Annotated in this window: 98 protein-coding genes, 1 tRNA gene and 1 pseudogene (1 of these 100 cut by a window edge); 66 read left to right on the top strand and 34 right to left on the bottom strand. The window is 68.3% G+C overall.

The window, feature by feature from the left end:
- Positions 1-154: 154 nt before the first annotated feature.
- From ACW17V_RS15500 to ACW17V_RS15470, 7 genes and pseudogenes are all read left to right on the top strand, one after another.
- Complete coding sequence (locus ACW17V_RS15500) at positions 155-1951, top strand: DUF885 domain-containing protein (RefSeq protein ID WP_492105952.1); 1797 nt, start codon at positions 155-157, stop codon at positions 1949-1951.
- Between the two features lie 183 nt (positions 1952-2134).
- Positions 2135-2944 (top strand): hypothetical protein, encoded by an 810-nt coding sequence (locus ACW17V_RS15495; protein ID WP_492105951.1) that lies wholly within the window; start codon positions 2135-2137, stop codon positions 2942-2944.
- 219 nt (positions 2945-3163) lie between these two features.
- Entirely contained in the window at positions 3164-5578 is a 2415-nt protein-coding gene (locus tag ACW17V_RS15490) for a glycoside hydrolase family 3 N-terminal domain-containing protein (RefSeq protein ID WP_492105950.1), read from the top strand.
- 112 nt (positions 5579-5690) lie between these two features.
- Positions 5691-5774, top strand: a pseudogene (locus tag ACW17V_RS15485) (hypothetical protein); the annotation flags it as partial.
- 44 nt (positions 5775-5818) lie between these two features.
- Positions 5819-7747, top strand: a complete 1929-nt coding sequence (locus tag ACW17V_RS15480; protein WP_492105949.1) for a sialate O-acetylesterase — start codon at positions 5819-5821, stop codon at positions 7745-7747.
- Between the two features lie 209 nt (positions 7748-7956).
- A complete protein-coding gene (locus tag ACW17V_RS15475; RefSeq protein ID WP_492105948.1) occupies positions 7957-10737 on the top strand; it encodes a glycosyl hydrolase 115 family protein in 2781 nt (926 codons plus the stop codon).
- Between the two features lie 600 nt (positions 10738-11337).
- Entirely contained in the window at positions 11338-13350 is a 2013-nt protein-coding gene (locus ACW17V_RS15470; protein ID WP_492108813.1) for a PAS domain-containing protein, read from the top strand.
- A gap of 351 nt (positions 13351-13701) precedes the next feature.
- Here the strand turns inward: ACW17V_RS15470 and ACW17V_RS15465 are convergent, their stop codons facing one another.
- A complete protein-coding gene (locus tag ACW17V_RS15465) occupies positions 13702-14451 on the bottom strand; it encodes a FadR/GntR family transcriptional regulator (protein WP_492105947.1) in 750 nt (249 codons plus the stop codon).
- Positions 14452-14566: 115 nt separating this feature from the next.
- Positions 14567-15778, bottom strand: a complete 1212-nt coding sequence (manD, locus tag ACW17V_RS15460; protein WP_492105946.1) for a D-mannonate dehydratase ManD — start codon at positions 15776-15778, stop codon at positions 14567-14569.
- Positions 15779-16034: 256 nt separating this feature from the next.
- On the opposite strand from manD, the gene ACW17V_RS15455 reads away from it, so the two are divergent.
- The 4 genes from ACW17V_RS15455 to ACW17V_RS15440 all read left to right on the top strand — a co-directional run bounded on the left by ACW17V_RS15455 (position 16035) and on the right by ACW17V_RS15440 (position 22696).
- Positions 16035-18182 (top strand): alpha-glucuronidase family glycosyl hydrolase, encoded by a 2148-nt coding sequence (locus ACW17V_RS15455; RefSeq protein WP_492105945.1) that lies wholly within the window; start codon positions 16035-16037, stop codon positions 18180-18182.
- Between the two features lie 567 nt (positions 18183-18749).
- Complete coding sequence (locus ACW17V_RS15450) at positions 18750-20237, top strand: methyl-accepting chemotaxis protein (RefSeq protein ID WP_492105944.1); 1488 nt, start codon at positions 18750-18752, stop codon at positions 20235-20237.
- Positions 20238-20397: 160 nt separating this feature from the next.
- Positions 20398-21720 (top strand): amidohydrolase, encoded by a 1323-nt coding sequence (locus ACW17V_RS15445; RefSeq protein ID WP_492105943.1) that lies wholly within the window; start codon positions 20398-20400, stop codon positions 21718-21720.
- Between the two features lie 79 nt (positions 21721-21799).
- Positions 21800-22696 (top strand): alpha/beta fold hydrolase, encoded by an 897-nt coding sequence (locus tag ACW17V_RS15440; RefSeq protein WP_492105942.1) that lies wholly within the window; start codon positions 21800-21802, stop codon positions 22694-22696.
- A 147-nt stretch (positions 22697-22843) separates the two neighbouring features.
- Here the strand turns inward: ACW17V_RS15440 and ACW17V_RS15435 are convergent, their stop codons facing one another.
- The 5 genes from ACW17V_RS15435 to ACW17V_RS15415 form a co-directional block, all read right to left on the bottom strand.
- Positions 22844-25759, bottom strand: coding sequence for a TonB-dependent receptor (locus tag ACW17V_RS15435; protein ID WP_492105941.1), 2916 nt, complete (start codon positions 25757-25759; stop codon positions 22844-22846).
- A 376-nt stretch (positions 25760-26135) separates the two neighbouring features.
- A complete protein-coding gene (locus ACW17V_RS15430; protein WP_492105940.1) occupies positions 26136-27650 on the bottom strand; it encodes a tryptophan halogenase family protein in 1515 nt (504 codons plus the stop codon).
- Positions 27647-29164: a tryptophan halogenase family protein gene (locus tag ACW17V_RS15425; protein ID WP_492105939.1), complete on the bottom strand. Its 1518-nt coding sequence runs from the start codon at positions 29162-29164 to the stop codon at positions 27647-27649. The genes ACW17V_RS15430 and ACW17V_RS15425 overlap by 4 nt, the downstream gene beginning before the upstream one ends.
- The gene (locus ACW17V_RS15420; protein WP_492105938.1) at positions 29161-30651 is read right to left on the bottom strand and encodes a tryptophan halogenase family protein; all 1491 of its coding nucleotides are present in this window, start codon (positions 30649-30651) and stop codon (positions 29161-29163) included. Before ACW17V_RS15420 ends, ACW17V_RS15425 begins: the two co-directional genes overlap by 4 nt.
- A complete protein-coding gene (locus tag ACW17V_RS15415) occupies positions 30648-32177 on the bottom strand; it encodes a tryptophan halogenase family protein (protein ID WP_492105937.1) in 1530 nt (509 codons plus the stop codon). Before ACW17V_RS15415 ends, ACW17V_RS15420 begins: the two co-directional genes overlap by 4 nt.
- A 421-nt stretch (positions 32178-32598) precedes the next feature.
- On the opposite strand from ACW17V_RS15415, the gene ACW17V_RS15410 reads away from it, so the two are divergent.
- From ACW17V_RS15410 to ACW17V_RS15400, 3 genes are all read left to right on the top strand, one after another.
- Positions 32599-35760 carry a TonB-dependent receptor gene (locus ACW17V_RS15410; protein ID WP_492105936.1) on the top strand — a complete coding sequence of 1054 codons (3162 nt, stop codon included), beginning with the start codon at positions 32599-32601 and terminating at the stop codon, positions 35758-35760.
- Positions 35761-35906: 146 nt separating this feature from the next.
- Positions 35907-37058: an endo-1,4-beta-xylanase gene (locus ACW17V_RS15405; RefSeq protein ID WP_492105935.1), complete on the top strand. Its 1152-nt coding sequence runs from the start codon at positions 35907-35909 to the stop codon at positions 37056-37058.
- Between the two features lie 158 nt (positions 37059-37216).
- Positions 37217-38893 carry a glycoside hydrolase family 43 protein gene (locus tag ACW17V_RS15400; RefSeq protein ID WP_492105934.1) on the top strand — a complete coding sequence of 559 codons (1677 nt, stop codon included), beginning with the start codon at positions 37217-37219 and terminating at the stop codon, positions 38891-38893.
- Between the two features lie 4 nt (positions 38894-38897).
- Here ACW17V_RS15400 and ACW17V_RS15395 read toward each other — a convergent pair whose 3' ends face one another.
- Together ACW17V_RS15395 and ACW17V_RS15390 are read right to left on the bottom strand one after the other, a co-directional pair.
- A complete protein-coding gene (locus tag ACW17V_RS15395) occupies positions 38898-39344 on the bottom strand; it encodes an endonuclease domain-containing protein (protein WP_492105933.1) in 447 nt (148 codons plus the stop codon).
- Between the two features lie 183 nt (positions 39345-39527).
- Complete coding sequence (locus ACW17V_RS15390; RefSeq protein WP_492105932.1) at positions 39528-41099, bottom strand: GH35 family beta-galactosidase; 1572 nt, start codon at positions 41097-41099, stop codon at positions 39528-39530.
- A 110-nt stretch (positions 41100-41209) separates the two neighbouring features.
- Between ACW17V_RS15390 and ACW17V_RS15385 the strand changes: the two genes are divergently transcribed.
- The gene (locus ACW17V_RS15385) at positions 41210-41731 is read left to right on the top strand and encodes a histidine phosphatase family protein (RefSeq protein ID WP_492105931.1); all 522 of its coding nucleotides are present in this window, start codon (positions 41210-41212) and stop codon (positions 41729-41731) included.
- A 93-nt stretch (positions 41732-41824) separates the two neighbouring features.
- Here ACW17V_RS15385 and ACW17V_RS15380 read toward each other — a convergent pair whose 3' ends face one another.
- The 4 genes from ACW17V_RS15380 to mnmH form a co-directional block, all read right to left on the bottom strand.
- On the bottom strand, positions 41825-42178 hold the full coding sequence (locus ACW17V_RS15380) for a response regulator (RefSeq protein ID WP_492105930.1): 354 nt from the start codon (positions 42176-42178) through the stop codon (positions 41825-41827).
- Between the two features lie 126 nt (positions 42179-42304).
- Positions 42305-43045, bottom strand: coding sequence for a DUF1353 domain-containing protein (locus tag ACW17V_RS15375; protein ID WP_492105929.1), 741 nt, complete (start codon positions 43043-43045; stop codon positions 42305-42307).
- A 102-nt stretch (positions 43046-43147) separates the two neighbouring features.
- Positions 43148-43600 carry a MaoC family dehydratase gene (locus ACW17V_RS15370; protein WP_492105928.1) on the bottom strand — a complete coding sequence of 151 codons (453 nt, stop codon included), beginning with the start codon at positions 43598-43600 and terminating at the stop codon, positions 43148-43150.
- 78 nt (positions 43601-43678) lie between these two features.
- Positions 43679-44782 (bottom strand): tRNA 2-selenouridine(34) synthase MnmH, encoded by a 1104-nt coding sequence (gene mnmH, locus ACW17V_RS15365; protein WP_492105927.1) that lies wholly within the window; start codon positions 44780-44782, stop codon positions 43679-43681.
- A gap of 130 nt (positions 44783-44912) precedes the next feature.
- Between mnmH and selD the strand changes: the two genes are divergently transcribed.
- A complete protein-coding gene (gene selD, locus ACW17V_RS15360) occupies positions 44913-45980 on the top strand; it encodes a selenide, water dikinase SelD (RefSeq protein WP_492105926.1) in 1068 nt (355 codons plus the stop codon).
- On the opposite strand, the gene ACW17V_RS15355 is transcribed toward selD, so the two are convergent.
- A complete protein-coding gene (locus tag ACW17V_RS15355; RefSeq protein ID WP_492105925.1) occupies positions 45977-48493 on the bottom strand; it encodes a cation-translocating P-type ATPase in 2517 nt (838 codons plus the stop codon). The two genes, selD and ACW17V_RS15355, sit on opposite strands and share 4 nt — an antisense overlap.
- 221 nt (positions 48494-48714) lie before the next feature.
- Here ACW17V_RS15355 and ACW17V_RS15350 point away from each other — a divergent pair, with 221 nt between their 5' ends.
- A complete protein-coding gene (locus tag ACW17V_RS15350; RefSeq protein ID WP_492105924.1) occupies positions 48715-50880 on the top strand; it encodes a sensor histidine kinase in 2166 nt (721 codons plus the stop codon).
- Entirely contained in the window at positions 50877-51545 is a 669-nt protein-coding gene (locus tag ACW17V_RS15345; protein WP_492105923.1) for a response regulator, read from the top strand. Before ACW17V_RS15350 ends, ACW17V_RS15345 begins: the two co-directional genes overlap by 4 nt.
- Before the next feature lie 21 nt (positions 51546-51566).
- Here ACW17V_RS15345 and ACW17V_RS15340 read toward each other — a convergent pair whose 3' ends face one another.
- Positions 51567-51698 (bottom strand): hypothetical protein, encoded by a 132-nt coding sequence (locus tag ACW17V_RS15340; RefSeq protein ID WP_492105922.1) that lies wholly within the window; start codon positions 51696-51698, stop codon positions 51567-51569.
- Positions 51699-51964: 266 nt separating this feature from the next.
- Here ACW17V_RS15340 and ACW17V_RS15335 point away from each other — a divergent pair, with 266 nt between their 5' ends.
- On the top strand, positions 51965-52462 hold the full coding sequence (locus ACW17V_RS15335; protein ID WP_492105921.1) for an FKBP-type peptidyl-prolyl cis-trans isomerase: 498 nt from the start codon (positions 51965-51967) through the stop codon (positions 52460-52462).
- Positions 52463-52580: 118 nt separating this feature from the next.
- Here ACW17V_RS15335 and rutA read toward each other — a convergent pair whose 3' ends face one another.
- The 4 genes from rutA to rutB form a co-directional block, all read right to left on the bottom strand.
- Positions 52581-53642: a pyrimidine utilization protein A gene (gene rutA, locus ACW17V_RS15330; protein ID WP_492105920.1), complete on the bottom strand. Its 1062-nt coding sequence runs from the start codon at positions 53640-53642 to the stop codon at positions 52581-52583.
- Between the two features lie 239 nt (positions 53643-53881).
- Complete coding sequence (gene rutD, locus ACW17V_RS15325) at positions 53882-54691, bottom strand: pyrimidine utilization protein D (protein WP_492108812.1); 810 nt, start codon at positions 54689-54691, stop codon at positions 53882-53884.
- On the bottom strand, positions 54688-55077 hold the full coding sequence (gene rutC, locus ACW17V_RS15320) for a pyrimidine utilization protein C (RefSeq protein ID WP_492105919.1): 390 nt from the start codon (positions 55075-55077) through the stop codon (positions 54688-54690). The genes rutD and rutC overlap by 4 nt, the downstream gene beginning before the upstream one ends.
- 161 nt (positions 55078-55238) lie before the next feature.
- Positions 55239-55961 carry a pyrimidine utilization protein B gene (gene rutB, locus ACW17V_RS15315; RefSeq protein ID WP_492105918.1) on the bottom strand — a complete coding sequence of 241 codons (723 nt, stop codon included), beginning with the start codon at positions 55959-55961 and terminating at the stop codon, positions 55239-55241.
- 140 nt (positions 55962-56101) lie between these two features.
- Between rutB and rutR the strand changes: the two genes are divergently transcribed.
- Together rutR and ACW17V_RS15305 are read left to right on the top strand one after the other, a co-directional pair.
- On the top strand, positions 56102-56887 hold the full coding sequence (gene rutR / locus ACW17V_RS15310) for an HTH-type transcriptional regulator RutR (RefSeq protein ID WP_492105917.1): 786 nt from the start codon (positions 56102-56104) through the stop codon (positions 56885-56887).
- A 7-nt stretch (positions 56888-56894) separates the two neighbouring features.
- The gene (locus tag ACW17V_RS15305) at positions 56895-57779 is read left to right on the top strand and encodes an oxygenase MpaB family protein (RefSeq protein WP_492105916.1); all 885 of its coding nucleotides are present in this window, start codon (positions 56895-56897) and stop codon (positions 57777-57779) included.
- 10 nt (positions 57780-57789) lie between these two features.
- Here the strand turns inward: ACW17V_RS15305 and ACW17V_RS15300 are convergent, their stop codons facing one another.
- Both ACW17V_RS15300 and pbpC read right to left on the bottom strand, forming a co-directional pair.
- Entirely contained in the window at positions 57790-58557 is a 768-nt protein-coding gene (locus tag ACW17V_RS15300; RefSeq protein WP_492105915.1) for an SDR family NAD(P)-dependent oxidoreductase, read from the bottom strand.
- Between the two features lie 76 nt (positions 58558-58633).
- On the bottom strand, positions 58634-60802 hold the full coding sequence (gene pbpC, locus ACW17V_RS15295) for a multimodular transpeptidase-transglycosylase PbpC (RefSeq protein ID WP_492105914.1): 2169 nt from the start codon (positions 60800-60802) through the stop codon (positions 58634-58636).
- A 54-nt stretch (positions 60803-60856) separates the two neighbouring features.
- Here pbpC and ACW17V_RS15290 point away from each other — a divergent pair, with 54 nt between their 5' ends.
- On the top strand, positions 60857-61345 hold the full coding sequence (locus tag ACW17V_RS15290; RefSeq protein ID WP_492105913.1) for a YcgN family cysteine cluster protein: 489 nt from the start codon (positions 60857-60859) through the stop codon (positions 61343-61345).
- A gap of 475 nt (positions 61346-61820) precedes the next feature.
- Here ACW17V_RS15290 and ACW17V_RS15285 read toward each other — a convergent pair whose 3' ends face one another.
- Entirely contained in the window at positions 61821-62057 is a 237-nt protein-coding gene (locus ACW17V_RS15285) for a DUF7660 family protein (protein WP_492105912.1), read from the bottom strand.
- Between the two features lie 441 nt (positions 62058-62498).
- Between ACW17V_RS15285 and ACW17V_RS15280 the strand changes: the two genes are divergently transcribed.
- The 5 genes from ACW17V_RS15280 (at position 62499) to ACW17V_RS15260 (ending at position 66211) form a co-directional block, all read left to right on the top strand.
- Positions 62499-62945 carry a hypothetical protein gene (locus ACW17V_RS15280; RefSeq protein ID WP_492105911.1) on the top strand — a complete coding sequence of 149 codons (447 nt, stop codon included), beginning with the start codon at positions 62499-62501 and terminating at the stop codon, positions 62943-62945.
- Positions 62833-64080 (top strand): DNA-packaging protein, encoded by a 1248-nt coding sequence (locus ACW17V_RS15275; protein WP_492105910.1) that lies wholly within the window; start codon positions 62833-62835, stop codon positions 64078-64080. The genes ACW17V_RS15280 and ACW17V_RS15275 overlap by 113 nt, the downstream gene beginning before the upstream one ends.
- Positions 64081-64234: 154 nt before the next feature.
- Positions 64235-65380: a phage portal protein gene (locus tag ACW17V_RS15270; protein ID WP_492105909.1), complete on the top strand. Its 1146-nt coding sequence runs from the start codon at positions 64235-64237 to the stop codon at positions 65378-65380.
- A 163-nt stretch (positions 65381-65543) separates the two neighbouring features.
- Positions 65544-65789 carry a hypothetical protein gene (locus ACW17V_RS15265; protein ID WP_492105908.1) on the top strand — a complete coding sequence of 82 codons (246 nt, stop codon included), beginning with the start codon at positions 65544-65546 and terminating at the stop codon, positions 65787-65789.
- The gene (locus ACW17V_RS15260) at positions 65786-66211 is read left to right on the top strand and encodes an HK97 family phage prohead protease (protein WP_492105907.1); all 426 of its coding nucleotides are present in this window, start codon (positions 65786-65788) and stop codon (positions 66209-66211) included. Before ACW17V_RS15265 ends, ACW17V_RS15260 begins: the two co-directional genes overlap by 4 nt.
- Here the strand turns inward: ACW17V_RS15260 and ACW17V_RS15255 are convergent.
- Both ACW17V_RS15255 and ACW17V_RS15250 read right to left on the bottom strand, forming a co-directional pair.
- Positions 66208-66504, bottom strand: a complete 297-nt coding sequence (locus ACW17V_RS15255; RefSeq protein WP_492105906.1) for a DUF7684 family protein — start codon at positions 66502-66504, stop codon at positions 66208-66210. The genes ACW17V_RS15260 and ACW17V_RS15255 overlap by 4 nt on opposite strands.
- A gap of 6 nt (positions 66505-66510) precedes the next feature.
- Positions 66511-66876 carry a bleomycin resistance protein gene (locus ACW17V_RS15250; protein ID WP_492105905.1) on the bottom strand — a complete coding sequence of 122 codons (366 nt, stop codon included), beginning with the start codon at positions 66874-66876 and terminating at the stop codon, positions 66511-66513.
- A 206-nt stretch (positions 66877-67082) separates the two neighbouring features.
- On the opposite strand from ACW17V_RS15250, the gene ACW17V_RS15245 reads away from it, so the two are divergent.
- From ACW17V_RS15245 to ACW17V_RS15215, 7 genes are all read left to right on the top strand, one after another.
- Positions 67083-68303 (top strand): phage major capsid protein, encoded by a 1221-nt coding sequence (locus ACW17V_RS15245; protein WP_492105904.1) that lies wholly within the window; start codon positions 67083-67085, stop codon positions 68301-68303.
- A 158-nt stretch (positions 68304-68461) separates the two neighbouring features.
- The gene (locus ACW17V_RS15240) at positions 68462-68731 is read left to right on the top strand and encodes a head-tail connector protein (RefSeq protein WP_492105903.1); all 270 of its coding nucleotides are present in this window, start codon (positions 68462-68464) and stop codon (positions 68729-68731) included.
- Positions 68728-69117 carry a DUF3168 domain-containing protein gene (locus tag ACW17V_RS15235; protein ID WP_492105902.1) on the top strand — a complete coding sequence of 130 codons (390 nt, stop codon included), beginning with the start codon at positions 68728-68730 and terminating at the stop codon, positions 69115-69117. Before ACW17V_RS15240 ends, ACW17V_RS15235 begins: the two co-directional genes overlap by 4 nt.
- A gap of 16 nt (positions 69118-69133) precedes the next feature.
- Positions 69134-69550, top strand: a complete 417-nt coding sequence (locus tag ACW17V_RS15230) for a phage major tail protein, TP901-1 family (RefSeq protein WP_492105901.1) — start codon at positions 69134-69136, stop codon at positions 69548-69550.
- 133 nt (positions 69551-69683) lie between these two features.
- Positions 69684-69959, top strand: coding sequence for a GTA-gp10 family protein (locus ACW17V_RS15225; RefSeq protein WP_492105900.1), 276 nt, complete (start codon positions 69684-69686; stop codon positions 69957-69959).
- Positions 69956-70138, top strand: a complete 183-nt coding sequence (locus ACW17V_RS15220; protein WP_492105899.1) for a phage tail assembly chaperone — start codon at positions 69956-69958, stop codon at positions 70136-70138. Before ACW17V_RS15225 ends, ACW17V_RS15220 begins: the two co-directional genes overlap by 4 nt.
- Complete coding sequence (locus ACW17V_RS15215) at positions 70135-70644, top strand: phage tail tape measure protein (protein ID WP_492105898.1); 510 nt, start codon at positions 70135-70137, stop codon at positions 70642-70644. The genes ACW17V_RS15220 and ACW17V_RS15215 overlap by 4 nt, the downstream gene beginning before the upstream one ends.
- Positions 70645-70681: 37 nt before the next feature.
- Here the strand turns inward: ACW17V_RS15215 and ACW17V_RS15210 are convergent, their stop codons facing one another.
- On the bottom strand, positions 70682-71140 hold the full coding sequence (locus tag ACW17V_RS15210; protein WP_492105897.1) for a DUF805 domain-containing protein: 459 nt from the start codon (positions 71138-71140) through the stop codon (positions 70682-70684).
- 348 nt (positions 71141-71488) lie between these two features.
- Here ACW17V_RS15210 and ACW17V_RS15205 point away from each other — a divergent pair, with 348 nt between their 5' ends.
- From ACW17V_RS15205 to mazF, 9 genes are all read left to right on the top strand, one after another.
- A complete protein-coding gene (locus ACW17V_RS15205) occupies positions 71489-72121 on the top strand; it encodes a phage distal tail protein, Rcc01695 family (protein ID WP_492105896.1) in 633 nt (210 codons plus the stop codon).
- Complete coding sequence (locus ACW17V_RS15200) at positions 72121-72765, top strand: phage/gene transfer agent baseplate hub protein (protein ID WP_492105895.1); 645 nt, start codon at positions 72121-72123, stop codon at positions 72763-72765. Before ACW17V_RS15205 ends, ACW17V_RS15200 begins: the two co-directional genes overlap by 1 nt.
- Positions 72762-73493: an NlpC/P60 family protein gene (locus tag ACW17V_RS15195; RefSeq protein WP_492105894.1), complete on the top strand. Its 732-nt coding sequence runs from the start codon at positions 72762-72764 to the stop codon at positions 73491-73493. The genes ACW17V_RS15200 and ACW17V_RS15195 overlap by 4 nt, the downstream gene beginning before the upstream one ends.
- Entirely contained in the window at positions 73494-77294 is a 3801-nt protein-coding gene (locus ACW17V_RS15190; protein ID WP_492105893.1) for a baseplate multidomain protein megatron, read from the top strand.
- 83 nt (positions 77295-77377) lie between these two features.
- Positions 77378-78322, top strand: coding sequence for a DnaJ C-terminal domain-containing protein (locus ACW17V_RS15185; RefSeq protein WP_492105892.1), 945 nt, complete (start codon positions 77378-77380; stop codon positions 78320-78322).
- A gap of 164 nt (positions 78323-78486) precedes the next feature.
- Entirely contained in the window at positions 78487-78846 is a 360-nt protein-coding gene (locus ACW17V_RS15180) for a helix-turn-helix transcriptional regulator (RefSeq protein WP_492105891.1), read from the top strand.
- Entirely contained in the window at positions 78843-80150 is a 1308-nt protein-coding gene (locus tag ACW17V_RS15175; RefSeq protein ID WP_492105890.1) for a type II toxin-antitoxin system HipA family toxin, read from the top strand. Before ACW17V_RS15180 ends, ACW17V_RS15175 begins: the two co-directional genes overlap by 4 nt.
- Positions 80151-80222: 72 nt before the next feature.
- Entirely contained in the window at positions 80223-80465 is a 243-nt protein-coding gene (locus tag ACW17V_RS15170; RefSeq protein ID WP_492105889.1) for an AbrB/MazE/SpoVT family DNA-binding domain-containing protein, read from the top strand.
- Positions 80462-80794 (top strand): endoribonuclease MazF, encoded by a 333-nt coding sequence (gene mazF, locus ACW17V_RS15165; protein ID WP_492105888.1) that lies wholly within the window; start codon positions 80462-80464, stop codon positions 80792-80794. The genes ACW17V_RS15170 and mazF overlap by 4 nt, the downstream gene beginning before the upstream one ends.
- 57 nt (positions 80795-80851) lie before the next feature.
- Here mazF and ACW17V_RS15160 read toward each other — a convergent pair whose 3' ends face one another.
- On the bottom strand, positions 80852-81835 hold the full coding sequence (locus ACW17V_RS15160) for an alpha/beta fold hydrolase (RefSeq protein ID WP_492105887.1): 984 nt from the start codon (positions 81833-81835) through the stop codon (positions 80852-80854).
- Positions 81836-81994: 159 nt separating this feature from the next.
- On the opposite strand from ACW17V_RS15160, the gene ACW17V_RS15155 reads away from it, so the two are divergent.
- The 13 genes from ACW17V_RS15155 to ACW17V_RS15095 all read left to right on the top strand — a co-directional run bounded on the left by ACW17V_RS15155 (position 81995) and on the right by ACW17V_RS15095 (position 95981).
- Positions 81995-82423, top strand: coding sequence for a MarR family winged helix-turn-helix transcriptional regulator (locus ACW17V_RS15155; RefSeq protein ID WP_492105886.1), 429 nt, complete (start codon positions 81995-81997; stop codon positions 82421-82423).
- A 116-nt stretch (positions 82424-82539) separates the two neighbouring features.
- A complete protein-coding gene (locus tag ACW17V_RS15150; RefSeq protein ID WP_492105885.1) occupies positions 82540-82857 on the top strand; it encodes a PepSY domain-containing protein in 318 nt (105 codons plus the stop codon).
- A 12-nt stretch (positions 82858-82869) separates the two neighbouring features.
- Complete coding sequence (locus tag ACW17V_RS15145) at positions 82870-83547, top strand: response regulator transcription factor (protein ID WP_492105884.1); 678 nt, start codon at positions 82870-82872, stop codon at positions 83545-83547.
- A 22-nt stretch (positions 83548-83569) separates the two neighbouring features.
- Positions 83570-84949 (top strand): ATP-binding protein, encoded by a 1380-nt coding sequence (locus tag ACW17V_RS15140; protein ID WP_492105883.1) that lies wholly within the window; start codon positions 83570-83572, stop codon positions 84947-84949.
- A 188-nt stretch (positions 84950-85137) separates the two neighbouring features.
- Complete coding sequence (locus ACW17V_RS15135) at positions 85138-86469, top strand: hypothetical protein (protein WP_492105882.1); 1332 nt, start codon at positions 85138-85140, stop codon at positions 86467-86469.
- A gap of 61 nt (positions 86470-86530) precedes the next feature.
- Positions 86531-87652, top strand: a complete 1122-nt coding sequence (gene ccmI, locus ACW17V_RS15130) for a c-type cytochrome biogenesis protein CcmI (RefSeq protein ID WP_492105881.1) — start codon at positions 86531-86533, stop codon at positions 87650-87652.
- Positions 87649-88140 carry a cytochrome c maturation protein CcmE gene (gene ccmE, locus ACW17V_RS15125; protein WP_492105880.1) on the top strand — a complete coding sequence of 164 codons (492 nt, stop codon included), beginning with the start codon at positions 87649-87651 and terminating at the stop codon, positions 88138-88140. Before ccmI ends, ccmE begins: the two co-directional genes overlap by 4 nt.
- A complete protein-coding gene (locus ACW17V_RS15120; protein WP_492105879.1) occupies positions 88137-90119 on the top strand; it encodes a heme lyase CcmF/NrfE family subunit in 1983 nt (660 codons plus the stop codon). Before ccmE ends, ACW17V_RS15120 begins: the two co-directional genes overlap by 4 nt.
- Before the next feature lie 44 nt (positions 90120-90163).
- The gene (locus ACW17V_RS15115; protein WP_492105878.1) at positions 90164-90634 is read left to right on the top strand and encodes a cytochrome c-type biogenesis protein; all 471 of its coding nucleotides are present in this window, start codon (positions 90164-90166) and stop codon (positions 90632-90634) included.
- 134 nt (positions 90635-90768) lie between these two features.
- On the top strand, positions 90769-92340 hold the full coding sequence (locus ACW17V_RS15110; RefSeq protein WP_492105877.1) for a trypsin-like peptidase domain-containing protein: 1572 nt from the start codon (positions 90769-90771) through the stop codon (positions 92338-92340).
- Positions 92341-92528: 188 nt separating this feature from the next.
- Positions 92529-93200, top strand: coding sequence for a response regulator transcription factor (locus ACW17V_RS15105; protein WP_492105876.1), 672 nt, complete (start codon positions 92529-92531; stop codon positions 93198-93200).
- Positions 93201-93231: 31 nt separating this feature from the next.
- Positions 93232-94638 carry a sensor histidine kinase gene (locus ACW17V_RS15100; protein ID WP_492105875.1) on the top strand — a complete coding sequence of 469 codons (1407 nt, stop codon included), beginning with the start codon at positions 93232-93234 and terminating at the stop codon, positions 94636-94638.
- 122 nt (positions 94639-94760) lie between these two features.
- A complete protein-coding gene (locus ACW17V_RS15095) occupies positions 94761-95981 on the top strand; it encodes an FAD-dependent oxidoreductase (RefSeq protein WP_492105874.1) in 1221 nt (406 codons plus the stop codon).
- Here ACW17V_RS15095 and ACW17V_RS15090 read toward each other — a convergent pair.
- Positions 95951-96841 carry a M56 family metallopeptidase gene (locus tag ACW17V_RS15090; protein ID WP_492105873.1) on the bottom strand — a complete coding sequence of 297 codons (891 nt, stop codon included), beginning with the start codon at positions 96839-96841 and terminating at the stop codon, positions 95951-95953. The two genes, ACW17V_RS15095 and ACW17V_RS15090, sit on opposite strands and share 31 nt — an antisense overlap.
- A gap of 131 nt (positions 96842-96972) precedes the next feature.
- On the opposite strand from ACW17V_RS15090, the gene ACW17V_RS15085 reads away from it, so the two are divergent.
- The 6 genes from ACW17V_RS15085 (at position 96973) to ACW17V_RS15060 (ending at position 103928) form a co-directional block, all read left to right on the top strand.
- Positions 96973-99867, top strand: a complete 2895-nt coding sequence (locus tag ACW17V_RS15085; protein WP_492105872.1) for a bifunctional [glutamine synthetase] adenylyltransferase/[glutamine synthetase]-adenylyl-L-tyrosine phosphorylase — start codon at positions 96973-96975, stop codon at positions 99865-99867.
- Positions 99868-100015: 148 nt separating this feature from the next.
- Positions 100016-101680, top strand: a complete 1665-nt coding sequence (locus tag ACW17V_RS15080; RefSeq protein WP_492105871.1) for an alkaline phosphatase family protein — start codon at positions 100016-100018, stop codon at positions 101678-101680.
- Positions 101681-101843: 163 nt separating this feature from the next.
- The gene (locus ACW17V_RS15075; protein WP_492105870.1) at positions 101844-102278 is read left to right on the top strand and encodes an EF-hand domain-containing protein; all 435 of its coding nucleotides are present in this window, start codon (positions 101844-101846) and stop codon (positions 102276-102278) included.
- A 30-nt stretch (positions 102279-102308) separates the two neighbouring features.
- On the top strand, positions 102309-102869 hold the full coding sequence (locus ACW17V_RS15070) for an RNA polymerase sigma factor (protein WP_492105869.1): 561 nt from the start codon (positions 102309-102311) through the stop codon (positions 102867-102869).
- A 13-nt stretch (positions 102870-102882) separates the two neighbouring features.
- Positions 102883-103311: a hypothetical protein gene (locus tag ACW17V_RS15065; RefSeq protein ID WP_492105868.1), complete on the top strand. Its 429-nt coding sequence runs from the start codon at positions 102883-102885 to the stop codon at positions 103309-103311.
- On the top strand, positions 103308-103928 hold the full coding sequence (locus ACW17V_RS15060) for a periplasmic heavy metal sensor (protein WP_492105867.1): 621 nt from the start codon (positions 103308-103310) through the stop codon (positions 103926-103928). The genes ACW17V_RS15065 and ACW17V_RS15060 overlap by 4 nt, the downstream gene beginning before the upstream one ends.
- Before the next feature lie 3 nt (positions 103929-103931).
- Here ACW17V_RS15060 and ACW17V_RS15055 read toward each other — a convergent pair whose 3' ends face one another.
- The gene (locus ACW17V_RS15055; RefSeq protein ID WP_492108811.1) at positions 103932-105002 is read right to left on the bottom strand and encodes a glycosyltransferase family 9 protein; all 1071 of its coding nucleotides are present in this window, start codon (positions 105000-105002) and stop codon (positions 103932-103934) included.
- A 199-nt stretch (positions 105003-105201) separates the two neighbouring features.
- Between ACW17V_RS15055 and msrP the strand changes: the two genes are divergently transcribed.
- Positions 105202-106122, top strand: coding sequence for a protein-methionine-sulfoxide reductase catalytic subunit MsrP (msrP, locus tag ACW17V_RS15050; protein WP_492105866.1), 921 nt, complete (start codon positions 105202-105204; stop codon positions 106120-106122).
- The gene (msrQ, locus tag ACW17V_RS15045; RefSeq protein WP_492105865.1) at positions 106122-106760 is read left to right on the top strand and encodes a protein-methionine-sulfoxide reductase heme-binding subunit MsrQ; all 639 of its coding nucleotides are present in this window, start codon (positions 106122-106124) and stop codon (positions 106758-106760) included. Before msrP ends, msrQ begins: the two co-directional genes overlap by 1 nt.
- Positions 106761-106809: 49 nt before the next feature.
- Here the strand turns inward: msrQ and ACW17V_RS15040 are convergent, their stop codons facing one another.
- The 5 genes from ACW17V_RS15040 to sfsA form a co-directional block, all read right to left on the bottom strand.
- Positions 106810-108045, bottom strand: coding sequence for a dipeptidase (locus tag ACW17V_RS15040; protein WP_492105864.1), 1236 nt, complete (start codon positions 108043-108045; stop codon positions 106810-106812).
- 247 nt (positions 108046-108292) lie between these two features.
- A complete protein-coding gene (gene radC / locus ACW17V_RS15035; protein WP_492105863.1) occupies positions 108293-109006 on the bottom strand; it encodes a RadC family protein in 714 nt (237 codons plus the stop codon).
- A gap of 60 nt (positions 109007-109066) precedes the next feature.
- Positions 109067-109897 (bottom strand): type I methionyl aminopeptidase, encoded by an 831-nt coding sequence (gene map / locus ACW17V_RS15030; RefSeq protein WP_492105862.1) that lies wholly within the window; start codon positions 109895-109897, stop codon positions 109067-109069.
- A gap of 126 nt (positions 109898-110023) precedes the next feature.
- Complete coding sequence (locus tag ACW17V_RS15025) at positions 110024-110407, bottom strand: hypothetical protein (RefSeq protein WP_492105861.1); 384 nt, start codon at positions 110405-110407, stop codon at positions 110024-110026.
- A gap of 79 nt (positions 110408-110486) precedes the next feature.
- Positions 110487-111188 (bottom strand): DNA/RNA nuclease SfsA, encoded by a 702-nt coding sequence (gene sfsA / locus ACW17V_RS15020; RefSeq protein WP_492105860.1) that lies wholly within the window; start codon positions 111186-111188, stop codon positions 110487-110489.
- Positions 111189-111241: 53 nt separating this feature from the next.
- Between sfsA and ACW17V_RS15015 the strand changes: the two genes are divergently transcribed.
- Entirely contained in the window at positions 111242-112009 is a 768-nt protein-coding gene (locus ACW17V_RS15015; protein WP_492105859.1) for a competence/damage-inducible protein A, read from the top strand.
- 13 nt (positions 112010-112022) lie between these two features.
- Here ACW17V_RS15015 and ACW17V_RS15010 read toward each other — a convergent pair.
- A tRNA-Leu gene (locus tag ACW17V_RS15010) sits at positions 112023-112106 on the bottom strand.
- Positions 112107-112285: 179 nt separating this feature from the next.
- Between ACW17V_RS15010 and ACW17V_RS15005 the strand changes: the two genes are divergently transcribed.
- Positions 112286-112960 carry the 5' portion of a helix-turn-helix domain-containing protein gene (locus ACW17V_RS15005; protein ID WP_419320575.1) on the top strand. Its footprint extends 318 nt past the window's final position, so 675 of the gene's 993 nt are visible here — the first part of the coding sequence; its start codon is at positions 112286-112288; its stop codon lies beyond the right edge, outside the window.

Here is a 112960-nt window from a genome sequence, read left to right as displayed (position 1 = left end):
CAAAGTCGAAGGGCCCGTCATGCCCAGACGGGCCCTTTTACTTGGGCGCTTTGCAGGGCGCGCTCCTGCCTTGACGATGCGCCCTCTCCGGGTGACTGATTTGCCCCCGCAAAGCGCGACCGCTGGCGGGATCGTTCAGTCGCAGGGGCCTTGCATGTCGAAGTTTGATCGTCGCCAGATCATGATGGGGGCGGCCGCCACGGCGCTCGCCACCGCGCTTCCGGCCCAGGCCGCCAATTCCGCTGATGACGCGAAGACCGAGCTCTACAAGCTGTTCGACGCCTTCTTCGACGAGGACCTGTCCGACAGTCCCGAACAGGCCACCAATCTGGGTCTCGACATCGGCGCCCACGCCGATGCGCGGAGCAAGCTGGGCGACCGTTCGATCGCCGGCTGGATCAAGGATCGGGCCCAGCCCGGCCAGCGCGTCCAGCGCCTGAAGGGCGTCGACCGCAAGGCGCTCACCGGCGATGACGCGGTCAACTATGACACCGCCATGTTCCAGTACGAGAGCCGCGCGGCGGTCGCGGGCTTCGACTATGGCGCGATGAGCCGGCCCTATGTGCTGACCCAGTATTACGGAGCCTATTCCTCGACGCCCGGCTTCCTGGACACCAAGCACAAGATCGCCTCGGCGGCCGACGCCGAGACCTATCTGGCCCGCATGGCGGCCTTCGCCACGGTGCTGGACCAGGAGAGCGAGCGCTTCGCCGCCGACGCCGGCAAGGGCGTGATCCCGGCCGACTTCATGCTGGACAAGGCCATCGTCCAGCTGGGCAAGTTCCGCGCCCTGCCGGCCGACAAGAACGTGCTGGTCGCCTCGCTGGCCCGCCGCGCCAGGCCCTATGGCGACTATGAGGGCAAGGGGGCGGCCCTGCTGACCGGGACCGTGCATCCGGCCCTGGATCGCCAGATCGAGGTTCTCAAAGCCGCTCGGGCCAAGGCCACCCACGACGCGGGCCTGAACCGCCTGAAGGACGGCGACGCCTACTACGCGGCCCTGCTGAAGATCTACACGACCACCGACATGACCGCCGACCAGGTCCACCGCCTGGGCCTGGAGGAAGGCGCCGAGATCAGCGCCAAGATGGACGCCATCCTGAAAAAGCGCGGCCTGACCCAGGGCAGCGTCGGGACGCGGGTGGCCTCGCTGAACACCGACCCCACCCAGACCTATCCCAATACCGACGAAGGCCGGGCCCAGATGCTGGCCTATTGCAACAAGCTGATCGCCGACCTGCAGCCCAAGCTGCCGCAATGGTTCGGCGTGACCCCCAAGACCCCGGTCGAGGTGCGGCGCATCCCGGCCTATACCGAGGCGGGCGCGGCGGGCGGCTATTATGAGCGGCCGGCCCTGGACGGCTCGCGGCCGGGCGCCTTCTACATCAATCTGCGCGACACGGCCGATCGTCCGCGCTGGTCGCTGCCGACCCTGACCTATCACGAGGCCGCGCCGGGCCATCACTTCCAGCTGGCCCTGGTGGCCGAGAGCGACCTGCCGCGCCTGCGCCAGAACATGGGCTTCTCGGCCAATACCGAGGGCTGGGCGCTGTATGCTGAGCAGGTGGCCATGGAGATGGGCGTCTATGAGGGCGACGATCTGGGTCTGCTGGGCATGTACCAGGCCCGCCTGTTCCGCGCCGCCCGCTGCGTGGTCGACACCGGCATCCACACCAAGGGCTGGAGCCGCGAAAAGGCCATCCAGTACATGATGGAAACCGGGGGCGAGCCGGAGGGCCGGATCACCAGCGAGGTCGAACGCTACTGCGCCAATCCCGGCCAGGCCTGCTCCTACAAGGTGGGCCACACCGTCTGGGCCAAGGCCCGCGAGCGGACCAAGGCGCGGCTGGGCGGCAAGTTCGACATCCGGCGCTTCCACGACGCGGGCCTGCTGGTCGGGCCGGTGCCGCTGACGGTGCTGGATCGGGTGCTGGACGCCTGGCAGGGGTAGGGAGGGCGGCTCGCGGCGTTCCGCTCGCCGTCGCCCTCGAGCGGATCCCGCCGTCGCCTCGATAAGGCGGCGGGACTGTCATTGACCCATAATCTATCGGTGATAATTTATCAGTGATAGGTTGCGGAGTCGAACGACACGCATGTGGGTGAAGGCGCAGATCATGGCCGGGATGACCAAGGCATGAGCGCGGTTTTGCAACTGCCGCTTTCCGAGCTCTTGTGGTGGCTCGCTTCGGCCGCGTTCCTCGCGACATTCGCCGTGATGTGGGCGGTGTCGCTGACCGACAGGCGCGTTCTGGACGGCGCCAATGTCTGGGCCAAGCCGATGAAGTTCGCCTTCTCGGTGTCGTTGCATCTGGCGACGCTGGCGCTGGTGGCGCATTTTCTCAGCCCCGACTGGACGCGCGGCGGGCTGCTGGATGTCCTGGCGATCACGTCGGTCGCCGCCGCCATCGGCGAGGTGGGGTATATCGCCCTTCAGGCGGCGCGGTCGCAGGGCTCGCATTTCAATGTCGGCACGCCCTTTCATGCCGCCATGTACGCCTTGATGGCGTTCGGCGCTGTGGTTCTGGTCGTTGCGTCGGGCGGCGTGGGTTTCGCGGCGGCGGTCGACGGGCAATCGGCCCTTTCAGCGCCGGTTCGCCTGGCGGTGTCGAGCGGCCTGATCGCGGGAACCGTGCTGACGCTGATCACCGCGTTCCGGCTGGGCGGAAACATGAGCCATCATGTCGGGGTCGAGCCCGAGGGCGCCTTGCGCATGCCCATCACAGGCTGGTCGCTGACGGTGGGCGATCTGCGGCCCGCTCATTTCCTGGCCACGCACATGATGCAGGCCGTGCCGATTTTCGGCGTCATCGCGGCCTGGCTGCTGCCCGCCGCAGCCGCGGTGATCGCCGTGCTCGTGGTCGCGGCGGCCTGGACCCTGGCGACCTTTGCGCTGTTTTCCATCGGCGTCGCCGGGCGGCCGTTCACGGCGGTGATCGGCCGCTGACCCTGTCCGGGTCCGCCGACGCGGGCCCGCTCGCCCGCCGGTCGGCCTCAAACAGTCCCGACTCCCTATCGCCGTCGCGAACGCCATGGGTCGAGCCGGGCTCTTGAATGAGACCGGTACCATTCTTCCCTTGAGTGGTCTGACAAGCTCCCCCATAGTGGGGTCAAGGCGGGTCCTAAGCCGCCACCCAACGACGCGACCTCCGGGGAAACGAACCAGATGACACAAGCCATCACCCGCCGCCTGTTCGGCGCGAGCCTCGCCGCCATCGCCGCCGCGACCGCGCCGGGCGTGTCCATGGCCGCCCTGCAGGGCGGTGGCGGCAAGCCGCTCTACAAGGACCCGACCCAGCCCGTCGACGCCCGGGTCAAGGACCTGCTGGGCCGCATGACCGTCGAGGAAAAGGCCGCCCAGCTGATCGGCATCTGGCTGACCAAGGCGGCCATCCAGACGCCCGAGGGCGAGTTCTCGCCCGAGACCGCCAGCAAGAGTTTCCCCAACGGCCTGGGCCAGATCTCGCGCCCGACCGACCGCCGGGGCCTCAAGCCCGCCACCGTGGTCGACGCCGCCGCCGGGGCCGAGGACGGCACCAAGGGCCGAAACGCGCGCGACACCGCCCGCTACACCAACGCCGCCCAGAAGTGGTCGATGGAGAAGACCCGCCTGGGCATTCCCATGCTGATGCATGACGAGGCCCTGCATGGCTATGTGGCGCGCGACGCCACCAGCTATCCGCAGGCCATTGCTCTCGCCTCCAGTTTCGATACCGAGCTGGTCGAGAAGATCTTCTCGATGGCCGCCAAGGAGATGCGCGCCCGCGGCTCCAACATGGCCCTGGCCCCGGTGGTCGACGTGGCCCGCGACCCGCGCTGGGGCCGCATCGAGGAGACCTATGGCGAGGACCCGCACCTGTGCGCCGAGATCGGTCTGGCCGCCATTCGCGGCTTCCAGGGCAAGACCCTGCCGCTGGCCAAGGACAAGGTTTTCGTCACCCTCAAGCACATGACCGGCCATGGCCAGCCCGAGAACGGCACCAATGTCGGCCCGGCCCAGATCGCCGAGCGCACCCTGCGCGAGAACTTCTTCCCGCCGTTCGAACGCGCGGTCACCGAACTGCCCGTGCGCTCGGTCATGCCCAGCTATAACGAGATCGACGGTGTGCCTTCGCACGCCAGCCACTGGCTGCTGACCGACATCCTGCGCACTGAGTGGGGCTATCAGGGCTCGGTCCAGAGCGACTATTTCGCCATCAAGGAACTGATCGCCCGTCACAAGATGACCGAAAGCCTGGCCGACACCGCCGTGATGGCGATGAACGCCGGCGTCGATGTCGAGCTGCCCGACGGCGAGGCCTATGCCCTGCTGCCGCAGCTGGTGAAGGAAGGCCGCGTCTCGCTGGCCCAGGTCGACGCCGCCGTCGCTCGGGTGCTGAAGATGAAGTTCGAGGGCGGCTTCTTCGAAAACCCCTATGCCGACGAGAAGACCGCCGAGGCCAAGAACAACACGCCCGAAGCCATCGCCCTGGCCCGCGAAGCCGCCCGCAAGTCGGTGGTGCTGCTGAAGAACGACAAGGGCGTGCTGCCGCTGAACGGCAAGGCGATCAAGCGCATGGCGCTGCTGGGCACGCACGCCAGGGACACCCCGATCGGCGGCTATTCCGACGAGCCCAAGCACGTGGTCTCGCTGCTGGAAGGCCTGACCGCGGAAGCCAAGGCCCAGGGCTTCGCCCTGGACTATGCCGAAGCCGTCCGCATCACCGAGCGCCGCGTCTGGGCCGCCGACGAGGTCAAGCTGGTCGACCCGGCCGTCAACGCCAAGCTGATCGCCGAAGCCGTGGAAGTGGCCAAGAACGCCGATGTCGTGGTCATGGTGCTGGGCGACAACGAACAGACCAGCCGCGAGGCCTGGGCCGACAACCACCTCGGCGACCGCAACGACCTGGATCTGATCGGCCAGCAGAACGACCTGGCCAAGGCGATCTTCGACCTGGGCAAGCCCACCGTGGTGTTCCTGCTCAACGGCCGTCCGCTGTCGATCAACCTGCTGGCCGAGCGCGCTGACGCCATCATCGAGGGCTGGTACCTGGGCGAGCAGACCGGAACGGCCGGCGCCGACATCCTGTTCGGCCGCGCCAATCCGGGCGGCAAGCTGCCCGTCAGCATCGCCCGCAATGTCGGCCAGCTGCCGATCTACTACAACCGCAAGCCCACTTCGCGTCGGGGCTATCTGTTCGACGAGAAGACCAGCCCGCTCTACCCGTTCGGCTTCGGCCTCTCCTACACCACCTTCGACATCGCCGCCCCGCGCCTGGCCAAGGCCAGCATCGCTCAGGGCGAGACGGTCAAGGTCGAGGTGGATGTGACCAACACCGGCAAGGTCGCCGGCGACGAGGTGGTGCAGCTCTATGTCCGCGACGTGGCCGCTTCGGTGACCCGCCCGCTGCTGGAGCTGAAGCACTTCAAGCGCGTCACCGTCGCGGCCGGCGCCAAGACCACCGTGACCTTCGAGATCGCGCCGTCGGACCTGTGGTTCTGGAACCTGGAGATGAAGCGCGTGGTCGAGCCGGGCGCGTTCGAGATCATGGTCGGGCCCAATTCGGTGGACCTGAAGAAGGTCACGCTGACGGTGGTCTAGGCTTTAGCGCCGGCAACAAATACCCGCTCTCCCCGGCGACACGCCAGTGCGGCGAAGCCAACGCCGGGGCCCAGATCGCACCCGTGAGCAGCCGTGGACTTGGCTCCGCCATCAGGCGCGTCAGCCCCAAAGGCTCAGGATGAATCTGGGCCCCGGCGTTGGCTTCGCCGCACTGGCGTGTCGCCGGGGAGAGCGGAAATTATAGGTATCCGCTCTTGGAGGCGGACGGAGGATATCCGCATGCGTCGCCTGATCTCGGGCCTGAGTCTGGCCGCCCTGCTGGCCAGCCCCGCCGCCGCCCAGGACCTCCTCAACGCCCTGTTCGCCGACCATGCGGTGGTCCAGCGCGACCGGCCGCTGCCGGTGTTCGGAACCGCCAGGCCCGGTGAGACGGTCACCGTCGCCTTCGCCGGCAAGACCGCCAGCGCCACGGCCGGCTCCGACGGCGCCTGGCGCCTCGACCTGCCCGCGACGCAGGCGGGGGGTCCGTACGACCTGACCGCCACGACACCCTCCAAAACCCAGACCGTCCGCGACGTGCTGGCCGGCGATGTGTGGCTGTGCTCGGGCCAGTCGAACATGGAGATGCAGGTCCAGGCCTCCGGCGACGCCTGGAACCAGATCAACAACGGCGCGCCCAACGACAGCATCCGCATGGTGACCATCGAGAAGGCCGACGGCCGCGCGCCGCAAGCCAACTTCGCCAAGCCGCCGGTCTGGAAGCCGACGACCAAGGACACCGTCGGCTCGTTCTCGGCCAGCTGCTTCTATTTCGCCCGCGAGCTGCAGAAGACCCGCAACGTCCCGCTGGGCCTGGTCCACGCCTCATGGGGTGGCTCGGGCATCGAGGCGTGGATGACGCCCACCGCCCTGCGCAAGGTCGGCGGCTATGACGACGCCATCGACATCCTGAACCTGTCGCTGAAAGATCCCTCGGCCGCGGCCCGCCGCTGGGGCGAGACGATCAAGGCCTGGTGGGCGCCCAAGCATCCGGGCGAGGCGGCCGTCGCGCCGTGGACCGGCGCCGGCGCCTGGACGCCCGCGCCGAAGGACCTGGGCATCTGGGAACGCTGGGGCGTCGCCGAGCTGGCGGCCTTCAACGGCGTGGTCTGGTTCAAGACCGAGGTCACGCTCACCGCCGCCCAGGCGCGGCAGGCCGCCACCCTGACCGTCGGCCAGGTCGACGAGATGGACACCACCTATTTGAACGGCGTCGGCGTCGGCGCGACCTCGGGCGCGTGGCTGGACCGGTCCTATCCTCTGGCAGCCGGGTCGCTGAAGGCGGGCCGGAATACCATCGTGGTCGCTGCCTGGGACACCTACGCCAATGGCGGGATGTACGGCGATCCCTCGAAACGCGCCATCGTGCTGGGCGATGGGACTCGCCTGCCGCTGGAGAGCTGGACCTACCGCATCGAGCCCCGGGTCGGCGTCGATCCGCCGCGCGCGCCGTGGGACACCTTGGCCGGGGTCTCGACCCTCTACAACGGCATGCTCGCGCCGATGGGCCCCTACGCCTATTCGGGCCTGGCCTGGTACCAGGGCGAGACGAACGTGGGCCGCGACCAGACCTACGCGGCCCTGCAGACCGCCTTCGTCGCCGAGCGTCGCGCGGGCATGTCGCCCGATATGCCGGTCGTTGTCGCCCAGCTGGCCAGCTATGGCGCGTTCGCGACGACGCCGGGAACCTTCGGAACTGCCGCCCTGCGTGAAGCGCAGCGCCGCGCGGTTGTCGCCGATCCGCATGCGGGCCTGGCCGTGACCACCGACATCGGCGACCCCTTCGATATCCACCCCGCCAACAAGCAGGAGGTCGGCCGCCGCCTGGCCCTGGCCGCCCGCCGCATCGCCGGCGAGGCTGTGACCACCGGTCCCGCGCCGGTCTCGACCAGGCGGGCAGGCGAGACGGTGGTCGTGGCCTTCGACCAGATCGGCGGGTCGCTGGTCTCGCGCGGCTCGGACCGCGTGATCGGCTTCGAGCTGTGCGACGCCGCCAACGCCTGCCGCTGGGCCGATGCCCGGATCGATGGGGCGAGCGTGGTGCTTTCCGCTCCGGCCGGAGCGCCCGCCGCCAAGGTGCGGTTCGCCTGGGCCGACAGCCCGACCTTCAACCTCTTCGACAGCGCGGGCCTGCCGGCCGTGCCGTTCGAGATGGTGGTGCAACCGTGACCTCAACCTCCGCTCTCCCCGGCGAAGGCCGGGGCCCAGATTCACTCAGAGCGTTTGGGGCTGACGCGCCTTCGGGCGGAGCGATACCCCCGGCGGTCCATGGGTTCGATCTGGGCCCCGGCCTTCGCCGGGGAGAGCGGCATAAGGGCAGCTGGCCGGCTCTGTCGGCGCTGGCGCTCGCGGCCGTCCTGGCCGTCACTGTCGCCTTGATGATCCCAACCGCCGCCCGCGCCGCCGAGCCCGCCGCCATCACCGCGACCGCCACTCCCGGCGCCTTTCCGCTGATCCGCGCCGGCCAGCCCGCCCGTATCGAGGCCGACGTCACCGACTTCCCCGGGGTGCTGCGGGCCGTCAAGGATCTGCGCGCCGACCTCGCCAAGCTCTCGGGCGTCCAGGCCCCAGGCAAGGACGCCCCGGTCGTCATCATCGGCGCCATCGGCAAGAGCGCCGCCATCGACGCGCTGATCGCGTCCGGCAAGCTCGACGTCTCCCGGGTGACCGGCCAATGGGACGGTTTCGTGCAGCAGGTGGTCGACGATCCGCGTCCCGGCCTGAAGCAGGCCCTGGTCATCGCCGGCGCCGACAAGCGCGGCACGATCTACGGCGCCTATGATCTCTCCGAACGGGCCGGCGTCTCGCCCTGGACATGGTGGGCCGACGCGCCGGTGATCGTGCGCAAGGACGTCTTTGTGGCTCCCGGCGCCAATGTCCAGAAGCCCAGGGTCAAGTACCGGGGCATCTTCCTCAATGACGAGAACCCGGCCCTGTATGGCTGGGCCAACAAGACCTTCGGCGGTTTCAACCACGCCTTCTACGAGCGGGTCTATGAGCTGACCCTGCGCCTCAAGGGCAACTATCTGTGGCCGGCGATGTGGGGAAAGGCGCTGTATGACGACGATCCGCTGAACGCGCCCCTGGCCGACGAGATGGGCGTGGTGATCGGAACCTCGCACCACGAGCCGATGATGCGGGCCCACATCGAGTGGGAGCGCTATGGCTCCGGCCGCTGGGACTACGCGAAGAACCCCGAGAAACTGCGCGACTTCTGGCGCGAGGGCGTCGAGCGGATGGGCGCCAATGAGAGCCTGGTCACGGTCGGCATGCGCGGCGACGGCGACGAGCCGATGAGCGAGGGCACGGCCACCAAACTGCTGGAAACCATCGTCGCCGACCAGCGCAAGATCATCGGCGACGTGACCGGCAAGCCGCCCGAAAAGACGCCCCAGGTCTGGGCGCTCTACAAGGAAGTTCAGGACTATTACGACGCCGGCATGCGCGTGCCCGACGACGTGACCCTGCTGTTCGCCGACGACAACTGGGGCAATATCCGCAGGCTGCCAAATCTTGAGAAGGATGGGCCGGGTAAGACCCGCGCCGGAGGCTATGGCGTCTATTATCACTTCGACTATGTGGGCGGGCCGCGGAACTACAAGTGGCTCAACACCAACCAGATCGAGCGCGTCTGGGAGCAGATGAAGCTGGCTGACGACCATGGCGCCGACCGTCTGTGGATCGTCAATGTGGGCGACCTCAAGCCCATGGAACTGCCGACCGAGTTCTTCCTCGACTATGCCTGGAACCCCGACGCCATCCCGCTGGAGACGCTGCCGACCTACACCCGCGACTGGGCCGCGGCGCAGTTCGGGGCCGAGCAGGCGACCCAGATCGCGGCCCTGCTGGACGGCTATACGAAGCTCAACGCCCGGCGGAAACCGGAGCTGATCGACCCGTCGACCTTCAGCCTGATCCACGACCGCGAGGCCGAGCGGGTCGAGGCTGAATGGGCTGATCTGGAGCGCCGCGCCGGCGCCGTGCGCGCGGCCTTGCCCAAGGCCGCCGACGACGCCTTTTTCCAGCTGGTGTGGTTCCCGGTGAAGGCCAGCGCCAATCTGACGAAGCTCTACATCGCCGCCGGCCGCAACCGACTGTATGCGACGCAGGGGCGGACCGAGGCCAACGCCCAGGCCGATCGGGTCAAGGCGCTGTTCGCCCGTGACGCCGAGCTGACCCGTCAACACGACGCCATCGCGGGCGGCAAATGGGTCCACATGATGGACCAGACCCACATCGGCTACACCAGCTGGCAGCAGCCGGAGACCAACATCATCCCGGCCACCATGACCGTGACGCTTGGGACCGGAGTGGGCGTCGCCGTCGAAGGTCGTGAGACGGCGGTCGAGGGCGTGGCGGATTTGCCGCCGATCCACCGTCATGGCGTGCAAAGCCGCTGGATCGACGTCTTCAGTCGCGGCGCGGCGCCGCTGGGCTTCACGGCCTCGAGCGGCGCGCCCTGGCTGAACATCGCCCGTGGTCCCTCCGGGCCGAGCGGGGACGCACGGCTGGAGGTCTCGGTCGACTGGAGCAAGGCGCCGAAGGGCGAGCACCGGGTTCCGGTGACCATCACGGCTGCCGGCGCAACGACCACGGTCACGGCGGTGGTCTCCAATCCGGACCGCAGGATCGCCAAGGGCGCCTTCGTCGAAGCCGGCGGCGTCGTCGCCATCGAGGCCGAGCACCACGCCCGCGCGACCTCGGTGGATGGCGTGAGCTGGAAGACCATCCCGAACCTGGGCCGCACCCTGTCGGGGGTGGCGGCCTATCCCACGACGGCGGCGTCCAGCGCGCCGGGTCAGGGCCCCGCGCTGGAGTATCTGATCGACTTCGAAAAGGCCGGTCCGACCGACCTGACCGTGTTCGTCTCGCCCAGTCTCGACTTCCGGGGCGACAAGGGCCTGCGCTACGCCGTCTCCATCGACGCGGCGCCGCCCGTGACGGTGAACATCATCCCTGACGCGTCCGAGAAGGCCTGGAACAGGGCCGTGGCCGACAATGTCCGCGCCCTGACCACCCGCCTGGACATCTCCTCGGCCGGCGCGCATCGCGTCAGGCTGTGGCGGGTGGATCCAGGCGTGGTCTTCCAGCGGTTGGTGCTGTCACGCGGACCACTGGGCGGCAGCTATCTGGGACCGGTGGAAGGCGTGCGCCGCTAGGCCACGGAACCTTGAGCGCGAAAAATGCTCCCATCCGTATCCGGGGGCGGAACGGTTCAGCTTGTTGCGCGTATAGCGGGGCGGCGCCGCGCCCTATAGCCACGCGACGCCGAGTGCAGGGGCGGGGGCCAATTCACGATGAGCGACGCTGATTTGTCCGGGCGCGAGGCGCGCCGTCTGGCCGCCCTGCATCACTATCAGGTGCTCGACACCCCGCGGGAAGCGGCCTTTGACGAGATCGCGCTGCTGGCGGCGCAGATCTGCGGCACGCCGATCGGCGTGGTGAACCTGGTCGGTGACGGGCGGCAGTTTTTCAAGGCCGAGGTCGGGCTTGGCGTGCGTGAGACGCCGCTGGCGACCTCGTTCTGCGCCCGGGCGATCCTGGAAGAGGATTTCCTGCTGGTGCCCGACGCCACGCTCGATCTCCGGTTCGAGGGCAATCCGCTGGTGACCGGCGAGCCGGGCCTGCGGTTCTACGCCGGAGCCCTGCTGAAGACGCCGGACGGCCTGCCGATCGGCACCCTGTGCGTGCTGGATACGCAGCCCCGGGCGCTGACGCCGTTGCAGCAGAGTGCGCTGCAGATCCTGGCCCGCCAGGTGATGAGCCAGCTGGACCTGCGCCTGGCCCTGCGCCAGCGCGACGAGGACGCGCGCCAGTATCGCACCCTGTTCGACTCGATGGACGAAGGGTTCTGCATCATCGAGTTCTTTGACGGTCCGCATGGGCCGCTCAGCGACTATACCCACATCGACGCCAACGCCGCCTTTGCGCGTCATGCCGGCTTTCCCGATGTGGTGGGCAAGACGCTGCGCGAGATTGTGGGCGAGGAGGCCGACAGCTGGGCCGAACGCTATGGCGCGGTGCTGCGCACGGGAGAGCCTATCCGGTTCGAGCAGGACCTGATGGCCACGGACCGGCGCCTGTCGCTGTCGGCCTTCCGCATCGAACCGCCCAGCCGCCGGCAGGTGGCGGTGCTGTTCCAGGACATCACCGAGCGCCGCCGGGCCGAGCTGGCCCTGCGCCAACTGAACGAGACCCTGGAAAGCCGCGTCGCCGCGGCCCTGGCCGAGCGCCGGGTTCTGGCCGATGTCGTCGAGGGCACGAACGCCTTCGTCCAGGTGGTCGACAGGGACTTCCGCTGGCTGGCGATCAATGGCGCATCGGCGCGTGAGTTCGAGCGGATCTTCGGGGTCACGCCGAGGGTCGGCGACAGCATGCTGGACCTGCTGGCCGGCCAGCCGGAAAATCTGGCGAAGGTTCGCGCCGTCTGGGCCCGCGCCCTGGCCGGGGAAGAATTTGTCGAGATCGCCGAGTTCGGCGACCCCAGTCTCGACCGTCGCGCCTATGAGCTGCGGTTCGGCGTGCTGCGCGACGACCAGGGCGTCCAGACCGGCGCCTATCAGTTCGTCTATGACGTCTCCGAGCGCCTGCGCGAACAGGCGCGGCTGCGCGACACCGAAGAGGCGCTGCGCCAGGCCCAGAAGATGGAAGCGGTCGGCCAGCTGACCGGCGGTCTGGCCCACGACTTTAACAACCTGCTGTCGGGCATATCCGGCTCGTTCGAGATGATCGGCGCCCGGCTGTCGCAGGGCCGCGCCCACGAGGTCGAGAAGTACATTTCCGCCGGCCAGGGCGCGGCGCGGCGCGCGGCGGCCCTGACCCACCGGCTGCTGGCCTTTTCCCGCCGCCAGACCCTGTCGCCCAAGCCCTTGGTCATCAACCGGCTGATGGTCGAGCTGGTCGAGATGGTCCGGCGCACCGTGGGCCCCTCGATCGCGGTCGAGACGGTCACCGCCAGCGGCCTGTGGCCCGCCCTGGTCGACGCCAACCAGCTCGAGAACGCCATCCTCAACCTGTGCATCAACGCGCGCGACGCGATGCCGGACGGCGGCCGCATCACCATCGAGACCGGCAACAAGTGGCTGGACCGGCGCGCGGCCAGCGAGCATGGCCTCGAGCCCGGCCAGTACGTCACCGTCTGCGTCAGCGACACCGGCGTGGGCATCGAGAAGGCCCTGCTGGACCGGGTGTTCGATCCGTTCTTCACCACCAAGCCCATCGGCGAGGGCACGGGGCTGGGCCTGTCGATGGTCTATGGTTTCGCCCGCCAGTCGCACGGCCATGTGCGCCTCTATTCCGAGGTCGGGCAGGGGACGATGGTCTGCATCTATCTGCCCCGGCACTTCGGCGAGGAAGAGGTCGCCACCCACCACGAGGACCCGCGCGCCTCGCAGGCCGGCGCGGGCGAGACCGTATTGGTGGTGGACGACGAGCCGACCGTTCGCATGCTGATCGTCGACGCCCTGGAGGAGCTTGGCTATGCCTGCGCCGAAGCCGCCGACGGACCGGCGGGCCTGAAGGTGCTGCAGTCCGGCGCCAAGATCGACCTGCTGATCACCGACGTCGGCCTGCCTGGCGGCCTGAACGGCCGACAGGTCGCCGACGCCGCGCGGGTGCTGCGTCCCGATCTCAAGGTGCTGTTCATCACCGGCTATGCCGAGAACGCCGTGCTGAACCACGGCCACATCCAGCCCGGCATGGAGGTGCTGACCAAGCCCTTCGCGGTCGCCGACCTGGCGGGGCGCGTGGACCGGATGCTGCGGGGCGGGTAGGGGGGGCACGCTCCCCGTTGCGGACGTTTTGAAACCCTCTCTCATAGAGAGAGGGAGGGGCCCGCCGCCGGAGGCGGTGGAAGGGTGAGAGGTTTCACCGTTTCCGGAAGGTCCCGATCCCTTCCGCCATTCCCCAGCGAGTTCTCGCCCAACCCCCGGATAAGAACTGGCCACCCGCCGTCTTCGCAGAGCTACTTTCTGAGAGGCTTTAACCCCTCACCCTCCCACCGCTTCGCGGCGGGCCCCTCCCTCTCTCTATGAGAGAGGGGTTCCGAGGGCCGTTCCCCACCCATCGCAGCCCTCCAGTAGGTCCGCTCACGGCGCCGCCGAAACCTCGATTGCCGCCCAGCCCTAGATCGCCACCCGCTTGGCGATGGCGTTGCGGCGCGCGCTGGTTTCCTGCTGCGCTCGCTGGACGGCTTCGGTTTCCGTGGCGTGCAGCAGGTGTTCGATCACCCGTTCCAGGTGGTCGCGCATCGCCTGTCGCGCGGCGGCGGGGTCGCGGGCTTTCAGGGCTTCGAACACGCGGCGGTGCTCGTTGATGCGGGGCTCCAGGCCCATGCCGCGGGCGCGGGCCAGGATGTTGCGGGCCAGGGGCGAGCGGTTGCGCCAGTCCCAGAGGTTCTCGATGGTGGCGATGATCGCGCCGTTGCCGGTGGCCCGGGCGATGATCATGTGGAACTCGCGGTCGGCGTCCTCGCCGGCGATCTCGTCTTCCTCGTGCATGCGCACCATCAGCACCTCCAGCTGGGCCAGCTGGTCATCGTCGATGCTGGTGGCGGCCAGAGCCGCGGCTTCGCCCTCGAACAGGCGGCGGGCCTCGATCAGCTCGAAGGCGCCGATCTCGAAGTCGATCTCGGAGGTCGGGGCCGAGGGGCGCACATTGCCGGTGACATAGATACCCAGACCATGGCGGGCCTCGATCATGCCCAGCATTTCCAGGGCGATCATCGCTTCGCGGAGGGTGGGGCGGCTGACCCCGAACTGTTCGGCCAGTTCCCGTTCGGTCGGCAGGCGGTCGCCAAGCTTATACTGCCCGGCCTCGATGGCCTCGGCCACGGTGTCGGCGATACGGCGGTAGAGCTTGACGTTATCAGCCATGGACGGTGCTTTTAGTCTCGGGTGGCGCGGGCGCCGGTTCAGATCGGTTTCACCTCAAGTATCACGCAGATTCTCGTCCTTCGCTCGCCTTTTCACCGGCGGTTTTGCTGACCGGTCACCAGTCGTGCATCGAGCCGTCCTCGCGGCGGGCTACAGGCAGGTAGGCGCGCTTGTAGGGATGGCCGGCGGCGAGGGTCTCGTCGATATCGACGCCCAGCCCAGGGGCTTCGCCAGGGTGCAGCATGCCATCGTCGAACGTGTAGGCGTGCGGGAACACCGCGTCGGTCTCCGGCGTGTGGCGCATATATTCCTGGATGCCGAAATTGGGGATCGACAGGTCGAAGTGCAGGGCCGCGGCCATGCTGATCGGCGACAGGTCGGTGGCCCCGTGGCAGCCGGTGCGGACGCTGTGCATGTCGGCGAAGCTGGCGATCTTGCGCAGGTGGGTGATGCCGCCGGCATGCACCACGGTGGCGCGGATATAGTCGATCAGCTGCTCCTGGATCAGCTGCTTGCAGTCCCAGATCGCGTTGAACACCTCGCCCACGGCCAGCGGCGTGGTGGTGTGCTGGCGCACCAGGCGGAAATTGTCCTGGTTCTCGGCCGGGGTGCAGTCTTCCATCCAGAACAGGCGATAGGGCTCGAGATCCTTGCCCAGGCGGCCGGCCTCGATCGGCGTCAGGCGGTGGTGGACGTCATGCAGCAGGTGGACATCCCAGCCCAGGCGTTCGCGGGCCGCCTTGAACAGCTCGGGCGCGACGCGCAGGTACTTCTCGGTCGACCACAGGGTTTCCTTGGGCAGCTCGCTGTCGGCTGGTTCGTAGAAGAACTTGTCCTTGGAGACGCCATAGGTTCCCTTCACGCCGGGCACGCCCGACTGCAGGCGGATGGCCTTGTAGCCCTGGGCCGCATAGTCGGCGGCGTTGTTGAGGGTCTCTTCGATGGTCTCGCCGTTGGCGTGGCCATAGACCATCACGCCCGAACGGCAGGCACCGCCCAGCAGCTGATAGACCGGCAGACCGGCCACCTTGCCCTTGATGTCCCACAGCGCCATGTCGACGGCGGCGATGGCCGACATCGTCACCGGTCCCCGACGCCAGTAGGCGCCCTTGTACAGGTACTGCCAGATGTCCTCGATGCTGTGGGCGTCGCGGCCGATCAGGCAGGGAATGACGTGCTCGGTCAGATAGGCCTCGACCGCCAGCTCGCGGCCGTTCAGCGTGGCGTCGCCGACGCCATAGGTCCCATCCTCGGTCACGATCTTCAGCGTGACGAAGTTGCGCCCCGGGCAGGTCACGATGGTCTTGGCGGCGATGATCTTGGACATGGGACTTTCGGGAAGCTTTCGGGACGCGGTCGGGAGGGCGACCAGGATCGGTGACCGGCGCGAGGCGCCGACGGCGTCCAGGTTTTCCTCCCTGACATCGGTTTAGCCTCGGCGGGTGGGTTGTCAACCCAGTGGTCAGACCACTACATGTTCGAAGTCTCGACCTCCACGGCCGCACCCTGGGCTGGAGTTTCAGAAACACCGCTCTCCCAGGCGTTGGCCCGGAAGGACGGAAGAAAAAGTCTGGGAGTGAACGATGCGCCTGCCGACCCTTCTCGCGGCCCTGATCGCCAGTTTCGCCTTCGGGTCCGCCGCCGGGGCCGAGGACGGCCACGATCTGTGGCTGCGCTATCGCCCGGTCGAGGCCGCGACCCGCGCGCCCTACGCCGCCGCGGCGGCGGCCATCGCGCCGGTGGCCCAGACCTCCACCCTGTCGATCGCCCGGACGGAGCTTGAGCGCGGTCTTTCAGGACTCCTGGGGACTGCGCCCGCCGTCGCCGAGGCCGGCAGTCGCGACGGCGTCGTCCTGATCGGCACCCCGGATAGCTCGCCCGCCATCGCGCGCCTGGCCCTGCCGCTGAAGGCCGCTGGCGATGAGGGCTATCTGATCCGCACCGTCAGCCTCGACGGCAAGTCCACCACGGTGATCGCCGCCAACCGCGACATCGGCGTGCTGTACGGCGTGTTCCGCTATCTGAGCCTGATCCAGACCCGCCAGCCTGTGGATAACCTGACCCTCGCCTCCGCGCCCAAGGTCAAGCTGCGGATGCTGAACCACTGGGACAATCTGGATCGCACGGTCGAGCGCGGCTATGCGGGCCAGTCGATCTGGGACTGGTGGAAGCTGCCTGACTACGCCGATCCCCGCTATGCCGACTATGCCCGCGCCAACGCCTCGCTGGGGATCAACGGCACGGTTCTGAATAACGTCAACGCCAAGTCCGTCAGCCTGACCGCTCCCTGGATCGCCAAGGCCGGCGCCCTGGCCGACGTGTTCCGGCCCTATGGCATCCGGGTCTATCTGACGGCCCGCTTCTCCTCGCCCATCGAGATCGGCGGCCTGAAGACCGCCGACCCGCGCGACCCGGCCGTGAAGGCGTTCTGGAAGGCCAAGGCCGACGAGATCTACAGGGTCATTCCCGACTTCGGCGGCTTTCTGGTGAAGGCCAATTCCGAGGGGCAGCCCGGCCCGCAGGACTATGGCGCGACCCATGTGGACGGCGCCAACATGCTGGCCGACGCCATCGGATCGCGCGGGGTCGTGATCTGGCGGGCCTTCGTCTATTCGCATGAACAGCCCGATGATCGCGCCAAGCAGGGCTATTCGGAGTTCAAGCCGTTCGACGGCCAGTTCCGCGACAATGTGGTGATCCAGGTCAAGAACGGGGCCATCGACTTCCAGCCGCGCGAGCCCTTCCACCCGCTGTTCGGGGCCATGCCGAAATCAAACCTCGGCATGGAGTTCCAGATCACCAAGGAATATCTCGGCTTCGCCACGCACCTGGCCTATCTGGGCCCGATGTACGAGGAGACCCTCAAGGCCGACACCATGGCCAGGGGCAAGGGCTCTACGGTCGCCAGGGTGATCGACGGCTCGCTGGACGACCGCAAGCTGACCGTGATGGCCGGGGTCGCCAATATCGGCGTGGACCGCAACTGGAGCGGCTCGCACTTCGATCAGGCCAACTGGTACGTCTTTGGCCGCCTGGCCTGGGATCCCGAGGCCTCGACCCGCGACATCGCCGCCGACTGGGCCAGGATGACCTTTTCCAACGACAGGCGCTTCGTCGAGCCCGTGGTCGGGATGATGATGGGCTCGCGCGAGGCCGTGGTCGACTACATGACGCCGCTGGGCCTGCATCACCAGATGGGCCGCAGCCACCACTATGGTCCGGGCCCGTGGGTCAGCGGCGGCGAGCGCGCCGACTGGACCAGCGTCTATTACGCCAAGGCCGGGACCGACGGCATCGGCTTTGACCGCACCGCCCGGGGCAGCAACGCCGTGGCGCAATATGCGCCGCCCGTGGGGGCCTGCTTCGCTGACCTTAAGTGCGTCGACGAGAAGGACCTGCTGTGGTTCCACCACCTGTCGTGGGACTACAGGCTGAAGTCGGGCCAGACCCTGTGGGATGGCCTGGTCACCCGCTATTCGCGCGGCGTGGCCGGCGTGGACGCCATGGGCGAGACCTGGGCCGACATGGCCCCCTATGTCGACCCCGAGCGCCACGGGCAGGTGGCCGCCTTCCTGAAGATCCAGCGCAACGAGGCCCAGTGGTGGCGCGATGCGTCGGTGGCCTGGTTCCAGACCTTCTCGCAGCGGCCCCTGCCGGCGGGCGAAAAGCCGCCGCCGCTGTCGCTGGAGGCCTATCAGGGGCTCAGCTTCCCCTTCGCGCCCGGAATCTAGCATTCAACGGGGGCAAAGGGCCCGTTCCCGCGATAAATTTTTTTAGCGGAAATGCCCGGATTGAGTATTGATCCATGCCCCGAGCGAGCGGTGGTTTGGGAGTGGTTCTCCCTAATCAGGCAACAGAAGTGTGACTTTCCGCACATTGTTGCAATTTTGAAAAATACGTCGACGTTTGCACTATTGAAAAAATCCAAGGAAAATTCCGCCAATACATTTGTATAAACCGGCGTTATTTGACCCGTGTTCAGATTTTGATGAGTACAGAAAATTTGAAACATGAGATTTTAATTTTGAATTCACCATCGTTTGCGCCGTTATACCAAGAGTCTACTCACGGTTTCAGGCAAACTGCAAAGTATCGGTGAGCGCGTATTGGGGTTGTTAATCTCGCGGTAGCCATTTTTTTCGAGCTTGGTGTGACGAAATGTAACAGTTCCAGAATTGAGTACGGGTGGGGGCTCGTAGACGATGTGGTTTCGGGAGAAGACCCGAGCAGGACGCGCCGAGGGCCGGCGCCTGCGGGAGCTTGAAGGGCTGGCGGCCGCTATGGAGCGATCGCAGGCCATGATCGAGTTCCGTCTCAATGGGACCGTTGTTCGCGCCAGCACGCCCTTCCTGGGACTGACAGGCTATGCGCCGGCCGAGATCATCGGCTGCCCGCACAGCCTGTTCGTGTCGGAGGATGAAGCTGACAGCGCTGCCTATCGCGACTTCTGGCGCGCTCTGGGCCGCGGGGAATCGATCACCCGCAAGGTGCGCTGGTTCGGCAAGGACAGGACCTCCTTCCAGGCCCTGGCCGCCTATGGTCCGATCGTCAACAGCGCGGGGAAGGTCTCCCGCATTGTTCTGTTCATCACCGACCTGACCGATATTCACGCCGAGCAGAGCCGCCCGCGCAGCCCCACGGCGCGCATCGCCGAGCAGGACGAGGTGATTGCTGTCCTGTCAGGCCAGTTCAAGGCGCTGGCGAAGGGCGATCTGTCGACGCGGATCACGGTCCCGTTCGACTCGTCCTACGCCTATGTGAAGGACGAGTTCAACGCGGCGCTGGAGGATCTGGGTCAGACGATGAGCGCGATTTCGGACGCGGCCGGCAGTCTGGGGGTGTCGTCGGACGCCGTGGCCCGCGTCTCGCAGGATCTGTCGCGCCGCACGGACCGGCAGGCGTCGTATCTGGTGGAGGCGCGGACCTCTCTGGCCAAGCTTTCGCTGGCGGCGGCGCGCGGAGCCGAGACCGCCCGCCAGGCGTCGGGAGTCACCGCCGATACCCGCGCCGACGCCGGCGGTTCACGAAAGGTCATGCGCGAGACGGTCAGCCTGATGGGCGAGATCGAGCAGAATTGTAACCGGATCAATCAGACCGCCGCCCTGGTCGATGAGCTCGCCTCCCGGGCCAATATGCTGGCCCTGGTCTCGGGGGTCGAGGCCGGCCGCGGCGTCGCTGCGGGGGGCGGCTTCGCTGTGGTCGCCGAAGAGGTGCGAAGCCTGGCTCAGCGCGCCAATGACGCCGCCAGGGCCATCCGCGACGCCGTGGCCTCCAACCGGACCCAGGTGGCCCGGGGGCTTCGTCTGGTTGGCGATGTCGATGTGTCCCTGGGCGGCATGACGACCCGGATCACCCAGATCGATGGTCTGGTCGCCAGGATCGCCAAGGCGGCGCAGGAACAGGCGGCCGGCCTCGAACAGATCCGGACGGTCATCAATCGCGTCGACACGGTCGCCCAGGACAATGTCGACACCATGGGCGAAGCGGCGGTGGTCTCCAGCAAGCTGATCGATGAGGCCGATGATCTGATCCGGGTGATCAGCCCTTACCGGGCCAATGTGACGTCTCGCCCGACGGCGCGGGTCGCGCTCGCCCAGGCGCACCGCTCCGCGCCGGCGACCAATGCGGTCGCCGAGGCCCAGGCCAGGATCGCCGCCTTTGCCCGCCCCGGCGGCGGCGCCTCGCCTCGGGGACGGGAGGTCGAGCCGGACTGGGCGCAGGATTGGGAACGCGAACAGGACTACCGTTGGGATGGGGCGACGGCGCGGTCAGCCACGGCGGGTTGACCCTCCAGGAGGCCCAGCGGTGGCGTGATGCGTCGGTGGCTTTGGCCCGGACCTTCTCTCACAAAGGCAGAAGGATTTTGCCGCACGCACCTGCGGTTCGCCCGCGCTCTTGCGTCATACCTGTCAGGGCGTCGATGCTGTCGCCGACAGAGGACCTCGCATGACGCTGAACACCAGAACCGCTCTCGCCGCCGTGCTGCTGGCGCTCGCCGCCGCGCCCGCCCTGGCCGCGCCGCTGAACGCCCCGGCCGTGCGCAAGGCCGTCGACGCCCAGCTTGACCGCGACTATCCGGCGCTGGACGCCCTCTACAAGGACCTGCACGCCAACCCGGAGCTGGGCTTTCAGGAGACGGCCACCGCCGCCAAGCTGGCCAAGGAGATGAAGGCCCTGGGCTTCACGGTCACCGAAGGGGTCGGCAAGACCGGCGTGGTGGCGGTGCTGAAGAACGGCGATGGCCCGAAAATCCTGGTCCGCACCGAGCTGGACGCCCTGCCGATGGAGGAGAAGTCGGGCCTGCCCTATGCCAGCCGCGCCCGGGCCACCTGGAAGGGCGAGGAGGTGTTCGTCGCCCATGCCTGCGGCCACGACATCCACATGGCCGCCTGGGTCGGAACCGCCCGCGCCCTGATCGCCCTGAAGGCCCAGTGGAAGGGCACGCTGGTCTTTGTCGCCCAGCCTTCGGAAGAGACCGTCAGCGGCGCGCGGGCCATGCTGGCCGACGGCTTCATCGAGCGGTTCGGCAAGCCCGACTACGGCTTCACCCTGCATGTGGGCGGCGGGCCGGCCGGCGAGGTCTATTACAAGCCCGGCGTGCTGACCTCGACCTCGGACGGCATCGACCTGACCTTCCACGGGCGGGGTGGCCACGGCTCGATGCCCAGCGCCACGATCGACCCGATCCTGATGGCCAGCCGCTTCGTGGTCGACGTGCAGAGCGTGATCAGCCGCGAGAAGGATCCGGGCCAGTTCGGCGTGGTGACCATCGGCTCTATCCAGGCCGGCAGCGCCGGCAACATCATTCCCGACCGCGCCCGGCTGCGGGGCACCATCCGCACCCAGGACGCCGGGGTGCGCGACAAGATCCTGTCCGGGGTCCAGCGCACGGTGAAGGCCGTGGTCGCCATGGCCGATGCGCCGCCGGCCGAGCTGACCCTGACGCCGGGCGGCAAGGCGGTGGTCAATGACGCGGCCCTGACCGAGCGCACGGCGACGGTGTTCAAGGCGGCCTTTGGCGCGAAGGCCGTGCTGCAGACCCAGCCCGGTTCGGCCAGCGAGGACTATTCGGAGTTCATCCTGGCCGGCGTGCCGTCGGTCTATTTCGGCATCGGCGGCTTTGATCCGGCCCTGGTGGAGGCCGCCCGCAAGGACGACAAGCCCCTGGCGACGAACCACTCGCCCTATTTCGCGCCCACGCCCGAGCCGACCATTCGCACGGGCGTCGAGGCCATGACCCTGGCGGTGATGAACGTGGCGGGGAAGTAGGGCTTCCCGCCGCCTTCCAACAACTGTTTGACCGGCTTCGCGGCTTACGTAAGCTCCCCGCAAAAGGGAGCAGACGCACATGGCCAGGGTCGCCGCCAACGGTATCGAGATCGAGTATGACGTCCATGGCCACGACGATGGTGCGCCGTTGTTGCTGGTCATGGGTCTGGGCCAGCAGCTGACGCGCTGGCCGATGGAGATCGTCGAGCGCCTGGTGGGCGAGGGCTTTCGCGTTATCCGCTTCGACAACCGCGACATCGGCCTGTCCACCTGGCTGGACGAAGCCGGCGCGCCGGACATGCCCGCCGTGTTCACGGCCATTGCGGGCGGTCGCAGGCCTGATGTGCCCTATCTGCTCGAGGACATGGCCGATGACGCCGCGGGCCTGCTGGACGCCCTGGGGATCGCGCGCGCCCACGTGGCCGGTGTCTCGATGGGTGGCATGATCGGCCAGACCCTGGCGGCGCGACATCCGGCCCGGGTGCTGTCGCTGGTCTCGGTGATGTCGACGACCGGCAATCCGGCCGTGCCGCCGGCGACGCCCGAGGCGCTGGCCATCCTGTATTCTCGCCCCGAGGCCACCGATATCGACAGCCTGACCGAACACGCCCTGAAGGCCCAGATCGTGATCCAGAGCCCGGCCTGGCCGGTCGACCCGGCCCTTGAGCGTCCCAAGCTGAAGGCCGCCATCGAACGGGCCCACCATCCCGTCGGCATGGCGCGCCAGATGTGCGCCGTGATCGGGTCCGGCGACCGCCGCGAGGCTTTGAAAACCATCACGGCCCCCACCATCGTGTTGCACGGCGACGCCGATCCGCTGGTCCGCCTGGAGGGCGGCAAGGACACCGCCGCGACGATCCCGGGCGCGGAGCTGCGGATCGTCGAGGGCATGGGCCACGACATGCCCCAGGGCGTTCACGCCGCCTTCGTCGCGGCCGTGGTCGCCGCGGCGGCGCGGGCGCGGGCGGCGGCCTAGACGCGCTCGCCGCATAAAAAAGCGGCGCATTCCGGGAGGGGAATGCGCCGCGAATATCACGCGTTCCTGGGAAGCTGGGCGCGCGAAAGGTGGTGAGGGGAGGAATGCCCGCCGCCGCGCGAGAGCACGGCGACGGGGTCGGCGAGACTAGAACTTGCCGCGGATGCCCAGCACGATCTGGCGACCCGGCTGGTAGAAGGTGAAGGCGGCGTTGTCGTACTGGAAGGTGCTGCGCTGCGGCTCCTCGGTGATGTTGATCACGTCCAGGGTCACGCGCGGCGAGGTCGGCAGGTTCTCGAACTGATAGCTGGCCGAGAGGTCCCACTGGCCCCGGGCGTCGGTGCCCAGTTCGGCCAGCGGAATGCCGTTCTGGTTGGGGCCCGACGACACCTGGGCGTCGTTCCAGACATAGGACAGGCGAACCGTCGCGCCGTGCTTCTCGTAATAGCCCGTCACATTGTACGACCAGGGCGAGACGCCCACGGCCTTGGCCGGCGCGCCCGTGCCGCGCGGATTCTGCTCGACATGGGTGGCGTTGGCGGTGAAGCCCGAGCCGTCCAGCAGGAAGTCCAGCGGCTGGACCCAGGTGACTTCCTGGCCCTGGATGGTCAGGACGCCGTCGGCATTGACCTGCTGACTGACCGTCACCGTGGCGGCGTTGGGGCCACCCCGGTTGGTGATGGCCTGCTGTTGCAGGTTGGTCAGCTGGTCGTAAGGCACGCCCAGTTGCAGGAACGGGATGGTGTTGTTGCCGCTGACCGTAAAGCCGGTCAGTTCCTTGCGGAACAGGGCCACGCCCACATAGCCCGCGCCGCCAGTGTACCATTCGCCGCCGATGTCGAAATTGTTCGACAGATAGGGCTGCAGGTTCGGATTGCCCTGGTTGGCCTGCTGGGCCGAGGGATCGCTGAAGGTCGTGCCCGGCAGCATGGCCGACGGGTTGGCGCGGGTGATGGTGCGCGAGGCGCTCATCCGCAGGATGATGTCTTCCTTCAGGTTCCAGGCCGCGTTGAACGAGGGCAGCATGCCGTCGTACTTGGTCACGCGGCTGAGGAACGAGGTGACGCCGTTCACCGTCTGTGGACCCTCGATGGTCTGCTCGGTGTTGTAGTAGCGCACGCCGCCGTTGACCCGCAGGTCGCGCTCCAGCACCTGGGTCACGCCGTTGAACTCGATATAGGCGCCGGTGGTCTTCTCGCGGATGAAGCCCGAGGCCGCGCCCGTAGCGGCCGAGTTGGAGAAGGGCGCCGCCGCGTTGAAGGCGTCATAGTTGGTGGCGTTGAAGAACTTGTCGCGGTCCAGGGTCACGAAGCCCAGCGGGCCTGGCTTGATGTAGCTGGCCAGGCTGGCCACGGGCACGGCCGAACCGGCGCGGCCGTCGCAGGCGGGCACCGGCGCGGGGACCGGGCTTTGCGGGGTGACGCCACCGCCGCCGCAGGTGAAGGTCTGCCAGCGGGCGCTGTTGTCGATGGCGGTGATCCGGCGGCTGACGTCGTCATAGGCGGCGCCGACCTTGAAGTTCATCGCCTTCTCGTCGCCGATGGTCAGGTCGAAGTGAGCGCCCTCGGTGGAGGTGACGCGCTTTTCGTTCTGGATGTTGACGCGGGCGCCGGCCCAGACCCAGCCCAGGTTGGGATCGTTGAGGTCCTTGCTGGACTTGATCGACGGACGGTCGCCGCCGTTGTTGGTGTAGTTGACCGTCAGGCCCTGGCCCAGGGCGTTGTTGAACAGCACGCTGGGGGCTTCGCGGAAGAACACCGAGCGGCTCCAGTTGACCTGGCCGTCCAGCTTGATCCAGTCGTTCGGGCGCCAGGTGAAGCCCGGGTTCAGGTTCAGAACCTCGACGTCTTCCTTGTAGGGACGATATTCCAGGAAGAACTGCGAGTTGAGGAAGGTGCCCTCGGTGACGACGTTGTTGCTGTCGACCTTCACGCCCACCGGGACCATGAAGTTGGAGTTGCGCACCACCCAGTTCATGTCGATCCGCTCGAACTCGCGGCTGGCCTTGGAATACAGGGTGTCGAGGTAGAAGTTCAGAGCGTCGTTCGGGCGCCATTCCAGCGAGACGACCAGCGAGTCGCGATTGCGCTCGCCCGAGCTCCAGCTGTCGCGGCCCAGGCGGGGGATCAGGGCGTCGCTCAGCTGCACCAGGCTGGTGCCCGGGTTCAGCGAGGCCAGCAGGGCGTTGTCGACCGTCTGGCCGGGGGTCAGGCCATTGCCGGTCACGCCAGCCGGCACCGTCGAGGCCCAGTTGAAGCCGTTGCCGCCGGTCGTGTTGCAGCCGGGGCAGGTCATGTTGACGTTGCTCCAGCCGATGGTCTCGAAACCCTCGGTGGTCGACTTGTTGCGGGCGAAGGCTGCGCCGGCCAGGACGCCGAAGTCGCCGATATTGGTCTCCCAGGTCTTGGACGCGATCAGCGAGCCGCGCGGGCTGATGTCGTCGGCCTGGTTGTTCTTGCCGGCCTGGATCGAATAGATCAGCTGGCCGGCGGCCTTGTAGTCGAAGGGCCGGGCGCTGCGCATGTTGACCACGCCGGCGACGCCGCCCTCGACCTGACCGGCGGTCGGGGTCTTGTGGACGTCCAGGCGGGTGAACAGCTCGGTCGGATAGAGATCAAGATCGATTTCGCGGTTCTGGTTCTGGCTGTCGGTGCGGCCCGACGAGGCGACGGCCGCCTGGGCGCCGTTCAGCAGAACCTTGGTGAAGTTGGTGCCCAGGCCGCGAATGGCGACGTTCAGGCCTTCGCCGTTGATCTCGCGGGTCAGCTGCACGCCGGGGATCCGGTTCAGCGACTCGGCGATGTTGGCGTCCGGGAACTTGCCGATGTCTTCAGCGAAGACCGATTCCGTGAACGAGACGCTGTCGCGCTTGGCGTTGGTGGCGTCGGTCAGGCTCTTGCGGAAGCCGGTGACGATCACTTCCTCGACGACGTCGGATTGGGCGGCCGCCGGGCTGGAAGAGGTCTGGGCCTGCGCGGCCAGGCCGATGAACGCCGAGGACAGGCAGGTCGCCCCGATCAGGGCCAGGCGACGACCGGCATTGTGGCGTGCGGATGAAGACATGTTTCTCTCCCCTTGAGACGGCGCTGTGCGCGCTCGTTCGTCCTTGCCCGCTGCCTTGATATGGTAGCGGTCACAGAATGAGAGGGTTACGAGGTAAGGCCTTTTAAGTCAACGTGGTCATACCTTAGAATTGTAGTCTGGTTAGACCATTGTTATCCGAGTGAGGTATTGAGGTCACGGTCAGGGTTTGGGGCGGTTTGGGCGCGCTCGGTGGGCCAGCCACCGGTCAAGGCGATCGCAGAGGTCAGACAAGGCTGATGGGCCGTCTACGCCTTGCCGATCAGTCTCGACAGCATGTCCAGATAGGTCGCGAAGGCCTTGCGCCCCGCCGGCGTCAGGTGGATCCGGGTCAGCGGCTTGCCTTGCGGGAGGAGGGTCAGGCCATCGCGTCGCAGTTGGCCTTGATGAACTCGAAGTGCCCCGGCATCACCTCGGCCGACCGGGCGATCACCGACTTGATCTCGGCCATGCGCTTGCGCAGCTCGTCTTCGCTCATGACCTCGACCATCGGGTCGTAGCCCTTGGGCCGCAGGCCCTGGCCGACCATGACCGCGAACCATGAGGTGTCGTTGAACAGCTCCTCGTTCTCGCGGAAGATCCGGCCATAGCTTTCGAACACCGCCATCTTGTCGGCCAGGTAGTCAGGCACCGGCATCTCGCGCAGATAGTCCCAGTAGGGCGTGTCGTTCCGCTGCGTGGCCTTGAAGTGCAGGATCAGGAAGTCGCGGATCTTCTCGTATTCGAAGGCCATCACCCGGTTGTAGCGATCGATGTCGGGCTGGCGGAAATCGCGGTCGGGGAACATGGCCAGCAGGCGGGCTATGCCCACCTGGATCAGGTGGATCGACTGGCTTTCCAGTGGCTCCATGAAGCCCGCCGCCAGACCGATGGCGACGACGTTGCGGTTCCAGCTCTTCTTGCGGCGGCCGGCCTTGAAGCGGATTTGGTTGGGCGCGGCCAGGGGCTCACCGTCCAGATGGGCCAGCAGATAGGCGGTGGCCTCGTCTTCGCTGATATGGGCGCTGGAATAGGCATAGCCGTTGCCCAGGCGGTGCTGCAGCGGGATGCGCCACTGCCAGCCGGCGGGGCGGGCCGTGGCGCGGGTGACCGGCGCCATCGAGCCGCCCAGGGCGCAGGGCACAGCCACGGCGCGGTCGTTGAGCAGCCACTGCGACCAGTCCTCGTAGCCCGTCTCCAGGGTTTGTTCGATCAGCAGGCCCCGGAAGCCCGAGCAGTCGATGAAGAGGTCGCCGTCGATCACGTCGCCGCTCTCCAGCGTGACCGAGGTGACAAACCCCGTCTCGCCGTGCTGCTGCACCGAGGCGATCTTGCCCTCCTGGCGCACGATCCCGCGCGCTTCGGCGTATTCGCGCAGGTACTTGGCGTAGAGCCCCGCGTCGAACTGGAAGGCGTAGGCGATCGAGCCCAGCGGCGAATTGGGCTGGCCGTTGGGCCGCATGAACTTGTGCTGGCGCGCGGCCAGAGCGTTCAGCGAATAGGCGCCCAGATCGTCTTCCTCGCCCAGCGCATGCAGCTTCAGCCAGTAGGCGTGGAAGGACACTGCCTCCATGTCGATCCCGTAGGGGCCGAAGGGGTGGTGATAGCTGTGGCCGATCTGTTTCCAGTCGACGAAATCAATGCCCAGCTTGAAGGTGGCCTTGGTCTTGCGAACGAAGTCGTTCTCGTCCAGGCCCAGCATGCGGTTGAAGATGTTGATCTGCGGGATGGTCGACTCGCCTACGCCCACCGTGCCGATGGCCTCGGACTCCACCAGGGTGACGCGGGTCTGGCCGTCGCGGGTCAGGAAGCGGCCCAGGGCGGCGGCGGTCATCCAGCCGGCGGTGCCGCCGCCGACGATGACGACCTTGCGGAGACGGTTGACGCTGGTCATCGGGCTTTCTCGAGGTCGGGCGCGGCGCAGTAGCGGGCGATGAAGGCTTCGTGGGTCGGCAGGGCCTCTGCCGTCTGGCGCACCAGGGCGGCCAGGCGCTGCATCTGGCCGCGCACCAACTGCGCGTCCAGGGTGTCGACCAGCGGGTCATAGTTCCGTGGCCGGATGTTTTGGCCCAGCATCACCGCGATCCAGGAGGGCTCGGCGAACAGGTCATAGTCCGACTGGAACAGGCGGCCCCGCGCGGCGAACAGGTCGATCTTGCGCTGCAGGGTTTCGGGGATCGCCATATCGCGGGCCCTTTGCCAGTAGGGCTCGGGACGCTCATTGGCCTTGAAGTGCAGGATGATGAAGTCGCGGATCAACTCGGTCTGCAGGATGGTCAGACGATTGTATTCGGCGATCTCGACGGGGTCGAAACCCTTGTCCGGGAACAGGGCCAGCAGCTTGGTGATCCCGGCCTGGATCATGTGGATGCTGGTGCTTTCCAGCGGCTCCAGGAAGCCCGAGGCCAGGCCGATGGCGACGCAGTTCTTGACCCAGACCTCCTTGCGGCGGCCGGCGCGGAAGCGGATGAAATTGGGCTCGGCCCGAGCCGGCCCGTCCAGGGTGGCGCGCAGGCGGGCCACGGCGTCGTCATCGCTGATGTGCTGGCTGGAATAGACATAGCCATTGCCGGTGCGGTGCTGCAGCGGGATGCGCCAGCGCCAGCCGGCCGCATCGGCCGTGGCGCGGGTATAGGGCGTCAGGCCGTCGCCGCCGGTCTCGCACGGCATGGCGACGGCGCGGTCGTTGGGCAACCAGTGGCCCCAGTCCTCGAAGCCCGTATCCAGCGCCTGTTCGATCAGCAGGCCCCGGAAGCCCGAGCAGTCGATGAACAGGTCGGCCTCGATCACCGCGCCGCCGTCGGTGGTGACCGAGGTGATGAAGCCGTCCTCGCCGCGCAGGGACACATCGACGACCTTGCCCTCGCGGCGGATCACCCCGCGCTTTTCGGCATAGTCGCGCAGGTAGCGGGCATAGAGGCCGGCGTCGAAATGGAAGGCGTATTTCAGGCTCGACAGCACCTGGCCCGGGTCCTTGCTGGGCAGCATGAACTTGCCCAGCTTCGCCGCCGTGGCCGACAGGTTGAAGTCGTCGAGGGGCTGGGTGGAGCCCTGGCTCTGGGCCTTCAGCCAGAACTGGTGGAACTTGATGGCCTCGATATCCAGGCCAAAGCCACCGAACGGGTGGAGGTAGCGCGAGCCGGGCGCGGTCCAGTCGACGAACTCGATGGCCAGCTTGAAGCTGGCCTTGGTGGCCCGCATGAAGTCGGCTTCGTCGATGCCCAGGATCTGGTTGAAGGTGTTGATCGGCGGGATCGTCGCCTCGCCGACGCCGACGGTGGATATGGCGTCGCTCTCGATCAGCGTGACCTCGACGCCCTTGAGCACCTTGGCCAGGGCGGCTGCCGTCATCCAGCCGGCCGTGCCGCCGCCGACGATCAGGACCTTGCGGACGGGATTGCTGTTCATGGGGCCACGCGCGCCAGCGCCGCCGCGTGGGTCGGCGCCCGCTCGGCCGTCTGGCGGAAGATCTGCCGCATGCGGTCCAGGGTCATGCGCGCGCGCTCCAGCGGCATGCGGTCGGCCAGCGGATCGTAGCGGCTTGGCAGAACCCCGTGACCGATGAACGCGGCGATCCAGCTGGGCTCCAGGAAGGTCTCTTCGTCATACATCACCACCCGGCCGCGGCTCTCGAACTGGGCGATCCGATAGGCCAGCTTTTCGGGAACGGGGGCGTCGCGGCCCAGGTCCCAGATCGCGCCGTCGCGGCGTCCGGCGCGACGATAGTGCAGGATAGCCATGTCGCGGACGCGCTCGAAAGTCTCCCCGCCCAGGCGGTTATATTCCTCGGCGGCCACCGGCGCGCCGCCCGGCCGGGGGAAGAGGGCGATCAGGCGGGTGACGCCGCTCTGGATCAGGTGGACATCGGCGCCGTCCATGGCCTCGACCATGCCCGCCGCGCCGCCGATGGCCACGCAGTTGCCGACCATGGCGCGGACCCGCCGGCCGTTGCGGATCGTCATGAACCGGGGCTCCGAGACGTCCTCGGCGGGCAGGCCGGTCCGGGCCGCCGTCACGGCCGTCGCGTCGCTGGTCAGTTCGGCGCGATAGGTCAGGCCGACGTCCAGCCGGTCGCGCAGCGGAATGCGCCAGCGCCAGCCTTCAGCGATCGCCTCGATCTCGGTAAGGGGCGGGGCGTCGCCGTGGACCGGCGCGGCGATCCGTACGGCGCGGTCGGCGGGCAGCAGGGCCGACCAGTCCTCGAACGGCTCGTCGCCGATCAGCAGGGTGGCGGGGCCGGTGCAGTCGACGAACAGTTCCGCCTCGACGCGCTCGCCGTCGGCCAGCAGCACGGCGGTGATGTGGCCGGTCTGGCCGTCGCGAACCACCTCTGCCACCTCGCCGGCGCTGGCGGCCACGCCGCCCTGCAGGGCCAGCCGCCGCAGCACGTCCACATAGAGACCGGCGTCCAGGTGCAGGCCATAGGTCAGGGTCGACAGGGGCGAGCGCGGATCGGGGTCGGGGCCCGCAAAGCGTCCCAGCCGCGCGATGACGGCGGCTAGGCTGTAGTCGTCCAGCGGCGTGGCGTCGCCGGCCTGGCGCAGGCGGGTCCAGTAGTGGTGGAAGCCCACGCCCTCCAGACTGGCCCCGATCTCGCCGAAGGCGTCGCAGAAGCTGGCGTCCGGGGTCCAGCCGCTGAACCGCGTGCCCAGCCTGTAGGTCGCCCGCGTGGCCGCCATCAGCGCCGCCTCGTCCAGCCCCAGCAGGGCGTGGAACGACCGCAGCGAGGGCAGGGCGGAGAGCGCGCCGGTCACGACCGCCCCGGTCTCGACGACGCGGATCGCGGCCTTGGCTCCCATTGGGCCACCGGTGGCGCGAGCCAGACCGGCGGCCGTCATCCAGGCCTCGACGCCGCCGCCGATGATGGCGACCCGACCCAGGGGAGGGGCCGTCATGCCGCCCCCCGCGCGTCGCAGAATTTCTCGATAAACGCCTGATGGTCCGGCATGCTCTCGGCCGTGCGCCGCACCGCCGCCTTCAGCTCGGCCAGCTTGCGGGCGGCCTCGACCGGATCGACGGCGTCGGCCATCGGGTCGTAGCCTTGCGGCAGGATGTTCTGGCCCAGATAGACCGCCAGCCACGAGGGCTCCAGGAAGAAGCCGTCGCGATACTTCACCACCATGCCCCGGTCGCGGAACAGGTCCATCTTGTAGGCCAGGCTGTCGGGGATGGGGGCGGCGGCCTTGTCGCGCCAGAAGGCGGAATCGTCGCGCTGGGTGGCGTGATAGTGCAGCACCAGGAAGTCGCGGATCCGCTCGAATTCCAGGTCCATGACGCGGTTGTACTCGTCCTGGTCGGCGCCGGCGCAGCCGCGCTCGGGGAACAGCTCCAGCAGGGTGGTGATGGCCACCTGGATCAGGTGGATGCTGGTGCTTTCCAGCGGCTCCAGGAAGCCTGAGGCCAGACCGATGGCCACGACATTGCGGTTCCACTGCTTCCTGCGACGGCCGGTCGTGAACCGCAGGAAGCGCGGATCGGCCTGGGCCTTGCCGTCCAGCTTCGAGACCAGCACCTGGGCGGCCTCGTCGTCGCTGATATAGCTGCTGCAATAGACATAGCCGTTGCCGACCCGGTGCTGCAGCGGGATGCGCCAGCGCCAGCCGGCGTCATCGGCGGTGGCGCGGGTATAGGGCGTGGGGGGCTCGACGGAGTCGCAGGGCACGGCGGCGGCGCGGTCGCAGGGCAGCCAGTGGGTCCAGTCCTCATAGCCGGTCTTCAGGGCCTGCTCGATCAGCAGGCCCCGGAAGCCGGAGCAATCGATGAAGAGGTCGCCTTCGATGCGCTGGCCGCTTTCCAGGGTCACGGCCTCGACGAAGCCGTCCTCGCCGCGCAGCGAGACATCCAGGATCTTGCCTTCGGTGCGCCGGACGCCCCGCGCCTCGGAATAGGCCCGCAGGTACTGGGCGTAGAGGGCCGCGTCGAACTGGTAGGCATAGGAGAAGGTCGAGCCCAGCGAGCGGGGATCGGGGGAGGGCGGGGCGAACCTCTTCAGGCGCGCGGCCACGATCGGCAGGCTGTAGGCCTCGATGCCGTCGGCCTCGCCCCGGCCTCTGGCTCTCAACCAATGCTGGTGGAAGGCCACCCCGCCAATGGCCTGACCAAAGGCGCCGAAGGGGTGGATATAGCTCTCGCCCTTGCGGCCCCAGTCGCGAAACTCGATGCCCAGCTTGTAGGTGGCCTGGGTCCTGCGCATGAAGTCGGCCTCGTCGAGACCCAGCCTGGCGTTGAAATTGCGGATGTGCGGCACGGTGGCCTCGCCGACCCCGACGATGCCGATCTCGGCCGACTCGACCAGTTCGATGGCGACGGACGAGTCGCCCAGAACCGCGCTCAGGCCCGCGGCGGCCATCCAGCCGGCGGTTCCGCCGCCCACGATGACGATCCTGCGGATGGCCTCGCCCCTGACGCCGTTCTGTTCCATCCCCTGCTTCCTCCGGCCCCGTCTGTGCGGGGCTGTTACGCGAAATGACCACCGGGACAACGTAAATTGACAACGCTGTCGTCCAGCGTCATCCTTATGTCATCCGGATGGCAAGCTCCGGCTCACGCGGCGCGGGCGCCGGGAGAAACCTTAGGTAGAATGGATGGTTAGGCGTTCTGTCGTGTGAACGACGTTTCGCCTCTCCTCCATGTTTCCAGGGTCTCTCCCCGTGCACAGCTACGTGAGCCTCGTAGGCGTTGCAACGCTTGACAGCCGGTGTTCCGTCATATGATCTGACCGACAATGGTCACGGTAACATGACCAATGGTAGCGCTAACGTGCGCTATCAGAAAAAGAATGGGGAGGTGATCCAATGGGCTCTTTCAAGGAGTCGTCCGCGCAGCGCGGGCAAAATTCATTCATGTCAGGTCTGAAGTGCGGTGCGTCGGCCGTGGCGCTCGGCGCCGCGCTATTCGCCGTGCCGGCGTTCGCCCAGGCCCAGACCAAGACCGATGACGCCGTCGCCGTCGACGAAGTCGTGGTCACCAGCATCCGCCAGAGCCTGAAGAGCTCGCAGGCGCTGAAGCAGTCGTCCGACATCATCGGCGACTCGATCACCGCCGAAGACATCGGCGCCCTGCCGGACCGGTCGGTGACCGAAGCCCTGCAGCGCGTGCCCGGCGTGTCGATCAACCGCTTCGCCGCGGGCGTCGACCCTGACCACTTCTCGACCGAAGGCAGCGGCGTGGTCGTGCGCGGTCTGAACTTCGTGCGCTCGGAACTGAACGGCCGCGACAGCTTCACCGCCAACAACGGCCGTGGTCTCAGCTTCGCCGACGTCCCGTCCGAGCTGATGGGCGGCGTCGACGTGTTCAAGAGCCCGTCGGCCGACATGATCGAAGGCGGCATCTCGGGCACCGTCAACCTGCGCACCCGCCTGCCGTTCGACAGCAGCAAGCGCCTGCTGTCGATGTCGGCGGAAGGCAGCTATGGCGACATGTCCAAGGCGCTGACGCCGACCTATTCGTTCCTCTACAGCGACCGCTTCGACACCAGCGCCGGCGAGTTCGGCCTGCTGCTCAGCTACGTCAATTCCAAGCTGGAAACCCGCTCAGACGCCATCCAGGTGTCGAACTTCGGCTGCCGCACCAATCTGGGCGCCGCCGCCGCCGATTGCGGCAACGGGACCAAGGGCGTGTGGTTCCCGCGTGGCGCGGCGTTCCGCTCCACCGACACCGAACGCGAGCGCGAAGGGCGCGCGGCGGCCGTCCAGTGGAAGAGCAACGACGGCACCATGCAGGCCGCGTTCCAGTACCTGCGCTCGGAATCGACCAGCGACACCAGCGAACACGCGATGGAAATCGCCACCGACAACGTCGCCGGCAACGGCGACTCGCGTTCGGTGGCCGGAACCACCTTCACGTTCGATGATCGTGGCGTGTTCACCAACGGCGCCATCACCGGCACGACCGGCTGGCGCGCTGACCAGAACGGCACGGACCCGCGTGCGCCGATCGACGGCCTGCAGTCGAACAATGTTCGTCGCGACGAACATACGGTCAATGTGACCAGCGACTACAGCTTCAACTTCAAATGGACGCCCAACGACCAGTGGGGCTTCCAGTTTGACGCCCAGCATGTGGATTCCGAGGTCGACATGCTCAGCATGGGCATCTGGGCGTCCACGTTCCAGAATGCGTCGATCCAGCTGAACGGCAATGACCTGCCGACCGTGGCCTTCACCCTGCCGGGCAATGGCCTGACGCCGGCCACCTGCCTGACCTACAATAACAACTGCCCCTCCTACGGTCAGGGCGTTCACAACAATCTGAGCGACCCGTACAACACCTTCTGGCGCTCGGCGATGGACCACATCGAGCAGTCGGAGGGCACCGAGGACGCCGTCAAGTTCGACGTTGAATACAAGTTCGGCGACGACACCTGGTTCGACTCCGTCAAGGCTGGCGTGCGCTGGGCCGAGCGCGACCAGACCACCCGCTTCTCGACCTATAACTGGGGCGTTCTCAGCGAGATCTGGGGCGAGGGCGGCCCGGTGTGGCTGACCGACAAGATCGACGGCGTTCCTTCGGCGCCGTTCGGCTCGACCGGAACCGACAGCACGGCCAAGGCCCTGCTGAACGGCTTCCCCAACTTCATGCGCGGCCAGACCGGCCTGCCCACCGGCACCGACTCCCGGCTGTTCTACGGCAGCAACACGGCGGTCAACTACAAGGACGCTTCGGCCTTCGCGCTGTCGGTCGGCGACGAATGGCGCGCCCGCAACGGCGCCAATGGTTGCGCCCAGAACTGGGTGCCGCTGGCCATGCGATGCAATGTCGTCGCCGGCACGCCGTTCCTGCCGCAGGAAATCAACCCGATCAACGAGGTCAACAAGGCCGCCTACCTGGTCACCCGCTTCAAGGGCGATATGGGCGCGGCCCGGGTGAGCGGCAATATCGGTCTGCGTTACACCGCCACCCGGCGCGAGGCCGACGGCTTCCAGGCCTTCCCGAACGCCAACTTCGCCACCGACGCCGAGTGCGCCGTGGTGCCGGTGGGGGAGACGCCGACGCCGTTCTGTCAGCTGACGCCCACGGTTCGGGCCGCGGCTCGCCGCTGGGCCAATGGCGCGGTGAACCCCAGCACGGCCAAGGCCGACTTCAACTACTGGCTGCCCAGCTTCAACCTGAAGGTGGCCATGCCCGGCGGGCTGCAATATCGCCTTGGCGCGTCCAAGACGGTCACGCCGCCTGAAATCGGTCTGACCCGCAACTACTATAACCTGGCCATCAACACGAACGCCGACGGCATCAGCGGTGGTCAGCCCAGCGGCAATGTGACGGTGGGCAATCCCTTCCTGAAGCCGACCAAGTCGACCAATCTGGACGCCTCGGTCGAGTGGTACTTCGACTCCGTCGGCTCGCTGACCTTCGCGGCCTTCTACAAGGAGCTGACCGACGTCGCCACGAACACGACCGCACGCATGCCGTTCACCAACAACGGCGCGACGTTCGATGTGCTGGTCACCACGCCGGGCAACTCCGACACGAAGGCCAAGGTCAAGGGCTTCGAGATCGGCTACCAGCAGTTCTACGACTTCCTGCCCAAGCCGCTGGACGGCTTCGGCATCAACGCCAACTACTCCTACATCGACAGCTCGGGCGTGCCGCAAAGCACGCTGTCGGCGACCGACCCCGACGTGGCCGCCGGCCGCGTGACGACGGTCGACACCAGCAAGCTGCCGCTGCAGGGGCTGTCCAAGCACAACGCCAACTTCGCGGCCATCTACGAGAAGGGTCCGATCTCGGCCCGTCTGGCCTACAACTGGCGTTCGGACTTCCTGCTGACGGTCCGCGACGTGATCGTGCCCTTCGCGCCGATCATGAACGAGGCCACCGGCCAGCTGGACGGCTCGCTGTTCTACACGGTCAATCCGAAGATGAAGATTGGCGTGCAGGGCGTGAACCTGCTGAACGAAACCACCATGACCAGCCAGATCCTGAACAACGAACTGCTCAAGACCGGCCGCTCGTGGTTCATGAACGACCGTCGCTACACCTTCGTGGTGCGCGCGAGCTTCTAGGTTTCGACGGCCGCGCCGGCCTGGTCCTCCCTGGGCCGGCGCGACTTTCGAAAATGGGCTCCGCCTCGGGGGGCCGACAGTCTTGCAGTTCCTCTTCTCCGCGCATCGTCTCCGGCGGTGCGCGTTTTTTTTGAAGGTCAAAGGCGATGCGTTCCTTCCCCTCGGTCATTTCCCGTCGAAAGGCCCTCGGTCTGGGCGTCGCCGCTGGCGCCATGAGCGCTATGCCTGCCCTGGCCGCGCCGTCGCCATCCCTGGCCAGCCTGGCGCGCGACAAGGGCCTGATCTTCGGCAGCGCCGTCGGCGCCGGCCCCGTGGGTTCGCTCACCGGCTCGTTCGAGGACGCCCGCCTTCGCCAGATCCTCCAGGACGAGTGCGGCGTGCTGGTCCCCGAGAACGAGCTGAAATGGTACGTGATCCGCGCCGCCGGCCCGCAGGCCTTCGACTTCTCGCGCGCCGACCGCATCGCCGATTTCGCCAAGGCCAACGGCCAGGCCCTGCGCGGCCACACCCTGCTGTGGCACCACCCGCAGTGGTTCCCGGCCTGGATCAAGACCCACGACTTCGGTCCCCAGCCCAAGGTCGCCGCCGAGGCCATGCTGACCGAGCACATCCAGAAGCTGTGTCAGCACTATCCGCAGATGATCTCGTGGGACGTGGTCAACGAGACCGTCGATCCCGCCGACGGCTCGGTGCGCAACACCGTGCTGTCCGACATCCTGGGCCGCGAGCAGACCCTGGATCTGGCCTTCCACACCGCCCGCGCCGCCGCGCCCAAGGCCCGCCTCGTCTATAACGACTATATGAGCTGGGAAGTTGGCAACGAGAAGCACCGCTACGGCGTGCTCAAGCTGCTGGAAGGTTTCCGCAAGCGCGGTACGCCCGTCGACGCCCTGGGCGTCCAGGCCCATATCGGCGCCGAGAACGCCGACAGTTTCACCGGGTTTGGCAAGCCGCAGGAGCAGGAATGGCGGGCCTTCCTCGATGAGGCGACCGGCATGGGCTACGATCTGCTGATCACCGAGTTCGATGTCCACGACAAGGGCCTGCCCTACGACTTCGCCCCCCGCGATGCGGCCGTGGCGGCCTATGCCAAGGGGTATCTGGACCTGATGCTGTCCTATCGTCAGACCAAGGAGGTTCTGGCCTGGGGCATGGTCGACAAGTATTCCTGGCTGCAGAACCAGTGGCTGCGGGAGGACAAGAAGCCCAAGCGCCCGACACTGTACGACGACAACTATCAGCCCAAGCCCCTGCGCGAGGCCATGGCGGCGGCGTTCAGGGCGGCGCCCGTGCGCTAGCACCGTGTTCTTTATCTTGTCATCCCGGAAGCCTCGCAGAGGCTGTCCGGGACCCAGGGGCAACTGCATTGCAGCGGCCCCTGGGTCCCGGCTCTCCCCCGGCCTTCGCCGGGGGCCGGCCGGGATGACAGGCTTTGTTTGGCTTTGGGAGTAAACCGATGATCCGCCCGACCCTGACCGCGCTCGCCCTGGCCCTGGCCGCAACAGCCGCCCACGCCGCGCCGAAACCCGGCCAGGCCGAGTTCCGCAACTTCACCTATGACGGCGCCGATCCCGTCGACGCGCAGGTGGCCCTGGCCCCCGGCCAGTACCGCAATCCGATCCTCAAAGGCTTCTATCCCGACCCCAGCATCACGCGGGTGGGGGGCGACTACTACCTGGTCAATTCGACCTTTGCCTACTTCCCGGGCCTGCCGGTCTGGCACTCGACCGACCTCGTCCATTGGGAGCAGATCGGCAACGCCATCGATCGGCCCGGCATGCTGGACTTCAAGCGCCTGGGCCTGTCGCGCGCCGTGTTCGCGCCGGCCATAGAGGAGCATGAGGGCACGTTCTACATCCTCAACACCTGCGTCGACTGCCAGGGCAATTTCCTGATCACGGCGAAGGATCCCAAGGGGCCGTGGTCGGATCCGGTGTGGCTGCCGACCGTGGGCGGCATCGACGCCTCGATCTTCTTCGACGATGACGGCCGCGCCTGGATCCTCAACAATGACGAGCCGCCGGGACCCGCCGAGTATCAGGGCCACCGCGCCATCTGGATCCAGGAATACGATCCCAAGGCCAAGGTCACGATCGGTCCGCGCACCGTGCTGCTGGACAAGGGCGTCGACCCGTCGACCAAGCCGATCTGGCCCGAGGGGCCCCACATCACCAAGAAGGACGGCTGGTACTACCTGACCGCCGCCGAGGGCGGTACGGCCGAAGGTCACAGCCAGGTCGCCCTGCGGTCCAGGAGCGTGACCGGCCCTTACACGCCCTACGCCAACAATCCGATCCTGACCCAGCGCGGCCTGCCGAAGGATCGCATGCTGCCGATCACCTCGGCCGGGCACGCCGATCTGGTCGACACGCCTGACGGCAAGTGGTGGGCCACCTTCCTGGCCGTGCGGCCCTATGGCGACGATCTCTACAACACCGGCCGCGAGACCTTCCTGCTGCCGGTGGAGTGGAAGGACGGCTGGCCGGTGATCCTCGAAAACGGCAAGACCATCCCCTATGTGGCGACCGCGCCGGACCTGCCCGCGCCCAAGGTCCTGCCGCCGCCCACCGCCGGGGCGTTCAAGGCGGCCGAGACCTTTGCCGGTCCTGAGCTGCCGCTGAACTGGATGACCCTCCGCATCCCCACCGAGCGCTGGTGGAGCGTGGGCAAGGGCGCCCTGACCCTGCAGGCCCGTCCCGACAAGCTGACCGACCAGCCCTCGTTCTGGGGCCGCCGCCAGCAGCACATCAACGCTACTGCCCAGGTGACGGTGGACTTCGCGCCGAAAGCCGACGGCGACCGCGCGGGCCTGACGGCGCTGCAGAGCGACGAGTTCTTCTACTTCCTGGGCGTGGTCCGCTCGGGCGGCAAGCCGGTCCTGCGACTGGAGCGCAGGGCCGGGAAGAGCGACCCCGTCGACGGCGTGGTGGTGGCGGAAACGCCGCTGGCGAGCGCCGGTCCGGTGGAGCTGAAGATCACCGCGCGGGGCGGTGAATACGACTTCGCCTATGCCGTGAAGCCGGGCGACTGGAAGGTCCTCAAGGCCGGGGCGGACGGGACGATGCTCTCGACGAAGAAGGCGGGAGGCTTCGTCGGGGCGATGTTCGGGGTGTATGCGAGCGGGGCGAAGTAGGGCCTCAATCGTTCTTTTCCTGCCCCGCTTGCGGGGGAGGTGGCGCGGCGCGGATACGCGACGTGACGGAGGGGGCGTTCGGCGCCTGCCGCTGTTGCATCAGGTCCATGCAGGTATCCCAGATCCCATCGGCTACGCCGGTGGTGTCCGCCAGTACGTCCGACGCTGCATAGCGCACAACCGTCAGTCCTCGAGCCGCCATCCAGGCATCGCGCCGAAGGTCGTGCTCCGGCTGGTCGCCCATGTTGTGACACCAGCCGTCGATCTCAATCACCAGGCGCGCGTCGGAGCAGTAGAAGTCGGCGATGTAGGGCCCTACCGGATGCTGACGCCGAATGCGTGGGCCGCCGGGTTGGCGTGATCTCAGGCGCGACCAGAGGAGGGCCTCTGGCGGCGTCATGACCTTGCGCAGGGCCTTGGCTTTGGTGTGGGTGTCTTTTCTGGACCTCATAGGTTGAGTTTGGCGCCGAACGCCCCCTCCGTCACGATGCGTATTCGCATCGCGCCACCTCCCCCGTTTCACGGGGCAGGAGGGTTCAGCCGCTCTTCTCCTGCCCCGTAGCGAAGCGTGCGGGGGAGGTGGCGCGGCGCCGATAGGCGACGTGACGGAGGGGGCGCTGCTGAGCCGGCGGCCTCAATACCGATAAAGCTTCACCCTTTGCGCCTGAAACCGCTCCGGCTCCAGTCGCACATGCCGGCCCTGGTGCGTCTGGTCGCCGTTGAGCCAGCGCCCCTCGACCCAGGCGCCCTCGACGAACCGGCCCTCGACCACCTTCTCCAGCCCGACGCCCTCCCCGAAGGTGAGGGTGATCCCTGAGCCCGCCACAAGGAACTCGTCGGCCGACAGCCGGATCACCAGGCCGCCATGCGCGGCAGGGGTCTGCCTGTCCTTCGGCGTCCAGGGATCGACGAACGACACCTTCACCGTCCAGTCGCCCATCCTCACGTTCTGCGGGGTCGCGTCGACCGCGCCCTCGGCGCTGACCGGCGGAAGGAAGCCGCGCATCACGCCCTTGCCCTGATGAGCCAGGATCGTCGGGGTCAGTTCGCGCAGCAGGGCATAGGCGCCGGCCAGTGGGTTCCTGGCCGGATCGGCCACGTTCTCGATCGAGAACGGCGAGAAGCCGATCGCGTCGTGCTCGCCGATCGCCCAGAAGGCGTTGGCCGGGGCCTCGACCTTGCCCGCCCGGTCGGCCTCGGGAAGGAACAGCGGATTGCCCGGCCGGTCGTACTGCGCGGCCCAGTGGCTGAAGTCGGGATAGTAGATATCCGGCGCCTGGAACACCGACGGCGCCGCCGCCTTCCAGACCTCGTACAGGTGGGGCAGAGGGCCGGCGCTGGGATAGCCGCCGGGGGGCACGCCGGGCTTGTTCAGCGCGGCGTTGACGTACATCGGCAGCGGGTAGGCCTTTTGACCCGCGCTGGCCAGTCCCTCGACAAAGCGCCCGAACGACCAGGCCTGCCACAGCTCGTCGGTCGCGGCGCTCTTGCCGAACACCTGCTCCCAGCTGCCCGAGCCGGTCTTGCCGGTGGCCTTCAAGACGGCGGCCGGCACGGGTTTGCGGAACTCCGCCTCGGCCAGCGGCGAGTGATCGCGGGCCGAGGGCAGCATGCCGATCTCGTTCTCGACCTGGATCATGATCACGGTGCGCCGGTCGCCATCCACCGCCTTCAGGTGCGTCATCAGGGCCGCGAAGGCTTTGGCGTCGGCGGCCAGGGAGGCCGGGCCGGCGGGCGACAGGATTTCCTGCACCTTGCCCTCGGCCGAGCGCGCCAGCGGGAAACGCTGGCCGTCGCGCTTCACCCAGGCCGGCGTATAGGTCGACATGCTGTTCTTCCACGCCCCGAACCATAGCAGCACCAGCCGGGTGTCGTGAGCGCGCGCCTGGGCGATCACGCCGTCGATCACCGTGAAGTCGAAGCGCCCCTCGACCGGCTCGATCTGGTCCCATTGCACCGGGGCCAGCACGGTGTTGAGGCCCAGGGCCTTCAGGGTGGGCCACTGCTTTTCCAGGTAGGGCAGGCTGGAGGCAGTGGAATTGCCCAGCTCGCCGCCCAGGATCAGGAACGGCTTGCCGTCGACCAGCAGCTGGGTCGCGTCGCCCTGGGGCGCCAGGCGGGGGATCTGCTCGGCGGCGGCGGGAAAAGCGCAGAGCGCGGCGGTCAGCGCCACGGCGCTCAGGGTCTGGATCAGGGTACGCATCATTGGTCAGATGACGTCATGAGGCTTGTAAGATCAATCATGAAAACCGCGTCGGCGCGGGCCGCCGCGCGCCGCTTGTTGTTCCCTGCGTCCACCGCCGCTAGGCTCGGTCCATGAACCGTCGCCTCATCGCCCTCGTCCTCGCGCCCGTCCTCTTCGCCTCCTCGGCCCTGGCCCAGACAGTGGTGATCGTCCGCCACGGCGAGAAGGTCGCGCCCAACGGCGATCCCGACCTGTCAGCGGCCGGTCAGGCCCGCGCCCTAGCCCTGGCCCAGGCCCTGAGCGGCGCCCGCGTCGCCATGGTGCTGGCCACCCCGCTCAAGCGCACCCAGCAGACGGCCGGACCGACTGCCCAGGCCGCCGGCGTGGCGGTGGTCCCCGTGCCCTTCGACGCCGGCGACACGGCCCACGCCCAGCGCCTCGCCGACCAGGCCCGCACGGCGCCGGGCGACGCCACCGTCCTGATCGTCGGCCACAGCAATACGGTCGCCAACATCGCCACGGCCTTGGGCGACACCGGAGCCAAGGCGCCGACCGACTGCGAGTACGACCAGATGACGGTGATCCAGCTGGCCGGGACGGCTCCGCCGAAGGTGGTGCATGCGCGCTATGGGGTGGCTACGGCGGCGTGCTGAGGGGGCTGGCTATCCGCCGCTGACTCATCAAGCCCCACCCGACCCGCTACGCGGGCCACCCTCCCCATAAAGGGGAGGGAGGGCGTGTAACCCTCAAGCCGCCGCCTGGATCGCCACCTGGCAGGCCCGCGCCAGGCGCGTCGGCGAGACCGGCTTTTCCACCACCGGATTGGTGCTGTCGGCCGAGATCGAGCAGGCGTTGCCGGTGACATAGACCACCGGGATGGGTCCGAGATGGGCCATGATCGAGCGGACCGCGTCCTCGCCGGTGCCGCCCACGATGCGATAGTCGGCGGTGATCAGGTCGGGCTTGCGAAGCAGGGCCAGATCGAGGGCCTCACGGGCGTTGTCGGCGACGTCGACCGAGGTGAAACCCTGCTCACGAAGCAGAGCCTCGACCTCCATGGCGATCAGGATCTCGTCTTCGATAATGAGAGCGTGACGCAATACCATCTTAAGCAACCCGTTTCGAATATCCCTCAAGATCACTTGGCCAACTGATTCCCATCAAAGGCAAGCGCAACGTGAGTGGTGTGTCGAAACGGACCTGCGGCCCAAAGTCATAGACCGGCGTTATTTCTTCTTGTCGCCGCCCCAGGGAAGCTTCTGCTTGACCTGATCCAGCGGGGTCTTTGTGATCACCACGGGCGGCGGCACATAGACCGTCGGGGCCTTGATCGGATAGGCGCGCCAGCCGCTCTGGATCAGGGGGGCGAAGCCCACGCAGCGCGGCATGATCCGCACCGCGCCGGTGCGCGGCTTGGGGAAGGGCGGGGGCTGGCGCAGCTCCTGGCGCTTGGGATCGATGAACCACCAGTCGCCGGGCAGGCCGTAGCCCTTCTCGCCGCCGGCCCGCACGGCCTGGTAGGCGATGTTGGCCTGGAAGGGCGAGACGCCATAGCGCAGCATGGCGCGGTGGAAGATGGCGTCGGCCTCTTCGCGCTTGCCCGGCTCGCCCACGGCGTACAGCCAGTCATGGACGATGGCGGCGCGGGCGGTCGGGCCCTGCGGATCGATGAAGCCCTGGCCGTACCAGGGCACGCTGGCGAAGTCGGTGACGTACCAGCGCGGCACGACGATGACCTTGCCGGTCTCGACGTCGCAATAGGGGAACTCGGCGTCCAGGGTGAACAGCTTGCGGCCGGCCTTGGTCTGGTTGAACAGCACCACCGGCTGCGGCGTCAGCGAGCTGGGCGGGGTGGGCGCGACCACCGGGATATAGACCGTCTCGTGGGTCTGCGTGGCGCAGCCGGCGAGGACCAGGGCCGCCAGCAGGGCGGAGGCGGCGAGGGGGGCGGGTCTGATCGGGCGCAAGGCGGTCTTCGGACAGTGCTGAACGAGAGCGGGGCTATAGCACCGTTTCCGTGGCGCTTTCGAGGCGGCATGGGCGCGCGGCGGCCACGTCTCGCCTTCTGGTCAAGCTTTCGGCGGGCGGCGCCGGCGCGGCACGCGGACGGTGGCCTCGCCGTCCATGATCAGGTCGTCGCCGACATAGGCCTCGCAGCGCAGCACGACCCGCGCGCTGGCCTCGTCGATGGCCGAGACCGTCACCCGGGCCGCCACGACGTCGCCGATGCGCACCGGTCGGTGGAAGGCCAGGGTCTGGCCCAGATAGATCGCGCCCGCGCCCGGCAGGATGGTGCCGACCACGGCCGAGCCGAACGAGGCCGACAGCAGGCCATGGGCGATGCGGCCGCGATAGGCCGTCCGCGACGCGAAGGCCTCGTCCATGTGCACGGGATTGAAGTCGTCAGAGGCCTCGGCAAACCGCTGGATGCGCTCTTCGGTGACGGTCACGAGCTTCTCGGCGACCATCCCGACGACAAGCTCTTCCAGGATATAGCCGCCGGAGAGGTGAGGTTGGATCATACCGGCCGGTTAGCGGTGATGCGGCCTCGTGACCAGCGAAAATGCGTGCGGATGGCCGCAGACGTTGGACGAGCCGCCCTATGCGCCGGACAGCCGGGCGCCGGCGGAGGCCGTGTTGCGCCCCGACGTCGCGATCACTTCAAGGATCCTGGTCGCGGCGAGATCCAGCGCTGCGGGGTCCAGACGATCCAGGGCGATGCTGGCCAGGGTCGGCTGATCGGACTTTCGCCGCTCCCGCGCATAGGCCAGGTCGTAGTGGGCGGCCATCAGGGCCTCGGCCAGATCGGTGAAGGCGCCCTGGTCCACCATCTCGCGCCAGGCCGTCAGCCGCCTCAGGCTGGGATGGATCGGCAGCCGCTCCAGGATCGCCAGCAGGGCCTCGCGCCGGGCGGTGATGTCGCCATAGGTCTCGACCAGATAGCGGGCGCGTTCCGGCAGGGGGGCGGTGACCTCGATGCGCGGCGCCTTGCGCATGGCCGCCCACAGCATCGGCGGCAGGACCCGGTTGCCGATCTTGCTCGACTCCGCCTCCACCACCACCGGGCGGGTCGGATCCAGCGCATCGAGCGCCGCGAGCAGCTGGCTCTCGAAGCCCTTCTGGTCGGGCTGGGCCTGGCCCGACAGGGCGCCGAACAGCGAGCCGCGGTGGCGGGCCAGACCCTCCAGGTCGACGACCTGAACGCCGCGTTCGGCAAGGGCGGCGAGGATCGCCGTCTTGGCCGAGCCGGTGTCGCCGTCCAGCAGGATCAGGTCCAGATCGCAGGGCGTGTCATACAGTCGGGCCTGAACCCAGCGGCGATAGGTCCGGTATCCGCCGTCCAGCACGGCGGTCTGCCAGCCCACCCGCTGCAGGATGGTGGCCATGGCGTTGGACCTCTGGCCGCCGCGCCAGCAATAGACCAGCGGCCTGAAGCCCTCCGGCCGGTCGGCCAGCGCGGTCTCCAGATGGTGGGCGATGTTGCGGGCCACATGGGCCGCGCCGATGCGGTTGGCGCGCAGGCGCGACTCCTGGACATAGATCGTCCCCACCTCGGCGCGCTGGGCGTCATCCAGCACGGGCAGGTTTATGGCGCCGGGCAGGTGATCCTGGGCGAACTCGCCGGGGCTGCGCACATCGATGATCTGGTCGAAGGCCGCCAGGGCGGCGGGGGTGGCGGAGGTCAGGACCTGAAGCGGCTTCATGGCCGCTCGGGGTTTCGCCGCAGGTCGCTCGTCATGCCGCCAGATCTCGCCATCGCCGCTTTTCGTTGTCGCGACTATGCGCGAGGCGTCGGGGAATCGTAAGGTCCCCGCGAAGTTCCAGGAGCGCTCCGTGCCAGATTCCCCGCCAGCCCCCGTTCGACTGACCTCTCTGGCCCATGGGGGCGGTTGCGGCTGCAAGCTGTCTCCGGCGGTGCTGCGCGAGATCCTGGCCCAGTCTCCGGCCGCCGGGATGTTCCCCAACCTGATGGTCGGAACCGAGACCTCGGACGACGCCGCCGTCTGGCGGCTGAACGACCAGCAGGCCCTGGTCGCCACCACCGACTTCTTCATGCCCGTGGTCGACGATCCCCATGACTTTGGCCGCATCGCCGCGACCAACGCCCTGTCGGACGTCTACGCCATGGGGGCCACGCCGATCTTCGCCCTGGCCATCGTCGGCATGCCGATCGACAAGCTGCCGGTCGAGACCATTGGCGCGATCCTGGCCGGCGGGGCCTCGGTCTGTGCGGCGGCGGGCGTGCCGATCGCCGGGGGGCACTCCATCGACAGCGTCGAGCCGATCTATGGGCTGGTCGCCCTGGGCCTGGTCCATCCCGATCGCGTGCTGTCCAACCGGGGCGCGCGGGCCGGCGACGTGCTGATCCTGACCAAGGCCCTGGGCGTGGGCGTGCTGAGCGCGGCGTTCAAGCAACAGCGTCTTTCCGACGAGGGCTATCGCGCCCTGATCGCCACCACGACCCAGCTCAACACGGTCGGCGCGGGGCTGGGCGAGGTGGCGGGCGTCCACGCCGTCACCGATGTCACCGGCTTTGGCCTGCTGGGTCACCTGCTGGAAATGTGCCGGGGCGCCGGGCTGGCGGCGGAACTGGACGCCGACGCGCCCGTCCTCCTGCCGCAGGTCGCCGCCCTGGCTCAGGCCGGGGTGCGCACCGGAGCAGCGGTGCGAAACTGGGCCAGCTATGGCGCGGCGGTGGAGATGCCCGAGGGGGCGCCAGACTGGCGCCGCGACCTGCTGGCCGACCCACAGACCAGCGGCGGCCTGCTGATCGCCGTGGCGCCGGAGGCCGCCGACACGGTCCTGCGCCAGGTGCGGGACGCGGGGTTCGGCGCGGCCCGGGTGGTCGGGCGGATGACCGCCGGAACGCCGCAGGTGAGGGTGCTGGGCGGCCTCAGCTAACCCGGGCGGCGGCCCAGCGTGCGGACCAGTCCGAACCACCCGCCGCTGATCAGGGCGACCAGCAGGGCGCTGGCCAGCAGGCCGGGCGTCGGCGGTCCGACCTTGAAGATGGTGTCCAGGGTCGGCACGGCGAAGATCAGGGCCAGCACGCCGGACGCCGCCGAGGCGATGATCCAGTAGATCCGCCGATGCGGCGCGAACAGGCGGCCGCCGGTCGAGGAGGCGTCGGCCAGGGCCAGAACCAGGTTGCCGGCCACCAGGGTCAGGAAGGCCGCGCCCCGGGCCTGATTTTCCGGATGATGGTCCAGCGCCCACAGGTAGATCCCCAGGACGCCGGCCAGCACGCCGACGCCCTGCAGCAGGGCCAGGCCCAGCTGGCGGGGCCCAAACAGCGGCTCTTCAGGGCGTCGGGGCGGATGCTTCATCGCCTCGGCGCCGCCCGGTTCGGCTTCGAACACCATGGCGCAGACCGGATCGATCACCAGCTCCAGAAACACCACGTGCATCGGATAGAGCAGGGGCGGCAGGCCCATGACGATCGGGATCAGCGCCACCCCGGCGATCGGCACGTGGATGGCGGTGATATAGACCAGCGCCTTGCGCAGGTTGGTGAAGATCCGCCGCCCCAGCCGCACCCCGCCCACGATCGAGGCGAAGCTGTCGTCGAGGATGACCAGGTCTGCGGCCTCGCGCGCGACGTCCGTGCCCTTGCGCCCCATGGCGATGCCGATGTGCGCCGCCTCAAGGGCCGGCGCGTCATTGACCCCGTCGCCGGTCATGGCCACCACCTGGCCGTCCGCTTTCAGGGCCTGGACGATGCGCAGCTTCTGCTCGGGGATGATGCGGGCGAAGATCCGCGTCTGGCGAAGGTGTTCGCTCAGGGCGGCGTCGTTGAGCGCGGCAAGTTCGTCGCCCAGCAGGACCCCGCCGGACGTGTCCAGGCCTGCAGTCCTGGCGATGGCCAGGGCGGTCGCGGGGTGATCGCCCGTGATCATGACCACGGAAATGCCCGCCGCCCGCGCTTCCTTCAGCGCCGCCGGGGCGTCTGGGCGGACGGGGTCCAGAAAGCCGACCAGCCCGGCGAAGGCGAACGGGGCGTCTTCCGGATCATCGGGAAAAGGGGTCTTGGTCCGGCAGGAGGCGACACCCAGCACGCGCAGGCCCTGGCCGGCATAGCGCTCGACCACCTGCGTCAGCCGCGCGATCTGGTCATCGGCCAGGCCGCACAGCCGGAAGATCGCCTCCGGCGCGCCCTTGGCGGCGCCGCGCCATTGATCGCCCGGTTCGCGCCAGACCTGGATCATGGCCATCATTCCGGCGCGAAGCGGCCAGGTCCGCTCCGGTTCGGCCGGAGCGTCGGGTGAGGGGGGCTGCGAGGGCCCCAGCAGCGCTCGCACCGCCTTGTCCATCGGGTCGACCGGATGGACGGCGCAGGCCAGTCCGGCGGCCTGCAGCAGGGTCAGCGCCGCCCCGGCAGGGGGCGAGTCCCCCTCGATCAGAAGGTCTTCGTCCTGAGTCCACAGGCGGGCCACGCGCATGCGGTTCTCGGTCAGGGTGCCGGTCTTGTCGACGCACAGGAACGAGGCGCCGCCCAGGGCCTCGATCACGGCGCTGCGCCGCACCAGCACCTTGTGCCGGGCCAGGCGTCCGGCGCCCAGGGCCAGGAAGACGGCCAGCACCATGGGGAATTCTTCGGGGATCAGGGCGATGGCCACCGTGATGCCGGCCAGCACGCCGCCCACCCAGTCCTGGCGCAGCAGCCCATAGGCGACCGCCACGACAACGCAGAAGGCGATGGCGAACACGCCCAGCAGGGCCACCAGCCGTCCCGCCGTCTTCTGCAGCGGGGTGGGCTCCTGGACGATGGCCGCCAGCGAGACGCCGATCTTGCCCAGCGCCGTGCGGGGGCCGGTCCTGGCGATCCGCGCCACGGCCTGGCCGCGAACCACCAGCGTGCCTGAGAACAGATAGGGGCCGGTCTCGGCGCCGGGCTGGGTCTCGGCGTCGGCGGCTTCGCCCGCCGCCAGGGGACGCTTGGAGACGGGGGCGGATTCGCCGGTCAGCGCGGACTCGTCGACGCTCAGCACATCGCCGGCCACCAGGGCGCCGTCGGCGGGCAGGCGCTCGCCTTCGCCGACCAGCACGATGTCGCCGGGAACGAGATCGCGCGCGGCCAGCCGGACCTCGGCCCCGTCGCGCATCACCCGGGCCTGGGGCTGGGACAGGTCGCGCAGGGCCGACAGCGCGTTCTCGCTGCGGGTCTCCTGCAGGACGACCAGCCCGATGGTGGCGAGCGCCCCGGCCATCAGGAACAGGCCTTCGCCCAGGTCGCCCAGCACCAGATAGAGACCCGCCGCCCCGATCAGCAGTAGGAACATCGGCTCGCGCAGGGTATCCAGGACGATCCTGATCAGACCCCGGCCCGAGGCCTGGGGCAGGGCGTTGGGGCCGACCTCGGCCAGCCCTTGGCCGGCCTGCGCCGTTGTCAGTCCGCTGAGATCATCGCGCGCCATGGGGCATCCCGGTTGCTCCAGAGATCGAACTGGACCCTGTCCTCAACGCTTCGAACCTCGCCTTGCGCCAGATCATCTTCACAAACTTCGGGATCGTTCCACGATAGCGCAGTGCGGCCCGCGTAAACCCCCTGAACAGGGGTGGTGGAACGGCGTTCTTCAGGTGGACGGCGGCATCCCGATACCTCTAGACTCCTGTCCGTTCGGCGGGGCCACGGCGTATGCGGGTTTCATCTCCCAGCACCCTTCTGCTGGGGGTGGTGTTCTTCTGTATCGCGGCGGCGCTGGCGGCGATCAGCCTGGCGACCGCGCCCGCCTGGCTGGGACTGGACGCCCGCGCGCCCGAGGCGTCCGGGCCACTGGTGGTGCGCCATCTGGACGCCGGAGGGCCCGCCGCCGTCGCGGGGATCAGGCGTGGAGAACGCCTGGTCGCCGTGGTCGCCCCGGACGGCCGCCAGACGCCCCTGACCGGCGACATGTTCGATGAGGACGACGGGGCGACCCAGGCGGCCGCCAAGGCGGGCATGCGCCGCCACGACATCGCCGCCGAGGCCCAGAAGGCTCGCCCCCTGCGCCTGAAGGTCCAGGATGCGGCGGGCGCGACGCGCGTGGTCACCCTGGACGATCGCCCAAGGCCGCTGTCGACCCTGGGACCGGAGTTCTGGGCCAACCTGTCGTTTGGCCTGATCGCCGTCCTGATCTGCGGCTGGGTGTGGGCGCTGCGGCCGATGGAGCTGGCCACCCAGCTCTTCGCCCTGACCGGCCTGTCGATGCTAGCCTTCACCTTTGGCTGGGCGGTGCATGCGACCCAGGAACTGGCCATGGACACCGCCCTGCTGGGGCCGGTGCTGTGGCTGAACATGGCCGGCGCCGTGGCCTATGGCGGGGCGATGATCGCCTTCTTCCTGTGTTATCCCAAGCGCCTGGCGCCGGCTCCGGCCCTGCTGCTGATGGCGCCCGGCGCGGTGGTCCTTTGGATGGCCCTGCCGCTGCTGCCGGCCAATCCCAGCCTGTCCGGCATGGGCCAGGGCTTCACCGTCGTGGAGATGGCCCTGATCATCGTGGCCATCGGCGTCCAGGCCTTCGCCAGCCGCCGGGATCCGGCCGCCATGGCCGCCACCCGCTGGCTGGGCCTGTCGGTGATCATCGGGGCCGGCGCGTTCATCGCCTCGGTGGCCGCGCCCAGCATGGTCGGGCGCGAGCCGCTGATCGACCCGCGCTTCGCGCTGGGCTTCTTCGTGATCATCTATGTCGGAATGGCCGTGGGCCTGCGCCGCCACAGGCTGTTCGAGCTGGACCAGTGGGCGTTCCGGATCCTGTTCTATCTCGGCGCCGGTATCGCCCTGCTGGCGCTGGACGCCGTGCTGCTGACGGTGCTGCGCTACAGCGCCCAGGCCTCGCTGGGGGCGGCCCTGCTGATCGTGGCCTTCGCCTATCTGCCGTTCCGCGACGTGCTGTGGCGGCGCACCGTGGCTCGCCGCACCATGAAGGACCACGAGATGTTCGCCGCCGTCGCCCAGGTGGCCCTGACCCATCAGGCTGACGCGCGCGAGGCGGCCTGGCGCGACCTGCTGGCCAGGATCTATGAGCCGCTGGAGGTGACGACCTCGTCCCTGGTCGCCGACCGGGCCGTGATCGTCGACGAGGGCGTGGCGCTCAGCCTGCCGCCCGCCGCCGGCGCGCCCGCCCTGCTGCTGCGCTTTCCGGCCCGGGGCAGGGGCCTGTTCGGCACGGCCCAGGCGCAGCTGGCCGATCAGCTTGTCGGCCTGCTGGCCCAGATCGAACAGGGCCGCGACGCCTATGCCCGGGGCGTGGTCGAGGAGCGCCTGCGCATCGCCCGCGACCTGCACGACGACGTCGGCGCGCGGCTGCTGTCGGGCCTGCACCGCCAGGAGCTGAACCAGACCCACGAAGCCATGCGCGGCGCCATCGGCGACCTGCGGGCCATTGTCTCGGGCCTGTCGGGCCACGAACTGCCGCTGGACGAGGTGCTGGCCGATCTGCGCCACGAGACCGCCGAGCGTCTGGCCGCCGCCGGTCTGGCCCTGGACTGGCCGGCGCCCGAGCTGGACGAACCCAGCCAGCCCGCCCCCTACCGGGTCTACAAGAACCTGACCTCGGCCTGCCGCGAGGTGATCTCCAACGCCATTCGCCACGCGGGCGCCGGCCAGGTCGCCGTGACCGTCCGGCATACGAAAGAGCGCCTGGACATGACCATCAGCGACGACGGCGTCGGAATGCCCCGCGAGCCGGGCGGACGCCGCAGCGGCCTGGCCAATCTGGAGCGGCGTCTGGGCGAGATCGGCGGGGTGGTCGAGTTTCCAGAGGTCGCCCGGGGCGCGGCGGTGCGGCTGAGCGTGCCGCTGGACGGCGGGGCGCTCGCATGACAACCGCCCCCACGACCGCGCTCGTCATGGAAGATCAGGCCGAGACCCGGCAGCATCTGCTGTCGGCCCTGGTCGCGGCCTTTCCGGGCATCGATGCGCGGGGCGCGGGCGACCTGCGCACGGCCCGCGACCTGCTGGACCCGGTGGCCGGTCCGCCCTGGACGCCCGACCTGGCCCTGGTGGATCTGGTCCTGCCCGACGGCAGCGGCATCGACCTGCTGCGCCAGATCGCCGAGCGTCCGGGCGACACCCGGGCGGTGGTGGTGACCATCTATGCCGACGACAACCATCTGTTCGACGCCATCGCCGCCGGGGCCTGCGGCTATCTGCTGAAAGACATGGGGGGCGACGACCTGGTGCGATACCTGCACCGTCTGGAGGCGGGCGAGACGCCGCTGTCGCCGGCCATCGCCCGCCGCATGCTGGGCTATTTCCGCGACAAGCCTCGCGTGCTGGAAAGTCTCGAGCCCGCCGCCGCCCTGACCCCGCGCGAGACCGAGGTCCTGCGCCTGATCGGCCGGGGCCTTCGCTCGGGCGAGGCGGCCAGGGTGATGGGCGTGGCCGAGCAGACCGTGGCCGGCTACGTCAAGGCGATCTACCGCAAGCTCAATATCTGCTCGCGCGCGGAGGCGGCGCTGGAAGCGGCGCGGCGCGGGCTGGTGTGAAAAGGTCTGAAAGCCCGAAGGCTAGATGTTCAGCTGATAAACGCCGGCCATCATGACCGCCCCGATCATCACCCAGCCAGCGGCCAGGGCGAACATCGGATAGCGCTGCCACCAGTGGCGTTGGGCGGCGCAGGCGCCGGTGTGTCTGGGCATGTGTACCTCCCCTTTTTTGCCATGGTTGGCCGGGCTGAACAGAGACCGTGACCTAAAACGGTTCTTAATGCTTGGTTAATAGCGGTCACATTCTCGACAAGTGGTCGTGAAATGACGTTGAACGCGTTCAGTGAACTCGCCGAATTGGCGAATTTTCGCATCAACCTATTGATCTATATGGATTTTCTATATAGCAAAAAGGTTGCGTCCTTGGGGGAAGCCCCTAGTCTGTCGTTCCGAAAAAAGATTCTTGGTCAGGACCCCGAATGCTTCGTTTTGCCTGTTTGACCCTTGGTTTGACTCTGGCCGTGGGCGGAATGGCCTGCGCCCAGACGGCCGCAGCGACGCCGCCCGCCGGCGTGACGGCCGCCCCGACGGCCGGTCAGGCCTTCCTGGCGACCAACGCCAAGGCGCCCGGAGTGGTCGTTCTGCCGTCGGGCCTGCAGTACAAGATCCTGACCTCGGGCCCCAAGACCGGCCCGTCGCCCAAGCTCGGCGACATCATCAAGGTGCACTACGAAGGCAAGCTGCTGGACGGCACGGTGTTCGACAGCTCGTTCGAGCGCAAGCAGTCGGCGATCATGCCGCTGGACGGCCTGGTCCAGGCCTGGCTGGAGGCCCTGCCGATGATGAAGGTCGGCGACGAGTGGGTGCTCTATGTGCCGCCCGAGCTGGGCTATGGCGACCGCGATGTCGGGCCGATCCCCGCCGGCAGCGTGATGACGTTCCGGCTGCAGCTGCTGGGCATGCTGGCGGTGGATTGATCCAATCTCCCTTCCCCCTTGATGGGGGAAGGGCCGGGGATGGGGGTGACGCGGCGGTTCAACCGGCAAGCGCCCTATCACCCCCACCCAACCCTCCCCCATCCGCCGACGGGAGGGCTTATTTTTGCCGGCTCTTCATCAGCGGCTGGATCTTCGTCCCGAAGTTCTCCACCCCCTCGACGAAGTCATCGAAGGTCAGCAGCACTCCGGCCGTGCCCGGCACCGCGGCCACCTCGTCCAGCATCCGCGCCACGCTTTCATAGGACCCCACCAGGGTGCCCATGTTGAGGTTCACCGCCGACTCCGGGGCGGCCAGCTGGGCGGTGTTGGTGGTCGCGCCGGCCGCCGCATTGGGCGCCGCCTGCTGGGTCAGCCAGGCCAGGGCCTCCTGGTCCGCGCCGTCGCGATAGAGCTGCCACTTGGCCATGGCCTTCTCGTCGGTCTCGTCGGCGATGATCATGAACAGGATGAAGCTGGCCACGTCGCGGCCGGTCTTGTCGGCGGCGGCCTTCAGGCGGTCATTGACCGAGCCGAAGGCCGTGGGCGTGTTGGTGCCCTTGCCCAGGGCGAAGCTGTAGTCGGCATATTGCGCCGTGAAGGCTAGGCCCTCGTTGGATGAGCCGGCGCAGATCAGCTTGGTTTCCTTCGGATGCGGGCTGACCCGGCAGTCGTCCATCTGGAAGTACTTGCCCTTGAAGTCGCTGACGCCCGTCTCCAGCAGGTCCTTCAGCACGGTCGTGTATTCGGCCAGGTAGTTGTAGCGGTCGGTATAGTGCGCCTCGCCCGGCCACAGGCCCATCTGGCTGTATTCGGCCTTCTGCCAGCCGGTCACCAGGTTCAGGCCGAAACGCCCTGGGGCGATGGAGTCGATGGTCGAGGCCATCCGCGCGGCGATGGCTGGCGGGATGGTCAGGGTGGCCACGGTGGCGAAGATCTTGATCTTCGTGGTCACGGCCGCCAGGCCCGCCATCAGGGTGAAGCTCTCGAGATTGTGCTCCCAGAACTCCGTCTTCCCGCCAAAGCCGCGCAGCTTGATCATCGAGAGCGCGAAGTCGAAGCCGTACGTCTCGGCCTTCTGGGTGATGGTCTTGTTCAGCTCGAAGCTGGGCCTGTACTGCGGCGAGGTCTCCGAGATGAGCCAGCCGTTGTTGCCGATGGGGATGAAGACGCCGACCTGCATGGGGGTGTGTCCTGTTCTAGATTTGTTGGTCGCGGGTTAGGCGCGAAAGGTTGTGTGTCCGCTGGCGCCGGACGCCCCCTCCGTCACGATGCGTATTCGCATCGCGCCACCTCCCCCGCTTCGCGGGGCAGGAGGGTTCAGCCGCTCTTCTCCTGCCCCGTAGCGAAGCGTGCGGGGGAGGTGGCGCGGCGCCGATAGGCGACGTGACGGAGGGGGCGTCGGGCGTTTGACAAGCCCGCTCATTCCCCCTCCAGAAACTGGATCATCGCCGTATTGAACGTCTCCGGATCAGTCACCGTAAACCCGTGCCCGCCCCAGGGGGCGACCTCCAGCTGGCCATTCGGCAAACCCTCGGCAAGGCGCATCGAGCAGCCCACCGGCACCAGCATGTCGTCGGCGCTGGCGCTGACCAGAACCGGATGCGCGATCTCGCCCAGACGGTGGTCGATGTCGAACGCCAGCAGGGCCCGGATGCGGGCCAGCACTACGTCCTTCGGCGGGAAGCTGGCGACGTGGTGCGGCTCTTCGGCCTGCAGCCGGTCATGGTTCTCCGACAGCCAACTGGCTGGATAGAGGAAGATCGGCTGGGCGTGGACATAGGCCTGCACCCCGCTGTCGTTCAGCAGGTGGATCCGGGTGTCGAAGCAGCGCTGGATATGCGGATCGGGTCGCGACCAGCCGTTGACCACCACCAGCTTGGCCAGCCGATCGGGGTGCGACAGCGCCATCGCCAGCCCTGCGTTGCCGCCAGCCGCGTGGCCGACGACATGGGCGCGGGCCAGGCCCAGGGCGTCCATCACCTTGACGATGTCGTCGGCCATGGCCTGCACCGAGTGCGGGTCGGTCAGTTCCCGGACACTGCGGCCCGTGCCGCGATGGTCATAGAGCACCACCGGGAACTTCGCCGTCAGGGCCGCCATCTGCGGCGCCCAGAACGCGCCCGAGCCGCCCAGGCCTGACGACAGGATCACCGCCGTGCGGCCGGCCACGGGGCCGCCGTGCAGTTCGTAGTGCAGGCCGTCGACGGTCCCCGAGGTCATGCGACTTATCGCTTGCCGATATGGGCGACGCTGGCGATCTCGACCAGGAAGTCGGGCCGCACCAGGCCGCACTGGATGCAGTAGCGGGCCGGCTTCTCGCCCGGGAAGTACTCGGCATAGACCTTGTTGATGGTCGCGTAATTGGCCCAGTCGGTCAGGAAGATGTGGTTCATGGTCACGTCGTCCATCGTCCCGCCGGCCGTTTCGATCACCGACTTGATGGTCTCCAGCACCTGCCGCGTCTGGCCCTCGGCGTCGCCGACATGGGCGACATTATTGTCCTTGTCGAAGGCCAGGGTGCCCGAGACATAGACGACGCCGTCGGCCAGCGTGCCGGGCGAGAACGGGGCGATCGGCGTGCCCGTGCCGGGCGGGGTGATGACGGTCTTGGGCATTTTCCGTGTCCTCTTGCTCTTTAAAATCCGCTCTTCCCGGCGAAGGCCGGGACCCAGATTCATCCTGGGCCTTTGGGGTGTTCGCGCCTTGCGGCCTGTCCGTCGTTTCAAGCTCTCGTGGGTTCGATCTGGGCCCCGGCCTTCGCCGGGGAGAGCGGAGGTTATGCGGACGGCGCCAGCTGTCCGAACGCGCCCTTGAAATCCGCCGTCGTCGAGACCCAGCCGAAGAAGGTCTCGATGTTGAACAGCGCCGCCTTCTGCACGAAATCCGGGCCGGCCTGATGGGTGGCGTCCTCCAGCACCGTGCCGAAATATTCCAGCATGAAGCCGTCCCTCAGGGTCGACTCCACGCAGACGTTGGTGGCGATGCCGACGAACACCAGGTGGCGGATGCCGCGCGCCCGCAAAACGCTATCCAGCTGGCTGTTGAAGAAGCCGGAATAGCGCGTCTTGTGCAGGCGGATGTCGCCGGGCTCGGGTGTCAGGGCGTCGATCAGCTCATAGTCCCACTGGCCGCGCGCCAGCAGCTTGCCCTGCAGCTCGGGCCGGGCGCGCATGGTCTTCAGGGCGTTGGACTTCCACCAGTTGGGCGAGCCGGGGCCGCCAGCCTCCACATACTGGTCGTCCCAGCCGTTCTGGAAAAAGATCACCTGCATGCCGGCCGCGCGGGCCACGGGCAGGATGCCGGCGATCTGCTCGATCACGGCCGCCGCGCCGCTGATGTCGAACCCGGCCAGATCCAGATAGCCGCCCGGCGAGGCATAGGCGTTCTGCATGTCGATGACGATCACGGCGGTGGTCTTGGGATCCACCGGGATCGGCTCGGGCCGGGCCGGCAGCATGACCGCATCGGGTGACAGGGGAAGAATGCCCGCTGAGCTCATGCGCCGGTTCCCTTCTGACAAGGTCGCGTTTGCAGCCGCGCCCTTGTGGTTTGCAGGAGGCATGGAATACCATCCCGCGTAACAGTGCAATCCGAACCATTCGGTCCATGTTTGACCAAATGGTCCAGGTTCGAGATGCGATGACCGACCCGTCCGCCAAGACCGTCAAGCCCGCGCGCCGGGCCGCTCCCCGCTCGGCCGCTCCGGCGGCCTCGGGCGCCCGCAAGCTGGTCAAGGCCGCCCAATCCCTGGGCGGCGCGACGGGGGTGGGGGCTATGGATAACTTGCCCGACCCTGTGGATAATCCTCCCGCCGGTCGCCGCGCCCAGGCCGGCGAGGCCCGACGGGGCCGGATCCTCAAGCAGGCCCTGGGCGTCTTCGCCCGCCAGGGGCCGGACGGGGCCAGCCTGGAGGCCATCGCCCGGGCGGCGGGGCTCTCCAAGGCCAATCTGCTGTACTATTACCCCTCCAAGGACGCCCTCTATCTGGCGGTGCTGGAGCAGGGTCTGGCCCTTTGGCTGCAGCCCTTTGGCCGGTTCACCGCCCAGGATGACCCGCTGGACGCCATCGGCGCCCTGATCGTCCTGAAGCTGGAGATGAGCCGCGATCATCCGGAGGTCTCGCGCCTGTTCGCCCTGGAGATGCTGCGCGGCGCCCCCCTGCTGAAGCCGGTTCTGGCCGGTCCCCTGAAGGCGGTGTTCGAGGCCAAGTGCGCGGTGATCGCCGGCTGGGTGGCCCAGGGCAGGCTGGCGCCGGTCGAGCCGGCCCACCTGATCTTCTCGATCTGGGCCATCACCCAGCACTATGCCGACTTCGCCGTCCAGGTGCGGGCCCTGACCGGCAAGGGCCTGTCGGACAAGGCCTTTATGGACGAGACCGCCGCCGCCGTGACCGCCCTGGTGCTGGGCGGGCTGCAGCCGCGTTAGGTCAGGCATGAGCCTTCTGTCGCGCGCCATCGAAGACCTGATCCAGACCCCCGGCGGGCCGCGCGTGGACTTCACCGCCCCGGCCGGCGAGCCTGCTCTTGCGGCGCCGGACTCGGTGTCGTGGCGGGTGTTCAAGAACCCTGTCGCCCTGTTCGTCGGCGGGGTGACGGCGGTGATCCTGGAGCTGGCCGAGCCCCGGGTGCGCTCGGGCGTCTGGGAGCATTCGACTTTCCGCACCGACCCGCTGGGACGGCTGAAACGCACCGGTCTGGCGGCCATGGTCACGGTCTATGGCGCGCGGTCGACAGCCGAGGCGATGATCGCCGGGGTCGGCCGCCAGCATGCGCGGGTCAGCGGCCGGACGCCGGACGGCCAGGCCTATCGGGCTGACGATGTCGAGCTGCTGAACTGGGTGCAGGCCACCGCCAGTTTCGGCTTTCTGGAAGCCTACAGCGCCCTGGTCTCGCCCTTGAGCGCCGCCGAAAAGGACCGGTTCTATGCCGAGGCCCAGCCTGCCGCGCGGCTCTATGGCGCGACCGGCGCGCCGACCTCGCGGGCGGCCTGGGAGCGCCAGCTGGCGGCCATGCTGCCGCGACTGGAGGCCTCGGACATCGTGCTGGAGTTCCTGACCCTGATGCGGGAGACCAGGATCGCGCCGGGGCCGGTCAGTCTGCTGCAACGCCCGCTGATCCGGGCGGCGGTGGGGCTGGTCCCCGCGCAGGTGCGGCAGGTGCTGGGTCTGGGGCCGGCGTGGCTGCCGAGGCCGCTGGAACTGCCGATGATCCGGCTGGCGGCGGGTTTGGCGGACCGCGTTCCTTTGACCGGCGCGCCGCCTTTTGACGCCTGCCTGCGGATGGGTTTGCCGGGGGATTGGCTGTACCGGAAGCGCTGAACGCGCCCTCCTACAGCGACTGCCCGTCATCCACCGTGAACACCCCGCCGGTGATGGTGGCCGAGGCGTCGGCGCACAGGTGCAGGGCCATGGGGGCGAGATCGCTTTCGGCCATCAGGCGCTTGCGGGGGAAGCTGGCGATCAGCCTCGTCCCGCCCTCCTGGTCGAACCAGTCGCTGTTGATCTCTGTGCGGATATAGCCGGGGCACAGGACGTTGACGTTGATCCCCTTGCGGGCCCACTCGCGGGCCAGGCTCTTGCCCATCATCGCCGTGCCGGCCTTGGACGTGCAGTAGGCCGTCAGGCCGGGCAGCACGGTGTGGGCGGCGATCGAGGCGACCAGCAGCACCCGGCCGCGCCCGCTGGCCGGCGAGCCCGCCGCGATCATCCGCCGGGCCCCTTCGCGGGCGGTCAGGAACATGCCCCTGGTATTGACCGCCAGCACCTTGTCGAAGTCGTCGATGGCGATGTCGAGGGCCGAGCCCTGGGCGCTGATCCCGGCATTGGCGATCACCGCGTCCGGGGTTCCCAGGCCCGCCTCGACGGCGTCATAGGCGGCGATCACCGAGGCTTCGCTCTCGACGTCCATGGCCACGGCCAGGGCCTTGCCGCCGGCCGCCTGGATCTGGTCGACCAGCTCCGCCAGGCGGTCGGTGCGCCGCGCCGCCAGGGCTACCCTGGCCCCCGCCTGCGCGGCCGCCAGGGCCAGATGCGCGCCGATGCCGGACGAGGCGCCCGTGACCAGCACGGTGCGGCCGGAAAGGGTCTGGTCGGTCATGGTCTGGTCTCCCCGAAGTGTGGCCGGGGAAGGTGGCGGTGGCCGGACTGGATGTCGAGGGCGCCGTTGCGTCGCCCTAGTAGGGCAGGTCCTCGGGTCCCGGCTGGGCCGGTCCGGGCGGCGGATTGGCGACCGCTTCCAGCTCCGAGGCCACGCGGCCGAACTCGGCCGCCAGGGTCTCGTAATAGCCGTTGCGGGGGTCGGGCTCGCTCAGGGGCGCGGGATCGGGCAGCAGCCAGTCGAAGTCGCGGATGGCCAGGTTCTCGTGCGCGGTCATCATGAACCGCCGCCAGATGCTGGCCGGAATATCGCCGCCGACCACCTTGTTCATCGGCTTGTCGTTGTCGTTGCCGACCCAGACGCCGGTGACATAGTCGGGGGTGAAGCCCACGAACCAGGCGTCGCGCCAGTTCTGGCTGGTGCCGGTCTTGCCGGCCGCCGGGCGGCCAAAGGCGGCGCGCTTGGCGGTGCCTTCGGTGACGACCTTCTTCATCATCTTGACCATCATCGAGGCCCTGGCCAGGTCATAGACGGCCAGCGGCGTCCCCGCCGGCTGGCGGGCGAAGACGGGCGCCCCGCCCTGGGTGACGATGCTCTCGATCACATAGGGCTCGATGCGGTTTCCGCCCTGCTGGAACACCTGGAAGCCCGAGGTCAGCTGCAGCAGGTTGACCTCATACGAGCCCAGCGCCACCGACAGGTCGGGGCTGGGCGGCAGGGTGGTGATGCCAAAGCGCCGGACCAGCTCGCCGATCGCCGGACCGCCGGCTTCCTGGCCCAGTTTCACGGCGATGGTGTTGGTGGAATTGACCAGGGCCTGTTCCACGGTCATCGGGCCGCGATAGCCGCCGCCGTAGTTTTCCGGAGCCCAGTCGCCGAACTTCACCGGCCCGTCGATGCGGATGTCGGTGGGCAGCACGCCCTTGTCCAGGGCGGCGGCGTAGATGAACGGCTTGAAGGTCGAGCCCGGCTGGCGACGCGCCTGGACCGCCCGGTTGAAGGGGCTTTCGATATAGTCGGCGCCGCCCACCATGGCCCGCACGGCGCCGTCGGCCGACAGCGACAGCAGGGCCGCCTGGCCGGCGCCGGCCCGCTCGCCGTCGAAGGCGATGGCCTGGCGCACGGTCTCGGAACCCAGCTTCTGCAGCAGGGGATCGATGGTCAGGCGTACGACCAGGTCGGGCGCGTTCTGGCCGGCGATCCGCACGGCCTCGCTGGTGGCGTAGTCCAGCACCCAGCCGTAATTGCCCTCGTCCTGTACGGCCAGGGGCGACAGGCGCGGGGTGTCGTCCAGCGCCCGGCTTTCCTGCTCGGCGGTGATCCAGCCCTCTTTGCGCATATTGGCCAGGACCAGCCGCGAGCGGGCGAGCGCCCCGCTCATGTCGCGGGTCAGGGCCAGGCGCGAGGGCGCCTTGGGCAGCGAGGCCAGCAGGGCGGCTTCCGACAGGGTCAGCTGGCTGGCCGGCTTGCCGAAATAGGTGCGGCTGGCCCCGTCGACGCCAAAGGTGTTGGCCCCGAAGAACACCCGGTTGAGGTACAGCTCCAGCACCTCGTCCTTGGTCAGCACCTTCTCCAGCTCGCGGGCCATGACCATTTCCTGCAGCTTGCGCTTCAGGGTGCGGTCGGGGGTCAGGAACAGGCCCTTGGCCAGCTGCTGGCTGAGGGTCGAGGCGCCCTGAACCGTGCGCTTGGCCTTGAAGTTCACCAGGGCGGCGCGGGCGATGCCCTGCAGGTCGATCGGCCCGTGCTTGTAGAACCGGCGGTCCTCGGCGGCCATGAAGGCCAGGGGCACATAGTTGGGTACGGTGGCCAGGGTGATGCGCTGGCCATAGCGCGGACCGCGGGTGGCGATCACCTGGCCGTTCTTGTCCTCGAAGCGGATGCCCGGGGCGCGGTTGACGGCGAACAGGGCCTCGCGGGTCGGCAGCTTTGGCGTGTCGCGCAGATATTTCCACCACACATAGCCGGCCCCGGCGCCCACGGTCAGAACACCCAGCAGCACCCCGACCAGCAGGGTCTTCCACACCCAGCCGTAGCGGCGGGCCTTTTTGCGGGCCTTCTGGTGGTTCAGATCGGCGCGGAACGGCTGTTCAGGCTCGGGCTGAGGCTCGGGCGCGGGCTCGAACGGATCCTCGTTGGGTGGGGGCGGCGGAGGCGGCGGCGACGCGCCAAACGACGCCTCCGGCTTCTGCGGGGGGCGGGCGCCATCTTCGAAACGGTACGGGGGAAGCGTCCAGTCGTTCACGGTTTCGATACGGCCCTGTTTGGTCTCAGCCTAGTTTCGGTTTAGGACGCGCGCATGATGGTGCGCAAACCTTTCTGGGAGACGAAGTCCCTCCAGCAGATGACCGTCCCCGAGTGGGAGAGTCTATGCGACGGCTGCGGGCTTTGCTGCCTGGTTCGCTTCGAAGACGAAGATACCGGCGAGGTCATCCCCACGCGTGTGCACTGCCAGCTGTTTGATGAGCACCGCTGCAGCTGCAAGGACTATGCGAACCGCCGCAAGACGGTGCCCGACTGCATCAAGCTGACCCCGTACAATATCGAGGAGCTGGAGTGGATGCCCCCCTCCTGCGCCTACCGCCGCCTGCACGAGGGCAAGACCCTGCCCGACTGGCATCCGCTGGTGACGGGCGACCCCGACAGCACCCACAAGCAGGGCATTTCGGTGCGCGACCAGACCGTCAGCGAGCTGTCCTTCGAGCACCCCGAGGACGCCATGGACTTCGTGGCCACCGACCTGATGGTGGATCGCGGGGACGAGTTTTACGAGCCGGAGGAGGGGTGAGGGCTCCTTCTCCCCTTGTGGGAGAAGGTGGCGCGCAGCGCCGGATGAGGGGTTGAAAGCCCTGTCGGAAAGGCCCGTGCGACCCCTCACCCGACCCGCTTTCGCGGGCCACCCTCTCCCGCAAGGGGAGAGGGAAGGCGCGAGCCTCAAAAGTTATCCACAGGCTTTCGCTCCGTCAGGCGCCCGGCGCGTAAGCCAGGATGGGGTTGGCTAAGCCTCAACCGCCTTTTTGAGGATCTCGTTGACCTTGCTCTGCCAGCCCGGGCCGCTTTCGCTTGGTGTAGGTCCCTGTCGCTGGACGCACAACCTGGTCGCAGATCTTGAGCTCGGCCTTCTGGAAATCTTCAGCGCGCCATTCCGGAGCGTCATCCGGATCGGTCCAGCTGGTGTTCAAATCTTTTCCGTTCCTTGGCATGTCAATCTCTCATTGAAATGATACGGCGTGCTTCGCCACGACCCGTGAGCGGCTCGGGCCCTATTCGTAAACTCTGGCGGCCAGGAGCACCGTCGCCAGTAGTCGCCACGGGTTTTTGGCCGCATCGCTACCGGTGTTTTTGACGTATCCTTCAAAATCCGAGGAAAATCGGGCCAGGGCCTCAAGATAGTCGCCGAGCTTGTCGTTCTCCCACTCGCCTCGGCGTTTTTTGTAATTTTGATACAAGAGGTCCGCAAAACGGCAGAAGTCTTCTCTCGTTTGGATGGTGCTGGCCATCTTTGCTAGGGCCTCTCCATCTAAATCCGCGCTTGACCGCCAACCAAACATTCAACCCCCACAGTGATCGCTATCGTCTGAGATGTAGCTATGGCTAGTCCACTAGCTTAGGCAATGCTTGCTTACGACCCATGGCCGCATCTGGTGTGGGGCGAGTCCAATATACCTTTCCGTCATTCCCGCCCTTGTGGCGGGAACTCCTCTGTCCGTCGCAGGTGCAGGAGGGGCGAAGTGCGCGCGCACTTCGCTGGCGCTTCACGTGCGGGCTGAAACATAGGTTCCCGCCACAAGGGCGGGAATGACGGTCAGTTTGGCCCGACCACGGGGATAAGCTGCCCTCTATCCTCTGCGTTCAGCGAATAGAATCCAGCGAAATCAATAGCTTGTAACTTTATCGTACCTCTGGATCAGAGGCGCCCGCTGGTCCCGTATCTTTGTGTCATGGCCCATAGAAGCGAAGAGATCGAAGCCGCCCTTGCCTATGTGCAGGACCTGGTCACCGCCTACTATGTCGAGGCGGCCGTGGCGGCCTGTGAGACCACCACGAGCGACCCACCCGCCGCTCGCCTGAAGACCGCCGAGCAGATGGCGCGCGCCGGTCGAGCCCTGAAACTGTTCCGCGAGACCGGACGACGCGCGGTGGCGGCGATCGCCGCCCTGCCGTCGCGCACAGTCTCGTCGGATCCCGAGGAGCCCCCGATGAATGACCGATCCGAATGGACATCCGAACGTATCGCCGAGCTTCATGCCGAGGTCCGCCGACGCATGGCTAAGCTTGTCGCCTCCCGAGACGTTAAACACGTGGCTGGAGACGGCGCCGCCGGAACTGGTCGCGGCGTGCCTCCCCGGCCTTCGTCCGACGGAACGCCATCAGCGCCCGCCGAATGACCCCTGGTCGGCCTGGCTGTTCCTGGGCGGACGCGGGGCGGGCAAGACCTTTGCCGGGGCCAGCTGGGTAGCCGAGCTGATCGGCCAGCCGCTGAGCATCGCCCTGGTCGGCCCCACTTTTCATGATGTGCGCGAGGTGATGATCGAGGGGCCTTCGGGCCTGAGGGCGCTCTCGCCCCTCGATGATCGGCCCCGCTGGGAAGCCACCCGCAAACGACTGGTGTGGAACAGCGGCGCCGTCGCCTACGCCTTCTCGGCGGAAGACCCCGACAGCCTGCGCGGCCCGCAGTTCCACGCCGCCTGGGCCGACGAGTTCTGCGCCTGGCCCAAGCCGGCCGAAACCCTGGCCATGCTGCGGTTTGGCCTTCGCCTCGGCGAGGATCCGAGGCTGGTGGTCACCACCACGCCCCGACCGATCCGGGCGCTCAAGACCCTGATCGCCGAACCCGGCGTCGCGGTCACCCGGGCCGGCACTGCGGCCAATGCCGACAACCTGGCGCCGGCGTTCCTGTCCACCCTGGAGGCGCTCTATGGCGGCACCCGGCTGGCGGCCCAGGAGCTGGACGGCGTCATCGTCGAGGACGAGGGCGGCCTGTTCCGCGCCGAAGACCTGGCCCGCTGCCGGGGCGCCGCGCCGCCGGCCTTCGACCGGGTGGTGGTGGCGGTCGATCCGCCGGCCACGGCCACGGGCGACGCCTGCGGCATCGTGGTGGTGGGCAAGCGCGACGGCCGCGCCTTCGTGCTGGCCGACCGCTCGGCCAAGGGCCTGTCGCCCAACGGCTGGGCCCGGCGGGCGGTGGCGGCGGCGCATGACTTTCGCGCCCACGCCCTGGTGGCCGAGGCCAACCAGGGCGGCGACATGGTCCGCGCGGTCCTGGCCCAGGCCGATCCGCCCTGCGCGGTCAAACTGGTCCGCGCCTCGCTGGGCAAACGCGCCCGGGCAGAGCCGGTGGCGGCGCTCTACGAGCAGGGGCGGGTGGTTCACTGCGGGGCCTTTCCGGCGCTGGAGGAGGAGCTGATGGGGCTGGGGGCCGGGGATCTTGGGCACAGTCCGGACCGGGCGGATGCGCTGGTCTGGGCGGTGAGTGAGCTGATGCTGGGGGTGGGGCGTAGTCCTCGCCTTCGAACGCTTTGAACCCTTCCCCCTTGATGGGGGAAGGGCAGGGATGGGGGTGACTGCGGCGCTTGCCGCGTCCTCCATCGCGACGATTTCCACCTTCGGCTGAACGCTTCGCGTTCACCCCCATCCCCAGCCCTTCCCCCATCAAGGGGGAAGGGAGGAGAAAGTCATGTTCCCACGTTTCAAACCTCGCCCGCCCGAGGTGAAAGACTCCCGCGCCGCCCGGCTGATCGCCCTGACCACCGGCGGGCGGCCGCAGTGGACGCCGCGCGACTACGCGGCTCTGGCGTCCGAAGGCTTCGCGAAAAACCCCGTCGTCTATCGCTGCGTGCGGATGATCGCCGAGGCCGCCGCCGCCACGCCTTTGATCGTGTTCCACGGCGGTCAGCGCGCCCCCGACCACCCGTTGCAGGCGCTGCTGCGCAAGCCCAATCCAGAGCAGGGCGGCCCCGACCTGATGGAGGCGTTCTTCGGAAACCTGCAGACGGCCGGCAACGCCTATCTGGAAGCGGCCGGGGAGGGCGAGGCGCCCGGCGAGCTTTACGCCCTGCGCCCGGACCGCATGACCCTGGTGCCCGGACCGCGCGGCTGGCCGCTGGCCTATGACTATCAGGCCGGCGGGCGCACGGTGCGGATCGGCCGCGACGCCGACGGCTGGCTGCCGGTGCTGCACCTGAAGCTGTTCAATCCCACCAGCGACCACTACGGCCTGTCGCCGCTGGAGGCGGCCGCCTTCGCCATCGATGTGCACAACGCCTCCAGCGCCTGGAACAAGGCCCTGCTGGACAATTCGGCCCGGCCGTCCGGGGCGCTGGTCTATTCCAACCGCGAGGCTGGCGACCGGCTCTCCGACGAGCAGTTCGACCGGCTGAAGGCCGAGCTGTCCTCGGTCCATTCGGGGCCCGACAACGCCGGCCGGCCGCTGCTGCTGGAGGGCGGCCTCGACTGGCGGGCCATGTCGCTGAGCCCGGCCGAGATGGACTTCACCGACGGCAAGCACGCCGCCGCCCGCGAGATCGCCCTGGCCTTTGGCGTGCCGCCCCAGCTGCTGGGCATCCCCGGCGACGCCACCTACGCCAACTATCGCGAAGCCAACGCCGCCCTCTGGCGCCACACGGTGGTGCCGCTGGTCGAGCGGGCGGCGCGGGCCATGACGGCCTGGCTGGCGGTCAAGTTCCCCGATGCCCGCATCGCGCCGGACCTCGACGCCGTGCCGGCCCTGTCGGCCGAACGCGACGCGCTTTGGGCGCGGCTCGACGCCGCCAGCTTCCTGACGCCGGAGGAGCGGCGACGGCTGGCGGGGCTGGAGGGATAAGCCCTTCCCGTCGGCGGATGGGGGAAGGGTTGGGATGGGGGTGACTACGGCGTCGGCCGCAGACCCCTCCATCACCGCGTTCCCCCGAAGGCCGCTGAACGCTGCGCGTTCACCCCCATCCCCAGCCCTTCCCCCATCAAGGGGGAAGGGAGGAGTCTTTCAAATGACCACCCCAAACCGCTGGCGGCTGGACCGCCAGATCTCGGTCGCCCTGATCGTGGCGGTCGCCCTGCAGGCCGCCGCCGCCCTGATGTGGGCCGGGCGCGCCTCGGCGCGGATCGACGAGATGCAGAGCCGCCTCAACGCCCAGGCCCCCGTCGCCGAGCGCCTGGCCCGACTGGAAGAGCAGGCCTCGGCCAGCCGCGCCGCGCTGGACCGCATCGAGGCCAAGCTGGAGCGCGACCGATGACGGAAGACCTGAAGATCGAGGGCTACGCCTCGCTGTTCTGGACCCGCGACCTCAATGACGACGTCACCGCCGCCGGGGCCTTCGAGGGCAGCCTAGCCGAGACCGGCCCGGCCGGCGTCAAGATGCTGCACCAGCACGACGACGCCGAGCCGATCGGCGTCTGGGACGAGGTTGTCGAGGACGCCAAGGGTCTGTTCGTTCGCGGCCGGATCCTGCGCGCGACGCCGCGTGGTCGCCTCGTCGCGGCCCTGGTCGAGACCGGCGCGCTGGACGGCCTCTCCATCGGCTTTCGCCAGGTGAAGGCGCGGCAAGACGGGCGCCTGCGGGTGCTGGGGCGTGTCGAGCTTTGGGAGGTGTCGGTGGTGACGTTTCCGATGTTGCCGGGGGCGCGGCTGAAAATTTCAGCTGGCGTCGAAGATTAGAGGCTCACGACTTCGGCTTCACCATAGCTGCCATCTCGCAAGGACCAGCCTCTCGCGAACGCAACTGCGTCTTCCAAAGTCTCTCCAGCATGTGACGAGGTCATGATGAAGCGAGTGTCATCTGATCCATCGCCAACGATGAGCCAGTCGATCTCATCTTCCAGAGCTTCGCAGTCTGGGCCGACCACGGCGATCAGTTCGACGCCGTCCCTCAAGCAGGCCTCGACGAAACGTGGCAAGTTCGACGGGTTCGAAAGCGGGCTCTGCAGGACTAGGGCGCGTGTGTTGGTCATGCCCGCCTAGTCCGGGTTCTGGATCAGCCGTAGCAACGAGCCGTCCGGGTCGATCAAGGCGCCGATGCGCAGGCCGCTGGCTTCCAGCTTGGGCCGATGCAGGCGGGGCCGACCCTTCGTGGTCTCGGGCAGGCCGGCGGCCACGCACGCCGCGTAGAGGCTGTCGACGTCATCGAGCCGCAGGCACGACCCGAACGAACTGCTGTCTGGATCCAGGTCCGGATACGGGAAGAATTCCAGCGTCAGCGATCCGCGCGTCAGGATCATCCAGCCATTGTCGCGCCAGCCCTGCTCGAACCCCAGCGCCGCATAGAAGCGGGCGGTGGTCTCGAAGTCGCGGGACGGCAGGTTGGGCGTGGCGTGGTCGGTCATGCGTCGAACGCTAGCAGAACTCCCTTCCCCCTTCGATGGGGGAAGGGCGGGGATGGGGGTGACAGCGAGTCAGGACGAGCCCGTCCCGCGCCGCCCCTCCATCCCACCCCCGGAGTGACCGGCCACCGCCGCAGTCACCCCCATCCCAAACCCTTCCCCCAAATTCTTTTCCCATTGGGGGGGAAGGGCCTTTTTCGGAGAACTCCATGAAAGAGACCAAACACGCCCCGGCCTCGCCGGGCGCGATGATGCATGAGGTGCTGGCCGCGTTCGAGGCCTTCAAGGCCGCCAACGACCAGCGCCTCTCGGCCATCGAGACCAAGCGGGCCGACGTGCTGCTGGAGGAGAAGGTCAGCCGTATCGACGAGGCCGTCTCCCGCGCCCAGGACCGCCTGGACCGCGTGCTGGCCGACAGCCGCAGGCCTTCCCTGGCCGGTGACGCGCCGCTGGCGCGTGTCGACGAGCGCAAGGCCGCCTTCGATCGCTATATCAAGACCGGCGAGACGCCCGCTCTGCTGCTGGAGGCCAAGGGCCTGTCGGAAGGCGTCGCCACGGCCGGCGGCTATGTGGCTCCGCCGGAGCTGGAGCGGTCGATCCTGCGTCGCCTTGCGGCGACCAGCCCAATGCGGGAAATTTGCCAGGTGCGCACCATCGGCGCCGGCGTGTTCCGCAAGCCGGTGTCGCCCGCCGGCCTCGCCGCCGCCTGGGTGGCCGAGACCGCGGCGCGTCCCGAGACCACGGCGCCCACGCTCGACATCATCGATTTCCCCGCCGGCGAACTCTATGCCAGCCCGGCCGCGACCCAGGCCCTGCTGGACGATGCCTATGTCAGCATCGACGAGTGGCTGGCGGAAGAAGTGCAGGACGCCTTCGCGGCGCAGGAGACCACGGCCTTCATCGGCGGCGACGGCGTCAACAAGCCCAAGGGCCTGCTGGCCTACACCGCCGCGCCGGACGCCTCCTATACCTGGGGTCAGATGGGCTATCTGGCCAGCGGCGTCGCCGGCGGTTTCGCGGCCGCCAATCCGACCGACAAGCTGATCGACCTGATCTACGCGACCAAGGCCCAGTACCGCCAGAACGGCCGGTTTGTGATGAACCGCCGCACGGTCAGCGTCGTGCGCAAGTTCAAGGACGCGCAGGGCAACTATATCTGGAACGCGGCTCTGCAGCCGGGCCAGTCGGCGTCGCTGCTGGGCTATCCGGTCACCGAGATCGAGGCCATGCCTGACGTGGCCGCCAACGCCCTGGCCGTGGCGTTCGGCGACTTCGAGAAGGGCTATCTGATCACCGACCGCGCCGGCGTGCGCGTGCTGCGCGACCCCTATTCGGCCAAGCCGCACGTGCTGTTCTACACCACCAAGCGCGTCGGCGGCGGGGTGCAGAACTTCGACGCGGTCAAGCTGCTGAAGTTCGCGGTTTCGTAGGCGCAAGTCCTCCCCCTGAAGGGGGAGGCGGCGCGAAGCGTCGGAGGGGGAAGGGGTCGCTGACGGTTCGCTGAACTTCCCCCTCCGTCGTCCCTGTCGGGCCGACACCTCCCCCTCTGGGGGGAGGACTTGGTCGGCGCTCCTCATCGGAAAATCCCATGCCCCAATCCCTCACCCTGGCCGAGGCCCGGGCGTTTCTGCGCGCGTCCGACGCCTCGGAGGACGCCACGATCACCCTGCTGATCGACGCCGCCGAGGCCCGGGTCGCGGCGGCCACCGGCCTGACCCTGACGCCCGCCAGCCCCGCGCCCCTGCGCCTGGCGATCCTGACCCTGGTCTCCCACGCCTATGCCAACCGAGAAACCGGCGAGCCTTCGCTGGCCCTGGTCGAGCCGTGGCTGGCCCCTTACCGAAAGGCTCGCCTGTGAGCGATCAAGCCCTGGCCGACGGCCTCGTCGCCGCCCTCAAGGCCGCCCCGGCCGTCACCGCCATTCTCGGCCAGCGGATCTATGCCCGCGCCCCCCGCGTGCCGACCTATCCGTGCCTGGCCGTCAGCCGCACCGAGAGTCGCGTGGTCGAGGGCGAAGTGATCGAACACCTGCTGACCCTGACCTGCGTCTCCAAATTCGGCGGACCGGAGGAGGCCAGAGCCGTGGTCGCCGCCGTCCGCGCCGTGATCCACGACGCCCGCCCGACCATCGCCGGCCGCCGGCTGGTCAACCTCCGCGTCGCCTATGCCGACGTCTTCCCCGCCGCCGACCGCGAACTGACCCTCGGCATCGTGCGCGTGCGGGCGGTGACCGAACCCCTCTAGCCTACGGAGAACCAGAATGGCCGCGCAAGCCGGCAAGGATATCCTGCTGAAGATCAGCGACGGGGCGCCCACCCCGACCTTCGTCACCGTCGCGGGCCTGCGGGCCCGGACCATCAGCCTCAACGCCCGCAGCATCGACACCACCGACAGCGACAGCGCCGGCCGCTGGCGGGAACTGCTGGCCGGGGCGGGCGTGCGCTCGTGCGCCGTGTCGGGCGCGGGGGTGTTCCGCGACGCCGCGTCGGACGCCCAGGTGCGCCAGAGCTTCTTCGACCAGTCGGCCCGCACCTGGCGGCTGGTGATCCCCGACTTTGGCCAGCTGGAAGGGCCGTTCCTGGTCGCGGCCCTGGACTATGCCGGCGACCACGACGGCGAGGCGGCGTTCGCGCTGAGCCTGGCGTCGGCGGGGGCGGTGACGTTCACGGCGATCTGACAAGTCCTCCCCCTGATGGGGGAGGCGGCCCGAAGGGGCCGGAGGGGGAAGTCATCCCACGCCGGCCACTTCCCCCTCCGTCGGCTCCGCCGACCCCTCCCCCATCAGGGGGAGGACTTGAAAGGCGCATCCCATGCCACCCCCAAACCCCGCCCGAGGCGAAGTCACCATCCACCTGGCCGGCGTCCCGCGCCGCCTGTGCCTGACGCTCGGCGCCCTGGCCCGCATCGAAGGCGCGCTGAATCTCACCGACTGGCGCGAGCTGCCGGCCCGGATGGAGACACTGTCGGCTCGCGAACTCCTCGCCGTGCTGGCCGCCCTGATCGAGGGCGAGCCGGCTGATCTTTCCGCCGTCACCATCCCCGAGGCCGTCGCCGCCGTGGCCGCTACCCTGGCTGCGTCGGCATGAACAGCTGGCCCGACGCCCTGCGGCTGGCCGCGCGGCTGCACATCCCGCCCGAGGCCTTCTGGCGGCTGTCCCTGCGCGAATGGCGGATGCTGACAGCCGCCCCCCTCGCGCCGGTGCTGACCCGTCCGTCGCTTGACGCCCTGATCGCCCGTTTTCCCGACGAGGAGACCCCGCCATGAGCGGTTTCGACACCGATGGCCTGTCATCCGTCCCCGCCCGCGCGGCCGAGGCCGCCGCCGCGCTGGAGGCCCTGAAGGCGCCGGCCCAGCGCGCCGCCTCGTCCATCGAGGAAGCCTTCGCCCGGGCTGGCTCCAGCCTGGCTAAGTCCCTGGCCAGCGCCGCCGCCGATGGCGAGATCTCGCTGGCGGAACTGGCCCGCGCGGTGATCGGCGCGGCCGGGGCGGCGATGAAGGGGGGCGGGTTGGCCGAAGCTGTGTCCGGTGTCTTTGCAGGCGCCCGGGCCGACGGCGGGCCGGTCACGGCGGGCGGGGCCTATCTGGTCGGCGAGCGCGGGCCGGAGGTGTTTCGGCCGTCCGGCGCGGGTTCCGTCGAGCAGCTGGGCGGCGGCGGCGTGTCGGTGACGGTCAATGTGCAGGGCGGCGACGCGGCGGGTCTGGCGCGGTCGGACGCCCAACTGGCCCAGGCCTTGGCAAGAGCGGTGAGCCTGGGGGCGAGGGGGCTTTGAAGAACCCTTCCCCCATCAAAGGGGGAAGGGGGTTTTCCTAGATCGCCACCGCCGTCGTCGGCGCCAGGCCATACTTGTTCTCGCCGGCCTGGCCGGTGCTGAAGCCGACCCACAGGGTGAAGGCCAGCCACACCGCGAAGGCGACGAACAGCGAGATGAAGAAGCCGCCCAGGGCGGCGATGGCCGCCAGGTCTGGCTCGCCGTTGCCGATGGCCGCCAGGGCCGCCGAGACGCCGATCGAGATGGCCGAACCGAACACCAGGATCGGGCCGAACACCCAGGGCAGAACCTGCCACCAGCCGGTCTGACCCATGTCGTGCAGGCGCTTGGTGTGGATGCAGATCGAGCACCAGATCGAGGCCAGCGACAGCGCCCAACCGAAGAACGGCACCCAGCCGGCCACGACGTTCGCGCCCAGCAGGCACAGCCAGCCGATCCAGAACGCCTGACGGCCGATGCGGCCTTCAGCCGAGAAAAACAGGTTCTTCCAGTCCATGACGGTCTCCAGTTCTTGTCCCCATACGTAAGGGCGGGGGGCCTGCGCAAGAAGTGAAAAGCGGGTCATGACGCAGACTTAATCGGGGCCTGCTTCCTCCGCGCCTTCGGCGCTCTTCTCCCGCAGGGCAGGGCAACCGCCTGGAAACACGCCTCTACAAGGGCTGTCATCCCGGACAAGTCCGGCGATAGCCGGGCGCAGATCCGGGACCGCCGGAAGCGCTGAGTTCAGGCGTCGGTCCCGGATCTGCGCGCTGCGCGCTCGTCCGGGATGACAGCCGTCTTTGGCCTTGAGCCCCGTCCGCGGCGCCGGCCCCACCCATCCACACCCAGAACCACAGGAGTCGCCATGAGCGCCTTCCACGATATCCGCCTGCCCGCGCGGCTGGCCTTCGGCTGCACGGGCGGCGTCGAGCGGCGCACAGAGGTGGTGACCCTGGCCTCGGGCCACGAGCGCCGCTCCAGCCCGTGGGCCCAGGGTCGCCGCCGGTATCTGATCGCCACCGCCGCCCGGCCGCTGGACGAGGCGGCCCAGCTGGTCGCCTTCTTCGAGGCCCGGCGCGGGCGGCTGCATGGGTTCCGCTTTCGCGACCCGACGGATTTCAAGTCGTGCGTCTCCTCGGCCCAGCCGGCGGCGACCGACCAGGCCATCGGAACCGGGGGCGGGACGCGCAAGACCTTCCAGCTGATCAAGGCCTATGGCGGCGCGCCCGAGGTCGCGATCCGCACGATCGCCAAACCGGTCGCCGGCACGGTGAAGGTCGCGGTCGCCGGCGTCGCCCTGGCGCCGGCCGCCTTCACGGTCGATCTGGCCACCGGCCTAGTCACCCTGGTCGCGGCGCCCGCCGTCGGCGCGGCGGTGAGCGCCGGGTTCGAGTTCGACACGCCGGTGCGTTTCGACATCGACCGGCTGGACCTGCAGATGGAAGGCTTCGCCGCCGCGCGGATCACCGCCTGTCCGCTGGTCGAGGTGCGGGCCTGATGCGCGCCGTTCCCGCTGAACTGGCCGCTCGCCTGGAAGAGGGCGCGGCCAGCCTGTGCCATGCCTGGATCCTGACCCGTGGCGACGGCGTGGTGCTGGGTTTCACCGATCACGACCGCGATCTGGTGGTGGAAGGCGTGACCTGTCGCGCCGCCACCGGCTGGACCGCCGGCGCCCACGAGACCGCCGCCGGCTTCGCGCCGGGCCTCTCGGCCGCGCTGGGCGCGCTGGATGACGCGGTGGTCACGGCGCCGGACATCGAGGCGGGGCTCTATGACGGGGCGTCGGTGGCCTGCCTGCGCGTGGACTGGAACCGGCCCGACCTGTTCGTGCGCCTGTGGACCGCGCGCATCGCCAGACTTCGCCGCGAGGGCGACGCCTTCACCGCCGAGCTGGAAGGTCCGCTGGCGGATCTCGACCGGGTGGCGGGGCGCACCTTCGGCCGGCTGTGCGACGCGGTGTTGGGCGACGCGCGCTGCGGGATCGCGGCCGCGCCGGGCGTCAGCTGCGACAAGCGCTGGACCACGTGCGTCGACAGCTTCGCCAATGGCGCCAGCTTTCGCGGCTTTCCGGCCATGCCGGGCGAGGACTTCCTGACGCTGTATCCGTCCGAGGGCGAGCGGCATGACGGGGGGCGGCGGTGACTGCGCCATCCACCAAATTTCCTTGTCATCCCGGAAGCGCCGCAGGCGCTGTCCGGGACCCAGGGGCAACCGCACTGCCTTGGCCCCTGGGTCCCGGCTCTCCGCTTCGCTGCGGCCGGGATGACAAGCTTGTTGAGAGCGAGGATCGGGTTCTCGCCCTCGCCCGCCAGTGGCTGGGCACGCCCTACCGCCATCAGGCCAGCCTGCGCGACGTCGGCTGCGACTGCCTGGGTCTGGTCCGGGGTGTCTGGCGCGCTCTGCATGGCTCCGAGCCTGAACCCCCGCCGCCCTACCGGCCTGACTGGGCCGAGCTGGGCGAGCGCGAGATCCTGCTGGAGGCGCTGGGCCGCTGGCTGGTCCCGCTGTCCCCCGCCCACGCCCGCCCCGGCGACGTGCTCGTCTTCCGCATGGAGCCCGACGCCATCGCCAAGCACTGCGCGATCCTGTCGGCTGAAGACCGCATGATCCACGCCTACTGGGGCCGCGCCTGCGTCGAGAGTTGGCTGGGGCGGTGGTGGCGCGAGCGGCTGGTGGCGGTGTTTCGGTTTCCGGAAATCCCTACAGAAATCCCACTCTCCCCGGCGAAGGCCGGGGCCCAGATCGAACCCGGAAGGATTGCGATTCCGGCTCCGCCAGAAGGCGCGTCATCCCCGACCTCTCCGGATGAATCTGGGTCCCGGCTTTCGCCGGGAAGAGCGGAAGACAGACAAATCCAAGGAACCCCCTAGATGGCCCAGGTGATCCTCTCCTCAGTCGGCGCGGCCCTGGGCGGTCCCGTCGGCGGCTTCGTCGGCGCGATGCTGGGCCGGGCGGCCGACAATGCCGTGCTCGGCGCCCTGTCGCCGGCCCGCCAGCTGGGACCCCGCATTCCCGAGCTGCGAGTCACCGGCGCCGCCGAGGGCGCGGCGATCCCGTGCGTGTTCGGGCGCGGCCGGGTGGGCGGCCACGTGATCTGGGCGGCGCGGTTTCGCGAAAAGCGGATCGAGGGCCGGGTCGGCGGCAGCAAGGGCCAGAAGACCAGCAGCTACGCCTACAGCCTGTCGTTCGCCGTCGCGGTGGGCGAGGGACCCATCGACGGGATCGGCCGTGTCTGGGCCGACGGCAAGGTAATGGACATGGCCGGCGTGACGATGCGCCTGCATCGCGGAACCGAGGACCAGGCGCCCGACCCGCTGATCGAGGCGGTTGAGGGCGCGGCGCCCGCCTATCGCGGGCTGGCCTATGTGGTGTTCGAGGATCTACCCTTGGAAGCGTTCGGCAATCGTCCGCCACAGCTGTCGTTCGAGGTGTTCCGCCGGCCGGGCTCGCCCACGGGGCTGGAGGCGCGGCTGAAGGGCGTGTGCCTGATCCCCGGGGCGGGCGAGTTCGTCTACGCCACCGACGCCGTGCTACGCCGTGACGGCATCACCCGCACCACGGCCGAGAACGTCAACAATGCCGAGGGGCGGCCGGATCTGGCCGTGTCGCTGGACCAGCTGCAGGCCCAGCTGCCGCAGGTGGATCATGTGACCCTGGTGGTCTCGTGGTTCGGGACCGACCTGCGCTGCGGGTCGTGCCAGATCAGGCCAGGGGTGGATCAGGCGTTCAAGGCGACCATCCCGCACGAATGGCGCGCCGGCGGCGTGGATCGCGGCGACGCTCATGTCGTCTCGCGCCACGACGGCGGCCCGGCCTATGGTGGCACGCCGTCGGACCGGTCGGTGCTGCAGGCGATCGCCGAGCTGAAGCGGCGGGGGCTGAAGGTGACCCTCTATCCGTTCGTGCTGATGGACGTGCCGCATGGCTCGGGCCTGCCTGATCCGTATGGCGGCGCGGGGCAGGGCGCCTATCCGTGGCGCGGTCGGATCACCTGCCATCCCGCGCCGGGACAGGCGGGCTCGCCGGACGGCGGAGCGACGGCGGCGTCGCAGGTCGCCGCCTTCTTTGGCGGGGCCACGCCGGCCCAGGTGGGCGAGAGTGAGGGGCTGCCCAGTTTCTCCGGGTCTGGCTGGGGCTTTCGGCGGATGATCCTGCACTATGCGCGGCTGGCCCAGCTGGCCGGCGGCGTGGACGGCTTCCTGATCGGGTCGGAGCTGCGCGGTCTGACCACCGTGCGCGGGGCGGGCGGGGCGTACCCGGCCGTGAGCGCGCTCAGAACGCTCGCGGCCGATGTGCGGAGCATGGTCGGGGCGGGGACCAAGCTGGGCTACGCCGCCGACTGGAGCGAGTATTTCGGCCATCAGCCGGGCGGCGGCCACGCGGTGTTCCATCTCGATCCGCTGTGGGCCGACCCGGCGATCGACTTCGTGGGCGTGGACTTCTATCCGCCGGTCACCGACTGGCGCGACGGCGAGGATCACCTGGACGCGGCGGCGGGCTTCGAGGGACCGCACGACCCCGCCTATCTGCGCGCCCGCCTGACCGGCGGCGAGGGCTTTGACTGGTACTATGCCAGCCAGACCGACCGCGACGCCCAGATCCGCACGGCCATCACCGACGGCGCCCATGGCGAAGCGTGGATGTTCCGGCCCAAGGATCTGAAGAGCTGGTGGTCACAACCTCATCACGACCGGCCCGCCGGGGTGCGCTCGGCGACGCCGACGGTCTGGGTTCCGCGCTCCAAGCCGATCCGTCTGACCGAGTTTGGCTGTCCCGCCGTCGACAAGGGCGCCAATTCACCCAACCTGTTCGTCGATCCCAAGAGCGCCGAGAGCCACATTCCGCCCTATTCGACCGGCGCGCGCGACGAGTTCGGCCAGAGGCGGATGCTGGAGGCGGTGCTGGACTGGATCGCCGACCCGGCCGCCAATCCTGCCTCGCCCGTCTATGGCGAGCCGATGATCGAGGCGGCCAGCGCCTGGTGCTGGGACGCCCGGCCGTTCCCCGATTTTCCGGCCCGCGCCAATGTCTGGAGCGACGGTCCCAACTGGCCGCTGGGCCACTGGCTGAACGGTCGGGCGGGCGTCGCGCCGCTGGCCGAGTTGGTCGCGGCCCTGGGCGCGCGGGCCGATGTCGTGCTCGATCCCGGCGAGGCCAGCGGGGCGGTGGTGGGCTATGTGGTCGACCGGCCGATGCGGCTGCGCGACGCCCTGGCGCCCCTGACCGCCGCCTTCGGTCTCGACGCCGTCGAGCGTGGCGGGGAGGCGCGGCTGATCGCGCACACCGGCCTGGCCAATGCCGCGCTCGACGACGCCGACCTGGCCTGGCCCGAGGACCGCCCCGCCGCCGCAACCGCCCGCCGGACGCTGGTCGAACCCGCCCAGGCCCTGCGCCTGCGCTTTATCGACGCCGGCCGCGACTACCAGACCGGGGCCCTGATCGTGCGCCGCGAGGACGGGCAGGGGACCGTCGACGCCGACGCGCCGATCGTCATGGCGCCGGCCGAAGCGGAACTGGCCGGGCGGCTGATGCTGAACGGCTCCGCGTCGGCGCGGCGCGAGACCGTCATCCACCTCTCGCCCCTGGCCGCCCTGCGGCTGGAGGCCGGCGATCGCGTGACCTTCGCCGGCGAGACCTGGCGCGTGGCGCGGTTGGACCTGGACGAGCACCCGCGCGCGACGCTGGCGCCGGTTCCTGCCGGATCCGAACTGGACGGCCGCATCGACTGGACCCCGGCCCCGCCCCGCGAGCCCGTGGGGCCGCCGGTGCTGCGGGTGCTCGACCTGCCGGCGAGCAGCGACGACGCCCGGCCTTGGGTCGCCGCCGCCGCCGAGCCGTGGCGGCCGGTCGATATCCATGCCGGCGGTGACCTGGACACCCTGAAGGTCCGCGCCCGTATCGCCACGCCCGCCACTCTTGGCGAGACGATGACCGACCTGCCGCCGGCCTCGCCGCACCGGCTGGACCGCGCCGGCCGCCTGACCGTGCGACTGGAAGGCGCGACCCCGGCCAGCCGCGCGCTGGCCGCCGTGCTGGCCGGCGACAACGCCCTGGCGGTGCTGGCGCCCTCGGGCGAGTGGGAGGTGATCGGTTTCACCACGGCCCAGGCTGTCGCCGAGGACGTCTGGACTCTGTCGGGCCTGTTGCGCGGCCAGCGCGACGGCGCGGAGGGCGAGGCGATCATCCCCGCTGGCGCGCCCGTGGTTCTGCTGGATGAAGCCCTGGCCATGCTGGAGGTCGCGCCGTTCGAGCGTGGCGCGCCGCTGATCGTGCGCGCGGCGCCGGCCGGCGGTCCGCCTTCGGGAGCGGCCATGAGCGAGGTCGGCGTGACCTGGCGCGGCCGGGCCCTGCGTCCGCTGGCTCCGGCCCATCTGCGTGTGCGCGTCTCTGGCGGCGACCGCCTGGTCAGCTGGATCCGGCGCGACCGCCTGGGCGGTGATGTCTGGGAGGGCGAGGTTCCGCTCAGCGAAGCCGTTGAAGCCTGGCGTCTGCGGGTGCTGAACGGCGCGGTCGTGGTGCGCGAGGTGGAATTGGCCGCGCCGGTCTTCGTCCACACCGCCGCCATGCGCGTCGCCGATCTGGCGGCGGGATCGGCCGGGGCGCTGACCGTCGAGGTGGCTCAGGGCTCGGCCAGCCTCGGCTGGGGGGCCGTCGCGACAAGGTTGCTGTGATAATAATGCAACATAACGCTTGTGCGCGGCCGCGAATGGCCTAAGTGAGGGCGGGCTTATCCAATCACATTCGAGGATCTTCCTTGGCGCGCGACCCCTATCAGGAACTTGGCGTTTCCCGCTCCGCGACCACGGACGAGATCCGCAAGGCGTTCCGCAAGCTGGCCAAGCAGTTCCACCCGGACACCAATCCGGGCAACAAGGCCGCCGAGGACCGCTTCAAGCAGGTCAGCGCGGCGTTCGACATCCTGGGCGATGCGGCGAAGAAGAAGAAGTTCGACGCCGGCGAGATCGACGCCGACGGACGCGAGACCATGCGCGGCTTCGGCGGGGCGGGCGGCAGTCCGTTCGGCGCGGGCGGCTTCAACCGGGGCGGCTTCCAGTCGCGCGGCGGCGGGGCCGACGGTCCCGAGATCGACCTGGGCGACCTGTTCGGCGACATCCTGGGCCGCGGCGCCCGGGGCGGCGGCGGGTTTGGCGGCGGCGCGGGCGGCGGCGGCTTCTCGCCGCGCGGCGCCGACGTACGGGCCAGGCTCGATATCGACCTGGAAGAGGCCATTCGCGGCGGCAAGAAGCGCGTAGCCTTCTCGGACGGCCGCACGATCGACGTCACCATCCCGGTCGGCGCCCAGGAAGGCCAGACCCTGCGCCTGAAGGGCCAGGGCAGCCCGGGACGCGGCGGCCAGGGCGACGCTCTGATCGAGCTGACCATCAAACCCCACGCCATCTATCGCCGCGAGGGCGAGACCCTGGTGATGGACCTGCCGGTCTCGGTGCCTGACGCGGTGCTGGGCGGCAAGATCGAGGCCCCCACGCCCGACGGCAATGTCATGCTGGCCGTGCCCAAGGGCTCCAACAGCGGCGCGACCCTGCGCCTGAAGGGCCGGGGCCTGGCCGACGCCAAGGGCAAGCGCGGCGACCTGCTGGCCCGCCTGGTGGTGACCCTGCCCGACGAGCCCGACAGCGACCTGGAGAAGTTCGCCCAGGCCTGGCGGGACCAGAAGCCGTACGCGCCGAAGCGGAAGTAGGCCAAGCGTCTCCTATTTTATCGCCATTTCTGGCGATCTGAGGCGTTGTATCGCTCTTAGTCGCCATATTTGGCGAATAAGAATGATAAATATTGATTTCCCTATATCGGCAAACTTGACGATATAGAGACAAAATTCGATATATGTCGCCATAAGAGGCGATTATGAAGTTCGAAGCTCTCCTTTCCGATGAGGCGGTGCTGGCCGAGATGGGCCAGCGCCTGATCGCCGCCCGGCTGGAACGGCGTCTGACCCAGGCCCAGTTGGCCCAGGCCGCGGGCGTTTCCAAGCGCACGGTGGAGCGCCTGGAGGACGGCGCCTCGGCCCAGGTGACCAATCTGGTGCGCTGCCTGCGGGCCCTGGGCAGGCTGGAGGGTCTGGAGCGGCTGCTGCCCGAGACCCCGGTCAATCCACTGGACCTTCTGAGTCAGGCCAAGGGCCGGCGCACGCGGGTGCGTGGGTCCAGCTCGCCGGGCGTCGCCGAGACCGGCGGCCCGGCGTGGGTCTGGGGCGATGAAAAATGACCACCGTCGCCGAGGTTCGCCTGTGGGGTAGCCGCATCGGCGCGGTGTCCCTGGAGGACGGCGCCGGGACGGCGGCCTTCGCCTATGAGCCCGCCTTTGTTCGCAGCGGCGTCGAGGTGGCCCCGATCATGATGCCTCTGGGGCCGGGCGTGTTCAGCTTTCCGGACCTGCCGCCCCGCAGTTTCCATGGCCTGCCCGGCATGCTGGCCGACGCCCTGCCCGACAAGTACGGCAATGTACTGATCGACGCGTGGCTGGCCACGCAGGGCCGCAGCCCCGAAAGCTTCAACGCCGTCGAGCGCCTTTGCTACACCGGACGCCGGGGCATGGGCGCTCTGGAGTTCTCGCCGACGGCGGGGCCGCGCCGCAGGGTTTCCAGCAGGATCGATATCGAGGCCCTGGTCTCTCTGGCCTCCGAGGTGCTGACCCATCGCCACGACCTGCGCGCCTCGTTCGCCGACGAGGACAAGGCCGACGCCCTGCGCGACATCCTCAGCGTCGGCACCTCGGCCGGAGGGGCGCGGGCCAAGGCGGTGATCGCCTGGAACCCGACCACCAACGAAGTGCGCTCGGGCCAGGTCGAGGCCGGCGAGGGCTTTGGCTACTGGCTGCTGAAGTTCGACGGGGTGTCCGGCAACAAGGACAAGGAGCTGGCCGACCCCAAGGGGTATGGCGCGGTGGAGCACGCCTATGGACAGATGGCGGCGGCGGCTGGGGTCACGGTCGCCGAAAGTCGTCTGCTCGAGGAGGGTGGGCGCCGGCACTTCATGAGCAAGCGCTTCGACCGGCTGGACGGCGGCGGCAGGCTGCACATGCAGTCGCTGGCCGCCATCGCCCATCTGGATTTCAACGACCCGCTGGCCAATTCCTATGAACAGGCCCTGTTCACGATGCGGCGGATGGGGCTGTCGATGGCGGAGCTGGAAGAGCAGTTCCGGCGGATGGTCTTCAACGTACTGGCGCGAAACCAGGACGACCACGTCAAGAACATCGCCTTCCTGATGGATCGCACTGGACGCTGGAGCCTGTCGCCCGCCTTCGACATCACCTGGAGCTACAATCCGGATGGCGAGTGGACGTCTCGGCACCAGATGTCGATCAACGGCAAGCGCGACGGGTTCGTGTTCGCCGACCTGGAGGCCTGCGCCAGGACGGCCTCGATCAATCGCGGCCATGTGGGTCGGATCTTCGAGGAGGTGCGGGAGGCTGTGCTGCGGTGGCGGGCCTTCGCCGCCGCCGCCGGGGTGGACGCGCGGTGGCGAGATCAGATCGGCGCCACGCTGCGGATGGATCTTTCGAGATAAGCTGGCCATTCAAGTGTATCGACATTTGTCGATACATGTGAGAGCCTGTCCACTACATCCGAGGTTCACGCCATGCAGGTCTTGATCAAGAAGTGGGGCAACAGCGCCTCGGTCCGTATTCCGGCGACGGTGATGGCGGCCGCCGCGATCAGCGTCGATCAGGCGGTAGACGTGCGCGAAGAGAATGGCCGGATCATCATCGAGCCGATCCGCGCGCCGGGTTACGACCTTGACGATCTTCTGGCGCGAATGACGCCTGAGACCTTCCCTGACGATGCCGACTTTGGTGCTCCGGTGGGCGAAGAAGTCTGGTGACGGGGCGTTACGTGCCCGAGGCCGGCGATATCGTCTGGCTTCAGTTTGATCCGCAGGCCGGTCATGAACAGTCGGGCCATCGACCCGCTCTGGTGCTGTCGCCGTCCAGCTACAATGGCAAGCGCGGCATGATGATCTGCTGTCCGATGACCAGTCGGGTCAAAGGCTACGTTTTCGAGGTTGTTATACCAGGCGAGGAGAGCGCGGTTCTGGCGGACCAGGTGAAGAGCCTGGACTGGGTCGCTCGTCGCGCCACGCGAAAGGGCGCCGCGCCGCCAGAAGTGCTTGCCGAGGTGCGCGCCAAGCTGAAGGCTCTGCTGGCGTTTTGAATCACGTCATCCCGGATCGGCCAGGCCGTCCGGGATGACAAGGTTTCAGAGTTCGACCTACGCCTTGAAGAACGCCAGCAGGTCGTTGTTGATCACCTCTGCATGGGTCGTCGCCATGCCGTGCGGCAGGCCCGGATAGACCTTCAGTTCACCCTTCTTCAGCAGCTTGATGCCCAGCAGGGCGCTGTCGGCGATGGGGACGATCTGGTCGTCATCGCCGTGCATCAGCAACACCGGCACGTCGATCGTCTTCAGGTCTTCGGTGAAGTCGGTTTCCGAGAAGGCGGTGATGCAATCGTAGTGGGCCTTGGCGCCGCCCATCATCCCCTGGCGCCACCAGTTGTCGATCAGGCCCTGGCTGACCTTGGCGCCCGGGCGGTTGAAGCCGAAGAACGGGCCGGCCGGCACGTCCTGGAAGAACTGGGCGCGATTGGCGAGCAGGGCGGCGCGGAAGCCGTCGAACACTTCCCGGGGCAGGCCGCCGGGATTGGCCGGGGTCTTCAGCATGATCGGCGGCACGGCCCCGATCAGCACGGCCTTGGCGACGCGGCCATTGCCGCCGTGGCGCGCCACATAGCGGGCCACCTCGCCGCCGCCGGTCGAGTGGCCGACGTGGATGGCGTTCTTCAGGTTCAGGTGCGCGGCGAGGGCGGCGACGTCGGCGGCATAGGTGTCCATCTCGTTGCCGACATCGGTCTGGGTCGAGCGGCCGTGGCCGCGGCGGTCATGGGCGATGACCCGGTAGCCCTGGCCCAGGAAGAACAGCATCTGGGCGTCCCAGTCGTCGCTGCTCAGCGGCCAGCCATGGTGGAACACGACCGGCTGGGCGGTCTTGGGACCCCAGTCCTTGTAGAAGATCTGGGTTCCGTCCCGGGTGACGACGAAGCCGCTGCCCTGGGTGGTTTTGCCCGCGCTCTTTGGTGCGGCGGTCTTGGCTGCGGCCTGTGCCGGGGCGGCGGCGATCAGGCCGGCGGCCGCGGCCAGGCCCAGTCCGGCGGTCATCACATTGCGACGCGAGGCTTGGTTGTTCGACTGGCTCATCTTCAGGTCCCTCTTCAGATTGATGCTGCGATATTCGTTATCGCGATATTGATATGGCTAAGGCGCCTTTGACGGCGTGTCCAGCACTTTCTTTATCGCGATATCATTTCTTGTGGTATGGAACCGGGAGAAACCGAAGCGAGCGTAGGGAGAGCACCATTGCCCGTTCCGCTGGACCACCAGATCTGCTTCACGCTGTACGCCACCAGCATGACGATCAATCGCGCCTACAAGCCCATGCTGGATGCGATGGGGATCACCTATCCGCAGTATCTGGTGCTGAGCGTGCTGGGCGAGGACGACGGCATGACGGTGGGCGCGATCGCCCAGCGGCTGTCGCTGGAATCCAGCACGGTCACCCCGCCGATCAAGCGCCTGGAGCAGGCCGGCCTGGTCGAGCGCCAGCGCAGCAAGATCGACGAGCGCCAGGTTCAGGTGCGCCTGACACAGGCCGGTCGCGCCACGCTGGAGCGCAGCAAATGCCTGGGGGAGCTGATGATGGAACGCTCGGGCCTGTCGCCGGAGCAACTGGAAGCGCTTAACCAGCAGATCAAGGTGCTGAATGCGGCGCTGGGCGAAACCGTCTAGGGCAGGGCGGGTTCGATTTGCCGGATGACGCTGTCCAGCCGTGACAGAGCGCCGCACCCCGTTCATATACTGGCCGTTCAGTCTCCATTCAGCCGCCGTCCCTTAAACCTGAGCGTATGAAACCGATCCGCGCCCTTCTCGTCGCCGTCGCCATCGCCGCCACCCTACCGGGCGCGGCGTCGGCGCAACGCCGCCCGGATTCGCTGGGAGCCGACTGGCGCGCCCAGTCGGACCAGGCGCGGGGCGGCGTGCAGTCCGGCCGGCTGGTGCCGCTGTCGCGGGTGATCGAGCAGATCAGCCGTCGCACGCCAGGCCGGGTGCTGGACGCCGGGCTTGAGGGCCGCAACTATCGGGTCCGGTGGGCCACCACCGACGGCCGCCGCATCGACTTCATCGTCGACGCCGAGACCGGCCAGATCCTCAGCGCCAACTAAGGACGTTCGTTCATGCGTATCCTGCTCGTCGAGGACGATCCCGACCTGTCGCGCCAGCTGAAGCTGGCCCTGGCCGATGCGGGTTACGCCGTCGACCATGCGCCGGACGGCGAGGAAGCCCAGTTCCTGGGCGAGACCGAGCCCTATGACGCGGTGATCCTCGACCTGGGCCTGCCCAAGGTGGATGGCGTGTCGGTGCTGGAGCGCTGGCGGCGCGGCAATGTGGCCACGCCCGTGCTGATCCTGACCGCCCGCGCCGCCTGGAGCGACAAGGTCGCCGGCTTCGACGCCGGGGCCGACGACTATCTGGCCAAGCCTTTCCACACCGAGGAACTGCTGGCCCGCCTGCGCGCCCTGCTGCGCCGCTCGGCCGGCCATGCCGCGCCCAGCCTGTCGTGCGGGGCCCTGCGCCTGGATCCGCGCGCCGCCCGGGCCAGCGTCAATGGCGAGCCCCTGCGCCTGACCTCGCTGGAATACCGCCTGCTGCACTACATGATCATGCACCAGGGCCGGGTGATCGGCCGCACCGAGCTGGTCGAGCACCTGTACGATCAGGACTTCGATCGCGACTCCAACACCATCGAGGTGTTCATCGGCCGCCTGCGCAAGAAGCTGGGATCCGATCGCATCGAGACGGTGCGCGGCCTCGGCTACCGCCTGACCGCCCTGGAGGGCGAGGCGACCGAGTGAAGATCCGGGCGGAGGCTTAGCGGTGCTCGACCTGCGCCGACCTTCGCTGGTTCGTCGGCTGGTGCTGCTGGCCGTCGTCTGGAACGCGGTGGTGCTGCTGGTGGCGGGTGTGTTCCTGACCGCCCAGTTCCGCGACGCCGCCATCCGCCGCTTCGACCAGTCGCTGGCCGTGCTGACCGACGATCTCTATGCCGGGTCCACGGTCGAGGAGGGCGTGCTCAAGGCGCCATTCCTGACCGACATCCGCGCCACCCGCACCTATTCCGGCCGCTACTGGACGATTTCACGACGCGCGCCCGACGGGGCCTTGAAGGTGGTCGAGCGCTCGCGCTCGCTGTTCGACACCGACCTGATGGTGGCGTCCCGGCAGGTGGACCTGCTGGACGCCGCGCCGGGCAAGACGCTGTATTTCGACATGCGCGGGCCGCAGGACAAGCCGCTGCGCGCCGCCGCCATCCTGACCCGGCTGCCGGGCTATGCCGATCCGGTGGTGTTCATCGCCGCCGAGGACCGCTCGCCCATCGACGCCGACGCCGACCGCTTTGGCCGCATCACCGCCCTGGCCCTGCTGCTTTTGGGCGGCGGCCTGATCCTGGCGGTGGTGGTGCAGGTCAGGGTGGGTCTGGCGCCGCTGTTCCAGCTGCGGCGCGAAGTGGCGTCAGTGCGGCGCGGCCGGGCCGAGCGCCTGACCCGCACCTATCCCGAAGAGCTGGAGCCTCTGGCTGTCGAGCTGAACGCGCTGCTGGCCCACAACCAGGAAGTGGTCGAGCGCCAGCGCACCCATGTCGGCAACCTGGCCCACGCCCTCAAGACCCCGCTGTCGGTGATGATCACCGAAGCCAGCCAGCAGCCCGGGAGCCTTGCCGAGGTGGTGTCGCGACAGGCCGACGTGATGCGCGAGCAGGTCGATCACCATCTGCGTCGCGCTCGCGCCGCCGCCCGCTCCCAGACCAGCGGCGAGCGCACGCCGGTCGAGCCGATCCTGGACGAGTTGGCCGTGACGCTTGAGCGGATCTTCCAGGACAAGGGCGTGGAAATCGACTGGCGCTGCCCCGAGGACCTTTGCTTCCAGGGCGAGAAGCAGGACCTGATGGAGCTGGCTGGCAATGTCATGGAAAACGCCGCAAAGTGGTGCCGGGGCAGGATCCGCGCCGTCGCCACGCCCACCAACCCCGACCGCTGGACCCTGGTGGTCGAGGACGATGGCCCGGGTTTGCCGCCGGAACGCTGGGTCGATGCGCTCAAGCGGGGACAACGTATGGATGAGCATACGCCGGGCTCTGGCCTGGGCCTTTCCATCGTCGACGAACTGGCCAGGGCCTATGGCGGCTCGGTGACGCTTGGTGAATCGAGCCTGGGCGGATTGCGGGTTTGCCTGGACCTTCCGAGGTCGGAAACCTAGCGACGCATTGTCGCACAGGTTGTGTTGCGCGGGGTCCGGGTGCGTCCCGCTAAACCTCTGGGGCCCTTGACCTTTCCCCGATCCGGGGATGCGCTGAAAGCACAGACTTTTTTGGTGGATTTCGGAAAGTCTTAACCTCGTTGCCAACATGGTTGACGCTGTCGGTCTTTGTGATCCGGCGGGGGATCATGGCCGCAATCGCTGCGCATAAATTGCAGATCGTTCGGATGTTGGTGGAAACCGCGCCCGACTCTGCCTTGCGCAGTCTCGAACTGGCCCTGGCCAGCGTGGGCGACGTGGGCGGCCTGGCGCAGGTGCGCGGCCTGGTCGAGGACGAGACCACCGACCGCTTCGTCCGCAACAACGTCCTGTCTCCGATCGTGCCGATGTGCGCGGTGCGAGGCCCCGGACAGATCACCTTTCCGCCGCGCGTGCTGCCGTTCCTCTGGAAGGCGCTGAAGACCATGGCGCCGCAGCGCGTCGAGGAAGCCGCCGCCAAGTGCAATCCGTGGGATCTCGAGCAGGGCGCGCCCGAGGTTTTCGACGAGCTGTGCCGGCTGGCCGCCAGTGGTCTGCGCGATCCGCAGCAGGACGTGTTCGACGCGACCCGCGGTCTTGGCGTGACCGAAGAGCTGATCAACTGTCTGGAGATCGGCCATATCGTCCGCGCGGCCCTGCCGAAGCTGTCGGAATGGGTCAGCCGGATGAGCGGCGAGCGCGCCGCGGCCGCGCGCCTGGCCTATCGCGACGCCTGCGCCATCCGCGAGGATTCCGGGGCCCGCATGTTCGGCATGCTGGCCGCGCACCTGCCCGACGATTGGCGGATCCTGCGCGTCATCTCGGCGGTCATGGACCGGCCCAACGATCGCTATCTGGCCTCGTCGGAAGTCAGCTCGTTCGGCGAGCGGGTGCTGGCCGAGATCGACGCCGCGATCAACCTGATCCGCGACTTCGACCTGGACAAGGGCGAGAAGCTCGCCCGCGAGGCCGCAATGGCCGCCCAGCGCGTCTCTCTGCAGGTCACCGAGTTTGAGCAGTCGGTCAACATCGCCAAGGACGGCCCCTGGGGCCGGCGTCTTGGCAAATACAAGCAGCAGATCGCCCAGGCCGTCGAGCTGCGGATGAGCACGGCCGACAAGGAACTGGGCGAGGCCCTGCCCACCAAGCCGATCTCGATCCTGGGCAAGAAGGGCGGCAAGGGCGTGGCCAAGCTGACCTCGCCGCCGGACGAGGCGCTGGTGCGTCGCGCCACCGCCATCCTGGTCTTCATCGAACACCTGCGGCCGTGCGCGACCCAGAGCGGCTATGGCGCGACGCGCGCCAAGGCGCTGGAAAAGCTCAACAGCCGCCTGGACCAGTATATCGAGGACGTTCTGTACGCGGCCCGCACCGGCGAGGGCGGCGATCCCGTCGTGGCCCAGCAATATCTCGACATCGCCGCCGCCTTCATCGCTCACACCCGCGACGAAAAGACCGCCGAAATCGTCCGTCGCCGGGCCGCCGCCGCGATCGCGGCCTGATCGGTCCCTTAAGCGCTTTTTTCGCTAACGGCGGCGCGCATTCCCGGCTAACACGCGACGCATGATCGCTTTCTGGATCTCGGCGGCCGGGCTGTCGGCCGCGGCCGGCGCCCTGATACTGCGCGGCGCGGCGCGCGCGGGCGCAGCCGAAGGCGTCTCGACCGATCTTGACGCCCATAAACGCCAGCTTGGCGAGATCGACCGACTGGCCGAAGGCGGCCTGCTGGACGAGGCCGAGCGCAAGGCCGCGCGGGCCGAGGCGGCGCGTCGCCTGCTGGCCGCCGCCGACACCGCAGAGACCTGGTCCCCCGACGGCCGGGGATCGCGCCGCCTGGCCGTGACCGCCGCCGCTGTCGCGCCGCTGCTGGCCGTGGCGGTCTATGTGTTTATCGGCTCGCCCGGCTTTGACGATCAACCCTACGCCAAGCGGGTGGCGGCGTGGCGCGCCACCGATCCGGCCCAGCTGGATCCGCCGCGCATTGCCGCCGTGCTGGAGACCATCGCCGCCCAGCGCCCCAAGGACGCTGAGCCCCTCAAGCATCTGGCCCTGGCCCGCAGCGCTTCGGGCGACCTGGCCGGCGCCGAGCAGGCCCTGCGCCGCGCCGTGCGTCTGGCCCCGGGGCGCGCCGACCTGTGGACCGGGCTGGGCGAGACCTTCGTGGCCGAGGCGAACGGGGACGTCGGCCCCGACGCCAGGCTGGCCTTCCGCGAAGCCCTCAAGATCGACCCCAACAGCCTGTCGGCCCGCTACCATCTGGGCCGAGGCCGCATTGGCGACGGTGACGTGGCCGGCGGCCTTGCCGACTGGCGCGCCCTGGCCGCCAGCCTGCCGGCCGATGATCCGCGTCGCGGCGCGATGAACCGCGAGATCGCCCAGGTCGAGGCGGCCGGCGGCATTCCCGCTCCCCAGGCCGCGCCCGAGGAGAGCGCCCAGGTCCAGGGCATGATCGCCGGCATGGTCGAGGGCCTTGCCACGCGCCTGAAGACCTCGCCCGACGATCCCGATGGCTGGGTGCGGCTGGTGCGGGCCTATGCGGTGCTGGGCGAGACCGCCAAGCGCGACGCGGCCCTGGCCTCGGCCAGCCAGCGCTACGCTAGCCAGCCCAAGGTCCTGGCCGCCCTGCGCCAGGCCGCCCAGACGCCGCAGCAAACTAAGTCCGCCCCCCAAGGGGAGAACCAATGAGCTTCTGGCCGAAATCCCGCAAGGCGCGCCGCCGCCTGACCATCCTGCTGGCCATCGCCCCCGTGCTGGCCCTGGCCGTGGGTCTGGCGCTGTATGGCATGCGCGACGCCATCTCGCTGTTCTACACGCCCGCCCAGGCCCAGGAAGCCAAGGTGCCGGCCGGCCGCAAGGTCCAGCTGGGCGGCCTCGTGCAGGCCGGCAGCGTGATCAAGCACCCCGGTGGCGACGTGGAATTCGTGGTGGCTGACCACAAGTCGACGGCCCGGGTGAAGTTCCATGGCGACCTGCCTGACCTGTTCCGTGAAGGGCAGGGGATCGTGGCGCAGGGGGCGTTCGATGAGAGCGGCGTCTTCATCGCCAAGCAGGTCCTGGCCAAGCACGACGAGCGCTACATGCCGCGCGAAGTGTCCAAGGCCCTCAAAGAGCAGGGCGAATGGCGCGGCGAGGGCGCCGGCCCGCCGGCCTATGAGGGCAAGACCGCCCCATGACCGTTGAACTGGGCGCCTTCGCCCTCATTCTGGCCCTGATCCTGTCGGTCGCGCAGACCGGCCTGTCGGCCATGGCCGGCGTTCGGCGCGCGCCGATGCTGGCCGGCGCTGGCCGGGGCGCGGCCCTGGGCGCGTTCGGGGCGACAGCCATCACCTTCGCCTGCCTGGTCTGGGCCTTTGTGACCTCCGACTTTTCGGTCGCCAACGTCGCGTCCAACTCGCACACGGACAAGCCGCTGCTGTTCAAGGTGGCCGGCGCCTGGGGCAGCCATGAAGGCTCGATGCTGCTGTGGTGCCTGGTCCTGACCGGCTATGGCGCGGCCATGGCGCTGTTCGGCGCCAGCCTGCCACCCCGCCTGCGGGCCTATGCGGTGGCGGTGCAGGGCGCGCTGGGCGTGATGTTCCTGGCCTATACCGTCTTCGCCTCCAACCCGATGACCCGGCTGGGCGATGTGCCGATCGAGGGACGCTCGCTCAATCCGCTGCTGCAGGACTGGGCGCTCGCGGTGCATCCGCCGTTCCTCTACGCCGGCTATGTCGGGTTCTCGGTCGTCTACAGCCTGGCCATGGCGGCGCTGATCGACGGCCGGATCGACGCGGCCTGGGCGCGCTGGGTGCGGCCCTGGACCCTGGCGGCCTGGAGCCTGCTGACCATCGGCATCACGCTGGGCGCCTTCTGGGCCTATTACGAGCTGGGCTGGGGCGGCTGGTGGTTCTGGGACCCGGTCGAGAACGCCAGCTTCATGCCGTGGCTGATCGGCGCGGCCCTGCTGCATTCGGCCATCGTCATGGAAAAGCGCGGCGCCTTGCCGGGCTGGACCGCCTTCCTGGCCCTGGCGGCCTTCACCTTCTCGATGCTGGGCGCCTTCCTGGTGCGCTCGGGCGTGCTGACCAGCGTCCATGCCTTCGCGGTCGACCCCACCCGGGGCGTGCTGCTGCTGATCATGATGGGCGTCGCCGCCGGCGCCGGCTTCCTGCTGTTCGCCCTGCGGGCGCCGGCCCTGAACTCCGGCGGCCTGTTTGCTCCGGTCAGTCGCGAGAGCGCCATCGTGCTCAACAACATCGTGCTGTCGACCGCCACGGCCACCGTGCTGCTGGGCACCCTGTATCCGCTGATCCGCGAGGCGATCGACGGTGAGGCGGTTTCGGTGGGACCACCCTTCTTCAACCTGACCTTCACCCCGCTGATGCTGCTGGCCCTGGCCATCCTGCCGGCCGGACCGCTGCTGGCCTGGAAGCGCGGCGACGCTTCGGCGGTGATGCGCCGGCTGTGGGTGGCCCTGGCCGCCGCCGCCCTGCTGGGGCTGGTCGCCTATGCCGTGGTCACCCCGCGCAAGGCCCTGGCCAGCGCCGGCGTCGCCCTGGGCTTCTGGCTGATCGGCGGGGCGCTGGTCGAGCTGGCCGAACGCCTGAAGTTCCTGCGCGCTCCGATGGCCGAAGTCTGGCGGCGCGCCGTCGGCCTGCCGCGCGGCGCCTGGGGCACGACCCTGGCCCATGCCGGCATGGGGGTCTTCGTGCTGGGCGCCTCGTTCGAGACCGCCTGGCGGGTTGAGCAGGCCCAGGCCCTGAGCCTGAACCAGTCGTTCAAGCTGGGCGCCTATGAGCTGACCCTGACCGATGTCGGCACGGTCGAGGGACCCAACTATCTCGCCGAACGCGGCCTCGTGCGGATCACCGACGCCGCCGGCCGGTTGGTCTGCAAGGCGGAGCCCGAACGCCGCTTCTATCCCACCGGCGGCCAGACCACCTCCGAGGTCCATATCTGCCCCAAGGGCCTGGACGATCTCTACATCGTGCTGGGCGAGCGCCGGGCCGGCGAGGGCGGCAAGCCCGCCTGGCTGGTGCGCGCCTACGTCAATCCGTGGGTGCGGTTGATCTTCCTGGGCCCGCTTCTGATGGCGATCGGTGGGGCGGTGTCGCTGTCTGACCGCCGGCTGCGTCTGGGCGTCGGGCGCAAGGCGTCGGAGGCTCGGGCATGAAGCGGTTAAGGGCGCTGTTCGTCACCCTGGCCGCCATCGCCTGCATGGCCGCCGCGTCCGAGCCCAATGAGCGCCTGCCCGACCCGGCGCAGGAGGCCCGCGCCCGGGTGCTGTTCCGTGAAGTCCGCTGCCTGGTCTGCCAGAACGAATCGATCGACGATTCGCAGGCCGACCTCGCCGGCGACCTGCGGCGAATTGTCCGGCAGGAGATCGCCAAGGGGCGTAGCGATCGCGAGGTCCGGGCGTTTCTGGTGGCGCGCTATGGCGAGTTTGTTCTGCTCAAGCCGCCGTTTTCACCGGGCAATGTCGCGCTGTGGCTGGCTCCCTTGGGGATTCTGGCCATCGGCGGCGGGCTTATGGCGACGCTTCTGCGTCGGCGGCGCGAAGATGGCGCGGTCGAGCCAGACGAGACTGACGGCCTGTCTTCCGAAGAGGAAGCGCGTCTTGCGGCCCTGCTTGAAGACAAAGGCCACGATTGCGCCGAAAAGACGCCGCAAGAAGCACCTCCGGCGTGACGCAAAGATAATTCGAGAACCATTGCGCGTTACGCCATCACGACTAGGTTCTTCTGCGAAGCACGTTCTCGGCGCCGGGCGCCGAGGATGAAGAGGTCCCGGCGCACTGCGTCGTGGGTGAGGAAAGACAAGAGATGACCGCTAGGAAGTCGGGTTTCATTGTGGGCGCCGTTGCCGGCGCGGGCGTCGCCGCCGCCGCTCTGGCGGGCATGGGCATGCGGATGGGAACGGCCGGTGCGGCCGAGGCTCCCGCCGCGATCCGTGTTTCGACGGCCGCCGCGCCGTCCTTCGCGCCGCCGCCCGGCGCTCCGATGTCGTTCGCCGACATCTTCGAGAAGGTTTCCCCGGCCGTCGTCCAGATCGACGTGACCTCCAAGGCCAGCCCCGCGCGCGGCCTGCGCATCCCGGGCCTGGAAGGGTTCGACATCGTACCGCGCGGCCAGAAGCCGGGCGCCGAAGGTGAAGACGACACCCCCGCCGCGCCCAAGCAGCAGTCCTCGGGCTCGGGCTTCTTCATCTCGGCTGACGGCTACATCGTCACCAACAACCACGTCGTCGCCGACGCTGACGAGATCAATGTCGTCATGAAGGACGGCCGCCAGCTGAAGGCCACCGTCGTCGGTCGCGACGAAGGCACCGACCTGGCTGTGATCAAGGTCACCGATCCCAAGGCCAAGGGCGCGGCCTTCCCCTATGTCGATTTCGAGAACCAGGCCAAGCCGCGCGTCGGCGACTGGGTCATCACTATCGGCAACCCCTTCGGCCTGGGCGGCACCGCCACGGCCGGCATCATCTCGGCCTACAACCGCGACCTGGGCGACAGCTCTTCGCGGTTCGTCGACTACATCCAGATCGACGCGCCGATCAACCGGGGCAACTCGGGCGGTCCCAGCTTCGACATCTTCGGCCGCGTGATCGGCGTCAACACGGCGATCTTCTCGCCGACCGGCGGCTCGGTCGGCATCGGCTTCGCGATCCCTGCCGACGTGGCCGAGGCCACGGCCAAGCAGCTGATCGCCGGCGGCAAGGTCGTGCGCGGCTATATCGGCGCCAACATCCAGGACTTCTCCGAAGAGATGGCCGAAGCCCAGGGCATGCCCGACGTGAAGGGCGCCATCATCGCCGAGCTGGTCGCGGGCGCGCCCGCCGCCAAGGCTGGCCTGATGCCGGAAGACATCGTGACCGCCGTCAATGGCGTCAACGTCAAGAGCGGCTCGGAGCTGACCCGCGAAGTGGCCAAGGCCAAGCCGGGCGACGCCATCCGCCTGTCGATCCTGCGCGGCGGCAAGCCCCGCACGGTCGAGGTCAAGTCGGGCGTCCGCCCGGCCGAGGACGCCCTGGGCGCCAATGACAACGATAACGAGGACGGCGGCGCTCCGGCGACGCCCGACAAGCCCCAGAGCCAGAAGTTCGAAGCCCTGGGCCTGACCCTGGCCCCGCTGGATACGACGGCGCGCGCCACCTACAAGATCGCGCCCGAAGTGCGCGGCGTGCTGATCGCCGGCGTCAAGGCCGACTCCGACGCAGGCGAGAAGGGCCTTGTGAAGGGCGACGTCCTGTCCAGCGTCAATGGCGTGGCGGTCAACTCGACCGGCGAAGTGGCCGCCGCGATCTCGGCGGCCCAGAAGGGCGGCCGCACCAGCGTGCTGGCCAAGGTGGTCCGTCAGGGCCGCCCGGTCTTCGTGCCCCTGAAGATCGCCCCGTAGCCGCAAGCCAGGCAGCGCTGCGCAAGTTTAGTCCCGCTCCGGATTTTCCGGGGCGGGACTTCTTGTATCTGTCCAAGGTTTAAGGGACGGGCAGGCTCAAAACCGGTATCCATCGCCAAGGATCGCGTCCAAGGGTCGAATCGGGAGAACGTCAGTTTTCCGTTCGTGGGCGCATGAGGGATTGGCTGATGCGTATTCTGATTATCGAAGACGATATCGAGGCGGCGGGCGCGATGGCCCACGGCCTCACCGAGGCTGGCTATGACTGCGTCCACGCGCCCGATGGCGAAGCGGGCCTGCAGGAAGCCGGCAAGGGCGGCTTCGACGTCCTGATCGTCGACCGCATGATGCCCAAGAAGGATGGTGTCGAGGTCGTCGAGACCCTGCGCCGCGAAGGCGACAACACGCCGGTGCTGTTCCTGTCAGCCCTGGGCGAGGTCAGCGACCGCGTCGTGGGCCTGAAGGCCGGCGCCGACGACTATCTGGTCAAGCCCTACGCCTTCCCCGAGCTGATGGCCCGGGTCGAGGCCCTGTCGCGTCGTCGTGAGACTGGAGCCGTCGCGACGACCTTGAAGGTCGGCGAACTCGAGATGAACCTGATCAACCGCACCGTCCATCGCGCCGGCAAGGAGATCGATCTCCAGCCCCGCGAGTTCCAGCTGCTGGAATTCATGATGCGTCACGCCGGCCAGTCGGTGACCCGCACCATGCTGCTGGAGAAGGTGTGGGAATACCACTTCGACCCGCAGACCAATGTCATCGACGTGCATATCTCGCGCCTGCGGAGCAAGATCGACAAGGGCTTCGACCGGCCGATGCTGCAGACTGTGCGCGGCGCGGGCTACCGGCTCGATCCCTAGGAGATAGGGCGGTTCGCCGCCGAGACCCGTCATGCGTCTGCCGCGCCTTCTCCGTACCACGCCGTTCCGGCTGACCCTGCTGTTCCTGGCCCTGTTCGCGGCGGCCGCCAGCGCGTTCCTGGGCTATATCTATGTGGCCACGGCCGGCGAGGTGAACCGCCGCGCCGACGCCGAGATCAGCCGCGAGATGGAAAGCCTCGAGGCCGCCTATCGTCAGGGCGGCGTCAATGCGCTGAACCAGACCATCGTCGAGCGCGCCACCGGCGAGCGGCCGTTCCTGTATTTCCTGGCCGACAAGACCGGCAAGCGGATCTCCGGCTCGATCGAGGCCTCGCCGCTGGATGACTTCGAGGGCGACGGTCCCAGCTGGTCCAGCTTCAAGGTCACCGAGGTCGATCTCGACGGCGCCGAGGTGCGCAACGCCGCTCGTGGCGTGCAGGAGCGCCTGACCGGCGGCGAAGTGCTGTTCGTCGGCGCCGACGTGGCGGCGTCGGAGGGCTATGTCCGCAAGATCGTCCGGGCGCTGTGGGGCGCCGGGGCGCTGGTGATCATCCTGGGTCTGGCCGGCGGCGTCCTGATCAGCCGCAATGTCTCGCGCAGCATGCAGGGCTTGGTCGACCTGGTCGCCGCCGTGCAGGCCGGCGACCTGCACGCCCGCGCCAAGGTGCGCGGCGCGCGCGACGAGTATGACGAACTGGCCGAGGGCCTCAACGACATGCTCGACCGCATCGAGCGGTTGATGGGCGGCCTGCGCCACGCCGGCGACGCCATCGCCCACGACCTGCGCTCGCCTCTGACCCGCCTTCGCGCCCGCATGGAAGTGGCCCTGATCGACGCCGAGAACGGCAAGGGCGATCCGGTCGCGGCGCTGGAAACCGCCCTGCAGGACGCCGATGGCGTGCTCAAGACCTTCAACGCGGTGCTGGCCATCGCCCGCCTGCAGGCCGCCGGTCAGGCGCCCGACCAGCAGAGCTTCGACTCCTCGGAACTGGCCCGCGACATGGCCGAGCTCTACGAGTTCTCGTGCGAGGACAAGGGCCTGGACTTCAAGGCCGAGATCACGCCGGCCCTGCATATCCGGGGCAATCGCGAGTTCATCGCCCAGGCCCTGGCCAACCTGCTCGATAACGCCATCAAATATACTCCGTCGGGCGGGGCGATCATGCTGCGCGCGCGCCGCCGTTCGTCCGGCGAGCTGGAATTCTCGATCACCGACACCGGTCCCGGCGTGCCCGACGAGGACCGCGCCCGCGTCGTCCAGCGCTTCGTGCGCCTGGAGAACAGCCGCAGCGAGCCGGGCGCTGGCCTTGGCCTGTCGCTGGTCCAGGCCGTGGCCGCCTCGCACGGCGGCCGGCTGGAACTGGCCGAGGGGCCGGGCGAGTACAACGGCATGGGCCCCGGCCTGCGGGTCGCCCTGGTGCTGCCCCGGGTCGAATAGCGGGCAGGGCGCCGGTTTAGGCGGCGCAGTCCCTGTAACTGTGGACGAGCGCGGGTTCGGGGTCGAACCGCGTGCGGCCCTGGTCCAGGATGGCGCTCCACTCCACGGATGCGAGTACCGGCGTGACTTTCGAAATCGATGCGATCCGCAACCGCCGACGTGTCCTCGCCGGGCTTGGGGGGCTGGGGCTGTTGGGCGCTGCGGGTTGCGCGCCGGGCCAGATCGCGCGACCCGGGCTGGTCACGGGTCTTGGCGATTTCGACGCCGTCCCCCGCCTGGCGCCCATCCGGATGAAACCGGACCGCATCTCGAAGATCACGGTCTGCCTGCGCCCGTTTCGCAAGGCCGGGCCGCGTCTGGATGTCGAGACCGTCGGCGACAAGACCGTGGTCCACAACTATGGCCATGGCGGCAGCGGCTGGTCGCTGTCGTGGGGTTCGGGAACGATCGCGGCCAGGAACGCCATGTCGACCGGCGAACGCGACATCGCCGTGATCGGCTGCGGCGCCCTGGGCCTGACCACGGCCACCCTGCTGCGGCGGGCCGGGGCCAATGTCACCATCTATGCCAGCGAACGCATGCCCGACACCCGCTCGGCCCGGGCCACGGGCACCTGGTCGCCCGACTCCCGCATCGCCGCCGTGGGCTCGGCCGCGCCGGGGTTCGAGGCGCAGTGGGAGGAAATGTGCCGGACCTCCTACAAGGCCTACCAGACCTATCTGGGCATGGCGGGCAATCCGGTGGAATGGACCGACCGCTACACCCTGTTCGATGCGCCGCCGGGACCGGGGCGCGCCACGCCGCATGATCCGAACGGCGTGCAGTTCGTCGAATATGTCGAGCGGGTGCGGGACATCACGCCCCGGGGCATGGATCTGCCGGCGGGCAGCCATCCGTTCCCGACGCCCTATGCGCGGCGCGGCACGTCGATGCAGTTCAACATCGCCGAATACGCCCACCTGCTGATGACCGACTACCTGCTGGCCGGCGGCAAGATCGAGACCATGACCTTCCACACCCCCGCCGATCTTGCGGTGCTGAAGCAGAAGGTGGTGGTCAACTGCACCGGCTATGGCGCGCGGGCGCTTTGGAAGGACGAGAGCATCATCCCCGTGCGCGGCCAGATCGCCTGGCTGATCCCCCAGCCCGAGGTCAATTACGGCCTCTACTACAAGGGGGTGTCGATCCTGGCCCGGCGTGACGGCATCGTCGTCCAGCAGGTCGGTCAGACCGAGGCTTGGGGCTACAACGACGACAACGAGACGGCCAGCCGCAGCGAGGCCGAAGACGCGATCGCCACCATTGCGGCGCTCTACGGTCGGCCGAAGCCCCGGGCGGCCTGATCGGCGTACATCGCGTCCATATCGATCGTCGGCGCCAGATCGCTATAGACGATCCCGCGCGGGGCGATGGTCCAGACCGCCAGGAAGGTCGCCAGACCCAAGGCCGTAAGGGCGATGAAGCCGGCGATCTCGCGTCGGCGGCTGGGTTCAAGGCGACTCAGGAAACCGACGCGCAGAATCAACGGGTGCGCGCCCCAGCCGCAGGCCAGGGGCGAGGCTGCGCCAAAGGTCGACACCTTCAGAAGCGCCTTGGCGTAGTCGGCGCGGATATCGCTCTTCAGCGACAGCACCGTGGCGTCGCACGCCAGTTCCTGGTCAATGCGGGCGAATACAGCGCCGAGATGGACCAGAGGATTGCACCAGCCCAGGGCCCGGCAGCCGGCGATGGCCAGATTGGCGATAGGGTCGCCTCGACGGATATGCGTGCGCTCATGCAGCAGGATCAGGTCGCGCTCGCGGCTGTTGAACCGCGCCTCGAAGTCATGGGGCAGGATGATCCGGGGCCATAGGGAGCCCATCACGGCGGGGCCTGCCTTGCCTTTCGCCGCCGTCCGCCGGAAGGCGTGCTCCTGCCACAGCATGAAGCCGGCGAAGGCCGCGGCGCCGATAAGCCACCCCGCCAGAATCTTCATCGCCAGACCTGGCGCCAAGGGCGCGGTCGGCGCGCCGACTTCCAAGGTCTCAGCGAGGCTAGGAAAGACGCTGGCGACGGCGGCGACCGGCACGATCGCCCACAGCCCGTAGGCGAGGCGGGGCCCAAACAGCCGGCGAACCGGAATGCGGAGCAGCAGCGCCAGCACAACGCCCGCCGCCGCCGCGATCTGAACCCGGGTCAGCGCCAAGGCGAGCAGTTCGAGCATCATCGCGTTCCCCGTCCAGGCGCCGCCCCCGTTCGTGCTTGTCAGGTTCGACCCCGCAATGGTTACAAGTGTAATATCGCACGTCAAGCGTGCGTCTTGCCCAGGTCGCAACACCGGGTCACGGTGGCGGCATGACTCGCCTGCTCGAAAGCCTCACCCCCTGCGGCCCCATCGTTGATCCCAAGGCCGCCGAGCGCGCGCATGAGGCGATCCTCAAGCGGGTCGGCGAGGCGTCGACAAACATCGAGGCCGCCTGGCCGGCCCTGGCCCCGATATTCGCCGCTTCGCCCTATCTGGCCGGTCTGGCCCGCCGCGACGCCCGCCGCCTGCCATCGATTCTCAAGGCCGATCCGGGCGCGCGCCTGACGGAAATCCTCTCCGCCGCCGACGCCGTCGCCGCCGAACCCGACTTCGAAACCGCCCGGCGGGTTCTGCGCGAACTGAAGGCTGACCTGCACCTGCTGACCGCGCTGTGCGACCTGGGCGGCGTCTGGGATCTGGACGCGGTGACCGGCGCCCTGACGCGCTTCGCCGACGCCACCCTGCGGGCCGCCCTGGCCCAGGCCGTCCGGCTGGAGGTGGGGCGCGGCGCCCTGACCCATGTGGGCGACACCGAGGCCGGACCCGCGCCGGGCCTGTTCTGCATCGCCATGGGCAAGCACGGGGCCTTCGAGCTCAACTATTCCAGCGACATCGATTTCTCGATCTTCTACGCGCCGGAAAAGCTGCCGGTCGCCGATGGGGTCGAGCCGCAGGGCGTGGCGGTTCGCCTCGCCAACCACCTGGGGCGCATCCTGCAGGAGCGCACCGCCGACGGCTATGTCTTCCGCATCGACCTGCGCCTTCGCCCCGATCCGTCCTCGACCCCGCCGGCCATGCCCGTCGATGCGGCCATGGATTACTACGAGAGCGTCGGCCAGAACTGGGAGCGCGCCGCCCATATCAAGGCCCGGATCGCGGCCGGCGACCTCAAGGAAGGCGAGGCCTTCCTGGCTGGGCTGCAGCCCTTCATCTGGCGACGGAACCTGGATTTCGCGGCCATCGCCGACATCCACTCAATCAAGCGCCAGATCCATACCTACAAGGTCGATGACCGGCTGACCGCCAAGGGCGCGGATCTCAAGCTGGGTCGCGGCGGCATCCGCGAGATCGAGTTCTTCGTCCAGACCCAGCAACTGATCCTGGGGGGGCGGCAACCGGACCTGCGCGGCCCGCGCACGCTGGACGCCCTGCTGGCCCTGGCCGCCGCCGGCCACGTCACGCCCGAGGACGCCGGCTGGCTGGCCAAGGCCTATCAGGACCTGCGGGCGCTGGAGCATCGCGCCCAGATGATCGCCGATGACCAGACCCACAAGTTGCCGGAATCCGACACCGACCGGAAGAAGGTCGCGGCGCTCTGGAACCACGACAACCTGCGCAGCTTTGATGCGACCGTCGGCAAGATCCTGAAGGGCGTGAACCTGCGGTATGGCCGCCTGTTCGCCGGCGAGGAGGAGCTGTCCTCGCGCTTTGGCAGCCTGGTCTTCACCGGCGTCGAGGACGATCCGGAGACGCTCGCCACCCTCAAGCGCATGGGCTTTTCCAGCCCCGAGCGTGTCGCCGCCACCATTCGCAGCTGGCACCACGGTCGCATCGCCGCTACGCGCACCGAGCGGGGGCGCGAGCTCTTCACGCGGCTGGCGCCGCGCCTGCTGGACGCCGCCAATGCCACCGGCGCGCCGGACACCGCCTTCAACCGTTTCGCGGACTTCTTCGCGTTGCTGAGTTCCGGCGTGCAGATCCAGTCGCTGTTCCTGGCTCAGCCGCGGCTGTTCGAACTCATCGTCGAGGTCATGGCCTTCGCCCCGCGTCTGGCGGCCACCCTGGCGCGGCGTCCGACGGCGCTCGACGCCCTGCTGGACCCGGCTTTTTTCGGGCCCATGGCCGTTCCCGAAATCGCGCCCTGGGACCCTGAGGATTTCGAGGGCGCGATGAACGCCGCCCGGCGTCTCTTCCGTGATCAGAGCTTCCGGATCGGCGTGCGGGTTATGAGCGGCACAGCCGGGGCCAGCGACGCGGGCGCGGCCTTCGCGGGGCTGGGCGACCTGATCGTCGGGCGCCTGGCGCCCGCCGCCCTGGCGGAGACTGTGCGTATCGGCGGCGAGTTTCCCGGCGAGGTCGCCGTGGTGGCCCTGGGCAAGGCCGGCTCGCGCGAGATGACCGCCAAGTCGGACCTCGACCTGATGACGCTCTATGCGGTCGATGATCCCGCTGCCCAAGGGGGGGCGGTTTCGTCGATCAAGAGCTGGAGCGCTGACAGTTTCTACGCCCGCTTCACCCAGCGTCTGACGTCCGCCCTGTCTGCGCCGACAGGGGAGGGCACGCTCTATGAGGTGGACCTCAAGCTGCGGCCTTCAGGGACAAAGGGGCCGGTCGCCGTCAGTTTCGCCGCCTTCGAGGACTACTACGCCCGCGAGGCCGAGACCTGGGAGCTGCTGGCCCTGACCCGCGCCCGGGTGATGTGGGCCAGCTCGCCGGCCTTTCAGGCCCGCGCCGAGGCCGCCATAGAGGCTGCTCTGCGCCGTCCGCGTGATCCGGGGAAGACCGCCGCCGACGTGCTGGAGATGCGCGACCTGATGGAGCAGGAGCGCCCCGGCAAGGGCGTCTGGGACCTGAAGTTGACGCCGGGCGGTCTGGTGGACATCGAATTCGTCGCTCAGTTTCTGCAACTCAGGCACGCTGCCGACGGCGGCCCCCTGGCCCAGAATACCGGCGAGGCGCTGGCGGCTCTGAGAGCAGCGGGGCTGGCCGATGACGCGGCCCTGGCGTGTCTGGAGACGGCCTGGCGTCTTGAGCAGGACCTCTCGCAATTGATCAAGGTGGCGCTGGAGGATGGCGGCGATCCGGAGGCCGAGCCCAAGGCCTTCAAGGCGCTGCTGGCGCGGGCCGGCCACGTGCGCGAGTTCCGGTCGCTGAAGACCAAGCTGACCAAGGCCAAACTTGAGGCCCGGGCGGCGTTCGAGGCGGTGATGCGGGCGGAGAGGTGAGGGCGCGCAAGGCTTTCTGAGCCGTCAAAGGCGACAGTCGCAAAACTGCAAATGTGCCGTGGTAACTGGTCTATACCAATCACGACGGACGGTCGGCTCCAGCAGGATGTCCACGGTCCAGCGTGCTGGCCCGTTTTTGGAGCCTGTCATGACCAACCCCATCCGCGACCTCGTGACGTCGATCGCGCTCATCGCCGGACTGGCCAGCGCCAGCGGCGCCTTTGCCGCGGGGCCCCGGAAGGCCGAGCACGTGATCATTATCGGCGTGGACGCGCTCAGCCCGGATGGGGTGATGAAGGCCGAGACCCCGACCCTGCATGACATGATGAAGCACGGCAGCTGGAGCCTGCATGCACGAGGCGTCCTGCCCACCACCAGCGGCGCCAACTGGGCCTCCATCATCGACGGGGTCGGCCCCGAGCAGCACGGCGTCACCAGCAATGACTGGAAGGTGGGCGAGTTCAACTTCCCCGCCTCGGTGACCGGCTCGGGCGGCTTCTTCCCCTCGATCTTCCAGGTGCTGTTCGATCAGCAACCGCAGTTGGAGGTCGGCTCGATCTATCAGTGGGATGGATTTGGCAATCTCTACGACCACCGGTTCGTGGACTATGACGTCAACGGCAAGGACGAGGACGACACCGCCGCTCTGGCTGTCGCCTATATCAAGGCCAAGAAGCCCGGGTTCCTGTTCGTGCATTTCGATGATGTCGACCATGCGGGCCATGCCTATGGTCATGGCTCGCCGCGCTACTATGAGGCCGTGACCAAGGTCGATGCGCAGATCAAGGCGATCCGGCAGGCAACCGTCGATGCGGGCATCGCCGACGAAACGGTGATCCTGGTCACCGCCGATCATGGCGGCGTGGGCAAGGGGCACGGCGGCGAAAGCCTGGCCGAACTGGAAATTCCCTGGATCGCCTATGGCAAGGCCATCAAGCCGGGCGTCCAACTCGACCTGCCGATCAACACATTTGACACCGCGGCCACCGCCGCGTGGTTGCTGGGAGCCAAGATCCCCTATGCCTGGCTGGGCCGGCCGGTGACGCCCATCCTGAAGGGCGAAACGGCGCCCGAGCAGGCCTATCGCTCCAGCAGCTTCTACGCCGCGCCGGTGATCGAGCCGGCCAATGATGGGACGGCGACCTCAGGCGGGCTGTTCGTCGATCAAGCCGTGCAGATGACCATCCGCAACCCCAACCCCGAGGGCGAGGTCCGCTACACGCTGGACAATTCAATCCCCGCGCCCGGTTCCACGCTCTATGCCGGCCCGGTCACGATCACGCGCAACACGATCGTACGCGCTTCACTGTTCGTGGACGGCAAGGCCGCCAGCGTTCCGGCCACAGGCTATTTCCGGATCCTGGACCCGAAGACCTCCGGCGTGCGCGGCGTGACCTACAAGGTCTATCTGCTGCCGGAGGGGCCGGTACGGCTGCCTGATTTCACCCGGCTTGAACCTGTGGCCTCCGGCCTGGCCCATGAAATCTCCCTCACGGGCCTGAAGCTTCCCCGTGAAGACAGCATCGCCGTGGTGTTCGAGGGCGACCTCCAGATCGCAGCCGCCGGGGCCTATGGTTTCTCGCTGGCCTCGGACGACGGCAGCAAGCTGTATATCGACGGCAAGCTGGTGGTCGACAATGATGGCGACCACGGCGTGGTCACGGCCAATGGCGGCGTCGATCTGCAGCCCGGCAAGCACGCCATTCGGGTGGAATGGTTCAACGGCGGTGGCGGCGCCTGGCTGGGGGCCTATTTCCAGGGGCCCGGCCTTCCCCGTCAGTTCATCGACCCCAACCAGCTTACGCCGCGATAGGGAAGGCCTTTCGCACCTTGCCGGCTCGGGCCAAAACTATTGCGCGCGTGGTGTTCGAGACTGTCGTCCGCGCGAAAGTCTGAATCTCCGCGACGGAACTGCCGGACCCCTCCGTTCAACGGATCATGGGACGGGCTTTCAACGTCTTGGAGACGCAGATCACATGGTCAAACACGCACTGATCGCCGCTGCCGCGATTGTCATGCTGGCCGGCCCCAGCCTGGCCCAGCCCCGGGGCGCGGCCGCGCTCGACGCCAATGCCGACGGCAAGGTCACTCTCGCCGAATTCCAGGCCGGACGCGGCGGCCAGATGATGGTTCATCTTGACGCCGACAAGGATGGCAAGCTGTCGCGCGAAGAGTTCTCGGCCATGCGCAAGCCCAAAGCCGATGCTCCTCAGTCCGGCCCCGGCCGGGCCGGCCGGGGCGCCGAGCGGATGTGGTCGCGCGTGGATGCCGACAATGATGGCTTCCTGTCACGTGGCGAGATGGATGGCTTACTGGCCAACCGCTTCAAGCGCATGGACGCCGACAATGATGGTGTTCTGAGTCTGACGGAGTTGAAGACCGGCGCCGACAAGGCGAAGGTCGGAATCTGATTGATGTGTTCGCGCGCGGCGAGGTGAGGTTTGGCGGCCGAGGGGAGCGATCCCGACGAGGCGCTGCTGACAGGGGTAGGCCGGGGCGACCCGGCCGCCGTTCGCCAGTTGCTGGACCGACGCCTGCCGCGCGTTCTCGCCCTGGCTCGCCGGATGCTGAACGACGCCGGCGAAGCAGAGGATGTTGCGCAGGAGACTTTCCTGCGGGCCTGGAAACAGGCGCGCTCCTGGCGGCCGGGCGGGGCGAAGTTCGATACCTGGCTGCACCGGGTGGCGCTGAACCTCTGCTACGATCGCCTGCGTCGCCGCCGCGAGGTGGTTACGGCCGAGCCGCCGGAGCAGGTCGACACTGGTCCGGCGCCGGACGCCGGCCTGCTGGGCGCGGACCTGTCGCGACGGGTCGAGGCGGCGCTTGCGGCCTTGCCCGCGCGCCAGCGCGAAGCCATCGTGCTGTGCCATCATCAGGGCCTGGGCAACATCGAAGCCGCTGCGTTGATGACGATCAGTGTCGAGGCGCTGGAAAGCCTGCTGGGGCGGGGGCGACGTGCGCTCAAGGCCTCGCTCGCCGATCTGGCGGGGTCCGGGCGATGAAGGAGATGGCGTCATGACCATGACCGTCGAACGGTTCGCCGACCTGGCCGAGATCTATGGCGGTGACGTGGCCCGCTGGCCGGAGGCCGAGCGCGAGATCGCGCGCGCCCTGCTGGCCGCCGAACCCGTGCGTCTGGAAGCGGTGCTGGCCGACGCCGCGCGACTGGATCGTCTGCTCGACCTCGCGCCCGCTCAGTCCGCCGATGCAGCCCTGCTGGGGCGGCTGATCGTGGCGGCCCCACGGCCAGCCAGCACGGTTCAGCGCTGGCTGGCCGGCGCCGGCGCCGCCCTTGGCCTGGGCGTTGCAGCTCTGGCGGGTGTCGCGGTCGGCGTGATGATCGGCCAGGCTGATCATGGGCGTCCGCCTCAGGGTCAAAGCGTGATCGCCACCGACTTCACCGCAGACCTTTCCGAGGCCCTCCAGGAGCCCGCCGCCCTATGACCTTGTCCCGTTCGCTGCTGATCGGCCTGATCGTCTCGGCGGCGCTCAATGTGTTCCTCGTTGGCGGTGTCGTAGGCGTGCTGTTGGTGCGCCAGGCTCCGTCGGCGCAGGTTGGAATGCCGGGGTCGACGCGGGCCGAGCTTCCTTCATCGCCTCCTATGGCCGCGCCGACAGTGACTGTGGACGAGGTCGCGCAGACGCCACTTCAGCCGAGGTCGCCGGCATGGGTACGGCCATCTACCGCCGCTGGCGTACCGCCGGGCGAAATGCCTGCGCGGCCACAGTTGTGGACTGCTGGCCAGGGTCTGTCGCAAGAGAGTCGCCAAAAGCTGAGGCGAGCTTTGCGCGAGGCCAATCGAAGCAATCAGCCGATCGTCAGGCAGGCTCGCGCCGAACGGCAGGCCGCGCTGCTGGCTTTTAAGGCTGTGCCATACGATTCGGCTGTGGTCGGCCAGCATCTGGCCACAGCCCGGACGCTTGATGGTCGAGCGCGAACGAATGTCGAAGAGGCGCTTGCGGCTTTTGCGACGAGCTTGTCGGCGGAAGAGCGAGCCGCTTTGGCCGAGGGCCTAAAGCGAGTTTATGCACCGCGCGCCCAGCCAGAGGCTACGCGCTAACCTTCAGTTTCCGGCCAAGGCGTGAACGTCGCCCACGAGGCGGTCCAGCGTTGCCGACCAGTCTGCGTCTTCCAGGCCACGCCGATAGAGGCGCAGGCTGGGATACCACGGCGAGTCGTTTCGATCCCGCAACCAGCGCCAATCCGTCCCCAAGTGCGGGAGCAGGACGAAGCATGGGCGGCCCAGCGCGCCGGCCAAGTGTGCGACAGAGGTGTCGACGGTGATCACGAGGTTCAGCTGATCTATGATCGCGGCGGTTTCCGCGAAATCCTGGGCGCCGGTTTCAGCGGGATCCAGGCCCAGCACATGGCCCGGCAGGCTGGTGCGTAGCTGGGCCGCAACCTCTGGCGGAAGCGACCGGTTCGCGTCGTTGCTGTGGTGAGGGTTGCCGCGAAGCTGGACACCGATTTTGAAGCCCGGCGGAAGCCCCGGCGCGCTGGCGGGCGTGCGTAGGTAGGGCTGCGCCGGAAGAGTTTCCAGGGTTACGCCCAGACGCCCCACCAGTCCGCCGGCCATCGCCCAGAAATCAGGATCCGGGAACTCGACGGCGCCGACTGCGGCGACAACATTGGCGCCGGGAAAGCTGTGTTCGAACAGTCTGACCAGTTCCGCCCTGGTTAGCAGGATTACCTCTGCCCCAGCAGTCTGCATTTGCGGGACGAACCTGGCGAACTGGATGTGATCGCCAAAACCCTGTTCGGGAAAGATCGCGATCCGTTTGCCCGTCAGATCCTCACCATTCCATTGGGGAAAAGGGAAGGCCGTGGCGCTTGGCAAGGCCAGAGCCGGCACCTCGTGTCGCGACTCGTAATGCGTCCAGCCTTCCGCGTACTGGCCTTGGGCCATCAGGTTCACCGCCAAGGCCTGCCGGATAGGCGCCAGATCGGGCCTCAGGCCCAAGGCGCGGCGCAGGATTTGCTCTCCCTCTTCGAGCGCGCCGATCTGATTGAGGGAAACGCCAAGACTGAGAAGAAGATCGGCGTTTTGTGGCTCGACGCGGGCCAGGTCCCGGAAGATTGCCGTTGCCTCGACGAGCTTACCGGCCAAGCGCAACGCGACGGCGTCGGCGAGCATGTCGGCCAAGCTTCTTGAACTCATTATCTTCCGTCTCTCGGCGATGGACACCCCGTTGGGGCGGGAAAGCTGCGGCAATGTCAACCTCGTGGCTTGACTGCTTGGTTTCGGCCAGCAACCCGATCGAAAATCATCATCGGGCGTAACCAATCGGCGAGGTCGTGCGTATCTTCGGTAAGACCTTGCACCGGAGCCCGCCATGCTGATCCGCAACGCCCCCGACCTGACCGAGAACGAGGTCACCGATCACGGGCTCTATCTCCGGCGACGGGAATTCATCGGCGGCGCGGCGGGGCTCGGGTTGACCGGGCTGGCGGGCGTGGCTGGCGCGGCGCCGCTGAACTATTCCAGGGGCTTTTCCACCACCGAGAAGCCGACGCCCAAGGAAGACGTCACCACCTACAACAACTTCTATGAGTTCGGCGTCGACAAGGGCGATCCCGCCGAAAGCGCCGGCAAGCTGAAGACCCGGCCCTGGACGGTGCGGATCGACGGTGAGTGCGAGGCGCCCCGCACGGTCGGGATCGACGACCTGATCGCGCAGAACAAGCTGGAAGAGCGCATCTATCGCATGCGCTGCGTCGAGGGCTGGTCGATGGTGATCCCGTGGGTGGGCTTTCCGCTCAAGGACCTGATCGCCTCGGTCAAGCCGACCTCCAAGGCCAAGTATGTGGCGTTCGAAACCCTGATGCGGCCGTCGGAAATGCCGGGTCAGGCCTGGAACGTGCTGGAGTGGCCCTATCGCGAGGGCCTGCGCATCGACGAAGCCACCCACCCGCTGACCCTGTTGGCGGTGGGCCTGTATGGCGAGACCCTGCCCAACCAGAACGGCGCGCCGCTGCGGCTGGTCGTGCCCTGGAAATATGGCTTCAAGGGCATCAAGTCGATCGTGCGGATTACCCTGACCGACAAGCAGCCGCGCACGGCCTGGAACATCTCGGCGCCGCGAGAGTACGGCTTCTATTCCAACGTCAATCCAGCCGTGGATCACCCCCGCTGGTCACAGGCCAGCGAGCGCCGCATTGGCGAGTTTCGCCGTCGCGAGACCCTGCCGTTCAACGGCTATGGCCAGTATGTCGCCGACCTGTATCGCGGTATGGACCTGAAGAAGAACTTCTGATGGACCAGAGCGTCGCCGCGCCCCGCGCCGCCAGCCGGCGCAAGCGCCCGTCCAAGCTGCAGGACAATCTGGTCTACGGCCTGGTCTGGCTGGCCTGCTTCGCGCCCCTAGCCTGGCTGGCTTGGAAGGGTTTCAACGGCGATCTGGGCGCCAATCCGATCGAGAAGCTGATCCGTCAGCTGGGTGTCTGGGGCTTGCGGCTGCTCCTGGTTGGCCTGGCGATCACGCCGGCGGCGCGGCTTCTGAAGATGCCGCGACTAGTGCGTTTCCGGCGCACGGTGGGGCTTTTCGCGTTCAGCTATATCGTGCTGCATCTATCGACCTATGTCGGCGTCGACCTGTTCTTCGATTTCGATCAGCTGTGGAAGGACATCCTCAAGCGGCCCTTCATCACCCTGGGCATGGGCGCGTTCGTGCTGTTGATTCCGCTGGCCGTGACCTCGACCAATGGCTGGATCATCAGAATGGGACGGGCCGCGTGGCAGCGACTGCACTGGCTGATCTACCTGATCGTCCCGCTGGGCGTGGCCCACTACTACCTGCTGGTGAAGGCCGACCATCGGCCGCCGCTGATCTATGCGGCGCTGTTCGCGGTGCTGATGGTCTGGCGCGTCTGGGACAAGCTTCGGCGGGCCTAGTGCCGCGCCTACCCCCTCCGGACTGACCGAAGGGGGCAGGTGTTCTGGCCTATTTTGCCGCCACGCTCTTGGCGTAGGCTTGAGCCTGTCCGACCAGCCGCAGCACATTGCCGCTCCAGATCGCCTCGATGTCGGCGTCAGAATAGCCTTCGGCCTTCAGGCGCGCGGTGATCTTGGGCAGGTCGGCCACGTCTTCCAGGCCCTCGACACCGCCGCCGCCGTCCCAGTCGGCGCCGACGCAGACGCCCTTGGGCCCGGTGATCTTCAGGGTGTGCAGCATGCTGGCCATGAAGATATCGAAGTTGGCGCGGGTCGGCGGGTACTGCTTGTCGATCGCGACGCGCTTGGCCATCCAGGCGACCACGTCGGCCTGGGTGGCTTCGTCGCGCGGCGGACGTCCAAGGCCCTCCAGCGCGGCCTTTCGCTCGGGGCTCGGGGCGGCCGAAGCGATCAGATAGACGGAATTGATGCAGATCGCGCCGCCGCTGTCGCCGATTTGCTTGATCAGGGCGTCGTTCAGATTGCGGGGGTGATCGAAGACCGCCCGGGCCCCGCTATGCGAGGCGATCACCGGGGTCTTCGACAGGGCCACCGACTGGCTGACCACGTCGTCAGACGCATGGCTGACATCGACCAGCACGCCCAGTCGATTGGCCTCGGCGAGCCAACGCAGGCCCAGCGGCGAATAACCGTTCCAGATCTTGCCCTTCGGGTCGGTGGAACTGTCGGCGAATTGGTTGTTGCGGAAGTGAACCGGCCCGGCCATCCGCACGCCGGCCTGATAGAAGGTCTGCATCAGGGTGAGGTCCTCACCCATCGGCCAGCTGTTCTCGATGCTCTGATAGACGAACGACTTGCCGCCCTTGCTGATGCGGGCGGCGTCCTCGGCCGTGAAGGCCAGTTCGAACTTGTCGGGGTGGGCGGCGACCATCTCGCGGATGTCGACGGCGCGTTTCAGGGCGAAGTCGCGGGCGTAGCGATAGCCCTCGGCGGTCAGGTCGCCCTGGCCGGTATAGATCACGTAAAAGCCGCCATCGAGGCCACCGGCCTTCATGCGCGGCAGGTCGACCTGGCTGCCGTCCAGAGTCACCGCGTGACTGTCCAGCATGCTCCAGCCGGGGCGTCCGAAGTGCTCGGGTGTGTCCAGATGGGTGTCGAGCGTCAGCATCTTCTGGTGAGCGGCCATGTCGGCCTTGGACACGGTCGGTGTGGGCGGGGCCGCGTGGGCGACCGTGGCCAGCAGGGCGGCGGAGCCTAGAAGGGCGGTCAGCAGGCGATAGGGCATCGAGGCTCCGAACATGGGACGCGGACTGGAGCGACCACGCTCACGGATGGCCGCGGGCGCGTCAAGGTGAAGCCTGCGCGAGGGGAGCAGATCAGCCCTCGCGCCCTGTCAGGGTCGGGCTATGCTGAAGTGACGGGCGCTGGAGGAGAAGGCCGATCCGGACATGCGACGGTCGGCGCGCCGTGTTGCGCTGGAGCCCAGTACTAGGCCGAACACCGCGCTGAAGGCGAAGACCCGCACGCGACGTTCAGATCAGTCCAAGGGCCTTGAAGCTTGCCACGCCCTCGCGACCGACGACCAGATGGTCGTGAACATTGATCTTCAACGCCCGGCCGGCGTCGATGACCTGCTTGGTCATGTCTATGTCCGGTCTGGATGGCGTCGGGTCCCCTGAGGGATGGTTGTGCAGGAGGATGATGTTGCTGCTGGAAAGCTCCAGCGCCCGCCGCATCACCTCGCGGGGATAGACCGGGGCGTGATCGACCGTGCCGCGGTTCATGATCTCGTCGGCGATCAACTGGTTCTTCTTGTCCAGAAACAGCACCCGGAACTGTTCGCGCGGCTCGTTGGCCAGGGCGACGCGCACATAGCCCAGCAGAGCGCTCCAGGACGAGATCACCGGACGCCTGGCGATCTTGTCGCGACCGGCCCGCATGGCCGCCTCATGCAGCAGCTTGATGTCGATGGCGGCGGTCTCGCCAATCCCCGGCACGGTCTTGAGTTCATCGATCGAGGCGCTGATCACTGCGCCGAACGAACCGAACCGCGCCAGCAGCGCCTTGGCGCGCGGCTTGACGTCGCCCCGCGCGAAGGTGCGGAACAGATAGAGCTCGAGCAGCTCATAATCAGGCAGGGCGACCAGCCCTCCGGCCCTGGCCCGCGTGCGCAGGCGTTCGCGGTGGCCCATGTGATGGGCTGCCGGCGTCATGTCGGATACGCCTAGGGATCGCGCGCTGACCATACCACCCCCGAGTCAGGAGCGAGTATTTGGCCTTAACACCTCAGGGTTGTCGAGCGCTGATCAGCTTCCCAGCACCAGCGGCTGGAACAGGCCCGCCGGCGAGGCGGTGAAGACCTCGTAGCCGTCTTCCGTCACGCCGATTGAATGCTCGCACTGGGCCGACAGCGACTTGTCGCGGGTTACGGCGGTCCAGCCGTCGCCCAGCACCTTGACCGCCGGCTTGCCCAGATTGACCATCGGCTCGACGGTGAAGAACATCCCCGGCTTCAGCACCGCGCCCTGACCCGGGCGGCCAAAGTGCAGGATATTGGGCGCGTCGTGGAACACCTTGCCCAGGCCGTGGCCGCAGAAATCGCGGACCACGCTGCAGCGCTGCGCTTCGACGTAAGACTGGATGGCATGGCCGATGTCGCCCAGCGTCGCGCCGGGCTTCACGGCGGCCAGACCGCGCGCCATGCCTTCATAGGTGATGTCGATCAGGCGGCGGGCGCGCGGGCCCACCTCGCCGACGCCATACATGCGCGAGGTGTCGCCGTGCCAGCCGTCGACGATCACGGTGACGTCGATATTGACGATGTCGCCCTCGCGCAGCGCCCAGTCGCCTGGGATGCCGTGGCAGACCACGTGGTTGCGCGAGATGCAGACCGTCTTGGGATAGCCGCGATAGAACAGGCAGGCGGGCAGGGCGCCGGCGTCGAGAATGAACTCTCGGGCCAAGCGGTCCAGTTCGTCGGACGACACGCCGGGGACCACATGCGGGATCAGCATGTCCAGGCATTCGGCGGCCAGCTTGCCGGCGCGGCGCATGCCTTCGAAGTCTTCGGCCTTGTGGATCTTGATCGCGCCCGTGCGGGTCTCGGCTTCGATCTCTAGGGTGTCGTCAAGGGTCATGGCGTACTCGAATGTCAGACCGCCATGGCCCGGGGGGAGCGGGCGCCGCGCCAACGAAACGGCGGGGCAGGCGGATGTCGTCTGGGCTTATGTCGCCACTATAGCACCAAAGTTCAACGCCCGCCGCTATGGTCTGCTGCGACGCACCTCATTGCCGGCCGATTTGACCTCCTTGACGAAGGTTGCATCCAGCGTCGTGGGCTGGTCGCGCCGCACATGGCAGACCCCCTGGTAACGCGTCACCCGGCCGGACTTCTTTTCCGTGACGTCGGCCGTGAACTTCACGTCCCACTCGCCCGGCTTGCCGATAGCGACCGGATCCATGTCGTTGGAGGTCACGCCGGATATGTCGTCCAGGCCGAACTTGGCCTCCAGCTTGTCGGTGCAGGCCTTGAAGGCGAAGACCGCCCGCATGGCCGTCATCGCCCCGCTTTCCTTGCCGTCCGAAGATGCGCCGCACCCAGAGAGAGCCAGGACGGCGCACAGGGCCGTCAGGGTCGAGAATTTCATGTACGGCGGTCCCCCGAAGTTCGAGGCGCAGGGTTAGTCAGCTGCGAGCCGATTGCAGCTTAATTCGCCGTCATGTCGGTTAAGGCGCCAGCGGAATGCGTCGCGTGATGCGGACGCCCTGGGTCGTCACATCGCACGCATAGACCAGCACCTCGACCCCGGCCCGGGCCGCTTGCGTGAGACCGCGCGCGAAGGCCGGATCGAGATCTTCGCAGGCGCTGAAGCTTTCGCAGTCCATCCGCTGCACCACAAACAGCGCCACCGCCCGATCTCCGGCCGCCACCTGCGCCGCCAGATCTCGCAGGTGCCGGGTCGAGCGCGCCGCCACGCAGTCGGGGAACTCCGCCAGGCCTGGCGTGCGAGACAGGTGGACATTCTTGACCTCCAGCCAGCAGGGCGGTCGGTCGGGATGGGTCAGCAGGAAATCCACCCGGCTGGCCTCGGCATATTTCACCTCGGGCCGTACGGTCGCATAGCCGGAAAGCTCGGGGATGGCGCCGTTGGCCAGGGCCTCGGCGACCAGCCTGTTGGGCAGCATGGTATTGACGCCGACCAGACCCCCGTTGGCCTCCACCAGCTGCAGCGTCCAGGGCAGCTTGCGCTTGGGATCGTCCGACCACGACACCCAGGCGCCCTGTCCCGGCAGGTTCACGCCCAGCATGGCGCCGGGGTTGGGGCAGTGGGCGGTGATCGCTCGGCCATCGTCCAGCACCATGTCGGCGAAAAAGCGCTTGTAGCGCTGGACGAGGCGGCCGCGAACGAGCGGTTGCGGGAGCAGCATGGCGGCCCTAAGTCGGATCGGAGAACGATGAAGCGATGTAGGGGAGCGCGGCGATGACGGCCAGCAAGGATCGGGTGACGGCGGCGGTGCTGATCATCGGCGACGAAATCCTGTCGGGGCGCACCCAGGACGTCAATCTCAGCGCCATCGCCAAATATCTGGCCACCTATGGCGTCGATCTGGCCGAGGCGCGAGTGGTGCCTGATATCGAGCAGGAGATCGTCGATGCGGTCAACGCCCTGCGCACCCGCTACGACTATGTCGTCACGACCGGCGGCATCGGTCCGACCCACGACGACATCACCGCCGACTCTATCGCCAAGGCTTTCGGTGTGACGGCGCCCGAGCATCCCGAGATCATGGCCCTCCTGCGCGAGCGCTGGGGCGAGCCCAACGCCGCCCGGCGCCGCATGGCCCACGTGCCCGAAGGCGGAACGCTGGTGAAGAACCCCGTGCAGGGGCCGCCCGGTTTCCAGATCGAGAACGTCTTCGTCCTGGCCGGGGTGCCGGCGATCATGCGCGGCATGCTGGGCGATGTCGGCCCGCGCCTGCGCACCGGGGCGGTGGTGATCAGCAGGACTGTCCGCGTCACCGGCTCGGGCGAGGGTCTGATCGCGGCGCCTCTGGAGGCCGTCGCCAAGGCTCATCCCGACATGTCGCTGGGCAGCTATCCCTTCTTCAGCCCGCCCGACGTCTATGGCGCCAACCTGGTCGTGCGGGGCCGTGATCCGGTCGAGGTGGATGCGGCTGTCGAGGAACTGGTCGCCGCGCTGACGGAGGCTGGCGCGGCCAATATCGAGAAGATCGCGCCGGAAGCCTGATCTTTCCCAGGCCTGGTAGGGACAGTGGGACTCGAACCCACACGGATTGCTCCAACGGATTTTAAGTCCGGCGCGTCTACCATTCCGCCATGTCCCCGCAGCCCGTGGCGTAAGGGTTTTCGGCCCTAATCACAAGGCGTTTGCCGATGTGAGAAAGGGAACGATCCGAGAACCTGGGGAGCCCTTTGGAACGGGTGTGACACAGAATCGACCACAGTCCGTTCCCGTTATGATCTCGCGCCCTGATTTCCTCTGCCTCTCCCGGAGGGGCTAGGGATGTGCCTCGATGCAATCAAGCGGGCGTACAGTGCGGCCATCGGAAATGCCGGCGCCAAGTTCCTCTTGGTAACCCTGGCCGAGCACGCGCGCGACGCCGGCGACGGCAAGTGGACCTGCTATCCCTCGGTCAAGCGCCTCGCAGAACTGACTGCTCAGGGAGAACGGACTGCCGAGCGGCATTTGGCCTGGCTGATCACCGAGGGCTGGATCAGTCGCGAAGTGAGACAAAATCGTCGCCACGGCGGAAGTGCTTACTTCTACACGCTGCATCTCGCTGAGGCCAAGATTGGTGGCGAAGTTGTCCTCGATCTGAACCTCCAGACGGGTCAAAACTCCGCCAAAATGGCGGCCACTCAGCGCCCCGTGCTGCGCCAATTTGGCGCCGATCACCCGCCAATTTCGACAGGAACACCCGCCAAATTGGCGCTCGCCTATATAGAGGAACCTGTAACTGAACCTGTAAATGAACCAGACGCGCCAAAGGCGACGAATGACGAGACGCGGTTCGCCGAGTTTTGGTCGGCCTACCCGCGGAAGGTGGAGGAGCGGGGAGCCAGGACGATTTTCCTAAACCTGATCCGCCGGGGCGACGCCTCTGTCGATGCGCTGATCGAAGGCGTAAAACGGTATGCCGTAGCGGTTCGGGGTTGCTCGCCACAGTTCATCAAATCC

This window comes from Caulobacter sp. FV2ye17ST (assembly GCF_058680955.1).
Note: the sequence above shows the minus strand (reverse complement) of the source record. Positions and strands in the feature narration are given on the sequence as shown.

What these genes read in the sequence shown, in the direction of transcription:
- ACW17V_RS15500 (WP_492105952.1), top strand. Translation starts at nt 155, where the DNA reads ATGTCGAAGTTTGATCGTCGCCAGATCATGATGGGGGCGGCCGCCACG.
- ACW17V_RS15495 (WP_492105951.1), top strand. Translation starts at nt 2,135, where the DNA reads ATGAGCGCGGTTTTGCAACTGCCGCTTTCCGAGCTCTTGTGGTGGCTC.
- ACW17V_RS15490 (WP_492105950.1), top strand. Translation starts at nt 3,164, where the DNA reads ATGACACAAGCCATCACCCGCCGCCTGTTCGGCGCGAGCCTCGCCGCC.
- ACW17V_RS15480 (WP_492105949.1), top strand. Translation starts at nt 5,819, where the DNA reads ATGCGTCGCCTGATCTCGGGCCTGAGTCTGGCCGCCCTGCTGGCCAGC.
- ACW17V_RS15475 (WP_492105948.1), top strand. Translation starts at nt 7,957, where the DNA reads ATGATCCCAACCGCCGCCCGCGCCGCCGAGCCCGCCGCCATCACCGCG.
- ACW17V_RS15470 (WP_492108813.1), top strand. Translation starts at nt 11,338, where the DNA reads ATGAGCCAGCTGGACCTGCGCCTGGCCCTGCGCCAGCGCGACGAGGAC.
- ACW17V_RS15465 (WP_492105947.1), bottom strand. Translation starts at nt 14,451, where the DNA reads ATGGCTGATAACGTCAAGCTCTACCGCCGTATCGCCGACACCGTGGCC.
- manD (WP_492105946.1), bottom strand. Translation starts at nt 15,778, where the DNA reads ATGTCCAAGATCATCGCCGCCAAGACCATCGTGACCTGCCCGGGGCGC.
- ACW17V_RS15455 (WP_492105945.1), top strand. Translation starts at nt 16,035, where the DNA reads ATGCGCCTGCCGACCCTTCTCGCGGCCCTGATCGCCAGTTTCGCCTTC.
- ACW17V_RS15450 (WP_492105944.1), top strand. Translation starts at nt 18,750, where the DNA reads ATGATCGAGTTCCGTCTCAATGGGACCGTTGTTCGCGCCAGCACGCCC.
- ACW17V_RS15445 (WP_492105943.1), top strand. Translation starts at nt 20,398, where the DNA reads ATGACGCTGAACACCAGAACCGCTCTCGCCGCCGTGCTGCTGGCGCTC.
- ACW17V_RS15440 (WP_492105942.1), top strand. Translation starts at nt 21,800, where the DNA reads ATGGCCAGGGTCGCCGCCAACGGTATCGAGATCGAGTATGACGTCCAT.
- ACW17V_RS15435 (WP_492105941.1), bottom strand. Translation starts at nt 25,759, where the DNA reads ATGTCTTCATCCGCACGCCACAATGCCGGTCGTCGCCTGGCCCTGATC.
- ACW17V_RS15430 (WP_492105940.1), bottom strand. Translation starts at nt 27,650, where the DNA reads ATGACCAGCGTCAACCGTCTCCGCAAGGTCGTCATCGTCGGCGGCGGC.
- ACW17V_RS15425 (WP_492105939.1), bottom strand. Translation starts at nt 29,164, where the DNA reads ATGAACAGCAATCCCGTCCGCAAGGTCCTGATCGTCGGCGGCGGCACG.
- ACW17V_RS15420 (WP_492105938.1), bottom strand. Translation starts at nt 30,651, where the DNA reads ATGACGGCCCCTCCCCTGGGTCGGGTCGCCATCATCGGCGGCGGCGTC.
- ACW17V_RS15415 (WP_492105937.1), bottom strand. Translation starts at nt 32,177, where the DNA reads ATGGAACAGAACGGCGTCAGGGGCGAGGCCATCCGCAGGATCGTCATC.
- ACW17V_RS15410 (WP_492105936.1), top strand. Translation starts at nt 32,599, where the DNA reads ATGTCAGGTCTGAAGTGCGGTGCGTCGGCCGTGGCGCTCGGCGCCGCG.
- ACW17V_RS15405 (WP_492105935.1), top strand. Translation starts at nt 35,907, where the DNA reads ATGCGTTCCTTCCCCTCGGTCATTTCCCGTCGAAAGGCCCTCGGTCTG.
- ACW17V_RS15400 (WP_492105934.1), top strand. Translation starts at nt 37,217, where the DNA reads ATGATCCGCCCGACCCTGACCGCGCTCGCCCTGGCCCTGGCCGCAACA.
- ACW17V_RS15395 (WP_492105933.1), bottom strand. Translation starts at nt 39,344, where the DNA reads ATGAGGTCCAGAAAAGACACCCACACCAAAGCCAAGGCCCTGCGCAAG.
- ACW17V_RS15390 (WP_492105932.1), bottom strand. Translation starts at nt 41,099, where the DNA reads ATGATGCGTACCCTGATCCAGACCCTGAGCGCCGTGGCGCTGACCGCC.
- ACW17V_RS15385 (WP_492105931.1), top strand. Translation starts at nt 41,210, where the DNA reads ATGAACCGTCGCCTCATCGCCCTCGTCCTCGCGCCCGTCCTCTTCGCC.
- ACW17V_RS15370 (WP_492105928.1), bottom strand. Translation starts at nt 43,600, where the DNA reads ATGATCCAACCTCACCTCTCCGGCGGCTATATCCTGGAAGAGCTTGTC.
- mnmH (WP_492105927.1), bottom strand. Translation starts at nt 44,782, where the DNA reads ATGAAGCCGCTTCAGGTCCTGACCTCCGCCACCCCCGCCGCCCTGGCG.
- ACW17V_RS15355 (WP_492105925.1), bottom strand. Translation starts at nt 48,493, where the DNA reads ATGGCGCGCGATGATCTCAGCGGACTGACAACGGCGCAGGCCGGCCAA.
- ACW17V_RS15350 (WP_492105924.1), top strand. Translation starts at nt 48,715, where the DNA reads ATGCGGGTTTCATCTCCCAGCACCCTTCTGCTGGGGGTGGTGTTCTTC.
- ACW17V_RS15345 (WP_492105923.1), top strand. Translation starts at nt 50,877, where the DNA reads ATGACAACCGCCCCCACGACCGCGCTCGTCATGGAAGATCAGGCCGAG.
- ACW17V_RS15340 (WP_492105922.1), bottom strand. Translation starts at nt 51,698, where the DNA reads ATGCCCAGACACACCGGCGCCTGCGCCGCCCAACGCCACTGGTGGCAG.
- ACW17V_RS15335 (WP_492105921.1), top strand. Translation starts at nt 51,965, where the DNA reads ATGCTTCGTTTTGCCTGTTTGACCCTTGGTTTGACTCTGGCCGTGGGC.
- rutA (WP_492105920.1), bottom strand. Translation starts at nt 53,642, where the DNA reads ATGCAGGTCGGCGTCTTCATCCCCATCGGCAACAACGGCTGGCTCATC.
- rutC (WP_492105919.1), bottom strand. Translation starts at nt 55,077, where the DNA reads ATGCCCAAGACCGTCATCACCCCGCCCGGCACGGGCACGCCGATCGCC.
- rutB (WP_492105918.1), bottom strand. Translation starts at nt 55,961, where the DNA reads ATGAGCTCAGCGGGCATTCTTCCCCTGTCACCCGATGCGGTCATGCTG.
- rutR (WP_492105917.1), top strand. Translation starts at nt 56,102, where the DNA reads ATGACCGACCCGTCCGCCAAGACCGTCAAGCCCGCGCGCCGGGCCGCT.
- ACW17V_RS15305 (WP_492105916.1), top strand. Translation starts at nt 56,895, where the DNA reads ATGAGCCTTCTGTCGCGCGCCATCGAAGACCTGATCCAGACCCCCGGC.
- ACW17V_RS15300 (WP_492105915.1), bottom strand. Translation starts at nt 58,557, where the DNA reads ATGACCGACCAGACCCTTTCCGGCCGCACCGTGCTGGTCACGGGCGCC.
- ACW17V_RS15290 (WP_492105913.1), top strand. Translation starts at nt 60,857, where the DNA reads ATGATGGTGCGCAAACCTTTCTGGGAGACGAAGTCCCTCCAGCAGATG.
- ACW17V_RS15285 (WP_492105912.1), bottom strand. Translation starts at nt 62,057, where the DNA reads ATGGCCAGCACCATCCAAACGAGAGAAGACTTCTGCCGTTTTGCGGAC.
- ACW17V_RS15280 (WP_492105911.1), top strand. Translation starts at nt 62,499, where the DNA reads ATGGCCCATAGAAGCGAAGAGATCGAAGCCGCCCTTGCCTATGTGCAG.
- ACW17V_RS15270 (WP_492105909.1), top strand. Translation starts at nt 64,235, where the DNA reads ATGTTCCCACGTTTCAAACCTCGCCCGCCCGAGGTGAAAGACTCCCGC.
- ACW17V_RS15265 (WP_492105908.1), top strand. Translation starts at nt 65,544, where the DNA reads ATGACCACCCCAAACCGCTGGCGGCTGGACCGCCAGATCTCGGTCGCC.
- ACW17V_RS15260 (WP_492105907.1), top strand. Translation starts at nt 65,786, where the DNA reads ATGACGGAAGACCTGAAGATCGAGGGCTACGCCTCGCTGTTCTGGACC.
- ACW17V_RS15255 (WP_492105906.1), bottom strand. Translation starts at nt 66,504, where the DNA reads ATGACCAACACACGCGCCCTAGTCCTGCAGAGCCCGCTTTCGAACCCG.
- ACW17V_RS15250 (WP_492105905.1), bottom strand. Translation starts at nt 66,876, where the DNA reads ATGACCGACCACGCCACGCCCAACCTGCCGTCCCGCGACTTCGAGACC.
- ACW17V_RS15245 (WP_492105904.1), top strand. Translation starts at nt 67,083, where the DNA reads ATGAAAGAGACCAAACACGCCCCGGCCTCGCCGGGCGCGATGATGCAT.
- ACW17V_RS15240 (WP_492105903.1), top strand. Translation starts at nt 68,462, where the DNA reads ATGCCCCAATCCCTCACCCTGGCCGAGGCCCGGGCGTTTCTGCGCGCG.
- ACW17V_RS15230 (WP_492105901.1), top strand. Translation starts at nt 69,134, where the DNA reads ATGGCCGCGCAAGCCGGCAAGGATATCCTGCTGAAGATCAGCGACGGG.
- ACW17V_RS15225 (WP_492105900.1), top strand. Translation starts at nt 69,684, where the DNA reads ATGCCACCCCCAAACCCCGCCCGAGGCGAAGTCACCATCCACCTGGCC.
- ACW17V_RS15220 (WP_492105899.1), top strand. Translation starts at nt 69,956, where the DNA reads ATGAACAGCTGGCCCGACGCCCTGCGGCTGGCCGCGCGGCTGCACATC.
- ACW17V_RS15215 (WP_492105898.1), top strand. Translation starts at nt 70,135, where the DNA reads ATGAGCGGTTTCGACACCGATGGCCTGTCATCCGTCCCCGCCCGCGCG.
- ACW17V_RS15210 (WP_492105897.1), bottom strand. Translation starts at nt 71,140, where the DNA reads ATGGACTGGAAGAACCTGTTTTTCTCGGCTGAAGGCCGCATCGGCCGT.
- ACW17V_RS15205 (WP_492105896.1), top strand. Translation starts at nt 71,489, where the DNA reads ATGAGCGCCTTCCACGATATCCGCCTGCCCGCGCGGCTGGCCTTCGGC.
- ACW17V_RS15200 (WP_492105895.1), top strand. Translation starts at nt 72,121, where the DNA reads ATGCGCGCCGTTCCCGCTGAACTGGCCGCTCGCCTGGAAGAGGGCGCG.
- ACW17V_RS15190 (WP_492105893.1), top strand. Translation starts at nt 73,494, where the DNA reads ATGGCCCAGGTGATCCTCTCCTCAGTCGGCGCGGCCCTGGGCGGTCCC.
- ACW17V_RS15180 (WP_492105891.1), top strand. Translation starts at nt 78,487, where the DNA reads ATGAAGTTCGAAGCTCTCCTTTCCGATGAGGCGGTGCTGGCCGAGATG.
- ACW17V_RS15175 (WP_492105890.1), top strand. Translation starts at nt 78,843, where the DNA reads ATGACCACCGTCGCCGAGGTTCGCCTGTGGGGTAGCCGCATCGGCGCG.
- ACW17V_RS15170 (WP_492105889.1), top strand. Translation starts at nt 80,223, where the DNA reads ATGCAGGTCTTGATCAAGAAGTGGGGCAACAGCGCCTCGGTCCGTATT.
- ACW17V_RS15160 (WP_492105887.1), bottom strand. Translation starts at nt 81,835, where the DNA reads ATGAGCCAGTCGAACAACCAAGCCTCGCGTCGCAATGTGATGACCGCC.
- ACW17V_RS15150 (WP_492105885.1), top strand. Translation starts at nt 82,540, where the DNA reads ATGAAACCGATCCGCGCCCTTCTCGTCGCCGTCGCCATCGCCGCCACC.
- ACW17V_RS15145 (WP_492105884.1), top strand. Translation starts at nt 82,870, where the DNA reads ATGCGTATCCTGCTCGTCGAGGACGATCCCGACCTGTCGCGCCAGCTG.
- ACW17V_RS15135 (WP_492105882.1), top strand. Translation starts at nt 85,138, where the DNA reads ATGGCCGCAATCGCTGCGCATAAATTGCAGATCGTTCGGATGTTGGTG.
- ccmI (WP_492105881.1), top strand. Translation starts at nt 86,531, where the DNA reads ATGATCGCTTTCTGGATCTCGGCGGCCGGGCTGTCGGCCGCGGCCGGC.
- ccmE (WP_492105880.1), top strand. Translation starts at nt 87,649, where the DNA reads ATGAGCTTCTGGCCGAAATCCCGCAAGGCGCGCCGCCGCCTGACCATC.
- ACW17V_RS15120 (WP_492105879.1), top strand. Translation starts at nt 88,137, where the DNA reads ATGACCGTTGAACTGGGCGCCTTCGCCCTCATTCTGGCCCTGATCCTG.
- ACW17V_RS15115 (WP_492105878.1), top strand. Translation starts at nt 90,164, where the DNA reads ATGGCCGCCGCGTCCGAGCCCAATGAGCGCCTGCCCGACCCGGCGCAG.
- ACW17V_RS15110 (WP_492105877.1), top strand. Translation starts at nt 90,769, where the DNA reads ATGACCGCTAGGAAGTCGGGTTTCATTGTGGGCGCCGTTGCCGGCGCG.
- ACW17V_RS15105 (WP_492105876.1), top strand. Translation starts at nt 92,529, where the DNA reads ATGCGTATTCTGATTATCGAAGACGATATCGAGGCGGCGGGCGCGATG.
- ACW17V_RS15100 (WP_492105875.1), top strand. Translation starts at nt 93,232, where the DNA reads ATGCGTCTGCCGCGCCTTCTCCGTACCACGCCGTTCCGGCTGACCCTG.
- ACW17V_RS15090 (WP_492105873.1), bottom strand. Translation starts at nt 96,841, where the DNA reads ATGCTCGAACTGCTCGCCTTGGCGCTGACCCGGGTTCAGATCGCGGCG.
- ACW17V_RS15085 (WP_492105872.1), top strand. Translation starts at nt 96,973, where the DNA reads ATGACTCGCCTGCTCGAAAGCCTCACCCCCTGCGGCCCCATCGTTGAT.
- ACW17V_RS15080 (WP_492105871.1), top strand. Translation starts at nt 100,016, where the DNA reads ATGACCAACCCCATCCGCGACCTCGTGACGTCGATCGCGCTCATCGCC.
- ACW17V_RS15075 (WP_492105870.1), top strand. Translation starts at nt 101,844, where the DNA reads ATGGTCAAACACGCACTGATCGCCGCTGCCGCGATTGTCATGCTGGCC.
- ACW17V_RS15065 (WP_492105868.1), top strand. Translation starts at nt 102,883, where the DNA reads ATGACCATGACCGTCGAACGGTTCGCCGACCTGGCCGAGATCTATGGC.
- ACW17V_RS15060 (WP_492105867.1), top strand. Translation starts at nt 103,308, where the DNA reads ATGACCTTGTCCCGTTCGCTGCTGATCGGCCTGATCGTCTCGGCGGCG.
- ACW17V_RS15055 (WP_492108811.1), bottom strand. Translation starts at nt 105,002, where the DNA reads ATGCTCGCCGACGCCGTCGCGTTGCGCTTGGCCGGTAAGCTCGTCGAG.
- msrP (WP_492105866.1), top strand. Translation starts at nt 105,202, where the DNA reads ATGCTGATCCGCAACGCCCCCGACCTGACCGAGAACGAGGTCACCGAT.
- msrQ (WP_492105865.1), top strand. Translation starts at nt 106,122, where the DNA reads ATGGACCAGAGCGTCGCCGCGCCCCGCGCCGCCAGCCGGCGCAAGCGC.
- ACW17V_RS15040 (WP_492105864.1), bottom strand. Translation starts at nt 108,045, where the DNA reads ATGCCCTATCGCCTGCTGACCGCCCTTCTAGGCTCCGCCGCCCTGCTG.
- radC (WP_492105863.1), bottom strand. Translation starts at nt 109,006, where the DNA reads ATGGTCAGCGCGCGATCCCTAGGCGTATCCGACATGACGCCGGCAGCC.
- map (WP_492105862.1), bottom strand. Translation starts at nt 109,897, where the DNA reads ATGACCCTTGACGACACCCTAGAGATCGAAGCCGAGACCCGCACGGGC.
- ACW17V_RS15025 (WP_492105861.1), bottom strand. Translation starts at nt 110,407, where the DNA reads ATGAAATTCTCGACCCTGACGGCCCTGTGCGCCGTCCTGGCTCTCTCT.
- sfsA (WP_492105860.1), bottom strand. Translation starts at nt 111,188, where the DNA reads ATGCTGCTCCCGCAACCGCTCGTTCGCGGCCGCCTCGTCCAGCGCTAC.
- ACW17V_RS15015 (WP_492105859.1), top strand. Translation starts at nt 111,242, where the DNA reads ATGACGGCCAGCAAGGATCGGGTGACGGCGGCGGTGCTGATCATCGGC.